104 protein-coding genes and 2 riboswitches (2 of these 106 cut by a window edge) are annotated in these 112,164 nt (G+C 67.2%); of the genes, 46 read left to right on the forward strand and 58 right to left on the reverse strand.

All coding sequences use genetic code 11. The features are described from left to right. Positions 1-594 carry the start of a bifunctional diguanylate cyclase/phosphodiesterase gene (locus ABD866_RS05470; RefSeq protein WP_345061950.1) on the reverse strand. Its footprint begins 2,556 nt before the window's first position, so the window shows 594 of its 3,150 coding nt (coding positions 1-594); the start codon lies at positions 592-594; its stop codon lies beyond the left edge, outside the window. Between the two features lie 315 nt (positions 595-909). Here ABD866_RS05470 and ABD866_RS05475 point away from each other — a divergent pair, with 315 nt between their 5' ends. Both ABD866_RS05475 and ABD866_RS05480 read left to right on the forward strand, forming a co-directional pair. After that, positions 910-2,265 (forward strand): sensor domain-containing protein, encoded by a 1,356-nt coding sequence (locus ABD866_RS05475; RefSeq protein WP_345061952.1) that lies wholly within the window; start codon positions 910-912, stop codon positions 2,263-2,265. 269 nt (positions 2,266-2,534) lie between these two features. Beyond that, entirely contained in the window at positions 2,535-3,239 is a 705-nt protein-coding gene (locus tag ABD866_RS05480) for a hypothetical protein (RefSeq protein WP_345061954.1), read from the forward strand. A gap of 219 nt (positions 3,240-3,458) precedes the next feature. Here ABD866_RS05480 and ABD866_RS05485 read toward each other — a convergent pair whose 3' ends face one another. Next, the gene (locus tag ABD866_RS05485) at positions 3,459-4,352 is read right to left on the reverse strand and encodes a LysR family transcriptional regulator (protein ID WP_345061956.1); all 894 of its coding nucleotides are present in this window, start codon (positions 4,350-4,352) and stop codon (positions 3,459-3,461) included. Positions 4,353-4,512: 160 nt separating this feature from the next. On the opposite strand from ABD866_RS05485, the gene ABD866_RS05490 reads away from it, so the two are divergent. From ABD866_RS05490 to mmsB, 5 genes are all read left to right on the forward strand, one after another. Further along, on the forward strand, positions 4,513-6,036 hold the full coding sequence (locus ABD866_RS05490; RefSeq protein WP_345061958.1) for a CoA-acylating methylmalonate-semialdehyde dehydrogenase: 1,524 nt from the start codon (positions 4,513-4,515) through the stop codon (positions 6,034-6,036). Positions 6,037-6,263: 227 nt separating this feature from the next. After that, entirely contained in the window at positions 6,264-6,686 is a 423-nt protein-coding gene (locus ABD866_RS05495; protein WP_345061960.1) for a lysozyme inhibitor LprI family protein, read from the forward strand. A 42-nt stretch (positions 6,687-6,728) separates the two neighbouring features. Continuing rightward, entirely contained in the window at positions 6,729-7,889 is a 1,161-nt protein-coding gene (locus tag ABD866_RS05500) for an acyl-CoA dehydrogenase family protein (RefSeq protein ID WP_345061962.1), read from the forward strand. Between the two features lie 95 nt (positions 7,890-7,984). Then, complete coding sequence (locus tag ABD866_RS05505) at positions 7,985-8,404, forward strand: TfoX/Sxy family protein (RefSeq protein WP_345061964.1); 420 nt, start codon at positions 7,985-7,987, stop codon at positions 8,402-8,404. Between the two features lie 148 nt (positions 8,405-8,552). Next, a complete protein-coding gene (gene mmsB / locus ABD866_RS05510) occupies positions 8,553-9,449 on the forward strand; it encodes a 3-hydroxyisobutyrate dehydrogenase (RefSeq protein WP_345061966.1) in 897 nt (298 codons plus the stop codon). A 72-nt stretch (positions 9,450-9,521) separates the two neighbouring features. Here mmsB and ABD866_RS05515 read toward each other — a convergent pair whose 3' ends face one another. From ABD866_RS05515 to icd, 12 genes are all read right to left on the reverse strand, one after another. Beyond that, on the reverse strand, positions 9,522-9,914 hold the full coding sequence (locus tag ABD866_RS05515) for a RidA family protein (protein ID WP_345061968.1): 393 nt from the start codon (positions 9,912-9,914) through the stop codon (positions 9,522-9,524). A gap of 65 nt (positions 9,915-9,979) precedes the next feature. Next, positions 9,980-10,711 carry an ABC transporter ATP-binding protein gene (locus ABD866_RS05520; RefSeq protein ID WP_345061969.1) on the reverse strand — a complete coding sequence of 244 codons (732 nt, stop codon included), beginning with the start codon at positions 10,709-10,711 and terminating at the stop codon, positions 9,980-9,982. Further along, the gene (locus tag ABD866_RS05525; RefSeq protein ID WP_345061971.1) at positions 10,708-11,487 is read right to left on the reverse strand and encodes an ABC transporter ATP-binding protein; all 780 of its coding nucleotides are present in this window, start codon (positions 11,485-11,487) and stop codon (positions 10,708-10,710) included. The genes ABD866_RS05520 and ABD866_RS05525 overlap by 4 nt, the downstream gene beginning before the upstream one ends. Positions 11,488-11,490: 3 nt before the next feature. After that, positions 11,491-12,420, reverse strand: coding sequence for a branched-chain amino acid ABC transporter permease (locus ABD866_RS05530; RefSeq protein ID WP_345062495.1), 930 nt, complete (start codon positions 12,418-12,420; stop codon positions 11,491-11,493). A 186-nt stretch (positions 12,421-12,606) separates the two neighbouring features. Then, positions 12,607-13,524: a branched-chain amino acid ABC transporter permease gene (locus tag ABD866_RS05535; protein WP_345061973.1), complete on the reverse strand. Its 918-nt coding sequence runs from the start codon at positions 13,522-13,524 to the stop codon at positions 12,607-12,609. A 27-nt stretch (positions 13,525-13,551) separates the two neighbouring features. Next, on the reverse strand, positions 13,552-14,754 hold the full coding sequence (locus ABD866_RS05540) for an ABC transporter substrate-binding protein (protein ID WP_425549543.1): 1,203 nt from the start codon (positions 14,752-14,754) through the stop codon (positions 13,552-13,554). Positions 14,755-14,827: 73 nt separating this feature from the next. Next, a complete protein-coding gene (locus ABD866_RS05545; protein WP_345061975.1) occupies positions 14,828-16,474 on the reverse strand; it encodes an AMP-binding protein in 1,647 nt (548 codons plus the stop codon). Between the two features lie 39 nt (positions 16,475-16,513). Beyond that, a complete protein-coding gene (locus ABD866_RS05550; protein ID WP_345061977.1) occupies positions 16,514-17,689 on the reverse strand; it encodes an acyl-CoA dehydrogenase family protein in 1,176 nt (391 codons plus the stop codon). 1 nt (position 17,690) lies between these two features. Next, positions 17,691-18,545 (reverse strand): enoyl-CoA hydratase family protein, encoded by an 855-nt coding sequence (locus ABD866_RS05555; RefSeq protein ID WP_345061979.1) that lies wholly within the window; start codon positions 18,543-18,545, stop codon positions 17,691-17,693. After that, positions 18,538-19,110, reverse strand: coding sequence for a MarR family winged helix-turn-helix transcriptional regulator (locus ABD866_RS05560; protein WP_345061981.1), 573 nt, complete (start codon positions 19,108-19,110; stop codon positions 18,538-18,540). The genes ABD866_RS05555 and ABD866_RS05560 overlap by 8 nt, the downstream gene beginning before the upstream one ends. A gap of 15 nt (positions 19,111-19,125) precedes the next feature. Continuing rightward, complete coding sequence (locus tag ABD866_RS05565; protein WP_345061983.1) at positions 19,126-21,456, reverse strand: bifunctional salicylyl-CoA 5-hydroxylase/oxidoreductase; 2,331 nt, start codon at positions 21,454-21,456, stop codon at positions 19,126-19,128. A 257-nt stretch (positions 21,457-21,713) separates the two neighbouring features. After that, the gene (gene icd, locus ABD866_RS05570; RefSeq protein ID WP_345061985.1) at positions 21,714-22,973 is read right to left on the reverse strand and encodes an NADP-dependent isocitrate dehydrogenase; all 1,260 of its coding nucleotides are present in this window, start codon (positions 22,971-22,973) and stop codon (positions 21,714-21,716) included. Positions 22,974-23,173: 200 nt separating this feature from the next. Here icd and ABD866_RS05575 point away from each other — a divergent pair, with 200 nt between their 5' ends. Both ABD866_RS05575 and ABD866_RS05580 read left to right on the forward strand, forming a co-directional pair. Continuing rightward, positions 23,174-23,395, forward strand: coding sequence for a hypothetical protein (locus ABD866_RS05575; RefSeq protein ID WP_345061987.1), 222 nt, complete (start codon positions 23,174-23,176; stop codon positions 23,393-23,395). A gap of 131 nt (positions 23,396-23,526) precedes the next feature. Further along, the gene (locus ABD866_RS05580; RefSeq protein ID WP_345061989.1) at positions 23,527-24,048 is read left to right on the forward strand and encodes a DUF192 domain-containing protein; all 522 of its coding nucleotides are present in this window, start codon (positions 23,527-23,529) and stop codon (positions 24,046-24,048) included. An 86-nt stretch (positions 24,049-24,134) separates the two neighbouring features. On the opposite strand, the gene ABD866_RS05585 is transcribed toward ABD866_RS05580, so the two are convergent. Together ABD866_RS05585 and xseA are read right to left on the reverse strand one after the other, a co-directional pair. Further along, the gene (locus ABD866_RS05585) at positions 24,135-24,716 is read right to left on the reverse strand and encodes a superoxide dismutase (RefSeq protein ID WP_345061991.1); all 582 of its coding nucleotides are present in this window, start codon (positions 24,714-24,716) and stop codon (positions 24,135-24,137) included. Positions 24,717-24,880: 164 nt separating this feature from the next. Beyond that, a complete protein-coding gene (gene xseA / locus ABD866_RS05590) occupies positions 24,881-26,212 on the reverse strand; it encodes an exodeoxyribonuclease VII large subunit (protein ID WP_345061993.1) in 1,332 nt (443 codons plus the stop codon). 373 nt (positions 26,213-26,585) lie between these two features. Here xseA and ABD866_RS05595 point away from each other — a divergent pair, with 373 nt between their 5' ends. The 6 genes from ABD866_RS05595 (at position 26,586) to adk (ending at position 30,544) form a co-directional block, all read left to right on the forward strand. Then, positions 26,586-27,224: a MotA/TolQ/ExbB proton channel family protein gene (locus ABD866_RS05595; protein WP_345061995.1), complete on the forward strand. Its 639-nt coding sequence runs from the start codon at positions 26,586-26,588 to the stop codon at positions 27,222-27,224. Positions 27,225-27,254: 30 nt separating this feature from the next. Next, entirely contained in the window at positions 27,255-27,689 is a 435-nt protein-coding gene (locus ABD866_RS05600) for an ExbD/TolR family protein (RefSeq protein ID WP_345061997.1), read from the forward strand. A 22-nt stretch (positions 27,690-27,711) separates the two neighbouring features. Continuing rightward, positions 27,712-28,746, forward strand: coding sequence for a tetraacyldisaccharide 4'-kinase (gene lpxK / locus ABD866_RS05605; protein WP_345061999.1), 1,035 nt, complete (start codon positions 27,712-27,714; stop codon positions 28,744-28,746). Between the two features lie 28 nt (positions 28,747-28,774). Further along, on the forward strand, positions 28,775-28,957 hold the full coding sequence (locus ABD866_RS05610) for a Trm112 family protein (protein WP_345062001.1): 183 nt from the start codon (positions 28,775-28,777) through the stop codon (positions 28,955-28,957). 29 nt (positions 28,958-28,986) lie between these two features. Beyond that, entirely contained in the window at positions 28,987-29,733 is a 747-nt protein-coding gene (gene kdsB / locus ABD866_RS05615; RefSeq protein ID WP_425549544.1) for a 3-deoxy-manno-octulosonate cytidylyltransferase, read from the forward strand. 154 nt (positions 29,734-29,887) lie between these two features. Beyond that, positions 29,888-30,544: an adenylate kinase gene (gene adk / locus ABD866_RS05620; RefSeq protein WP_345062005.1), complete on the forward strand. Its 657-nt coding sequence runs from the start codon at positions 29,888-29,890 to the stop codon at positions 30,542-30,544. Positions 30,545-30,649: 105 nt separating this feature from the next. Here adk and ABD866_RS05625 read toward each other — a convergent pair whose 3' ends face one another. The 3 genes from ABD866_RS05625 to ABD866_RS05635 are packed head-to-tail and all read right to left on the reverse strand — an operon-like array spanning position 30,650 to position 32,529. After that, complete coding sequence (locus tag ABD866_RS05625; RefSeq protein WP_345062007.1) at positions 30,650-31,117, reverse strand: DUF6152 family protein; 468 nt, start codon at positions 31,115-31,117, stop codon at positions 30,650-30,652. Positions 31,118-31,165: 48 nt separating this feature from the next. After that, entirely contained in the window at positions 31,166-31,585 is a 420-nt protein-coding gene (locus tag ABD866_RS05630; RefSeq protein ID WP_425549545.1) for a hypothetical protein, read from the reverse strand. Continuing rightward, a complete protein-coding gene (locus ABD866_RS05635; protein WP_345062501.1) occupies positions 31,582-32,529 on the reverse strand; it encodes an asparaginase in 948 nt (315 codons plus the stop codon). Before ABD866_RS05635 ends, ABD866_RS05630 begins: the two co-directional genes overlap by 4 nt. Before the next feature lie 64 nt (positions 32,530-32,593). On the opposite strand from ABD866_RS05635, the gene lexA reads away from it, so the two are divergent. Together lexA and ABD866_RS05645 are read left to right on the forward strand one after the other, a co-directional pair. Next, positions 32,594-33,268, forward strand: coding sequence for a transcriptional repressor LexA (lexA, locus tag ABD866_RS05640; protein WP_345062009.1), 675 nt, complete (start codon positions 32,594-32,596; stop codon positions 33,266-33,268). A 1,160-nt stretch (positions 33,269-34,428) separates the two neighbouring features. Further along, entirely contained in the window at positions 34,429-35,436 is a 1,008-nt protein-coding gene (locus tag ABD866_RS05645; protein ID WP_345062011.1) for a D-2-hydroxyacid dehydrogenase family protein, read from the forward strand. A 605-nt stretch (positions 35,437-36,041) separates the two neighbouring features. Here ABD866_RS05645 and ABD866_RS05650 read toward each other — a convergent pair. From ABD866_RS05650 to ABD866_RS05665, 4 genes are all read right to left on the reverse strand, one after another. Next, entirely contained in the window at positions 36,042-37,172 is a 1,131-nt protein-coding gene (locus ABD866_RS05650) for a branched-chain amino acid ABC transporter substrate-binding protein (protein WP_345062013.1), read from the reverse strand. Between the two features lie 130 nt (positions 37,173-37,302). Further along, the gene (locus ABD866_RS05655) at positions 37,303-37,509 is read right to left on the reverse strand and encodes a hypothetical protein (protein WP_345062014.1); all 207 of its coding nucleotides are present in this window, start codon (positions 37,507-37,509) and stop codon (positions 37,303-37,305) included. Between the two features lie 317 nt (positions 37,510-37,826). After that, entirely contained in the window at positions 37,827-38,288 is a 462-nt protein-coding gene (locus tag ABD866_RS05660; protein ID WP_345062016.1) for a DNA polymerase III subunit chi, read from the reverse strand. A 3-nt stretch (positions 38,289-38,291) separates the two neighbouring features. Next, positions 38,292-39,821 (reverse strand): leucyl aminopeptidase, encoded by a 1,530-nt coding sequence (locus ABD866_RS05665; protein ID WP_345062018.1) that lies wholly within the window; start codon positions 39,819-39,821, stop codon positions 38,292-38,294. A gap of 23 nt (positions 39,822-39,844) precedes the next feature. On the opposite strand from ABD866_RS05665, the gene lptF reads away from it, so the two are divergent. From lptF to ABD866_RS05690, 5 genes are read left to right on the forward strand one after another with little or no spacing between them, the layout of a single operon-like run. Further along, the gene (gene lptF / locus ABD866_RS05670) at positions 39,845-40,939 is read left to right on the forward strand and encodes an LPS export ABC transporter permease LptF (protein ID WP_345062020.1); all 1,095 of its coding nucleotides are present in this window, start codon (positions 39,845-39,847) and stop codon (positions 40,937-40,939) included. Continuing rightward, positions 40,936-42,045, forward strand: coding sequence for an LPS export ABC transporter permease LptG (gene lptG / locus ABD866_RS05675; protein WP_345062022.1), 1,110 nt, complete (start codon positions 40,936-40,938; stop codon positions 42,043-42,045). The genes lptF and lptG overlap by 4 nt, the downstream gene beginning before the upstream one ends. A gap of 6 nt (positions 42,046-42,051) precedes the next feature. After that, the gene (locus ABD866_RS05680) at positions 42,052-42,462 is read left to right on the forward strand and encodes a sirohydrochlorin chelatase (protein ID WP_345062024.1); all 411 of its coding nucleotides are present in this window, start codon (positions 42,052-42,054) and stop codon (positions 42,460-42,462) included. Positions 42,463-42,501: 39 nt separating this feature from the next. Next, a complete protein-coding gene (locus ABD866_RS05685) occupies positions 42,502-43,443 on the forward strand; it encodes a CysB family HTH-type transcriptional regulator (RefSeq protein WP_345062026.1) in 942 nt (313 codons plus the stop codon). A 9-nt stretch (positions 43,444-43,452) separates the two neighbouring features. Next, positions 43,453-44,634 carry a pyridoxal phosphate-dependent aminotransferase gene (locus tag ABD866_RS05690; RefSeq protein WP_345062028.1) on the forward strand — a complete coding sequence of 394 codons (1,182 nt, stop codon included), beginning with the start codon at positions 43,453-43,455 and terminating at the stop codon, positions 44,632-44,634. A 25-nt stretch (positions 44,635-44,659) separates the two neighbouring features. Here ABD866_RS05690 and rng read toward each other — a convergent pair whose 3' ends face one another. The 7 genes from rng to ABD866_RS05725 all read right to left on the reverse strand — a co-directional run bounded on the left by rng (position 44,660) and on the right by ABD866_RS05725 (position 51,334). Then, positions 44,660-46,147 (reverse strand): ribonuclease G, encoded by a 1,488-nt coding sequence (rng, locus tag ABD866_RS05695; RefSeq protein ID WP_345062503.1) that lies wholly within the window; start codon positions 46,145-46,147, stop codon positions 44,660-44,662. A 50-nt stretch (positions 46,148-46,197) separates the two neighbouring features. Beyond that, on the reverse strand, positions 46,198-46,824 hold the full coding sequence (locus tag ABD866_RS05700) for a Maf family protein (RefSeq protein ID WP_345062030.1): 627 nt from the start codon (positions 46,822-46,824) through the stop codon (positions 46,198-46,200). A gap of 84 nt (positions 46,825-46,908) precedes the next feature. Then, complete coding sequence (gene rlmH / locus ABD866_RS05705; protein ID WP_345062032.1) at positions 46,909-47,376, reverse strand: 23S rRNA (pseudouridine(1915)-N(3))-methyltransferase RlmH; 468 nt, start codon at positions 47,374-47,376, stop codon at positions 46,909-46,911. Positions 47,377-47,412: 36 nt separating this feature from the next. Then, positions 47,413-48,216 carry a ribosome silencing factor gene (rsfS, locus tag ABD866_RS05710; RefSeq protein ID WP_345062034.1) on the reverse strand — a complete coding sequence of 268 codons (804 nt, stop codon included), beginning with the start codon at positions 48,214-48,216 and terminating at the stop codon, positions 47,413-47,415. 162 nt (positions 48,217-48,378) lie between these two features. Further along, entirely contained in the window at positions 48,379-49,335 is a 957-nt protein-coding gene (gene hemF, locus ABD866_RS05715; protein ID WP_345062036.1) for an oxygen-dependent coproporphyrinogen oxidase, read from the reverse strand. After that, positions 49,332-50,618, reverse strand: a complete 1,287-nt coding sequence (purD, locus tag ABD866_RS05720) for a phosphoribosylamine--glycine ligase (RefSeq protein WP_345062038.1) — start codon at positions 50,616-50,618, stop codon at positions 49,332-49,334. The genes hemF and purD overlap by 4 nt, the downstream gene beginning before the upstream one ends. After that, positions 50,615-51,334, reverse strand: a complete 720-nt coding sequence (locus ABD866_RS05725; RefSeq protein ID WP_345062040.1) for a YebC/PmpR family DNA-binding transcriptional regulator — start codon at positions 51,332-51,334, stop codon at positions 50,615-50,617. Before ABD866_RS05725 ends, purD begins: the two co-directional genes overlap by 4 nt. Positions 51,335-51,405: 71 nt before the next feature. Here ABD866_RS05725 and ABD866_RS05730 point away from each other — a divergent pair, with 71 nt between their 5' ends. The 10 genes from ABD866_RS05730 (at position 51,406) to ABD866_RS05775 (ending at position 63,144) form a co-directional block, all read left to right on the forward strand. Next, positions 51,406-52,932: a helicase HerA-like C-terminal domain-containing protein gene (locus tag ABD866_RS05730; protein ID WP_345062042.1), complete on the forward strand. Its 1,527-nt coding sequence runs from the start codon at positions 51,406-51,408 to the stop codon at positions 52,930-52,932. Between the two features lie 176 nt (positions 52,933-53,108). Beyond that, entirely contained in the window at positions 53,109-53,909 is an 801-nt protein-coding gene (locus tag ABD866_RS05735) for a glycine-rich domain-containing protein (protein ID WP_345062044.1), read from the forward strand. 161 nt (positions 53,910-54,070) lie between these two features. Further along, the gene (locus tag ABD866_RS05740; RefSeq protein WP_345062046.1) at positions 54,071-54,916 is read left to right on the forward strand and encodes an enoyl-CoA hydratase-related protein; all 846 of its coding nucleotides are present in this window, start codon (positions 54,071-54,073) and stop codon (positions 54,914-54,916) included. Positions 54,917-55,141: 225 nt separating this feature from the next. Further along, positions 55,142-56,149: a threo-3-hydroxy-L-aspartate ammonia-lyase gene (locus tag ABD866_RS05745; RefSeq protein WP_345062048.1), complete on the forward strand. Its 1,008-nt coding sequence runs from the start codon at positions 55,142-55,144 to the stop codon at positions 56,147-56,149. Positions 56,150-56,216: 67 nt separating this feature from the next. Continuing rightward, on the forward strand, positions 56,217-56,852 hold the full coding sequence (gene upp / locus ABD866_RS05750) for a uracil phosphoribosyltransferase (protein WP_345062050.1): 636 nt from the start codon (positions 56,217-56,219) through the stop codon (positions 56,850-56,852). 106 nt (positions 56,853-56,958) lie between these two features. After that, positions 56,959-57,969 carry a BMP family protein gene (locus ABD866_RS05755; RefSeq protein WP_345062052.1) on the forward strand — a complete coding sequence of 337 codons (1,011 nt, stop codon included), beginning with the start codon at positions 56,959-56,961 and terminating at the stop codon, positions 57,967-57,969. 127 nt (positions 57,970-58,096) lie between these two features. Continuing rightward, positions 58,097-59,707: an ABC transporter ATP-binding protein gene (locus ABD866_RS05760; RefSeq protein ID WP_345062054.1), complete on the forward strand. Its 1,611-nt coding sequence runs from the start codon at positions 58,097-58,099 to the stop codon at positions 59,705-59,707. Positions 59,708-59,713: 6 nt separating this feature from the next. After that, positions 59,714-60,775, forward strand: a complete 1,062-nt coding sequence (locus ABD866_RS05765; RefSeq protein WP_345062056.1) for an ABC transporter permease — start codon at positions 59,714-59,716, stop codon at positions 60,773-60,775. 138 nt (positions 60,776-60,913) lie between these two features. Next, complete coding sequence (locus ABD866_RS05770) at positions 60,914-61,837, forward strand: ABC transporter permease (protein WP_345062059.1); 924 nt, start codon at positions 60,914-60,916, stop codon at positions 61,835-61,837. A gap of 23 nt (positions 61,838-61,860) precedes the next feature. Continuing rightward, complete coding sequence (locus ABD866_RS05775; RefSeq protein WP_345062061.1) at positions 61,861-63,144, forward strand: amidohydrolase family protein; 1,284 nt, start codon at positions 61,861-61,863, stop codon at positions 63,142-63,144. A gap of 187 nt (positions 63,145-63,331) precedes the next feature. On the opposite strand, the gene ABD866_RS05780 is transcribed toward ABD866_RS05775, so the two are convergent. After that, a complete protein-coding gene (locus ABD866_RS05780; protein ID WP_345062063.1) occupies positions 63,332-63,910 on the reverse strand; it encodes a hypothetical protein in 579 nt (192 codons plus the stop codon). 76 nt (positions 63,911-63,986) lie between these two features. After that, entirely contained in the window at positions 63,987-64,667 is a 681-nt protein-coding gene (locus ABD866_RS05785; RefSeq protein WP_345062064.1) for a hypothetical protein, read from the reverse strand. A gap of 201 nt (positions 64,668-64,868) precedes the next feature. Here ABD866_RS05785 and ABD866_RS05790 point away from each other — a divergent pair, with 201 nt between their 5' ends. Then, positions 64,869-66,098: a nucleoside recognition domain-containing protein gene (locus tag ABD866_RS05790; RefSeq protein WP_345062066.1), complete on the forward strand. Its 1,230-nt coding sequence runs from the start codon at positions 64,869-64,871 to the stop codon at positions 66,096-66,098. Positions 66,099-66,193: 95 nt separating this feature from the next. Here ABD866_RS05790 and ABD866_RS05795 read toward each other — a convergent pair whose 3' ends face one another. The 11 genes from ABD866_RS05795 to dnaE form a co-directional block, all read right to left on the reverse strand. Further along, positions 66,194-67,411 carry an MFS transporter gene (locus tag ABD866_RS05795; RefSeq protein WP_345062068.1) on the reverse strand — a complete coding sequence of 406 codons (1,218 nt, stop codon included), beginning with the start codon at positions 67,409-67,411 and terminating at the stop codon, positions 66,194-66,196. Positions 67,412-67,418: 7 nt separating this feature from the next. Next, on the reverse strand, positions 67,419-68,450 hold the full coding sequence (gene arsB, locus ABD866_RS05800) for an ACR3 family arsenite efflux transporter (RefSeq protein ID WP_345062070.1): 1,032 nt from the start codon (positions 68,448-68,450) through the stop codon (positions 67,419-67,421). Positions 68,451-68,497: 47 nt separating this feature from the next. Further along, positions 68,498-69,004, reverse strand: coding sequence for an arsenate reductase ArsC (locus tag ABD866_RS05805; protein WP_345062072.1), 507 nt, complete (start codon positions 69,002-69,004; stop codon positions 68,498-68,500). 32 nt (positions 69,005-69,036) lie between these two features. Beyond that, entirely contained in the window at positions 69,037-69,558 is a 522-nt protein-coding gene (locus ABD866_RS05810; RefSeq protein ID WP_345062074.1) for an ArsI/CadI family heavy metal resistance metalloenzyme, read from the reverse strand. A gap of 32 nt (positions 69,559-69,590) precedes the next feature. Then, complete coding sequence (locus ABD866_RS05815; RefSeq protein WP_345062076.1) at positions 69,591-69,914, reverse strand: ArsR/SmtB family transcription factor; 324 nt, start codon at positions 69,912-69,914, stop codon at positions 69,591-69,593. A gap of 102 nt (positions 69,915-70,016) precedes the next feature. Beyond that, positions 70,017-71,357: a protein kinase domain-containing protein gene (locus tag ABD866_RS05820; protein ID WP_345062078.1), complete on the reverse strand. Its 1,341-nt coding sequence runs from the start codon at positions 71,355-71,357 to the stop codon at positions 70,017-70,019. A 14-nt stretch (positions 71,358-71,371) separates the two neighbouring features. Beyond that, positions 71,372-72,613, reverse strand: a complete 1,242-nt coding sequence (locus tag ABD866_RS05825; RefSeq protein ID WP_345062080.1) for a cystathionine gamma-synthase family protein — start codon at positions 72,611-72,613, stop codon at positions 71,372-71,374. A gap of 31 nt (positions 72,614-72,644) precedes the next feature. Further along, positions 72,645-74,087 (reverse strand): exodeoxyribonuclease I, encoded by a 1,443-nt coding sequence (gene sbcB / locus ABD866_RS05830; RefSeq protein ID WP_345062082.1) that lies wholly within the window; start codon positions 74,085-74,087, stop codon positions 72,645-72,647. Positions 74,088-74,287: 200 nt separating this feature from the next. After that, positions 74,288-76,639, reverse strand: coding sequence for an ATP-dependent Clp protease ATP-binding subunit ClpA (gene clpA / locus ABD866_RS05835; protein WP_345062084.1), 2,352 nt, complete (start codon positions 76,637-76,639; stop codon positions 74,288-74,290). Between the two features lie 57 nt (positions 76,640-76,696). Next, positions 76,697-77,065, reverse strand: a complete 369-nt coding sequence (gene clpS / locus ABD866_RS05840) for an ATP-dependent Clp protease adapter ClpS (RefSeq protein WP_345062086.1) — start codon at positions 77,063-77,065, stop codon at positions 76,697-76,699. A 207-nt stretch (positions 77,066-77,272) separates the two neighbouring features. Further along, entirely contained in the window at positions 77,273-80,815 is a 3,543-nt protein-coding gene (dnaE, locus tag ABD866_RS05845; protein WP_345062088.1) for a DNA polymerase III subunit alpha, read from the reverse strand. A gap of 168 nt (positions 80,816-80,983) precedes the next feature. Here dnaE and ABD866_RS05850 point away from each other — a divergent pair, with 168 nt between their 5' ends. Beyond that, complete coding sequence (locus ABD866_RS05850; RefSeq protein WP_345062090.1) at positions 80,984-81,781, forward strand: outer membrane protein assembly factor BamD; 798 nt, start codon at positions 80,984-80,986, stop codon at positions 81,779-81,781. On the opposite strand, the gene yoaA is transcribed toward ABD866_RS05850, so the two are convergent. Next, positions 81,744-83,834 (reverse strand): DNA repair helicase YoaA, encoded by a 2,091-nt coding sequence (yoaA, locus tag ABD866_RS05855; protein ID WP_345062092.1) that lies wholly within the window; start codon positions 83,832-83,834, stop codon positions 81,744-81,746. The genes ABD866_RS05850 and yoaA overlap by 38 nt on opposite strands. A 221-nt stretch (positions 83,835-84,055) precedes the next feature. On the opposite strand from yoaA, the gene ABD866_RS05860 reads away from it, so the two are divergent. Beyond that, positions 84,056-84,877, forward strand: coding sequence for a PP2C family protein-serine/threonine phosphatase (locus tag ABD866_RS05860; RefSeq protein ID WP_345062094.1), 822 nt, complete (start codon positions 84,056-84,058; stop codon positions 84,875-84,877). A gap of 76 nt (positions 84,878-84,953) precedes the next feature. On the opposite strand, the gene ABD866_RS05865 is transcribed toward ABD866_RS05860, so the two are convergent. The 5 genes from ABD866_RS05865 to ABD866_RS05885 all read right to left on the reverse strand — a co-directional run bounded on the left by ABD866_RS05865 (position 84,954) and on the right by ABD866_RS05885 (position 92,572). Continuing rightward, the gene (locus ABD866_RS05865; protein ID WP_345062096.1) at positions 84,954-85,628 is read right to left on the reverse strand and encodes a hypothetical protein; all 675 of its coding nucleotides are present in this window, start codon (positions 85,626-85,628) and stop codon (positions 84,954-84,956) included. Between the two features lie 47 nt (positions 85,629-85,675). Further along, entirely contained in the window at positions 85,676-86,773 is a 1,098-nt protein-coding gene (gene zapE / locus ABD866_RS05870; protein WP_345062098.1) for a cell division protein ZapE, read from the reverse strand. An 83-nt stretch (positions 86,774-86,856) separates the two neighbouring features. After that, positions 86,857-88,284, reverse strand: coding sequence for a dihydrolipoyl dehydrogenase (gene lpdA / locus ABD866_RS05875; protein ID WP_345062100.1), 1,428 nt, complete (start codon positions 88,282-88,284; stop codon positions 86,857-86,859). A 90-nt stretch (positions 88,285-88,374) separates the two neighbouring features. Beyond that, positions 88,375-89,643: a 2-oxoglutarate dehydrogenase complex dihydrolipoyllysine-residue succinyltransferase gene (gene odhB, locus ABD866_RS05880; RefSeq protein WP_345062102.1), complete on the reverse strand. Its 1,269-nt coding sequence runs from the start codon at positions 89,641-89,643 to the stop codon at positions 88,375-88,377. A gap of 52 nt (positions 89,644-89,695) precedes the next feature. After that, positions 89,696-92,572, reverse strand: a complete 2,877-nt coding sequence (locus ABD866_RS05885) for a 2-oxoglutarate dehydrogenase E1 component (protein WP_345062104.1) — start codon at positions 92,570-92,572, stop codon at positions 89,696-89,698. Between the two features lie 243 nt (positions 92,573-92,815). On the opposite strand from ABD866_RS05885, the gene ABD866_RS05890 reads away from it, so the two are divergent. Then, positions 92,816-93,889, forward strand: a complete 1,074-nt coding sequence (locus tag ABD866_RS05890; RefSeq protein ID WP_345062106.1) for an AI-2E family transporter — start codon at positions 92,816-92,818, stop codon at positions 93,887-93,889. A gap of 28 nt (positions 93,890-93,917) precedes the next feature. Here ABD866_RS05890 and ABD866_RS05895 read toward each other — a convergent pair whose 3' ends face one another. Next, the gene (locus tag ABD866_RS05895; protein ID WP_345062108.1) at positions 93,918-94,187 is read right to left on the reverse strand and encodes a PsiF family protein; all 270 of its coding nucleotides are present in this window, start codon (positions 94,185-94,187) and stop codon (positions 93,918-93,920) included. A 99-nt stretch (positions 94,188-94,286) separates the two neighbouring features. Between ABD866_RS05895 and ABD866_RS05900 the strand changes: the two genes are divergently transcribed. Beyond that, positions 94,287-95,513 (forward strand): tetratricopeptide repeat protein, encoded by a 1,227-nt coding sequence (locus ABD866_RS05900; RefSeq protein WP_345062110.1) that lies wholly within the window; start codon positions 94,287-94,289, stop codon positions 95,511-95,513. Between the two features lie 107 nt (positions 95,514-95,620). On the opposite strand, the gene ABD866_RS05905 is transcribed toward ABD866_RS05900, so the two are convergent. Together ABD866_RS05905 and ABD866_RS05910 are read right to left on the reverse strand one after the other, a co-directional pair. After that, a complete protein-coding gene (locus tag ABD866_RS05905) occupies positions 95,621-96,265 on the reverse strand; it encodes a 3-oxoacid CoA-transferase subunit B (RefSeq protein ID WP_345062112.1) in 645 nt (214 codons plus the stop codon). A gap of 1 nt (position 96,266) precedes the next feature. Further along, positions 96,267-96,974, reverse strand: coding sequence for a CoA transferase subunit A (locus ABD866_RS05910; RefSeq protein ID WP_345062114.1), 708 nt, complete (start codon positions 96,972-96,974; stop codon positions 96,267-96,269). A gap of 79 nt (positions 96,975-97,053) precedes the next feature. Here ABD866_RS05910 and ABD866_RS05915 point away from each other — a divergent pair, with 79 nt between their 5' ends. Beyond that, entirely contained in the window at positions 97,054-97,599 is a 546-nt protein-coding gene (locus ABD866_RS05915) for a LuxR C-terminal-related transcriptional regulator (protein WP_345062116.1), read from the forward strand. Between the two features lie 21 nt (positions 97,600-97,620). On the opposite strand, the gene ABD866_RS05920 is transcribed toward ABD866_RS05915, so the two are convergent. Further along, on the reverse strand, positions 97,621-98,049 hold the full coding sequence (locus ABD866_RS05920; RefSeq protein WP_345062118.1) for a carboxymuconolactone decarboxylase family protein: 429 nt from the start codon (positions 98,047-98,049) through the stop codon (positions 97,621-97,623). 139 nt (positions 98,050-98,188) lie between these two features. Here ABD866_RS05920 and ABD866_RS05925 point away from each other — a divergent pair, with 139 nt between their 5' ends. Continuing rightward, positions 98,189-98,767 carry a peroxidase-related enzyme gene (locus tag ABD866_RS05925; protein ID WP_345062121.1) on the forward strand — a complete coding sequence of 193 codons (579 nt, stop codon included), beginning with the start codon at positions 98,189-98,191 and terminating at the stop codon, positions 98,765-98,767. A gap of 100 nt (positions 98,768-98,867) precedes the next feature. Here ABD866_RS05925 and ABD866_RS05930 read toward each other — a convergent pair whose 3' ends face one another. From ABD866_RS05930 to ABD866_RS05940, 3 genes are read right to left on the reverse strand one after another with little or no spacing between them, the layout of a single operon-like run. Next, on the reverse strand, positions 98,868-99,257 hold the full coding sequence (locus tag ABD866_RS05930) for an acyl-CoA thioesterase (protein ID WP_345062122.1): 390 nt from the start codon (positions 99,255-99,257) through the stop codon (positions 98,868-98,870). Positions 99,258-99,286: 29 nt separating this feature from the next. Beyond that, positions 99,287-100,243, reverse strand: a complete 957-nt coding sequence (locus tag ABD866_RS05935; RefSeq protein WP_345062124.1) for a DMT family transporter — start codon at positions 100,241-100,243, stop codon at positions 99,287-99,289. 51 nt (positions 100,244-100,294) lie between these two features. Beyond that, the gene (locus ABD866_RS05940; RefSeq protein ID WP_345062126.1) at positions 100,295-101,077 is read right to left on the reverse strand and encodes an SDR family oxidoreductase; all 783 of its coding nucleotides are present in this window, start codon (positions 101,075-101,077) and stop codon (positions 100,295-100,297) included. Positions 101,078-101,223: 146 nt separating this feature from the next. Between ABD866_RS05940 and ABD866_RS05945 the strand changes: the two genes are divergently transcribed. Next, positions 101,224-102,924: an electron transfer flavoprotein-ubiquinone oxidoreductase gene (locus ABD866_RS05945; RefSeq protein ID WP_345062128.1), complete on the forward strand. Its 1,701-nt coding sequence runs from the start codon at positions 101,224-101,226 to the stop codon at positions 102,922-102,924. A 74-nt stretch (positions 102,925-102,998) separates the two neighbouring features. Here ABD866_RS05945 and ABD866_RS05950 read toward each other — a convergent pair whose 3' ends face one another. Together ABD866_RS05950 and ABD866_RS05955 are read right to left on the reverse strand one after the other, a co-directional pair. After that, positions 102,999-103,256, reverse strand: coding sequence for a DUF2164 domain-containing protein (locus ABD866_RS05950; protein WP_345062131.1), 258 nt, complete (start codon positions 103,254-103,256; stop codon positions 102,999-103,001). A gap of 10 nt (positions 103,257-103,266) precedes the next feature. Continuing rightward, a complete protein-coding gene (locus tag ABD866_RS05955) occupies positions 103,267-103,725 on the reverse strand; it encodes an Lrp/AsnC family transcriptional regulator (protein WP_345062133.1) in 459 nt (152 codons plus the stop codon). Between the two features lie 271 nt (positions 103,726-103,996). After that, a riboswitch (glycine riboswitch) is annotated at positions 103,997-104,104 on the forward strand. Between the two features lie 13 nt (positions 104,105-104,117). After that, positions 104,118-104,234, forward strand: a riboswitch (glycine riboswitch). Between the two features lie 44 nt (positions 104,235-104,278). Between ABD866_RS05955 and gcvT the strand changes: the two genes are divergently transcribed. The 6 genes from gcvT to ABD866_RS05985 all read left to right on the forward strand — a co-directional run. Further along, positions 104,279-105,409: a glycine cleavage system aminomethyltransferase GcvT gene (gcvT, locus tag ABD866_RS05960; RefSeq protein WP_345062135.1), complete on the forward strand. Its 1,131-nt coding sequence runs from the start codon at positions 104,279-104,281 to the stop codon at positions 105,407-105,409. Between the two features lie 77 nt (positions 105,410-105,486). After that, entirely contained in the window at positions 105,487-105,861 is a 375-nt protein-coding gene (gcvH, locus tag ABD866_RS05965) for a glycine cleavage system protein GcvH (protein ID WP_345062137.1), read from the forward strand. A gap of 31 nt (positions 105,862-105,892) precedes the next feature. Beyond that, the gene (gene gcvP, locus ABD866_RS05970; RefSeq protein ID WP_345062139.1) at positions 105,893-108,811 is read left to right on the forward strand and encodes an aminomethyl-transferring glycine dehydrogenase; all 2,919 of its coding nucleotides are present in this window, start codon (positions 105,893-105,895) and stop codon (positions 108,809-108,811) included. Positions 108,812-108,971: 160 nt separating this feature from the next. Further along, on the forward strand, positions 108,972-109,364 hold the full coding sequence (locus ABD866_RS05975) for an FKBP-type peptidyl-prolyl cis-trans isomerase (protein WP_345062505.1): 393 nt from the start codon (positions 108,972-108,974) through the stop codon (positions 109,362-109,364). Between the two features lie 183 nt (positions 109,365-109,547). Continuing rightward, positions 109,548-111,725, forward strand: coding sequence for a hybrid sensor histidine kinase/response regulator (locus ABD866_RS05980; RefSeq protein WP_345062141.1), 2,178 nt, complete (start codon positions 109,548-109,550; stop codon positions 111,723-111,725). Positions 111,726-111,735: 10 nt separating this feature from the next. After that, positions 111,736-112,164, forward strand: partial view of an RluA family pseudouridine synthase gene (locus ABD866_RS05985; protein WP_345062507.1) — the 5' portion only. Its footprint extends 276 nt past the window's final position; only the first 429 of its 705 coding nucleotides appear in the window; it begins with the start codon at positions 111,736-111,738; the stop codon falls past the right edge of the window.

Consider the following 112,164-nt stretch of genomic DNA (forward strand, 5'->3'; position numbering starts at 1 on the left):
CTCCTGCAGCAGGTCGAACGGCCCCGACGCCACCACCAAACCGGTCTCGCGGCTGTAGCGCATCGCTTCCAGGTTGGTTGGCTGGGCACTGATGTCCCAGCCCATCACGCTTTCGTTGCCCTCCATGGGCCAAAGGTATTCGGCCACGAAATACTCGTGACGCTCGCCCGCGGGCTTGATCGCGAAGTCCGGATAGCCTTGCGGATGCAGTGAGGTGTCCGCACGCACACGCGCCTCGTAGGCCATGCGCTGGTCACCCGGCACATGGCGGGTAAACGACAGGTTGCGCACACCCGGGTAGCGCTGCTTGATGTCAAGCTCGCGTGCCACGCGGTCAAAGTCGGCGCGTCCCAGATCCGGGTTGGCGGTGAACAGGCTGCGCAAGCCCTGCACGACTTCGGTATTGGCTGCAATGCTCTGCCCCATGGCATCGGCAAAAGACTGCGCAGCTTGCTCGAAGCGAGCGCGGTCCACCATGGCCACGGCCTGGCTCTGCTGCCGCATCAGCCACACACTCAAGACCACCCCAAGCACGGCCACAGCGAGCCCCACCACCGAGGGGCGCGGACGACTGAGCGCATGCAGGAGAACCATGAGAGCAACAAAACGACGCGTTGGGCGACGCCGACCAGCGCCACCTACAGCGCCCGGGCCGGGCGCGGTGCCACAGCAAACAAGCTGTCGAGGATAGCGGGATTCGGGCGCGCGACCGCGCCGGTACAAGCCCGTGATGCGTCAACCCGACAGTCACGATTCAGTCGAAACGTTCGCAGGCCGGTGCGCACAGCCAATGGCAGCGCCTTCCCTGGCGCATGGCGTCCCCGCCGAGGCGCGCATGCCGCCTGCCCCACACGGGTGACACCGAAGCGGGCACAATGCCCCAACCGCCTGCGCCCGCCCGACCACGCCATGCCCGCCAACGCTCTCGCCACGCTGAACCTTGTGGATCTGCTGCTGGATGCTGTGTGCGTGGTCGATGCGCAGGGCCGGTATCTGTTTGTGAGCCCCGCCTATGAACGCATCTTCGGCTATGCGGCCGACGAGGTGCTGGGCAGGCCGATGATCGAGCTGGTGCACCCGGCCGACCGCGAGCGCACCCTGGACGCAGCGCGCGGGATCATGGCCGGGCAGGACCAGTTTCACTTTGAAAACCGGTACGTGCGCAAGGACGGCCGGATCGCCCATATCCGCTGGACAGCGCGCTGGCTGGCCGGGCCCGGTGTGCGCGTTGCCGTGGCACATGACATCAGCCAGCGCAAGCGGCATGAAGCCGTGCAGGCGGTTCTGTACGCCATATCGGAAGCGGCGCACACCGCTCCGGGGCTGCACGCACTGTGCGTGCAAATCCGCGATGTGATCGCCGGGCTGATTCCGGCGGAAGGCTTTACCGTGGCGCTGTACGACGCCAGCGCACAGACGCTGAGCTTTCCCCCGGGGCTAGAACCGGCGGGGCTGGCGGAAGGGCCGATATCGCTGGCACAGGCCCCGGCCTATGCACAGGTGCTGCGCAGCGTCGAACCGGTGCGCTGGACGCCGGAATCCGTCACCCCCCTGCCCTGGCCTGCCGCTCCGCCGGGTTGCCGTCCCCAAGCCCACACCTGCTGGATTGGCGTGCCCCTGCCGGGCCCGCGCGGTCCCACTGGCGTGCTGGGGCTGTGGCTGCAGCAGCCCTCCGACCTGGAGATCGAGTCCGACGCCAGCCTTTTGCAATACATCGCCACCCAGGTGGCCGCGGCCGTCGAACGCAAGCGCATGCACCAGCGCCTGGAACACATGGCACGGCACGACCTCCTGACCGGCCTGCCCAACCGCGCGCATCTGCACGAGCGGCTGCAGGCCGCCCTGCACCGCGCACAGCCGGTGGGCGACCGAGTCGATGTGCTGTTTCTGGACCTGGACGACTTCAAGCGCGTCAACGACACCTTGGGCCACAGCGCGGGCGACCAGCTGCTGCGCGAAGTAGCCCAGCGCCTGCGAGCCACCATCCCGGAGCGCCACCTGCTCGCCCGCCTGGGGGGCGACGAATTCGTGGTGGTCGTCGAGCACGGGGCCTGCCAGAGCGAGGCGGCCGACGTGCAGACTCGCATCGGCGCCGCCTTTGAGCATCCTTTTCACATCGGCGGCACGGGGCTGCTCATGCGCCCCAGCCTCGGCCATGCGGTGTTCCCCGACCATGCTGGAGACGCGGACAGCCTGCTGACGCGCGCCGACGCCGCCATGTACGCGCACAAGCGCCGCGCGCCGCCGCGAGACGCACAGGCCTGAGCAGCACGCCACAACCGGCTGGCGTCCGCCCAGGCCGACCAGGGCTGGCCGCTGCCGATGGGGCAGGCGCAGGCCACAGAGCGCTGGGGCCCTGCCTGCGCCGGGTAGCGGATTGGTCAAAAAGCCGTGTTCGTGCTTTTAAATCAAGCACAAGCAGCTATCAATTCGATAGCATTCAATCGTAAATCCCGCGCCGGATGGTCAGGACGGCCACGGTCACAACGGCCATGGCCTCATCGCAAACCGGTCGCGCTTTCATAATCGCGGCCATGGCAAATCGTCTTGACCCACGCGCCGCGGCGCAGCGATCGTCAAGGGTGCGCACCTGGTGGGAGCCTGTGTTCGGTGCGCTGCTGCTGGGCAGCCTGGTGGTCACCCCTCCGGTGGTGGCCGCCCCGCCTGGTACGCCCTCTCGGTCTGCAGAGCAGCCTCCGGCCCCCGGCGCAGAAGTGCGCGCACTGCACGCGGCGATCATGCGCACCCGCGACCACCAGGGGCTTGCGTTTGCCGTGATCGACAAGCGCGCCGCCGCACTGCACGTGTACAACGCCGAGGGGCACCTGCTCGCTTCGACGGCCGTGCTGCTGGGCCTGTCCCGAGGCGATGACTCTGTACCGGGCATTGGCGACCGGGCCTTGGGCGACATCCAGCCCCACGAGCGCACCACACCGGCCGGGCGCTTTGTCAGTGAACCGGGCGTGAACTTGCAGGGCGAAGATATCGTCTGGATCGATTACACGGCTGCCGTGTCCATCCACCGCCTGCGCCCCGTGCATGTGTCGCAGCGCCGCGCACAGCGGCTGGCCTCGCCCACACCGGACGACAACCGCATCACCCACGGGTGCGTGAATGTGCCCCAGGCGTTCTACGAGCGCCACCTGGCACCACTGTTTGGACGCCAGCATGCGCTGGTGTACGTGCTGCCAGAGCAGCGGCCTCTGGCCGAAGTGTTTGCGCAGCTGCTGCAGCCCTGACGGCGCCAGCGTCTGTCCCAGGAACAGGCCCTAGACCCTGGGCGGCCCCTCTGGCGGACCTCGGCGGGCCGCCCATCATCCAGCGATCGGGCTTCAGGTGCGGTCGGCGAGCACGGTGTCGTGCCTGGGGGCTCGGGCTGCCGCGCTGCCGACCGTGCCCCCCCCTGCGCCACCGGCCGGGCCCTGGAAAAGGGGGGTCTGCGCCCGAGGGTCTGCGGCTCAGTGCGGCAGCAGCAGATGCTGGCGCTCGGCCACCGCATCGCGCACGCAGTTCCACACCGCTTGCATGCGTGCCACGTGCTTGTTCTCGGCGGGCATCGACATCCAGAACGTGCGCATAAAGCGCGCTTGCTGGGGCAGCACGGGCACGAGGGCCGGGTCTTGCGCAGCCACAAAGGCGGGCAGCACCGCCAGGCCCGTACCGGCGCGTGCGGCCTCGTACTGGGCCAGCACGCTGGTGCTGCGCAGCGCAAAACGCTCGGGGCGGTGCAATTCGTCCAGGATCTGCAGCTCTTTGCTGAACAGCAGGTCGTCCACATAGCTGATGAAGCTGTGGCCCCGCAGGTCGTCGGCCGTGGCGATGGGCGCATGCGCGGCCAGGTAGCTGCGCGCGCCATAGAGCTGCAGCACGTAGTCGGTGAGCTTGACCACAACCACCGCGCCGCGGGCCGGGCGTTCGAGCGAGATCACGATATCCGCCTCGCGCCGCGACAGGTGCACCAGGCGCGGCAGGGCCAGCAGGTCGATGACCAGGCCCGGGTGTTCACGCGCAAAGCCTGCGAGGGCCGCCGCCAGCACCAGGTTGCCGAAGCCCTCGGTGGTGCCCACGCGCACCAGCCCGTGCAGGCCCTGGCGGGTGGCCGGGGCCGCATTGCGCTCCAGCGCCAGAAAGGCGGCCTCCATGGCCTCGACCTGCGGCAGCAGCTGCCGTCCGGCCTCGGTGAGCCGATGGCCGCCCGCCTCGCGTGCGAACAGGGCCTGGCCCACCTGCTTTTCGAGCGCCTGCAGGCGCCGGGCCACCGTGGTGTGGTCCACCCCCAGGCGGCGCGCAGCGCCCACCAGCGTGCCGGCGCGGGCCAGTTCCAGAAAGTAGCGCAGGTGGTCCCAGTCCATCGCATGGGCTCCCGGCTCAGGCCGCGCGTTCGGCCCTGCGGCAAGTGTGCATAAATGCAAATCTCATGCGCAATATTGTCTATTGTTCTCGCAATTCTGCACAGCTACCATGCAGGGGCTTAAAGCGCTTTGCGCCCCATTTTTCCTCGGAGACACGCCTATGAACGCCCCCCAATCCACCGCCGTGCTGGCCCCCACCGTCAAGCTGCTGATCGGCGGCAAGTTTGTCGAGTCCAAGACCACCGAATGGCGCAACGTGGTGAACCCCGCCACGCAGCAGGTGCTGGCCCGCGTGCCCTTTGCCACGCCCGAAGAAATCGAGGCCGCCGTCGCCTCGGCCAAGGAAGCGTTCAAGACCTGGAAGAAAACCCCCATCGGCACGCGCGCCCGCATCTTCCTGAAGCTGCAGCAGCTGATCCGTGAAAACATGGGCGAGCTGGCCGCGCTGCTCACGGCCGAGCAAGGCAAGACCCTGCCCGACGCCGAGGGCGACGTGTTCCGCGGCCTGGAAGTGGTGGAGCACGCGGCCAGCATCGGCAACCTGCAGCTCGGCGAGCTGGCCAACAACGTGGCCGGCGGCGTGGACACCTACACCGTGCTGCAGCCCCTGGGCGTGTGCGCGGGCATCACGCCCTTCAACTTCCCGGCCATGATTCCGCTGTGGATGTTCCCGATGGCCATTGCCACGGGCAACACCTTCGTGCTCAAGCCCTCCGAGCAAGACCCCATGGTGACCATGCGCCTGTGCGAGCTGGCGCTGGAAGCCGGCATTCCGCCCGGCGTGCTGAACGTGGTGCATGGCGGCGAAGCTGCCGTGAACGCGATTTGCGACCACCCGGACATCAAGGCCATCAGCTTCGTCGGTTCGACCAAGGTGGGCACCCATGTGTACAACCGCGCCAGCCTGAACGGCAAGCGCGTGCAGTGCATGATGGGTGCGAAGAACCACGCCATCGTGGTGCCCGACGCGAACAAGGAGCAAACCCTCAACGCCCTGGCCGGTGCGGCCTTTGGCGCGGCCGGCCAGCGCTGCATGGCGCTGTCGGTCGTGATCCTGGTGGGCGAGTCGCAGAAGTGGATCCCGGAACTGGTGGCCAAGGCCAAGACGCTCAAGGTGAGCGGCGGCACCGAAAAGGGCACCGACGTGGGCCCGCTGATCTCCTGCGCTGCCCGCGACCGCGTGGTCGGCCTGATCGAGCGTGGCATTGCCGACGGTGCCACGCTGGAGCTGGACGGACGCAACCCGCAGGTGCCCGGCTACGAGCAAGGCAACTTCGTGGGCCCGACGATCTTCAGCGGCGTCAAGCCCGGCATGTCCATCTACGACCAGGAAATCTTCGGCCCCGTGCTCTGCCTGGCGTCCGCCGACACGCTGGACGAAGCCATCGAGTTCATCAACGCCAACCCCAACGGCAACGGCACCGCCATCTTCACGCAAAGCGGCGCAGCGGCGCGCAAGTTCCAGGAAGAGATCGACGTGGGCCAGGTCGGCATCAACGTGCCGATTCCGGTGCCGGTGCCGATCTTCTCGTTCACCGGCTCGCGCGCTTCCAAGCTGGGCGACCTGGGTCCGTATGGCAAGCAGGTCGTGATGTTCTACACCCAGACCAAGACCGTGACCGCGCGCTGGTTCGACGACAGCACCGTGAGCCAGGGCGTGAACACCACGATCAGCCTGAAGTGACCGGCGCTGGGGCGCATGGCGTGCACGCGGCCGGGCGCAAATGCCGCCCACCCATTCACGCAGAGCCGGTCGAAGCACCGCACACGGCTTGGATGGGTTCAGCCTGAAGGCCTGGAGGGCTCTGGTGGCCAGCGCTGCGCTGCCCTGCCCGGCCATGCCTTCTGGCACCCCGACCGGGAACTTCGCGTCATCCCCAGCACCGGCTGGGCTGGTGTCCAATGCAGGCCATGCAACCCTCTCGCACCCACGTCACTGCGGCAGCCTGGGCGGCTGCGGCCTTGCTGCTCTGCGGCGGCACGGTGCCGCTTCAGCACGCACACGCCCAGGCCGGTGCGGCCTGCAACCCGGCCGGCACGGTGGCCGAGACCAACGCCTGCGCGGTGCAGGCCTTCCAGGCGGCCGACACCACCATTCAGATCCTCTACGAAGACGTGATGCGCGCCCTGTCGGCCCACGAGCGACCGCAACTGCGCCAGGAGCACAGCGCCTGGCGGCGCGAGCGCACGGCCCTGTGCAAACGCGAGACACAGGCGCGCGAAACGCAACCCGATGGCCCGCGCCTGTTCCACGAATGCCTCACGCGCGTGACCCAGCAACGCCGCGCCGGGCTGCTGCGCTGGCTCAGTGCCGACAGCCCGGCCAGGCCCTGAAATCCTTCACATCCGAAGCCAACCTGCCCACGAGACACCGCCATGGACTTTGAGCTGACCGAAGAACAACGCGCCTTTGCCCAGACCGCGCGCGATTTTGCCCAGGCAGAACTGGCACCCCATGCCGCGCACTGGGACGCCGAAGGCATCTTTCCGCGCGACGCGATTGCCAAGGCCGGCACGCTGGGCTTTTGCGGCCTGTACGCGCCCGAGGCCGCTGGCGGCCTCGCCCTGCCCCGGCTGGACGCCACGCTGGTGTTCGAAGAGATGGCCGCGGTGGACCCGTCCACCACGGCCTTTATCACCATCCACAACATGGCCACCTGGATGCTCGGCACCTGGGCGCAGCCCGCCGTGCGCGACCACTGGGGCCCACTGCTCACCAGCGGCGAAAAGCTGGCCAGCTATTGCCTGACGGAGCCTGGGGCAGGCTCGGACGCTGCCTCGCTCAAGACCCGCGCCGAATTGGTGGGCCACGAATACGTTATCAACGGCAGCAAGGCCTTCATCAGCGGCGCGGGCAGCACCGACGTGCTGGTGCTCATGGCCCGCACGGGCGACGCCGGGGCGGCCGGCATCAGCGCTTTTGTGGTGCCGGCCGACACGCCGGGCATCAGCTACGGCAAAAAAGAACACAAGATGGGCTGGAACAGCCAGCCCACGCGCACCATCAGCTTCGACAACGTGCGCATCCCGGCGCAGAACCTGCTGGGCCAAGAAGGCGAAGGCTTCAAGATCGCGATGAAGGGGCTGGACGGCGGACGCATCAACATCGCCACCTGCTCGGTGGGCGCGGCGCAGGGTGCGCTGGCACAAGCGCAGCAGTACATGCAAGACCGCAAGCAGTTCGGCAAAAGCATTGCGAGCTTCCAGGCGCTGCAGTTCAAGCTGGCCGACATGGCCACCGAACTGGTGGCCGCGCGGCAGATGGTGCGGCTGGCTGCCAGCAAGCTCGACGCCGGTGCGCGCGACGCCACCACCTACTGCGCCATGGCCAAGCGCTTTGCGACCGATGTGGGCTTCACCGTGGTGAACGAGGCGCTGCAGTTGCACGGTGGCTACGGCTACATCCGCGAATACCCGCTCGAGCGCCTGCTGCGCGACGCGCGCGTGCACCAGATCCTCGAAGGCACGAACGAGATCATGCGCGTGATCATTGCGCGCCGCATGCTCGACGGCGATGCGCCCGAGGCAATCCGCTGAGCCCGCCGTCGCAGGCACGATGACCACCGTACGCGCTATGACATTGATAGCGGCTTGTGCTTGTTGCTGAAGCACGAGCCGCCAAATCCGTTCCGATGCCCGCACGCCCCCTGTCCGACGAGACGCAGCAGCTGATCCAAGCGGTGCGTGCCGCGCTGGCAGACCGCAGCGATGTGGACGAGCGCCCGCTGTTCGGCTGCTGGGCCTTCTTTGTGGACGGCAAGCTGTGCGTGGGCGTCAAGCGCGACGAGCTGCTGGTGCGCCTGCCGCCCGAGCGGCACCGCGAGTTCCAGGAGATGCAAAACACCCGCGAGCTGTCGCCCGGCGGCGGCATGCAGGGCTACTTCTGGGTGGAGCCCAATGGCTATGCGAGCGCGGCGCAGTGGCGCCGGTGGCTGGACGAAGCACTGGCCTACAACCCGCGGGCCAAGGCCTCGCCACGGCGCAAGCGCGCAGCCGCGCCCGCGGCGCACACGGGTGCCGCGCGGCCCAGCCTCTTTGAGGACGATGGCTGACGGCCACCCGACCGACTTCAAGGCCAAATCGGCCCGATAACCAGAAAAATCAAGCACAAGCAGCTCATCTTTTGATAGCAAACCACCAGATCCTTTTCCACGGGACCTTTTTCTTTTCCACTCGACAACGACCACAAGGAGAACCCTCATGAAAATCGCATTCATCGGCCTGGGCAACATGGGCGGCCCGATGGCCCTGAACCTGCACAAGGCGGGCCACGAGGTGCTGGCCTTTGACCTGTCGAAGGCCGCGTGCGACAAGGTGGCCGAGGGCGGCGTGCGCATTGGTGGCGACGCCAACGCCACGGTGCAAGGCGCCGAGGTGGTCATCAGCATGCTGCCCGCCAGCCAGCATGTGGAGGCGCTGTTCCTGGGCACGGGCCAGGCCAAGGGCCTGCTGGCCTGCCTGCCTGCCGGTACGCTGGTGATCGACTGCTCGACGATTGCCGCCGCCAGCGCCCGCAAGGTGGCCGAGGCCGCCAAGGCCCAGCAGATCGACTTCATCGACGCCCCCGTCTCGGGCGGCACGGGCGGCGCGATTGCGGGCACGCTGACCTTCATGGTGGGTGGCGACGCCGCCGTGCTGGAGCGCGCGCGCCCGGTGCTCGAAAAGATGGGGGCCAACATCTTCCACGCCGGCAGCGTGGGCGCGGGGCAGACGGCCAAGATCTGCAACAACATGCTGCTGGGCATCCTCATGGCGGGCACCAGCGAGGCCATTGCCCTGGGCGTGGCCAACGGGCTCGACCCCAAGGTGCTCAGCGAGATCATGCGCCGCAGTTCGGGCGGCAACTGGGCGCTGGAGAAGTACAACCCCTTCCCCGGCGTGATGGAGACCGCCCCGGCCAGCAAGGGCTACGCGGGTGGCTTTGGCACCGACCTGATGCTCAAGGACCTGGGCCTGGCGCAGGAGAACGCCACCGCTGTGAAGGCCGCCACGCCGCTGGGCGGGCTGGCGCGCAGCCTGTATGCCGCGCACAGCCTGGGGGGCCACGGCGGGCTGGATTTCTCCAGCATCCTGCAGATGTTCCACAAGGCGCGCTGAGCGCCAGCCGGGCGGGCGGCCTGCGCAGGCCGCCCTCCTGCCACGGCCCCGCAGACGGCAGGGCCGGGCCGATCAGTCCGGCACCACGGCCGTGACTTCAATCTCCACCTTGGCCCGGTCTTCCACCAGGGCCGAGACCTCCACCGCCGTCATGGCCGCGTTGAAGCTGCCGATCAGCTCGCGGAAATGGCGACCAATCTCGGGGTAGGCGGCAACGTATTCGCGCTTGTCGGTCACGTACCAGGTCATGCGCACGATGTGCTCGGGCCGGGCCCCGCCTTCGCGGAGCACCTCCACAATGTTTTGCAGCGCCTGGCGCACCTGGCCGGCCAGGTCGTCGGTGTGGAACACGCCTTGCGCGTCCCAGCCGATCATGCCAGCCACAAACACCATGCGGCCGCGCGCGGTCACGCCATTGGCATAGCCGCGCGGGCGGGGCCAGCCGGGGGGAAGCAGGGTCTGCATGGAATTCTCCTCGTGCGGGGGGATGGGGTCCGGGGCTTGGGGCCTGGCGACACTGGTGATGGGCCCTAGACCCCGATATAGCGCTCCCACAGCGCCGGGTCGTGCGCGAGTGCGGACGAGTCGCCCTGCCACACCACGCGGCCACGCTCGATCAACGTGTGGTGGGTGGCCAGCGGCAGCAGGCGGCGCACATATTTGTCGATCACCAGAATCGTCTGGCCCTGGGCGCGCAGCGCCTCCAGGCAGCGCCAGATCTCTTCACGGATCAGCGGGGCCAGGCCCTCGGTGGCTTCGTCCAGGATCAGCAGGTAGGGGTTGGTCATCAGCGCGCGGCCAATGGCCAGCATCTGCTGCTCGCCGCCCGACAGCTGGTTGCCCATGTTGCGCTGGCGCTCGGCCAGGCGCGGAAACAGCGCAAACACGCGCTCCAGCGTCCACGGCTCGGGGTGGGCATTGCGCCGCGCGGCAAACGCGACCAGGTTTTCAGTGACCGAGAGGTTGGGGAAAATCTGCCGCCCCTCGGGCACCACGGCCAGGCCCATGCGCGCAATGCGGTCGGGCGCGAGCTGGTCGATGCGCTCGCCGCGAAAGCGCACCGCCCCGCCCTGCGCGCGCGTAAGGCCCAGCACCGATCGCACCGTGGTGGTCTTGCCCATGCCGTTGCGGCCCAGCAGCGTGGCCACCTCACCCGCCCCCACGCGCAGCGACAGGCCAAACAGCACCTGGCTGCGGCCGTAGGCGGTTTCGATGGCATCGACTTCGAGCAATGCTTCGCGCGGGTGGTGTGCAGTGCTCATGCCGCGGCCTCCTCGTGTTCGTCGCCCAGGTAGGCCTTGCGCACGGCAGCGTCCTGGCGGATGGCGTCGGGCGTGCCCGTGGCAATCACGCGGCCCGACACCAGGGCCGAGATGCGGTCGGCCAGGCGGAACACGGCGTCCATGTCGTGCTCCACCAGCAGCAGCGTGGTTTCGCCGCGCAGGCTGGCCAGCAACTCGACCATGCGGTGCGATTCGTCGGGGCCCATGCCGGCCATGGGCTCGTCCAGCAGCAGCAGGCGCGGGCGCAGGGCAAGGGCCAGGCCCACTTCCAGTTGGCGCTGCTCGCCATGCGACAAGGCTCCGGCCGTGCGCTGCAGCACCGCGCCCAGGCCCACGCGCTCGGCCACAGCGGCGGCCTCGGCGTAGCGCGCGCGCTCGGCCCGCGCGGGCTGCCAGAAGCGCAGGCTGCTGCCGCTTCGCGCCTGCACGGCCAGCGCCAGGTTGTCGAGCACCGGCAGGCGCAGGAACACGCTGGTGATCTGGTACGAGCGCACCAGCCCGTGGTGCACGCGCTGGTGCATGGGTTGGTGGGTGATGTCCTGCCCTGCAAAGGCGATGTGGCCCGATGTGGGGGCCACGGTGCCCGAGAGCTGGTGGATCAACGTCGTTTTGCCCGCGCCGTTGGGGCCGATCAGGGCATGGATCTCGCCGCTGCGCACGGACAGGTCGGCGTGGTCGGTGGCCAGCAGGCCGCCATAGCGCTTGACGAGCTGGCGCACCACCAGCAGGTCGTCAGGGGTTGGAGTGGTCTGCATGCTTCAGCCCTTGCGCAACGCCCAGCGCCGGCCCAGGCTCAGCAACCCGTTGGGCGCGACCAGCACCACCAACAGCAGCAAGGCCCCGAGGCCAAACTGCCAGTGGATGGTGTAGGCCACCAGCACTTCTTCGATCAGCAGGAACGCGGCTGCGCCCACCAGCCCGCCGTACAAGTGCCCCACCCCGCCCAGGATGCACATGACCATGAGCATGCCGGACTGGCTCCATTGCATGAGCGAGGGGCTCACAAACCCGCCCTGATTGGCCAGCAGTGCCCCGGCCAGGCCCGCCAACGCCCCCGCCAGCGTGAAGGCGGCGAGCTTGACCCGCATCACCGGAAAACCGAGCGCATGCATGCGCTGCTCGTTTTCGCGGACGCCTTGCAGCACATGGCCAAAGCGTGCATTCAGCAAGCGCTGCACCGCCACGAAGGCCAGCGCAAACACCGCCAGCACGACGTAATAGAACTGCGTGTCGTTGGAAAGGTCCAGCCCCAGACCCAGGTGCGAGCGCGAGGGCAGCGACAGCCCGTCCTCGCCGCCATAGGCCTTGAGCGACACCATCAAATAAAACAGCATCTGCGCAAAGGCCAGCGTGATCATGATGAAGTACACACCCTGCGTGCGCAGGCTGATCGCGCCGATCACCAGCGCAAACAGCCCCGCCACCAGCATGGCCGCCGGCCAGGCCACCCAGCCCGACACCACGCCCGACTGCATGAGGATGCCCACCGTGTAGGCCCCCAGGCCCACGAACGCCGCATGGCCAAAGCTGACCATGCCGCCAAAGCCCAGGATCAGGTTGAGGCTGGTGGCCGCCAGTGCAAACACCAGCACCCGGCTGGCCACGCCGATGTAAAAGCCCTCGCCCAAGGCCAGCGCAACGGGTGGCACCAGCAGCAAGGCCAGCAGCAGCGGCAGTGCGACGGCCATGCGCAGCGGATGGTCGAGCAGGCTGGTGGTGGCAGGGGTGCGGGTGGCGGTGCCGCTTGCAGGCGCCGCCGCAGGGGGCGATGCGTTCATGCCGGTAGGAGCACCAGCCGAGGTGCCAGAAGAGGTGCCAGGGTGCATGGAAGAGGCCCGGGTCGGTCGCTGTGCGGTGGTGGGGTGGCCAGTGGCTCAGTGCGCCGGGAAGAGCCCCTTGGGCTTCCAAAACAGCACCGCGGCCATGAGCACATAAATGAGGATGGAGGCCACGGCCGGCCCGGCGTTGGCCGCGGCCTCGGGGCCCAGCAGGCGGCCAAACCACAGCGGAATGAAGGTGCGCCCGGCCGTATCGACCACGCCCACCAGCAGCGCACCCAGCAACGCCCCGCGGATGGAGCCAATGCCGCCGATGACGATCACCACGAAAGCCAGGATCAAGATGCTTTCGCCCATGCCCACCTGCACCGCGAGCAGCGGGCCCAACATGCCACCAGCCACCGCACACAGCGCAGCGCCCACCGCAAACACCGCCGTGAACAGGCGGCGCACGTTGGTGCCCATGGCCAGCGCCATCTCGCGGTTGGAGGCCCCGGCCCGCACCTGCATGCCCACGCGGGTGCGCGTAACCAGCAGGTACAAGAGCAAGGCCACCGCAAGGCCCACGCCGATGATGAACAGGCGATAGGCCGGGTAGGTGAAGCCGGGCAGCAGTTCCACCGGGCCGGCGAGCGCGGGCGGCGGATTCAGTGCCAGCGGCTGTGCGCCCCAGACCATGCGCACGCCCTCGTTGGCCATGAGCAGGATGGCAAAAGTGCCCAGCACCTGCGAGAGGTGGTCGCGCTCATAGAGGCGCCGGAGCACGGTGAGCTCCAGCAGCACGCCCACCGCGGCCGTGGCCGCAATGCCCACGCCCAGCCCCACCCAGAACGATCCCGAGGCCGCAGCCACGCTCGCGATCAGGTAGGCCCCGACCATGTAGAGCGAGCCGTGGGCGAGGTTGATCATGTCCATGATGCCGAACACGAGCGTGAGCCCAGCGGCCAGCAGGAACAGCATCAGGCCGAACTGCAGGCCGTTGAGGGCCTGTTCGAGCAGGAGGATGGCGGTCATGCGCAGGCGCTTTCGGTGGTCGCTGCCTCAGGCCGGCATCTTGCACTCGGCGGCGTAGGCGTCGCCGTGGTTCTTGAACACCGTGCCCACCGTGCGGTTGGTAATGCGGCCCTGCGAGTCCTTGGAAATCACGCGCAGGTAGTAGTTCTGGATCGGGAACTGGTTGGTGTTGAACTTGAAGCCGCCGCGCACCGACTCGAAGCGCGCCGCCTTGAGGGCCTTGCGCACCGCATCCTTGTCGTCGAGCTTGCCCTTGGCGTCGCGCACTGCGGCGTCGATCAGGCGCGCAGCGTCGTAGCCCTGCGACGCATACAGCGTGGGCATGCGGCCGAACTCCTTCTGGAAGTCGGCCACGAAACGGCGGTTGGCGGCGTTGTCCAGGTCGTGCGACCACTGGGAGGTGTTGAACATGCCGAGCATCGAATCCCCCACGGCGCGGATCACGTCCTCGTCGCCCGAGAAGCCTGGGCCGTAGAGCGTCATGTCCTTGGACAGGCCCGCGCCCACAAACTGCTTGATGAAGTTCACGCCCAGGCCGCCAGGCAAGAAGATGTACACCGCATCGGCGCCCGAGGCGCGCATCTTCGACAGCTCGGCGCCGTAGTCGAGCTGGTTCAGCGGCGTGTACATCTCCAGTGCGATCTCGCCCTTGAAGTAGCGCTTGAAGCCGGCCAGCGCATCCTTGCCCGCCGGGTAGTTGGGCGCCAGCAGGGCCACCTTCTTCGCGCCCTTGTCCTGCACGGTCTGGCCTGCGGCCTCGTGCTGGTTGTCGTTCTGGTACGAGGCGCTGAAGAAGTAGGGGTTGCACTGTGCCCCAGCGTACTGCGAGGGGCCGGCATTGGCGCTGATGTAGAAGGTCTTGGACTGGAACACCGGCTGGCCCACGGCCAACATGATGTTGGAGAAGACCACGCCGGTCATGAAGTCCACGCGGTCCCGCTTGATCATGCGGTCGGCCGTCTGCTTGGCCGCATCGGGGCTTTGCTGGTCGTCGGCCACGATGACCTCGGCCGGCAGCCCGCCGAGCTTGCCGCCGCTGTGCTTCACGGCCAACTGGAAGCCGTCGCGGATGTCGATGCCCAGCGCAGCGCCGGGGCCCGACAGCGTGCTCAGCAGGCCCACCTTCACCTTGTCGGCGGCGTGGGCGGGCATGGCTGCCAGGCTGGCAGCCAGGGCGCAGGCCGTGAAGGCCAGGCCCAGGGGGCGGTGAACGGTGGCAAGGTGGCGCATAGGGGGTCTCCTCAAGGGGCTGGGCGGTGATGGGGCGGGCGCAGCGTCGCCCGGCACGCGAGTGTAGGGCGACTCATCCGGGTTTTGCGGCCATGTTGCCCTCGTGCAGCGCATGCAGCCGAAAACGCTGGAGTTTGCCGGTGGCCGTGCGCGGCAACTGGGCGATGAAGCTCACGGCCCGCGGGTACTTGTAAGGCGCGACGGTCTGCTTCACAAAGGTCTGCAGCGTCAGCACCATGGCTTCGTCGCCCGACTCGCCCGGCTTGAGCACCACGAAGGCCTTGACGATCTGGCCGCGCTCCTCGTCGGGCACGCCGATGACAGCGCATTCGGCCACCGCCGGGTGGGCCAGCAAGGCGTTCTCCACCTCGGGCGCGGCAATGTTGTAGCCGGCTGAGACGATCATGTCGTCGGTGCGCGCCTGGTAGAAAAAGTAGCCGTCAGCGTCCATCACATAGGCATCGCCGGTGAGGTTCCAGCCGTTTTGCACGTACTGGGTTTGTCGCGGATCGGCCAGGTAGCGGCAGCCCGTGGGTCCCTGCACGGCCAGCCTCCCGACCTGGCCCGGGGGCAGGTCGCGGCCTTCGGCATCCACCACTTTGGCGCGGTAGCCCGGCACGGCGCGCCCGGTGGCACCGGCGCGCACTGAAGCTTCGTCGTGCGAGATGAAGATGTGCAGCAGCTCGGTGGCGCCAATGCCGTCGATGATCTCGATGCCCGTAGCGTCCTTCCACAGCGCGCGCGTGGCCGCGGGCAGCGCCTCGCCGGCCGACACGCACTTGCGCAGCCGTGTGCCGCGCAGCAGCGCCCCCTGCGGCGCAAGCGCACGGTAGGTGGTGGGCGCGGTGAACATCACCGTGGCGCCAAAGGACTGCACGGCATCGAGCAGCAGCGGCGGGCTGGCTTTTTCGAGCAGCACACTGCTGGCCCCCACATGCATGGGAAACAGCACCAGCCCGCCCAGCCCGAACGTGAAGCCGATCGGCGGGCTGCCGATGAACACGTCGCCCGCCTGCGGGCGCAGCACATGCTCAGGCCAGCAGCGGCAAATGGCCATCACGTCGCGGTGGAAGTGCATGGTGGCCTTGGGTACGCCCGTGGTGCCCGAGGTAAAGCCCAGCAGGCAGGTGTCGGTGGCGGCCGTGTCCACGTTGTCAAAGTGCGATGGGTGCGCCTGCATGGCAGGTTCCAGCGCCTCGGCCGCGCCCGGTGCGCTGCCCCAGGTGCGCACCGCGCGCAGCCAGGGCGACTGCGCGCGCGCCAGGTCCAGCTCTTCGGCCAGCGCGGCATCGCACAGCACGTGGCTGATCTGGGCAATGTCGAGGATGGCCACCAGTTCCTTGGCGCGCAGCAGCGGCATGGTGGCCACGGCAATGCCGCCGGCCTTGACCACGGCAAACCAGCAAGCCACCAGCATGGGGTTGTTGGGCGCGCGCAGCAGCACGCGGTTGCCCGGCACCAGGCCCATGTCGTGCACCAGCACCCGCGCAATGCGGTTGGCCTGCGCCAGTAACTCGGCGTATGTCCATGTCAGGCCCGGCGCGTGCAGGCAGGGCCGGTCGCCCCAGCCGCGGGCGACGGCCTGGTCGAGCAGTTCGGTTGCACAGTTCAGCCGCTCGGGAAACTGCAGCCCAGGCAGGTCGAAGTGGTAGGCGGGCTGCTGCGACGCCGGCGGCAGGCGCTGCTCGGCAAAGCGGTCGACATGGGCGCTGTAGGGCATGGGACCTCCGGCGTGGGCGTAGGGTCGAACGGGCGGGCGTCAGGCCACCGGGTCGCGCAACAGCTCGCGCGCAATGATGAGCTGCTGCACCTCGGTAGCCCCTTCGTAGATGCGCAGCGCGCGGATTTCGCGGTACAGCGACTCGACCACCTGCCCGCGTGTCACGCCCAGGCCGCCCCAGAGCTGCACGGCACCGTCGATGACTTGCTGGGCGGTCTCGGTGGCCGTCATCTTGGCCATGGCGGCCTCGCGCGTCACGCCCCGACCCTGGTCGCGCTGCCAGGCCGCGCGGTAGGTGAGCAAGGCCGCCGCGTCGATGCCCGTGGCCATCTGCGCCAGGCGTGCCTGCGTGAGCTGCAGGTCGGCCAGGTGGCCATCGAACAGCCTGCGGCTGCGGGCGCGTGCCAGCGCCTCGTGCAGCGCGCGCCGCGCAAACCCGAGCGCTGCAGCCGCCACCGACGTGCGGAACACATCCAGCGTGCGCATCGCGATCTTGAAGCCCTCGCCCGGCGCGCCCAGCACCTGCGAGCGCGGCACCCGGCACCCGGCAAAGCGCAGGCGTGCCAGCGGGTGCGGGGCCACCACCTCGATGCGCTCGGCAATCTGAAGCCCCGGCGTGGTGGCGTCCACCACCACCGCGGTGATGCCCTTGGCCCCGCGTGTGGCGCCCTCGGGCGCACCGTCGCCCGAGCGCACAAACACCACGTAGAAGTCGGCAATGCCGCCGTTGGAGATCCAGGTCTTTTCGCCGTCGATCACCAGCGCATCGCCCTCCCAGCGCCCCTGGCAGGCCATGGCGGCGACGTCAGACCCGGCCTCGGGCTCCGACAGCGCAAACGCGGCAATCGCCTGCCCCGCGGCCACGCGCGGCAGGTAGTGCGCGCGCTGTGCGGCATTGCCCGCCAGGCTGATGGCACCAGACCCCAGGCCCTGCATGGCAAACGCAAAGTCGGCCAAGCCGTTGTGCCAGGCCAGCGTCTCGCGGATCAGGCACAGCGCGCGGGTGTCGAGCACGGCGCCCGCGCCATCGCCCGCCACCGCGTGCTGCAGCCAGCCCCCGGCGCCCAGCTGGGCCACGAGCTGGCGGCAGGCGGCGTCCACATCGGACGCCTCGCCATGCGGCAGGTGCGCATGGGCCCAGGCGTCCAGCGCTGTGGCCAACGCAGCGTGGCGTGGCTCAAAAAACGGCCACTGCAGGCAGTCGGGTGCGGGCATCTCAGTTCCCCTCAAAACGCGGGCGCTGCCGCGCCACAAAAGCGTCGTACGCGCGGCGGAAGTCTTCAGTGAGCATGCACAGGGCCTGGGCCTGGGCCTCGGCTTCGAGCGCCTGGTCCAGCGTCATGGCCCATTCCTGGTGCAGCATGGTCTTGGTCATGCCGTGGGCAAAGCTCGGTCCGGCGGCCAGTTCGGCCGCCAGTGCCTGGGCGTCGGCCAGCAGCGCCTCGGGCTCGCACAGGCGGTTGAAGAAGCCCCAGCGCTCAGCCTCTTCGCCGCCCAGCGCCCGTCCGGTGTACAGCCATTCGCTGGCCCGCCCCTGCCCCACGATGCGCGGCAGCATGGCGCAGGCCCCCATGTCGCAGCCCGCCAGGCCCACGCGGTTGAACAAAAAAGCCGTGCGGCTGCGCGCCGTGCCCAGGCGCAGGTCGCTGGCCATGGCCAAAATAGCCCCGGCACCGGCACACACGCCATCCACCGCGGCCACCACGGGCTGCGGGCACAGGCGCAGCGCCTTGACCACGGCACCGGTCATGCGGGTGAAGGCCAGCAGCTCCGGGGCCTTGAGGCGCAGCAGCGGGCCGATGATTTCGTGCACGTCGCCGCCCGAACAGAAGTTGCCGCCCGCCCCCGTGAGCACCAGCGCGCGCACATCAGGAGCCCATTGCAGCGCGTGCAGCAGGTCGCGCAGCTCGGCATAGCTGTCGAAGGTCAGCGGGTTCTTGCGCTCGGGCCGAGCGAGCGTGATGGTGGCCACACCGGCGTCGACCGCCCAGCCAAAGTGCCGGGCCTGGTAGCCTGCCATAGGGCGCGCGGTGCCAGCGGCCAGGGCGGGGTCGATGCGGGGTTCAGTCATGGGCAGATCCTTCAACGGGATGGGAGGCAGGCGTGTCGGCCAGTTGGGCAAGGTGGATACGCAGGCGGCCGAGCTGGTCGTACAGCGCCTGCTTGTCGGGCAGCGGCAGGCCGCCCAGCAGTTCGGCCAGCCAACGTTCGTGCTCGGCGGCCATCAGCGCAAACTCGGCCCGGCCGCGCTCGGTGAGCATCACGCGCAGCGAGCGGCGGTCCTGCGGGTCGGGCAGGCGCTCGACCCAGCCGTCTTTGACGAGCTGATCGGTCAGGCCCGTGACGTTGCCGCCCGTGACCATGAGATAGCGCGACAGCACGTTCATGCGCAACCCTTCGGGGTGCCGGTCGAGCTGGGCCAGGTAGTCAAATCGCGGCAGCGTGGTGCCAAAACGCGTACGCAGGCGCTGGCGGATCTGCTGCTCGATCTGGGTGCTGCAGGCCAACAGGCGCAGCCAGATGCGCGTGTCGAGGTGGTCGCCCGCCTGGGCGCGGGCCTCCAGGCCGATCTGGTGGTCGCCCAGCGCATCGGGGGTGGGTGGCAGGTTCAACGCAGCATGCATACGTTCAGGCATCCAGACCATCCCTGCTCACTGGCCAGCGCCCTGCGCCTTCTCGCGCGCAAACAGCGATTCGAGCTGCGGCTTGGCCGAGCGGTAGGTGCGCGGCCAGGCGACGGCCGTGTAGCCGATGCGCGCGGCCTCGGTCAGCGTCCAGGCCGGGTTGGCCAGGTGAGGGCGGCCTACGGCACACAGGTCAGCCCGGCCGGCGGCCAGGATGCTGTTGGCATGGTCGGCCTCGCTGATCGCGCCCACGGCCATGGTGGCAATGCCGGCCTCTTGCCGCACCCGGTCGGCAAACGGGGTCTGGTACATACGCCCATAGGTGGGCTTCTGGCCCGGATGCACCTGGCCCGACGACACGTCGATCAGGTCGGCCCCGGCATCTTTGAAGGCGCGTGCAATCTCTACCGCGTCGGCCGGTGTGGTGCCACCGTCCACCCAGTCGTGCGCCGAAATGCGCACCGACATGGGCCGCCCGGCAGGCCAGGCGGCGCGCATGGCGCGGCACACTTCAAGGGGGTAACGCAGCCGCCCAGCCAGCGAGCCGCCGTATTCGTCGCTGCGGTGGTTGGTGAGCGCCGAGATGAAGCTCGACAGCAGGTAGCCGTGGGCGCAGTGCAGTTCGAGCCAGTCAAAGCCCGCGGAGGCGGCGCGGTGCGTGGCCGCCACGAAGTCGTCGCGCACCCGGTCCATGTCGGCGCGGTCCATGGCGCGCGGCACGGCACCATGCGGCAGATAGGGCTGGGCGCTGGCCGCCAGCAACGGCCAACCGCCCTGCTCCAAGGGCTGGTCCATACCCGGGCCCGACCAGGGCGCGTGCGTCGCGCCCTTGGGGCCCGCATGGCCCAGTTGCACGCCGATGTGCGCATCGGTCTGCGTGTGCACCCAGTCCACGATGCGCCGCCAGGCCTGGGCCTGCGCTTCGTTCCACAGCCCCGGGCACTGCGGTGTGATGCGGGCGTCGGCGCTCGGGCAGGTCATCTCGGCCATCACCAGCGCGGCACCGCCCTGGGCCCGCGCGCCCAGGTGCACGAGGTGGTAGTCGCCCACCATGCCGTCTTCGGCCGCGTACTGCGCCATGGGCGATACGACGATGCGGTTCTTGAGCGTGAGCTGACGCAGGCGAAACGGGGTGAACATGGGCGGTGGCGGCGTGGCGCCCTCGGCCACCGGCACCCCGGCGCGGCGAGCGAACCAGCGCTCGTAGCCTTCGAGCCAGGCGCGGTCTCGCAGGCGCAGGTTTTCGTGGCTGATGCGCTGGCTGCGCGTGAGCATCGAGTACATGAACTGCTCGGGCTCGAAGGCGTCGCAGTAGCGCTGGCCGCAGACCTCGAACCATTCCATCGCGTTCCAGGCCGCATTCTGAATGCGCAGGGTCTCGACGCGGCGCTCTTCCTGGTAGGCAGCCAGCACCTCGGGCAGACGGTCGGGCGTGTCGCCCAGGCGCTGGAACTGCCGCGTGAGCGCCATCGCATCCTCGATCGCGAGCTTGGTGCCCGAACCGATCGCAAAGTGCGCGGTGTGCACCGCGTCGCCCATGAGCACCACATGCGCGCCATGGCGATTGCGCAGCCACCACTGCTCGCAGGTCACGCGCTGGAAGTTCAGCCAGGCCGAGCCGCGCAGGTGGCGCGCGTTGGTCATGAGCGCTGCGCCCTGCAGGTTGTCGGCAAACACGCGTTCACAGAATGCGATCGAGGCCTGCTGGTCGGCCTGATCGAGCCCGTGGGCCCGCCACACGGCCTCAGGACACTCGACAATGAAGGTGGTCGTGTTCTCGTCGAACTTGTAGATGTGCGCCTGGAACCAGCCGTGCTCGGTGCGCTGGAAGTCGAAGGTGAACGCGTCGTAGAGCTTGTGGGTGCCCAGCCAGATGTACCGGTTGGGCCGGGTCACGATGTCGGGGCGGAACACCTCGGCGTGCTGGCTGCGCACGCGTGAATGGATGCCGTCGCAGGCGATCACAAGATCGGCATCGGGATAATCGTCGTCGGAACCCGCCTCGGTCTCGAACACCAGGTGCACGCCCAGACGCTCGCAGCGCGCCTGCAGGATGTTGAGCAGCTTCTTGCGCCCGATGCCCACAAAGCCGTGCCCGCCCGAGCGCACCGTGCGGCCCTTGAAGCGCAGTTCGATGTCGTCCCAGTGGTTGAAGGCCTGCTGCACCTCGTTGGCCGTCTCCAAGTCCCAGGTGCGCATGTGGTCCATGGTCGCGTCGGAAAACACCACGCCCCAGCCGAAGGTGTCGTAGGGCTTGTTGCGCTCGACCACGGTGATGTCGTGCACCGGGTTGTGCTGCTTCATCAACAGCGCAAAGTACAGCCCCGCTGGCCCACCTCCGATGCACACAATCTTCATGGACTGCCCTCCTGGCGCCCGCTCAACGCAGCAGGCTTGGGCAGTCAATTTAAGTCTATATAGTTGAGGTGTCAATTAAATGGCTGCGCTTGCAAGCTCCAGACAAACCCGCATCGCGCCGCAGGCTCTTCGGTGCAAACGCTATTATTTCAATAGCAAACCACTGAGCACAGACAAGCACAAGCCATAAAAAAAACCCGCAAGCCTTTCGGCCTGCGGGTCGCATGTGGGCAGCGCGCGCAGGGCGCGCAGCGGCATCACATGTTGTCGATCATCACCTGGCCAAAGCCCGAGCAGCTGACCTGGGTCGCGCCTTCCATCAGGCGGGCGAAGTCGTAGGTCACCTTCTTGCTCTGGATGGACTTTTCCATCGAGCTGATGATCAGATCGGCGGCTTCGGTCCAGCCCATGTGGCGCAGCATCATCTCGGCCGACAGGATTTCGGAACCAGGGTTCACGTAGTCCTTGCCAGCGTACTTGGGGGCCGTGCCGTGCGTGGCTTCGAACATGGCGACCGAATCCGACAGGTTGGCGCCGGGGGCGATGCCAATGCCGCCCACCTGGGCTGCCAGTGCGTCAGACACGTAGTCGCCGTTGAGGTTCAGCGTGGCGATCACGCTGTACTCGGCCGGGCGCAGCAGGATCTGCTGCAGGAAGGCGTCGGCAATGCTGTCCTTGATGGTGATTTCCTTGCCGGTCTTCGGATTCTTGAACTTCATCCACGGACCGCCGTCGATCAGCTCGGCACCGAATTCCTTGGCGGCCAGGGCGTAGCCCCAGTCACGGAAGCCACCTTCGGTGAACTTCATGATGTTGCCCTTGTGCACCAGGGTCACGCTGGGCTTGTCGTTGTCGATCGCGTACTGGATGGCCTTGCGCACCAGGCGCTCGGTGCCTTCGCGCGACACGGGCTTGACGCCGATGCCCGAGGTCTCGGGGAAGCGGATCTTCTTGACGCCGAACTCTTCCTGCAGGATCTTGATGAGCTTCTTGGCCTTTTCCGATTCGGCTTCGAATTCGATACCGGCGTAGATGTCTTCCGAGTTCTCGCGGAAGATCACCATGTTGGTCTTTTCGGGTTCCTTGACCGGCGAGGGCACGCCCTTGAAGTACTGGATGGGACGCAGGCAAACGTACAGGTCAAGCTCCTGGCGCAGGGCCACGTTCAGCGAACGGATGCCACCGCCCACGGGCGTGGTCAGCGGGCCCTTGATCGAAACGACGTAGTCGCGCACGGCGTGCAGCGTTTCTTCGGGCAGCCAGACATCGGGGCCGTACACCTTGGTCGACTTCTCGCCGGCGTACACCTCCATCCAGTGGATCTTGCGCTTGCCGCCGTAGGCCTTGGCCACGGCTGCGTCCACCACCTTGAGCATCACTGGCGTGATGTCAAAGCCCGTGCCGTCCCCTTCGATGTAGGGAATGATGGGCTGGTCAGGCACGTTCAAGGACATGTCGGCATTGACGGTGATCTTCTGGCCTTCGGCGGGCACCTTGATGTGCTGGTAGGTGGTCATGTAACGGGGTCTCCGATGGAAAACCAGGGTTGGAAGCCCTGGCGGGTTAGGCAAAACACTCTAAACAAACCTTCCGATTCTACTGACAAAAGCGCGTGCGCCTTTTGCACCACAGGCACCGTTGGCAGACCGTCAGGAAGCGTTACCATGCCCCCGCAACCTTTGGGGTTGTTTGTTTCATCTTCGAGGAATCAGTACACATGAAAGCACTACTCGCTGCACTGATGGCCGGTCTGTTCGCCGTGGGCGCGAGCGCCCAGGTCACGACACCGCACCGTGCCCACGCGCCCAAGGTCGTCAAGGCCAAGTCTTCGCACAGCCTGGGCGCCAAGGCTGTGTCCTCCCACAAGGTCTCGGCCCAGACCGCCAAAAAGACCACCAAGGCCAAGAAGAGCAAAAAGCGCACGGCCCGCAAGGCCTGAGCTCCGCTGCCCCCCAACAAAGCCCGCCCAGTGCGGGCTTTTTTACGCGTACCCGCAGCCACCCGTACTGCCACAGCGCCGCGCGCAAGGCCTGCACAATGGCGGCTTCGACACCGCCTCGCCTTTGTCACATGCACAGCGCACCGCCCCTGACCGTACCCTCGCCCGCTCCGTACCGCCCCCTGCGCGACCGCCCCGCTGCCCTGTGGCGGCAGTTCGTTTGTGCCGCCGTGGCAACTTTGGCCGTGGGCGCGGCCTCGGCCCAGGAGGGGCCACAGCTGAACCTGCCGCGTGTCGAGCTCACCGCCGGCATGCACCGCATTGACGCGCAACTGGCCCAGACGCGCGAGCAGCGCCAGATCGGGCTCATGCACCGCAAGGAGATGCAGCAGCACGAAGGCATGCTGTTCGTGTTCGAGCAACCGGCGGTGCAATGCTTCTGGATGAAGAACACGCTGCTGCCGTTGACGGCGGCCTTCGTGCAGGACGACGGCACCATCGTGAACCTGGCCGACATGAAGCCGCAGACGCTGGACTCGCACTGCTCGGCCAAGCCCGTGCGCTATGTGCTCGAGATGAACCAGGGCTGGTTTGAGCGCAAGGGCATCCGCGCGGGCGCGCGGCTGGCGGGCGGGCCTTTCGGCCGCCGCTGAGGCGGGTGCGCCCATGAGAAAGGCCCCTCTCGGGGCCTTTTGTCTGGATGGCGGTGGTCGCCATCCTGCTTCGCACGGACGGTCTGTCAGGCGAAGTTAGCTTCCGCGAACTTCCAGTTCACCAGCTTGTCGAGGAAGGTCTCGACGAACTTGGGACGCAGGTTGCGGTAGTCGATGTAGTAAGCGTGTTCCCACACGTCCACCGTGAGCAGCGCCTTGTCGGCCGTGGTCAGGGGCGTGCCGGCTGCGCCGGTGTTGACGATGTCCACCGAGCCGTCGGCCTTCTTCACCAGCCAGGTCCAGCCGGAGCCAAAGTTGCCCACGGCGCTCTTCACAAACGCTTCGCGGAAGGCGGCGTAGCTGCCCCACTTGGCGTTGATGGCGGCCGCCAGCGCGCCCGTGGGCTCGCCACCGCCATTGGGGGCCATGCAGTTCCAGAAGAAGGTGTGGTTCCAGATCTGGGCTGCGTTGTTGTAGATGCCGCCGCTGCTCTTCTTGATGATCTCTTCGAGCGTCATCGACTCGAACTCGGTGCCCTTTTGCAGGTTGTTGAGGTTCACCACGTAGGCGTTGTGGTGCTTGCCGTGGTGGTACTCCAGCGTCTCCTGGCTGTAATGGGGGGCCAGCGCGTCAATCGCATAGGGCAGCGGGGGCAGGGTGTGTTCCATGGTTTTCCTCGTGGTGTGAAACAAAGGGGACTTGCGGCGGGTCTGCGCGTGGTCTGCAGGGCGGTCCGCAGCGGCCCGGCACGCCGGCATTGTAGGAACAACCCGCATACCCTGCAGACCGGTGCGGTCGGTCGCGGCGGCATGCCGCACTGCGCCGTCTCGCGCTACAGCAACCGCGGGTGCGTCACCGTGAGGTCGAGCGCGCCGTCGGCCAGTTGGGCCCGAAGTCCCTGCCCCACGCGCACCCCGGCGGCCTGCGTCACCGGCCGCCCTTCGGCATCCGACAGCAGGGCGTAGCCGCGCTCCAACACGCGCTGCGGACTCAGCATCTCCAACCGCACCGCCTGCTCGGCCAGCCGCTGTTCGTCGCGCTGCAGGCGCTCGCGCAGCGCCTGCGCCAGCTCGCGCGAAGTGCCTTGCAGCCGCTGTTGCTGCCGCTCGATCTGCAGGCGCGCCTGGTGCTGCAGCCGGTCGCCCCAGCGCTGCAGCGTGCGCGCTTCCTCGCCCATGCGGGCCGACGGACGACCCAGGCGGGCAGCCAACCAGTCCACCTGCTGCGCTCCGGCGTCCAGTCGGCGCAGCGCTGCCTGCTGCAGCCGCTCTTCAAGCAACTGCAGCGCGCCAAGCCACACCTCGCGCGGGGCCGACACCAATTCGGCCGCCGCGGTGGGCGTGGGGGCCCGCACGTCGGCGCAGAAGTCGGCAATCGTGAAATCGGTCTCGTGCCCCACGCCGCTGACCATGGGCACCGGGCTTTGCACCACGGCACGCGCCACCGCTTCGTCGTTGAAGGCCCAAAGGTCCTCGATGGAACCGCCGCCGCGCACCAGCAGGATCACATCCACCGCCGGGTTCTTAGCCAAATCGGCTGCTTGTGCTTGCCCCGCCTCGATACGTTGATACAACTTTGATAGCGCCGCCACGATGGACGCCGGTGCCGCTGCCCCCTGCACCAGGGCGGGCACCAGCGTCACAGGAATGTGCGGCACCCGTCGGCGAAGCGCGGTCACCACATCGTGCAAGGCCGCCGCGCCGGGCGAGGTGACCAGACCGATGCCCCGCGGCCTGAGCGACAGCGGTCGCTTGCGGGCAGCGTCGAACAGGCCCTCGGCCTCCAGTTGCGCCTTCAGGCGCAAAAACTGCTCAAACAAGGCGCCCTGCCCGGCCCGACGCATGCCTTCGACGATGAACTGCAGGTCGCCGCGCGCCTCGTACACGCCCAGGCGGCCGCGCAGCTCCACCAGCTCACCGTCGCGCGGATTGAAGTCGAGCAACGAGGCCGCACGGCGAAACATGGCACACCGCAACTGGCCCTGGCTGTCCTTGATGGAAAAGTAGCAGTGCCCGCTCGCCGCACGCGAGAAGCCGGAAATCTCGCCCTGCACTGCCACGGGGTTGAAGCGCGATTCCAACGCATCGGCAATGGCTCGGCACAGCGCGCCCACAGCCCATACACGGGGCGCAGGCGCGCCCAACTCCAGCCCAGGGGCGGTCATCGCGCGCTCCAGGCGCCGGGCATACCGCCTGGGGCGCGGTGCGCGCGTCCGCCAGTACTCCACAGCGGTGCGGCAGCGGAGGCGTCCACCCCACGTGGCATGCCACACCCCGCAAAAGCGCAATCCATCGTGCAAGTCATTGATTTATATGGTTTTTTTGGTGCGCAATTTTTGATCATTTTGTTGCCGCCGTGAATTGGCGCGGGCTGCAGCGCGACAGCCCCGGGTTTCCCACAAAGTTATCCACAGGATCTGTGGGCCGGGCGCCAGGCATGGAACGGGGTGTTGCAAGCCCCACGCAGACGCGTGGGCGGCCCGTGCTGGCTGGGCCATAATCCCGCCTGCCCAAGACACTTCTGAGCGGAGAGAACCCTTGCTGTCCATCATACAAGCCGCCGGCTGGCCCATCTGGCCCCTGATCGCGTGCTCCATCGTTGCACTGGCGCTGATCGTGGAACGCTTCATCTCCCTCAAGACCGCCCGCGTGGCACCGCCCCGTCTGCTGGATGAAGCCATGACCGTTTCGGCCAAGACCCTGCCGCCTCCCGATGTGGTGAACCAGCTGGCCCAAAATTCGGCGCTAGGCGAGGTGCTGGCCAGCGGCCTGCGCACGCTGCTGGTGAACCCGCAGGCCAGCGAAGCCGATCTGCGCGCGGCCATGGAGGGCACGGGCCGTGCGGTGGCGCACCGGCTCGAGCGTTACCTGAGCGCGCTGGCCACCATCGCCTCGGCCGCCCCGCTCTTAGGCCTGCTGGGCACCGTGATCGGCATGATCGAGATTTTTGGCGCCCAGGTGAGCACCGGCGGGCTCAACCAGGCCATCAGCGGCAACCCCGGCCAACTCGCCCACGGCATTTCGATTGCGCTCTACAACACCGCCTTCGGGCTGATCGTGGCGATCCCGGCGCTAATCTTCTGGCGCTACTTCCGCAGCCGCGTGGACGCCTACCTGCTCACGCTCGAACTGGCCTCCGAGCGCTTTGTGCGCCACATCCTGCGCCTGCGCCGCTGAGGCGCACCCGCACCGCACGAGCGAGCTGCCATGAACTTTCGCCCCCGCACCCAGGAAGAACCCGAGATCAATCTGATCCCGTTCATCGACGTGCTGCTGGTCATCCTGATTTTTCTGGTGCTGACCACCACGTACAGCAAGTTCACCGAGATGCAGCTCACGCTGCCCGTGGCCGACGCAGCCGCCCAGCGCGACTATCCCAAGGAAATCGTGGTCACGGTGGCCGCTGACGGGCGTTACGCCGTCAACAAACAGCCGCTCGAAGGCCGGTCGGTGGACCTCGTGGCCGCAGCCCTGGCGCGCTCGGCCGCCGGACAAAAAGACAGCGTGCTGATCATCAGCGCAGACGCCATGGCCTCGCACCAGTCGGTGATCACGGTGATGGAAGCCGCCCGCCGCAGTGGCCTGGCCCAGATCACCTTTGCCACACAGTCTTCTGCCACAGGCCGCGCCGAGGTGCGCTGACCTTCGGGCAGCCGGTGCCCCTATGCACGACAGCGACCTCGCGGCGCAACGCCAGGCCTGGTGGCGCCGCCAGTGGCGCACGCGCACGGCGTGGGCGTGGCTGTTGCGGCCGGTGGCGGACCTGTATGGCGCGCTCGTGCGCCTGCGGCGTCTGGCCCATGCGCGGCAATGGCAACGCACCGAGTCCGCGGGCTGCCCGGTGATCGTGGTGGGCAACGTCACGGTGGGCGGGGCGGGCAAGACCCCGGTGACCATGGCACTCGTGCAGCAGCTGCGCACCCGCGGCTGGCATCCGGGCATCATCGGGCGCGGGTATGGCCGCACCACGCGTGGCGCAAGGTCGGTGGGGCCCGACAGCACCCCCGACGAGGTGGGCGACGAGCCGCTGCTGCTGCACCAGCGCACCGGCGCGCCCTGCGCGGTGGCCGAGCGGCGTATCGATGCCGCACGGATGCTGCTGGCACAGCCGAGCCCACCCAATCTGCTGGTGTGCGACGACGGCCTTCAACACCTGGCGCTGGCGCGCAACCTGGAAATCTGCGTCTTCAACGACGAGGGCGTGGGCAATGGCTGGCTGCTGCCGGCCGGCCCCTTGCGAGAACCCTGGCCCCGCCGGGTGGATGCCGTGCTGTACGCGGGCATGCTGCCGCCAATGCCCGCGGGCGTTCCAGCCTTTGCCTTGCACCGGCAGTTGTCGGCTGAAGGGATCAACGCCGCGGGTGAGCGCATTCCCATCGAGCGCCTTCGGGAACAGACCGTCCATGCCGTGGCCGCCATCGCACGCCCCGAAGATTTTTTCGGCATGCTGCGCGCAGAGGGGCTGACCTTGGCCTCGGCAGAGGCACGCCCAGACCATGCGCCCTACGCCGACTGGCAGCCACCCACGCAAGGCACCTGGATCGTCTGCACAGAAAAAGACGCCGCCAAAATCTGGAAGCACCGCCCGGACGCGGTAGCCATCCCGCTGGAAATGACCATCGAACCCGCTTTCTGGACCTGGCTGGATGCCCGCTGCAATGCATGGCCACATGCCAGTCGCCCACACCGCCCGATATGATGCGGAGCCTTTGCCTCCCACCGCCGCCATGGACCCGAAACTGCTTGAACTGCTCGTCTGCCCGGTTACCAAGGGCCCGCTGGTCTTGGACCGTGAACACCAGGAATTGATCTCCCGCAGTGCCCGTCTGGCCTATCCGGTGCGCGACGGCATTCCGGTGCTGCTCGAAAACGAGGCCCGCCCGCTGACAGACGAGGAACTTGAACAGTGAGTGGCTTTCGCGTCCTGATCCCTGCTCGCATGGCCTCCAGCAGGCTGCCCGGCAAGCCGCTGGCCGACATCGCGGGACTGCCCATGGTGGTGCGCGTGGCCCGTCAGGCAGAGCGCAGCGGCGCAACTGCGGTCACGGTGGCCGCCGACGACGAGCGCATTCTGCAGGCCTGTGCAGCGCATGGTGTGCATGCCATCGCCACCGCAGCCGACCACCCGAACGGCAGCGATCGGCTGGCCGAAGCCTGCACGCTGCTGGGCCTTGCAGACGACGCCATCGTGGTCAACGTGCAGGGCGACGAGCCCTTGATCGACCCTGCACTGATCCGGGCCGTGGCCTCGCTGCTGGAGCAGGACCCGGTAGCGGTCATGGGCACGGCGGCCCATCCGATCCACCGGCTGGCCGACTACCAGAGCCCCCATGTCGTCAAGGTCGTGCTGAATGCGCGCGGGCACGCCCAATACTTCAGCCGCGCGGCGATTCCGCATGTGCGCGACGCCCTGCCCCAGGCCGACACACAAGACGGCAGCCCCCACACCCCGTGCCCGCCCGATGCCCCTGCCCTGCGGCACATTGGCCTGTACAGCTACCGTGTCGGCTTTCTGCGCCGCTATCCGACACTCTCCCAGGCGCCCACCGAGCGGCTCGAATCGCTGGAGCAATTGCGTGTGCTCTGGCATGGCCATGCGATTGCAGTGCACACGACCTTACAGGCTCCTGGTGCAGGCGTGGACACGCCGGAAGACCTGGAACGCGTGCGCGCCCTGCTGGCCTGAGCACCGCTGCAGGTGTCGCCCGCGCGTAAGCGACCGCACGGGGATCGCGTGCTATCCTCGCCGCCGACCGCACAAGACACAAGAGCAAGCTACCCGGGTACACGCCTGTGCCGGTGCCGCTTTGCCAGCCGATTTCTAACCTTCGAGGACATCCATGAGACTCATCCTGCTTGGCGCCCCGGGCGCAGGAAAGGGCACGCAAGCCACGTTCATCTGCCAGAAATACGGCATCCCCCAGATCTCGACCGGCGATATGTTGCGCGCGGCGGTGAAGGCTGGCACTCCGCTGGGCCTGCAGGCCAAGGCGGTCATGGACTCGGGAGCTCTGGTCAGCGACGACATCATCATCGGACTGGTCAAAGAGCGCATCGCCCAGCCAGATTGCGCGCATGGCTTTCTGTTTGACGGCTTTCCCCGCACCATCCCACAGGCCGACGCGATGAAGGCGGCTGGCGTCAAGCTCGACTATGTGCTGGAAATCGACGTTCCGTTTGACGCCATCATCGAACGCATGAGCGGCCGCCGCTCGCACCCTGCCAGCGGCCGCACCTACCACGTAAAGTTCAATCCGCCCAAGGTGGAAGGCAAGGACGATGTGACCGGTGAAGACCTGATCCAGCGCGAAGACGACAAGGAAGAGACCGTGAAGAAGCGGCTCCAGGTCTACAGCGACCAAACACGCCCGCTGGTGGACTACTACCGCTCTTGGGCCGCGAGCGAACCGGCGTCTGCACCGCGCTATCGCGCCATCAGCGGCACCGGGAGCGTGGAGGAGATCACGCAACGCGCCCTGGCCGCACTCGCTTCTTGAACCCGGGCATCGCCTGAGTCACAACGGCGCCTTTGGGCGCCGTTTTTCATTCGAGCTTCACTACCAACAGTGCAGCAGCCGTTCGCACCGCGTTTGAGGATGCACTCAGGCCGGGCTGGACCGCAGCCCGATGGCCCGGCCGCCCACGAACAGGAACTCGGCCCGCAGCATCCGCTCTGCCGCACCGCGTTGGGTGAATCCGATCAGTTCCACCCGGGCACCGGCCGCCAGCGGCTCTAGTCCCCACGCCTGCAGACGCGTCAGAGGCGCGAGTTCCACCGTCCAGTCGCCGGCAGCCCCCTCTGGAACCCGCGCACGCTGCAGCAGCGCAGAGCCGTCCACCGGCGCTGTCTGGCGCGGCAACGACCTGCTGACCAAATCGGCGGGCTTTTGCAGGCCCGTGTCTACCCGCAACTGCAGTTCGGCATGCGGATTGGCCCAGCGCACCTGCTGCAACACCCCCGCCAAATACCATGGCCGCTCCAGGTCAAAGCTGCTCCAACCGTGGTGGGCCCAGGCACTGGCCGGTAACACCAGGCTGACCGTGCAAAAGTGACGTCGCTGAAGATCCATGGCGTGACTCCCCAAGGGCGTTGGAATCTCAAAGGGTTTCGCAGTCGGTCAGTAGGCGATCCATCGACCCAGCACCAATACGCTGAGCCACAACAGGGCCGACAGCACGAGCTGGATTCTGGCCCAGACATCCAGGCGCTGCAACGAAGCCCGCGCGTGGAATGCGGCCGCATTCATGCCCGCAAGCAACAGCAGGCCCATCTTCCAGACAAAGCGGTCGTTGCTCAGAAGCTCCTGGGCCTGCAAGGCAAACATCACCAGCCCCGACGCGGCTGCCAGGACAAAACCTGTGAGAGCGAGCGCGATGCACAGCCGTGCCAACGCTGGCACGGCCAGACTGGATGCGCCTCCCCACAGACGCACTTCCAGGGTCAGCAGATTGCCCAGTAGCAAGGCGATGCCCAGGATGTGCACAACCTCCAGCGTGGGGTACAGCCACGCATGGGTGAGCCACGATTGCAGCATCATGCCTTCAAGAGGCTCAGTGCAAGGCTGATACGCGCCTTCACGGGCGACAGCCCCGCAAACCGAACGAAGCGCGGGTCACCCGCGCCCACCAAGCGCCCCGCACGGCAGCGGCTTGCCACAGCGACCGGCACCCCCCGCGCCGCGGCCTGCAGCAGTCGCTCCTCCAGCCGGACGTGCAAGGTGCCATTGCCAGTACACGCAACCACCAGCCCTTGTACACCGGCATCCACCAGCAGATCCACCACCCGGCCATCGCTAGCAGCAGCGCTCGTCAGCAGTTCCACCCAGGGCCAGGCGCCGGCAGACTCACGCGGCCCCGCGCCGGGCTGCAGCGGAGCACCGGCCTCTGCGCGAGCCCAGCGCACAGACCCTTCTTCCACCCAGCCACAGGGGCCGCCTTCTTCGGATGCAAAAGCCTGGACACGGTACGGATGCACCTTGCTCACTGCCTGCGCGGTGTGGATCTCTCCACTGGCCACAAGCAGGACACCCCGACTGCCTGCATCGGCAGCCACCGCGATTGCATCGAGCAGGTTCTGCGGCCCGTCAGGTGTCAGGGCCGTCGCGGGGCGCATTGCACAGGTCAATACCACGGGCTTGCCCACAGGCAGCACGCTGTGCAGGAACCACGCGGTCTCCTCGGCCGTATCGGTGCCGTGGGTGATCACGACCCCCCGCACCGCCGGATCGGTCAAGGCCCGACGGCACCGCGCGGCAAGGGTGCGCCAGATGTCAGCATCCATGTCCTTGCTATCGACCTGCGCGACCTGCTCGCTCTCGGTTGTTATGTCAGTCAGCCCCGCATGTGCCAGCAACGGCCGCAGAAGATCGTGCACAGACACCTGCGCGGCTGTATAGCCCACGTTATCCGCTGCCTCTGCCGCGCGACCGGCAATGGTCCCCCCTGTCCCCAGCACCAGGATCTTGTCCCCCACCACTTGCAGACTCCTCAAAACTGAACAAAAATACAGGTACTGTGATTATTGACAGTATGTCACCCAGTACACCATGACGGACCACCCCAAACTGACCGCACGGCAGCAACAGATCCTGGATCTGATCCGCACCGCCATCGCGACCACAGGCGCCCCACCCACCCGGGCCGAAATCGCCGCCGAACTAGGCTTCAAGTCGGCCAACGCCGCAGAAGAGCACCTGCAGGCGCTGGCCCGCAAGGGAGTCATCGAACTCGTGAGCGGCACGTCCCGGGGTATCCGCCTGCGCAGCGGCGCACCCACACGACGAGTCGCAGACCAAGCCGAGCGCAACTCGGGCACGCTCCCGGGGTTTCAACAGCTGCTGTTGCCGCTCATCGGCCGCGTGGCTGCCGGGTCGCCCATTCTCGCGCAAGAGCACGTTGATCAAACCTACGCGCTGCAACAGGGTTTGTTCTCGCAGACGCCGGACTACCTGCTCAAGGTGCGCGGCATGTCCATGCGCGACGCCGGCATCATGGACGGCGATCTGCTAGCCGTGCAAGCGACCAAAGAGGTGCGCAACGGTCAGATCGTGGTGGCACGTCTGGGGGACGAAGTCACGGTCAAGCGCCTCAAACGCACAGGCGGCTCGGTCGAACTGCTGCCCGAGAACCCCGACTATCCAGTCATCGTCGTACAGCCTGGCGAGCCCTTTGAAATCGAAGGGCTCGCGGTCGGGCTGATCCGCAACCACATGCTTTCCTGATTTATCCGACACACCGGAGGTGGCGGGCGTCAGCGTCCACAGAGATGCGGCCCTCCGGATGCGGTCGTTCCTTGGAATCCTGCCGGCGCCTTGTCTGGAGCATTCACATGGCATTCGCCCGCATCGTGCAGTCTTGGTTTCAAGCGTGGATCCGCAACCGTTCTTCGCCAGTTGGGCAAGAGCCCTTCCGCCAGCCGGACGCAGACACAACGGGGTCGCAGCCCAATCTGCGTTGCTCCTTGGCGGATTTGCCCCCGCCGCGGCGCTGGGCGCCCTCACTTATGGCCGACCTCGGCAGAACCCCTGAATATCCGGCGTCGGCACACCGCATGCGCCTGGACGAGCCAGCGCGGACAATCGGCGTTCCCCTCACGGTGGTGCCACACACCCCCGACAGTCGCCCAGCGACGCGCGCCCCGGCCATCGCCAGCGACCGTCAGGCTGCCAACGATCCCTGCGTCCGGGGAACTCATCCCATCAAGATTCGCTACGCCCGGGGCCACCGAGGGGGCGCCCGGCTGGCGATTTCGGGGCGGCTGGCCGACGTATGTGCGGAATTGGACCGGCTGGCCCAACTGGAGCAACGAGGCGAGATCGTCGAAAGCGCAGCCTGAACGTGATCCACTCACTCGGCGCCGTTGGTAGATGCAGTGTCAGGCGATCGCCTTCCAACGATACGCACCTCACACACCGTTCGCGACACACCGGGCAGGTCCACGCAGGACACTGCAGCCTGCGCTGGTGACGGCGGCGAGCCCCGTAATTACCTCCCGCTTGCCGTCATGCCCGGCCGCATGCTAGCTGGCCCAAGGCCCGCTGCTGCGGGCGTTTTCTCTCAAGGAGGCAGAAGTGCACTCCCCGTCGGGGCAAAGATCGGCAACCAAGACAGCTTGCTATTGATTGAATAGCTGCTCGTGCTTGACTCCGCTCACTCCAGGCCACTTTTCGACCTCATGCTGTGCACTGCATCTTGCGCCATTGGCGGCTCGGCTGATCTTGAACGGACGCGCGACGCGGACGCTTAGTAGGCCAGAAGGTCTCATGGATCGCTATCGCGCGTCGCGACAGAGGTTCCGAACTTCGTGCGATCCGTTTCAGCGTGCGAACGACTACCCCCTACCGGCCTCAGGCCCAGCAGCGAGCAAGGCACAATGACGCCCATGAATATCGTGATCCTGGACGACTACCAAGATGCCGTCCGCAAGCTCCAGTGCGCCTCGCGCCTGGATGCCTACAGCGCCAAGGTGTATACGAATACCGTCAAGGGCCTGGGCCAGTTGTCCGTACGGCTCCGGGACGCCGACATCATCGTGCTGATACGCGAGCGCACGCAGATCACCCGGCAACTGGTCGAAAAACTCCCCCGACTCAAGCTCATCGCCCAGACAGGGCGCATCGGCCCGCATGTGGACGTGGCGGCCTGCACCGAGCGCGGCATTGCCGTCGCCGAAGGGGTGGGCTCCCCGGTGGCTCCCGCCGAACTGACCTGGGCCTTGGTCATGGCAGCCATGCGCAGGCTGCCACAGTACATCTCCAACCTCAAGCATGGCGCATGGCAGCAATCGGGCCTGAAGGCCGCGTCCATGCCCCCCAACTTCGGTATTGGCAGCGTGCTGCGCGGCAAGACGCTCGGCATCTGGGGGTACGGGCGGATCGGCCAGCTGGTGGCGGGTTACGGCCGCGCCTTCGGGATGAATGTGCGCGTCTGGGGCCGAGAAGCCTCCCGCGTCCAGGCCCTGACCGACGGCTATCAGGTTGCCACGAGCCGCGAGGACTTCTTTGCCCAGTGCGACGTCATTTCCCTGCACCTGCGGCTCAACGAAGAGACCCGCGGCATGATCACGCTCGAAGATCTATCGTGCATGAAGCCGACCGCTTTGCTGGTGAACACCTCGCGCGCAGAGCTCATCGAATCGGATGCGCTGATCGCCGCGCTCAACCGGGGGCGGCCCGGCATGGCCGCCGTGGACGTGTTTGAAAGCGAGCCCATTTTGCAAGGCCACGCCCTGCTGCGGCTCGAGAACTGCATTTGCACGCCGCACATCGGATATGTCGAGCAGGACAGCTACGAGCTGTACTTTGGCGCAGCGTTTGACAACGTGGTGAACTTCATCCGCGGCACGCCTACCAACATTGTCAACCCCGGCGCGCTCCAGGTCCGCCGCTGAACTGCGCTGGCGCACCATAGCTTTTCGTGCGCCGCCAAGGCCCGCGGAACCCCCCGCAGTGCAGATACGGGCAGCATGGCATTAGCGACCGGCAGCAGACAGGGGGCCTGCGCACGGAGGAAGGGATGGAGCTGCCCTGCCAGCACAGACCCAACCTGCTGTACGGCTGCAGCGCTTACCACGCGCAAGCACCCTGGCGGCCTGGTGGTTTTGTTAGGCCATCGACCATCCACCAACACGGGCTAGCGCCGCACTCGGCGAGCTGAGTGGGATACGGACCAGCACCTCTCAAGGCACCATAGCGCGCGGCGGGATGACCACCAGGCCGCCCACGAAATCTGCGGCCCCATTTCGCCTGCGGGCCCCCTGGCGGCTCCAGCATCAAACCTCAAATCGCGGGCCTCGGCCCAGATACGGGTAGCCGACGCACGCATTCGCATGGCTCCATCAGGGCACGGGGGCACGCGGCCGGTATGTGCACCGCTGTTCTATGCCTTCGCCATGGCTCCAGGCACGCGCGATCTCCATAACAAAAAAGCCCCGCACAAGGCGGGGCTCCTGATCCACTCACCGGCCCCAGACAGTGGGGCCGTGGGTGACAAAGATCAGTTCAGGGGCGACTTCTTGCCGTCCTTATAGACGTACAGCGTGATCGCGGGGTTCTTCAGTTCGCCGTTGGGCTCGAACTGGATCGTGGAGGTCACGCCCTTGAAGTTGCTCTTGGCCAGCTCGGGGATGTACACCTTGGGATCCACCGAGTTGGCGCGCTTCATGGCGTCCACCAGCAGGAAGGTGGCGTCGTAGGTGTAGGGGCTGTACACCTGGAACTGGCCGGGGTACTTGGCGTCGTACTTGGCCTTCCAGGCCTTGCCGCCAGGCATCTTGTCGAGCGAGGCACCGCCTTCGGCGCAGACCACGTTGTTCAGGGTCTTGGCACCAGCGGCGAGCTTGGCGATTTCAGACGTGCAGATGCCGTCGCCGCCGAAGAACTTCACGTTACCCATGCCCAGTTGTTCCATCTGGCGCAGCATCGGGCCGGCTTGGGGGTCCATGCCGCCGTAGAAGATGGCATCGGGATTCTTGGCCTTGATGGCGGTCAGGATCGCCATGAAGTCGGTGGCCTTGTCGGTCGTGAACTGCTCGTCCACCACCTTGATGCCCTTGGCGGCAGCGGTCTTCTTGAACACGTCTGCCACGCCCTGGCCGTATGCGGTGCGGTCGTCCACGATGGCCACGGTCTTCAGCTTGAGCGTGTCGGCTGCGTACACGGCCAGACCCGAACCCAGCGCATTGTCGTTGGCGATGATGCGGAAGGTGGTCTTGTAGCCCGGGCGGGTCAGGTTGGGGTTGGTTGCAGCACCGGTGACGTGCGGAATGCCGCAGTCGTTGTAAACCTTCGAAGCGGGAATCGTCGTACCGGAGTTCAGGTGGCCCACCACGCCAGCCACCTTGGCATCGCACAGCTTCTGTGCTGCGGCGGTGCCCTGCTTGGGATCGGCTGCGTCGTCTTCAGCCACCAGCTCGAACTTGATCTTCTTGCCGCCGATGGTCACGCCCTGGGCGTTGAGCTCTTCGATGGCCATGCGAGCGCCATTTTCGTTGTCCTTGCCGTAGTGGGCTTGGGCGCCAGAAACCGGTGCCACGTGGCCGATCTTGACCACCTGCTCTTGTGCAGAGGCCACACCAGCAGCAGCTGCGATAGCAGCAACCACGGTCAGTTTCAACTTCAATTGCATATCAATCTCCAGTAAAGATAAACGCTGAGATTCGTCTGGTGTCTCAACGCAGGCGAACATATCGCAATTTATGGGCCAGATCATTAGGGAACACGATGACATGGGCCGGAAACCACAGGGGATAACCCTGTCATCGCCCCGACCCTTTTGGGGGCATCGGCAGCGGCCGTGCCAGCTCCTCGGCGACCGCCTCATTCACCACCCGCTGCACGACCGTTGCCAACTCCTCGCGAAGCCGTGGCAACAGCTGCCGCGTCTGCTCCCGCACCACGTCAGCGACCACCCGCTCCAGCCTGGGCCCCAGCCGCACATCGATGCGCTGAAGCACTTGGTGCACGAGATGCTCCTCCAGCAAAGCGGCGCTCGGTAGAGCGGGTGTGGCGGCCGGCGTTACCGTCGGCCGCCCACTCGGCGGCAGCGCCGAGGCCTGCATCACGGGAGCAGCGGGGGCCTGCCCCTGCAGAGCGGCGGGTACCGCAGCCACATGGGCAGGGCCAGCACCCGCTGGCGGCGCGGCAGAGGAGGAATCGGCACGATGGCCGGGGCGCGCGCTTGCGGTGCCAGCCTGCACCGCCAACGGGACCGCATGCGGCACATGCACCACTTCGGTGAGCGTGGGCACAAAGCGTGGGGGCTGCCGCGGCGGAGGGGTGTTCATGACTGCGGATCCTCCTGCACGTCATGGCGATTGATGGTCCATCCGCGGTCGCGATAGGCACGCCAGCGCATCCGGGCATGCTCGCGGTCGGCCGCGTCAGAAGCACTTACCAGTTCGATCAACCGGCCCCAAGCGTCACAGCCCTCCGGAACCCGATCACCCAGATGCAGCACGGCATCGAACGCTGCATCGGCAGGCGCACGCTCCGCCAGCAGCACAGGGGCAAAACGCGCCGTGGCTGCGTTGTCTGCACACCAAGCATGCGCCACAAAATCCACCGCTGAAAACGACCAGAGCAGGCCATCCAGGCGCTGCAGCTCTGCGGCAGGCCCCACGATCAGCAGCCGCGCGTCCGAGCGCACCGCCTTGCGAGAGAGCCGGCAGGCGTAAAGCGCCTTGTCCGGCACATTGAAATGGAACTTGACCTCTGGCACGGCAAGCGTTGCGGTAGCAGGCAAGGGTTAGGCGCCGGGCGTGTGCGCCGCAGACGTCCTGGACGCCCGGGTCTTGCGCGCCGCGCGCGGCTTTTCAGCCGCGCCTTGTGCAGGCGGTGGGCTCGCATGGCGCAGCAGATACTCCAGCAGCAAGGGAACCGGCCGTCCGCTCGCCCCTTTTTGCGCCCCGCCCCGCCATGCGGTGCCCGCAATGTCGAGATGCGCCCAAGGCCAGTCCTTGACGAAGCGCTGCAAGAACTTGGCTGCCGTCACCGACCCCGCAGCACGGCCCGCCACATTGCCCATGTCTGCAAACGGGCTCTTCAAGCCTTCGGCATAGTCGTCGTCGAGCGGCATCCGCCAGCACGGATCCAGCGCCGCGTCGCCCGCAGCCTGCAGCGAGGCGGCCAACCCGTCGTTGTTGCTGAACAAGCCGCTGCGCACGCCTCCCAGCGCGATGACGCAGGCACCGGTCAGGGTTGCAATGTCCACCACCGCAGCCGGTTTGAAACGGTCCGCGTAGGCCAGCGCGTCGCACAGGATCAAGCGCCCCTCTGCATCGGTGTTCAGCACTTCGATGGTCAGTCCGCTCATGCTGGTCACCACATCACCCGGCTTCAGTGCTCGACCATCCGGCATGTTCTCGCAGGCCGGGATGAGTCCGACCACGTTGATGGCAGGCTGCAGCACCGCCAGTGCCTGAAACACCCCCAGCACGCTGGCCGCACCGCACATGTCGAACTTCATCTCGTCCATCTCGGGCGCAGGCTTGATAGAGATGCCCCCCGTGTCGAACGTGATGCCCTTGCCCACCAGCACCACCGGCGCCTGCTGCTTGGCCGCACCCTCGTAGCGCAGCTCGATGAAGCGCGGGGCCTCTTCCGAGCCGCGCGCCACGGCCAGAAAAGCCCCCATGCCAAGCTTGCGAATCGCAGGCTCCTCCAAGACGCGGCACTGCACATTGCGGTGCTTGGCCAGTGCGCGGGCCGCGGTGGCCAGCATGGACGGTGTGGCATGGTTGGCGGGACGGTTGCCCCATTCACGCGCCAGTTCCACGCCGGCCACCAGCGCCTGTGCACGCAGCACGGCAGCGCGCATGTCTGCCGTATCGGCGACAGCGACGCGCACTTTCTGCAACTGCCGCGCTTCTGCTTTGGACTTGGTCAGGGTGTAGGCGTACGTGGCCTCTGCGACGCCCTGCAAGGCCGTGGCCACAGCCTCCGGAGTCGGAGCCTGGGCCCATGCCAGCACCACACGGGCCGTTTTCGGGGCGCGCAGGGCCGCAGATGCTGCGTTCAGGGCCTGCCGAACCGACCGTGCCGAGGCATCGCCAGCACCCAGCAAAAGCACGCGACGCGCGCTCAGGCCCGGCACCTGGTACAGCGCCAGCGACTTGCCGGCCTGCGTGGCAAAGTCCCCGGCCTTGAGGGCTTGCGCTGTCAGAGCCGAAAGCGCATCAGACCCCGGGGCGAAACCATCGCCCACCAGATACAGCAACAGATCGCTCTTGTCGGCAGCCAGTCCCGCGGCGCCCAACGGCTTGAGTTCGAAGTTCATAATCACCCTTTTGCTTCCGACCGATGTTATTCGATTCATCCCTGCGCAAGGAGCTGGCACGCAGCTTCGGAGCCACCCTGGTCGTGCTCGTCACAGTGGTCATGACCATGATGCTGATCCGCACGCTGGGCCAGGCATCCCGGGGCAACGTGAACCCATCGGATGTCATGCTGGTGATGGGCTACACCGTGCTCGGGCAACTGCCGGTGATCCTCAGCCTGAGTCTGTTTGTGGCCTGTGTCGGCTGCCTGTCCCGGATGTACCGTGAAAGCGAAATGGTGATCTGGTTCGCTTCGGGTCGCGGGCTGGCCAGCATGCTGCGCCCGCTCCTGCGCTTTGCCTGGCCGGTCATGCTGATCGTGGCGGTGCTTTCATTGCTGGTCTGGCCTTGGGCCAATGAACAGATCCAAGAGCTCAGAACCCGCTACGAGCAACGTGGCGACATCGACCGGATCGCGCCAGGCGAATTTCAAGAGTCTGCGAACGGGTCCCGCGTGTTTTTCATTGAGCGGGACGGCTCGGTGGAAACCGGTGCCACCAACGTGTTCATCGCCTCTTCGCAGGGCAGCCAGGAAACCGTGACGTCGGCCCGCTCTGCCCGGGTGGAAGTGCGCGACGGACAGCGCTGGGCGGTTCTTAGCCAGGGGCAACGGCTGGAGAGTGATCGCACCAAACCTGGGGCGTCCGTGAGCGAGTTTGAAGAGTACACCACCCGCATCGGGGCAGCGCCCGCTGCATCTACCGATGCGCAGTCGGTCAAGACTGTGCCGACCCTCGATTTGCTGAAATCGCCGGTGCCAGCCTTTCAGGCGGAGCTGGGTTGGCGCGTGGGCCTTGCGCTCGCGTCGCTCAACTTCGTGCTGCTCGGGCTGGCGCTGACCAGTGCGAACCCCCGGGTGGCACGCAGCACCAGCATGGTGTTCGCGCTGCTGGCCTTCGTCGTGTACTACAACCTGATGACGCTTGGACAAAGCTGGATTGGAGCAGGACGGCTCTCGATGCCGTTGTTCACGCTCGGACTGCATGGCGGCGTGTTCGTGCTGGCCCTGACGCTGCTGACCCTGCGGCATCTGCAGTGGACCCCTGCTGCGCTCCTGCCCCGGAGAAAAGCGGCATGAAAACCCTGCGAAAGCTGATCCACCGCCAGGCCCTGGCCGCCGTGGCGTATGTCACGCTCGGTTTCCTTGCACTGTTTTTCTTTTTCGATCTGGTCGATGAGTTGCGATGGATCGGCCGGGCCGGCGCCGATGGCTACCAGATGGGACACGCGCTCGCGTTCGTGGCGCTGAGCATGCCCAGCCATCTCTACGAGCTGCTGCCCATCACCGTGTTGATTGGCACGATCTTTGTCACGGCCCGGCTCGCGCAGAGCTCCGAGTTCACCATCATGCGCACGAGCGGACTGGGGCCCTGGAAGGCCCTGCGCACGCTGCTGACGCTGGGAGGCATGTTCGTGCTGATCACGTTTGCCGTAGGCGACTACATCGCGCCGTACGCAGACCGGGCCGCCCAGCTCATCAAGGCACAGCACCTGGGACGGCTGACCTCGGGCGCCACCGGGGCCTGGCTGAAAGAACGGCAGAACGGACACTCGTTCGCCGTGAACGTGCGCGCACTGTCGCCAGACGGAGCTTTGCAGGATGTGCGCATTTTCGAGTTTGACAGTGAGGGGCGTCTCACGGCCAAAACCCAGGCGCTGCGCGGAACGGTGTCGAGCGGCGATGCGGGCTGGCTGCTCGAAAACGTGCAACGCAGCCGCTTCGAGCGCAATGAGGCCGATGCCACCAAGGTGCTGCATGAGAGCTTGCCCCAATGGACCTGGCCGACCGGCTTGAGCCTGGACATGGTGGCGGCATCACTGCTCAAGCCTGATCGGATGGCTACCATCGACCTGTTCCAGTACATCCGGCATCTGGAGGCCAACGGCCAATCGGCCCAGCGCTACGAGATCGAGTTCTGGCGCAAGGTGTTTTACCCCTTGAGTTGCCTGGTGATGGTGGTCCTGGCCCTGCCGTTTGCCTACCTGCATTTCCGCTCGGGCGGCATTGCGGGCTACGTGTTCGGCGGGGTCATGGCCGGCATCAGCTTCTTCCTGCTGAACAACGTGTTCGGCTATGCCGGCAATCTCCAGAACTGGTCGCCCATGTGGACGGCCGCCGCTCCGGGCCTCATCTACACCCTACTGTCGCTGGCTGCCTTTGGCTGGCTGGTCTTGCGGCGCTGAACCACCATGACACCCTCCGCAGTCCCTTCACATGCCATCGTGCTGTTCTCGCACGGCTCACGCGACCCTTTGTGGAGCGCTCCGCTGCGCGCCGTGGAAGAGCAGATCCGCCGCGACCGGCCGGAACAGGCGGTGTGCAGTGCGTACCTGGAACTGTGTCTTCCCGATCTTCCCACTGCCGTGCGCCAGATGTTGGACCATGGCCACCAGCACATCGTGATCGTGCCCATGTTCCTGGGCATCGGAAAGCATGCGCGCGAAGATCTCCCGCTGCTGGTCGAGCAATTGCGCGCGGAGCATCCACAGGCGGTGTTCCACCTGCAACCCGCTATTGGAGAGGACCTGCGCATGACCCGCTTGATGGCCGATATCGCATGCTCGCCCCCAACCGGTCGACCTGAAACACCCGCGCTTTAGACGATTGAGGCATAATGAGATCGATCTTTATATCGATACATGAACCTCCATCAGTTTCGCTTCGTTCAAGAAGCCGCCCGCCGCAATCTCAACCTCACGGAAGCCGCCAAGGCGTTGCACACCTCACAACCCGGGGTGTCCAAAGCCATCATCGAGCTTGAAGAGGAACTGGGCGTGGACATCTTCGCGCGGCACGGCAAGCGCCTCAAGCGCATCACCGAGCCTGGGCAGCATGTGCTGCGCAGCATCGAAGTGATCATGCGGGAGGTGGGCAATCTCAAGCGCATCGGAGAACAGTTCAGCGCCCAGGACACCGGCACGCTCAGCATTGCCACCACGCACACCCAGGCGCGGTACGTGCTGCCGGTGCCGGTGGCACGTCTGCGCGAGGCCTATCCCAAGGTCAACATCAGCCTGCACCAGGCCACGCCAGACCAGGTGGCACGCATGGTGATCGACGAGACCGCAGAGATCGGCATGGCCACCGAATCGCTGGCCGATTACCCGGAACTCGTCACACTCCCGTGCTACGAGTGGCAGCACGTCCTGGTGCTGCCGCCGGGCCATCCCCTGGCAAGCAAGGAACGCATCGGTCTGGAGGACATTGCCCACGAGCCCCTGATCACCTACCACCCATCGTTCACCGGACGCGGCAAGATCGACCACGCCTTTGCCAACCGCAAGCTGCAGCCGCGGATCGCATTGGAGGCCATTGACTCCGACGTGATCAAGACCTACGTGCGCTTGGGCCTGGGCATCGGCATCGTGGCAGAGATGGCGGTGCGGGACGACCCGGTGGGCGATCTGATTGTGCGGCCGGTGGGCCACCTGTTTGGCCAGAGCGTTGCGCGTGTGGCCTTCAAGCGGGGGGCCTATCTGCGCAACTTCGTCTATCGCTTTGCAGAACTGCTGAGCGACCGCCTGAGCCGTGACCTGATCACCCGCGCGATGAGTGGCCACGTCAACGACTACGAATTCTGACCCCACGCCATGACCCAGACTCCCCCCGCTGCACCGAAGGCCCTCACCCCCGCGCTGCACAGCAAGCTGCCGCAGGTGGGCACCACCATTTTTTCCGTGATGTCTGCGCTCGCCCAGGAACATGGGGCGGTGAACCTCGGGCAAGGCTTTCCCGACTTCGCTTGCGACCCCGCCCTGGTGAACGCCGTGACCCAGGCCATGCAGGCCGGACACAACCAATACCCGCCGATGCCCGGGATCCCGGCATTGCGTGAGGCGGTGGCGCGCAAGATCGAGGTGCTGCACGGACATGCGTACGACCCGGCCCAGGAAATCACCATCACGGCAGGGGCCACGCAGGCGATTCTGACCGCCGTGCTGGCGGTGGTGCGCCCCGGCGACGAAGTGATCGTGCTCGACCCGTGCTACGACAGCTACGCGCCCAATATCGTGCTCGCAGGCGGCACCGTGGTGCGCGTACCGCTGGTGCCCGGCAGCTTCCGTCCGGACTTCGACGCGATCGCCCGGGCCATCGGACCGCGTACCCGCCTGCTGATGGTGAACACGCCCCACAACCCGAGCGGAACGGTCTGGTCTGCAGAGGACATGCAGACCCTGGAGGAACTGCTGGCCCCCACCGAGGTGCTGCTGCTCAGCGATGAGGTCTACGAGCACATGGTGTTCGATGGTGCCGACCACCAGAGCGTGGCCCGCTTTCCCGGGTTGGCTGCGCGGTCCTTCGTCGTATCGAGCTTTGGCAAGACCTTCCATGTCACCGGCTGGAAAGTGGGCACGGTCGCCGCGCCAGCGCCGCTGATGGCGGAGTTTCGCAAGGTGCATCAGTTCAACGTGTTCACCGTCAACACGCCGATGCAGCACGGCCTGGCCGCGTATTTGCAAAACCCGCAGCCCTACCTGCAACTGCCCGCCTTTTACCAGGCCAAGCGAGACCTGTTCCGCCAGGGGCTGTCCACCACGCGTTTGCGGCTGCTGCCAAGCACCGGGACGTACTTCCAGTGTGTGGACATCTCCGCGGTGACCGATCGCACGGAAGCGGACTTCTGCATGTGGCTCACCCGCGAAGTCGGCGTGGCGGCCATTCCGCTGTCAGCCTTCTACGGCGATGGATTTGACCAGGGCATCGTGCGCTTCTGTTTTGCCAAGCAGGACGCAACGCTGCACGAAGCCATCCGCCGGCTGCAGCGGCTCTGATGCGACCCAAGAGGCCGCAGCGGGGCTAGAGCAGCACGATGTCGTACTGCTCCTGCCCCATGACGCTCTCGGCCTGCAGCGAGATCGGTTTGCCGATGAAGTCGGACAAACCGGCCAGATGCTGGCTCTCCTCGTCGAGGAACAGTTCCACCACGCGGGGTGAGGCAATCACGCGGAACTCGCGCGGATTGAACTGGCGCGCTTCGCGCAGGATTTCGCGCAGGATGTCGTAGCACACGCTGCGTGCCGTCTTGACCTGACCGGACCCCTGGCACTGGCTGCAGGGCTCGCACAGCATGTGGGCCAGCGACTCGCGCGTGCGCTTGCGGGTCATCTCCACCAGCCCAAGCTGGGAGAATCCCCCGGCCATGGTCTTCACCCGGTCGCGGGCCAACTGCTTGCGAAACTCCGACAGCACAGCGTGCTGGTGGTCCTCGCGGGCCATGTCGATGAAGTCCACGATGATGATGCCGCCCAGGTTGCGCAGCCGCAGTTGCCGCGCAATGGCCTGCGCGGCCTCCAGGTTGGTCTTGAAGATCGTGTCGTCAAAGTTGCGCGCACCGACATAGCCGCCGGTGTTGACGTCGATCGTGGTCAGGGCCTCGGTCTGGTCCACGATGAGATAGCCGCCCGATTTGAGGTCCACCCGGCGACCCAAGGCGCGCGCAATCTCCTCGTCGATGCCGTACAGGTCAAATATCGGCCGCTCGCCTTTGTAATGCTGCAGGCGGCCCACGGCGGCGGGCATGTACTCCTGCCCAAACGTTCGCAGGCGCTGAAACTGTTCCATCGAATCGAGCCGGATGGTCTGCGTTTGCTCGCTCACCAAGTCACGCAGCACGCGCTGCAGCAAATCCAGGTCCTGGTGCAGCAGCGAGCCCGGCGGCTGCCGCGTGGCCGCCTCGCGGATCCGCGCCCAGGTCTTGCGCAGGTAGGCGATGTCCTCAGCCAGTTCGGCGTCGCTCGCGTCCTCGCCATTGGTGCGCAGGATGAAGCCCCCTCCACCGCCAGTGGACTTGTCGCCCACCAGGGCTTGCAGGCGCGCCCGCAAGGCATCGCGCTCGGCCACTGGAATCTTCTGCGACACGCCCACATGGTCGTCCTGGGGCAGAAACACCAGCAGGCGGCCCGCGATGCTGATCTGGGTGGACAGCCGTGCGCCCTTGGTGCCGATCGGGTCCTTGATGACCTGCACCATCAGCGCCTGCCCCTCGAACACCTGCTTTTCGATCGGCACGAGCGCTTCGGTCTTGCGCACCACGGCGGGATGCTCGCCGCCCTCGTGCCGCTGCCACACGTCGGCCACATGCAAAAACGCGGCGCGTTCAAGGCCGATGTCGATGAAGGCCGACTGCATGCCGGGCAGCACGCGCGAGACCTTGCCCAGATAGATGTTCCCCACCAGCCCCCGCTCCAGCGTGCGCTCGATGTGCATCTCCTGCACGGCCCCGTTTTCCACCACGGCGACCCGTGTTTCCTGGGGAGACCAATTGATCAGGATGTCTTGCTGCAAGGTGGGCATGGGTGGTGGCGAATCAGAGCATTGGGGCACATCGACGCCCGTCAGGCGGCAGGCTGCGGCCGCACACCGGCGTCGCGCAGCAGGCCCAGGGTTTCGTACAGCGGCAAGCCCATGATGCCAGAGTAGCTGCCCTCAATGTGGGGGATGAACGCAGCCGCCCGCCCCTGAATGCCATACGCACCGGCCTTGCCCATGGGCTCGCCCGAGCGCACGTAGTCCTCGATGTCGGCCGCCGACAGCGGGGCAAAACGCACGCGCGATACGGACAGCGCCGTCAGCGCTTGGTCGCCCGTCCAGACCGCCACCGCGGTGAGCACCTGGTGGCTGCGTCCCGACAGGGCTGCGAGCATATCCCGGGCCTCGGCGGCATCGGCCGGCTTGCCCAGAATCCGGCGGCCCAGGGCCACGGTGGTGTCCGAGCACAGGATGGGCGCGGGCGGCAGCGCGCGGCGCTGCCAGCGCTGCACGGCGGCTTGCAACTTCAGGGCGGTCACGCGCTGCACGTAGCGGCGCGGCAGTTCCTGTGGCAGTGGCGCTTCCAGCGCTTCGGCATCCTCCGCCTCCGGGCCCTCGGCCTGGGGCAGCAGCAACTCATGGCGCACACCCAGCTGCTCCAGCAATTGCCGCCGCCGCGGGCTTTGCGATGCGAGATAAACGAATTCAGCCATGGAACACCAGCAATGAAATTCAGGGTTCGTGCTTATCAATCAAGCACGATCAGCTATCAAAAAAATAGCAAAGAGGCTCTGCCGCTACTCACGGTGGTAGGGATGACCAGCGTTCACCGACCACGCACGGTACAGCTGCTCAATCAGCAGCACGCGCACCATGGCGTGCGGCAGGGTCAGGTCCGACAGGCGAATGCGCTCGTGTGCCGCCTGGCGCAGGCCCGGGTCGAGCCCGTCCGGCCCCCCGATGAGCAGCACCACGTCATCGCCCTCGAGTTGCCAGCCGCGCAGCCGGTCGGCCAGGGCGCGCGTGGTCAGGCCCGTGCCGCGCTCATCCAGCGCCACCACCCGTGCGCCCCGGGGAATGGCTGCCTCAATGCGCTCGCGCTCCGCGGCCATCACGGCCTCGGTGGTCTTGGAAGCCCGAGGCTCGGTCTTGACGGCCTTGAGCTCTACCTTCAATTCGGGTGGGAAGCGTTTGGCGTAGTCGTCGTACGCCACCTGGGCCCAGTCGGGCACGCGCTGCCCAACGGCAATGATGATCAGCCGCATGGCCGCACCTCAGGCGTGCGCGGGGCACAAGCCGGGTCAGTCCTTGGAAGCCGTCTTGCGTGCGGGCGCCTTGCGGGCCGGAGCCTTGCGCGCCGCGGTGCCTGCAGCCGCCTTGCCGGCGGTTTTGGCCGTGGTCTTGCGGGTCTCGGGTTTCACCACCACGGTCTTGACGGCGGTCTTTTTGGCAGTTGCCTTGGCAGACGTTTTGGCGGGTGCCTTGCGCGCAGCGGTGCCGCTGGCCTTGCCGGCCGCAGGGGCCTTGGCAGCCGCGCGCTTGGCCGCTGGCTTGGCGGTGGACGAGGCTGCAGGGGCTTCTGCCGAGCGCGCCGACTTGGCTGCGCGCTTGGCAGGGGCCTTGGCCGGTGCCGCGTCAGCGCTGGCGGCGCTGCTGCGCTTGCGGGCGGGTTTGACGGCGGGCTCTGCAGACTCGGCGGCGGCCTTGCTGCGTGCGGCCTTGGCCGCTGCCGTCTTCAAGCGCACAGGCGTTTCACCCCAGAGCTCTTCGAGCCGGTAGTACTGGCGGATGGCGGGCTGCATGATGTGCGCCACCGCTGCGCCGCAGTCCACGATGATCCACTCGCCGTTGTCCTCGCCCTCGATGCGGGGCTTGGGAAAGCCCGCCTCGCGCACGGCGTCGCGCACGCTGGCGGCCAGGGCCTTGGTTTGGCGGTTCGAAGTGCCCGAGGCGACGATCACGCGCTCGAACAGGGGGGACAGTGCCTCCGTGTTGAACACCTGAATGTCCTGCGCCTTGACGTCTTCGAGACCGTCCACGATGGCACGTTGGAGCTTGGTGACGTCTTTTTTGGCAGCGGCAGGCGATTGGATAGGGGTGTTCATCAGAGCAGTGAGGGGAAAGGAATGGGGCCAATATAGCGCCCGGGGCGCCGGGCGGCCAGTAGGGCCGCACCGTGGGTGTTGCTGGCCTGCGCCACGGCTCGGCAGCAAGGCGTGCTGCGCGCGAGCCGCGGGATTATACGGAGGCCGGCCTGCAGGCGTGGGTCAGGCCGGATCGGCGAGCCAGTCCTTGCGCACCAGAAACTCGCGCAGCAGCGCGGCCTCGGGCGAATCGGGCGGGTCCTGGCGCTGGTACGACCACGACACCATCGGCGGCATCGACAGCAGGATCGATTCCGTGCGCCCGCCCGACTGCAGGCCGAAGTGCGTGCCACGGTCCCAGACCAGATTGAACTCGACGTAGCGCCCGCGGCGGTAGAGCTGGAACGCACGCTCGCGCTCGCCCCAGGCCATGCCCTGGCGGCGCTCGACGATGGGCAGATACGCTGCGAGGAAGGCATCGCCCACGGCGCGCGTCATCGCAAAGCTCTGCTCAACGCCCAACTCCGAGAAGTCGTCGTAGAACACGCCGCCCACGCCGCGCTGCTCCTGCCGGTGCTTGAGAAAGAAATACTCGTCGCACCAAGCCTTGAAGCGCGGGTACTTGTCGTCGCCAAACGGCGCCAGCGCATCGCGGCAGGTCTGGTGGAAGTGGCGGGCATCGTCGGCAAAGCCGTAATACGGCGTGAGATCCATGCCGCCGCCGAACCAGCAGGTGGGCATCTGCCCCGCATGGCCGGCCGCGATCATGCGCACGTTCATGTGTACCGTGGGCACGTAGGGATTGCGCGGGTGGAACACCAGCGACACGCCCATGGCCTCGAACGGCGCTCCGGCCAACTCGGGCCGGTGCTGCGTGGCCGAGGGCGGCAGTTGCGGCCCGCGCACATGGCTGAAACCACAGCCTGCACGCTCGAAGATGCGGCCGTTTTCCAGGATCTTGGTCAGGCCGTCGCCCTGCAGCGGCTCGCCCGGCGCCTTGTGCCAGGCGTCGGCCACAAAGCGTGCGCCGCCCTCGCCTTCCAGATCTTCGAGCGCGCCGGTGATCCGCGCCTGCAGCCCCGTGAGGTAGGCGCGCACGGCGGCCACGGGGCCGGTGCTGTCGAGCAGCTGCGCGCTCACGAACGGTCCTTGATCGCCCGGTGGCCGATGTCGCGGCGGTACTGGGCTCCGTCGAACTGGATACCCCGCGCCACATCGTAGGCCCGCTGTTGCGCCTGGCGCACGCTGTCGGCCAGCACCGTCACGCACAGCACGCGCCCACCGCTGGTGCGCAGCGTCTCACCGTCGAGCACCGTGCCCGCGTGGAACACCATGGCGTCTTCCGCCTCCGCGGGCAGGCCGGTGATGGCGTCGCCCTTGCGCGGCGACTCGGGGTAGCCGTGCGCGGCCATCACCACGCCCAAGGCGGTGCGGCGGTCCCACTGCAGCTCGACCTGGTCCAGACGGCCCTCGACCGCAGCAAGCATGACGTCCAGCAGGTCGCTCTTGAGGCGCATGAAGATCGGCTGCGTCTCGGGGTCGCCCATGCGGCAGTTGAACTCCAGTGTGCGCGGCTGGCCCTTGGCGTCGATCATCAGGCCCGCATACAGAAAGCCGGTGTACGGGATGCCGTCTTTTTCCATGCCACGCACCGTGGGCAGGATGATTTCGCGCATGGCGCGCGCATGCACGTCGGCCGTCACCACGGGCGCAGGCGAATACGCCCCCATGCCGCCCGTGTTGGGGCCAGTGTCACCGTCCTGCAGGCGCTTGTGGTCCTGGCTGGTGGCCAGGGCCAGCACGTTCTTGCCATCACACAGCACGATGAAGCTGGCTTCCTCGCCTTCGAGGAACTGCTCGATCACCACGCGCGCGCCGCCGTCGTTGTGTGCCACACCGTATTTGTTGTCCACCAGCATGAAGTCCACAGCGTCGTGGGCTTCCTGGGCCGTGGTGGCCACCACCACGCCCTTGCCTGCAGCCAGGCCGTCGGCCTTGACCACGATGGGCGCGCCCATGCGGTCGATGTAGGCGTGCGCGGCGGCCGGGTCCGAGAACGTTTCGTACTCAGCCGTCGGAATCTGGTGGCGCTGCATGAAGGCCTTGGAGAAGGCCTTGGAGCTTTCAAGCTGCGCGGCGGCTTGGGTGGGGCCAAAAATCTTGAGCCCGTGCGCGCGGAATTCGTCCACCACGCCCGCGGCCAGCGGGGCCTCGGGGCCTACCACCGTCAGCGCGATCTTCTCGGCCTGCGCCCATTCGCGCAGCGCCCGCACGTCGGTGATGGCGATGTTCTCCAGCCGCCCCGACAGCGCCGTGCCACCATTGCCCGGTGCCACATACACGCGCGAGACGCGCGGCGACTGGCTGAGCTTCCATGCCATTGCGTGTTCACGGCCGCCGCCTCCAATCACAAGGACTTTCATAGCGCGGCGTTGTGGTAAACCTCTTGCACATCGTCCAGGTCTTCGAGCACGTCCAGCAGCTTCTGCATGCGGACAGCGTCGTCACCGACGATTTCAATGGTGTTCTCGGCGCGCATGGTCACTTCGGCAATTTCGGGCACAAGGCCCGCCGCCACCAGCGCGTTCTTCACGGCTTCGAATTCGCCCGGGGCGGTAATGACTTCGATGGCACCGTCGTCGTCGGTCACCACGTCTTCTGCCCCGGCTTCCAGGGCCACTTCCATGACCTTGTCTTCGCTCGTGCCAGGGGCAAACACCAGCTGGCCACAGTGCTTGAACTGGAAGGCCACCGAGCCTTCGGTGCCCATGTTGCCGCCGTACTTGTTGAAGGCATGGCGCACCTCGGCCACGGTGCGCACGCGGTTGTCCGTCATGGTGTCCACGATGATGGCGGCGCCGCCGATGCCGTAGCCCTCGTAGCGGATTTCCTCGTAGTTCACGCCTTCGAGGTTGCCTGTGGCCTTGTCGATGTTGCGCTTGATGTTGTCGGCCGGCATGTTGGCCGCCTTGGCCTTGTCGATGGCCAGGCGCAGGCGCGGATTGGCAGCCGGATCGCCGCCGCCGCTGCGGGCCGCGACCATGATTTCTCGAATGATGCGCGTCCAGACCTTGCCGCGCTTTTCATCCTGGCGCCCCTTGCGGTGCTGGATGTTCGCCCATTTGCTGTGTCCTGCCACAGGGAATCCTTCGCTATTGATTTAATCTACTGGCCGCGAATTTTACTTTTGACTGACCACCCTCCCCGACCATGGCCGAACCGCTCCTGATTGCCAAGCACGCCCAGACCGAATGCCACCTGCTGCCCGGCCTGGCGAACCGACACGGGCTGATCACCGGTGCCACGGGCACCGGCAAGACCGTGACCCTGCAAACCCTGGCCGAGCAGTTCTCGCGCATCGGTGTGCCGGTGTTCATGGCCGACGTAAAGGGCGACCTCACGGGCGTGAGCCAGGCGGGCCGCATCGGCGACAAGCTGGCCGCCGTGCTCAAAGACCGCGGGCTGGAGCTGCCCGAGCCGCTGGCCTGCCCCACCACGCTGTGGGACGTGTTTGGCGAGCAGGGCCACCCGGTGCGCGCCACGGTGTCCGACATGGGCCCGCTGCTGCTTGGGCGCATGCTCAACCTGAACGACACACAGCTTGGCGTGCTGAACCTGGTGTTCAAGATCGCAGACGACCAGGGCCTGCTGCTGCTCGACCTCAAAGACCTGCGCGCCATGCTGCAGCATGTGGGCGACAACGCCAAGACGTTCACCACCGAGTACGGCAACATCAGCGCCGCCAGCGTGGGCGCGATCCAGCGCGGGCTGCTGCAGATCGAGCAGCAGGGCGGCGACCGCTTTTTCGGCGAGCCCATGCTGGACATCCACGACTTCATGCAGACCGATGCGGCGGGCCACGGCGTGGTCAACATCCTGGCGGCCGACAAGCTCATGAATTCGCCGCGGCTGTACGCCACCTTTTTGCTGTGGATGCTGTCCGAGCTGTTCGAGACGCTGCCCGAAATCGGCGACCCCGACAAACCCAAGCTCGTGTTCTTCTTTGACGAGGCGCACCTGCTGTTCAACGAAGCGCCCAAGGTGCTGATTGAGCGCATCGAGCTCGTGGTGCGGCTGGTGCGTTCCAAGGGCGTGGGCGTGTACTTCGTCACACAGAACCCGCTCGACATTCCAGACAGCGTGCTCGCCCAGCTGGGCAACCGTGTGCAGCACGCGCTGCGCGCCTTCACGCCGCGCGACCAAAAGGCGGTGAAGGCCACGGCCACCACCATGCGGCAAAAGCCGGGGCTTGACATCGAGACGGCCATCACCGAACTGGCCGTGGGCGAGGCGCTGGTGAGCTTTCTCGATGCCAAGGGCCGCCCGAGTGTGACGGAGCGCGTGTTCGTGCTGCCCCCGGGCAGCCAGATCGGCCCGATCACCCCGCCACAGCGCCAGGCGCTGCTGCAGGGATCGCTGGTGGCCGGGGTGTACGAAAAGGCGGTGGACCGCGAGTCGGCCTACGAAATCCTCAAGGGCCGCACCGCCGAGGTGCAGGCCCAGACGGCCGCCGGCAAGCCCGGTGCAGCCGGTGCGGCAGCCGATGACAACGGCCTGCTGGGCGGCCTGAGCGACGTGCTGTTCGGCTCCACCGGCCCGCGCGGCGGCCGCCGCGAGGGCCTGGCGCAGACCATGGCCAAGTCGGCTGTGCGCACCATGGGCACCACGTTGGGCAAAGAAATTCTGCGCGGCGTGATGGGCAGCATCTTTGGCGGCAGCGGCAGCCGTCGGCGCTGACCAGGGGGCCGCCTGGCCCCAGGCATGACGGGGGCTGCGCGCTGTCACAGCCGCACCACAGGGCGCATCCCGCACGCAGCGACTGTCACGCAACGGTCATCGATCTGCCATGCAATGGAGGCACAGGTCCACAGCACCTGTGGACTCCACCCCACAACAACAAAAAGGGAGGCTGCATGACACGAACGGATCGGCTCGCATTGCGCTGGGGACACACCATCCCGCTGCTGTGCATCGGTCTCTGGGTGCTGACGGTTGCCGGGGCGTTTGCCCACTGGTGGCGGCCCCAGTGGTACTGGATTCCCTCGCTGTTCGTCTCGGTGGTGGCGGCGGCCCTGGCCCATGCGTGGGTGCAATCGGTGCGCAGGCGCTTCATCCGCGAAGCCCCCCTGCCCCGCCACCTGCAGCGCAAGCTGCTGGCGGCCTATCCGCACCTGCAGCCGCGCGACGCCGAGCTGATCGAGCGCGGCTTGCGCCAGTTCTTCCTGGCCTGTGCACAGAGCCGGCGGCAGCTGGTGGCCATGCCCTCACAGGCGGTCGATACGCTCTGGCACGAGTTCATCCTGCACACCCAGGCCTACCGCCGTTGGTGCCAGCTGGCGCTGGGGCACTTTCTGCACCACACACCGGCCGAGGCGCTGGGCACGCGCGCCCGGCACAACGACGCGCTGCGGCGCGCCTGGTTCTGGGCCTGCAAGGAAGAATCCATCGACCCCAAGGCCCCTAGCCGCCTGCCGCTACTGTTTGCGCTGGATGCCAAGTTCGCGATTCCCGGCGGCTTTCACTACCTGCCCGACTGCCGGCTGACAGGCCCTGCAGCTGCAAAGGCCGACGGCTCGGGCGGCTCGCCCTATTGCGGCACGCACTTCTCGGACAGCAGCTACAGCGGCAGTGCCGACGACTTTGGCGGGGCCGACAGCAGCGATGGCGGAGGCGACGGGGGCGATGGCGGAGGCTGCGGCGGCGGGGGCGACTGAGCTGCGCAGGCAGTGCCCGCCTGGCGCGCCGACGATTGCTCCTGATTTGATAGCTGCTCGTGCTTGATTGATAAGCACGAGCAACCTATTTGATGGACAAGCCTGCACGCGTCACGCGGGCGACGCCATGGCACTTGCGCTGCGCAGTACAGTGTGCAGCCATGAACACGCTCACCTGCTTCTCCCTCACCGTCACCGACCATGTGGCCCACCTGGTGCTCAACCGGCCCGAGGCCCTGAACACCATGCACCCGACCTTCTGGCGCGAGCTGGACGAGGCGCTGGCGCACCTGCACCAGGGCGGCAGCGGCGCGCGGGCGCTGGTGATCAGCAGCACAGGCAAGCACTTCAGCGCGGGCATGGCGCTCGAAACCTTTGGCGGCGCCATCACCATGGACGACCAGAGCCCCGAGGGCCGTGCGGCCATCTTTGACCTGCTCACCGACATGCAGGCCACCTTCACGCGCATCGAGCAGCTGCGCATCCCCGTGATCTTCGCCATCCACGGCGGCTGCATTGGCGGCGCGGTGGACATGGTCACCACCGGCTGCGTGCGCTATGCGTCGCAAGACGCGTTCTTCTGCATCCAGGAAATCAACATCGGCATGGTGGCCGACGTGGGCACGCTGCAGCGCCTGCCCAAGCTCATTCCCATCGGCCTGGTCAAGGAACTGGCCTACACCGGCCGCCGCATGGACGCGCGCCGCGCCCGCGAATGCGGCCTGGTGAACGAGGTGTTCGACACCCACGAGGCCACGGTGGAAGCCGCCCTGGCCTGCGCGCGCGAGATCGCCGCCAAGCCGCCCGTGGCCATCTGGGGCACCAAGCAGGCCGTGCACTATGCGCGCGACCACAGCGTGGAAGACAGCCTGCGCCAGATGGGCTGGCTGCAGGGCGCGATCTGGAGCAATGCCCATGTGCGCGAATCGGTGGTGGCGATGAAGCAAAAACGTGCGGCGGCCTTCCCGGACCTCGCACCGCTGCACCGCTTCAGCGACGCGGGCTGAGCGCAACCCCCTGCGGCACCGCGCCTGCCACCGGGCGCGGCTGCGCATCCGTGCGGCACCAGGTTCGGCCCAGCGGATCTGCGCTCCTGATGTGATAGCACCCCACGCAGCAAAGGCAAGCACAAGAGGCCGGTTTTTGCCGCGCCCGGCTTGCCCAGCGCAGCGCAGCATGGCTATGATGGGCCGCATCGCGGGCATCCCGTCTGCGCGCACCTTCACACCGCCATGCCGCATCCCATGCCGCCCTCGGCGTCTGCCGCCACCGCCCCTGCGGGCACACCCCCCACCTTTGCCGATGTGCAGGACGCCGCCCAGCGCCTGGCCGGCAACGCGCACCGCACGCCGGTGCTGCGCTCGGTATCGGCCGACGACATGCTGGGCGGGCGCGTGTACTTCAAGTGCGAGAACCTGCAGCGCACGGGCTCATTCAAGTTCCGCGGCGCCTACAACGCGCTCAGCCGCCTGAGCGACGCGCAGCGCAAAGCCGGTGTGCTGGCCTTCTCGGCGGGCAACCACGCGCAGGCGGTGGCGCTGTCGGCACGGCTGCTCGACATGCCCGCCGTGATCGTCATGCCCGAGGACGCGCCCGTCTCCAAGATGGCTGCCACGCGGGCCTACGGCGCGCAGGTGGTCACCTACAACCGCTACACCGAAGACCGCGAGGCCATCAGCCGCCGCATTGCGCAGGAGCGCGGCCTCACGCTGATCCCGCCGTTCGACCACCCGCACGTGATCGCCGGCCAAGGCACGGCCGCGCTCGAACTGCTGCAGGAAGTGCCCGACCTGGACCTGCTGTTCGTGTGCGTGGGCGGCGGCGGCCTGCTGGCCGGCAGCCTGCTGGCTGCGCAGGCGCTGGCCCCGCACTGCCGCGTGGTGGGCGTGGAGCCCGCCGCGGGCAACGACGGCCAGCAATCGGTGCGCGCGGGCCACATCGTGCGCATTCCTACCCCGCACACCATTGCCGACGGCGCGCAGACCCAGGCGCTGGGCGAGCTCACCTTCCCCATCATCCGGGCCCATGTGCACGACATGGTCACGGCCACCGACGAGCAGTTGATGCAAGGCCTGCGCTTTTTTGCAGAGCGCAAGAAAATCGTGGTCGAGCCCACGGGTGCGCTCGCTCTGGCCGGGGCGCTGCACGGCGGTGTCTCCACCCGCGGCCAGCGCGTGGGGCTGATCATCAGCGGCGGCAACGTCGATCTGGCCCGCTACGCCCGCTTTCTGGCAGACTGACCGGTTTTTTCCATCTTTCAACGCCCGCCGGGTGCGCCGCCGCGCGGCCCGGCCTCTGTAAACCGCCATGCACAACCACAACGTCCATGTCATCACCCACCCGCTGGTGCAGCACAAGCTCACGCTCATGCGCAAAAAGGATGCGAGCACCAACAGCTTCCGCCGTCTGCTGGGCGAACTGAGCACCCTCATGGCCTACGAGGTGACGCGCGACATGCCGCTGCAGGACATCGAGATCGAAACCCCTCTTGAGAAGATGACCGCGAAGGTCATCGACGGCAAGAAGCTGGTGCTCGTGTCCATCCTGCGCGCGGGCAACGGCTTTCTGGACGGCATGCTCAACGTGGTGCCCGGCGCGCGCGTGGGCCACATCGGCCTGTACCGCGACCCGAACACGCTGCAGCCCGTGGAGTACTACTTCAAGATGCCGTCCGAGATGGAAGAGCGCGACATCGTCGTGGTCGACCCGATGCTGGCCACCGGCAACTCGGCCGCAGCGGCGGTGGAGCGGCTCAAGCAGCTCAAGCCCCGCTCGATCAAGTTCGTGTGCCTGCTGGCCGCACCCGAGGGCATCGCCACGCTGCAAAAGGCCCACCCCGACGTGCCCATCTTCACCGCCGCCATCGACCGCGAACTCAACGACCACGGCTACATCCTGCCGGGCCTGGGCGACGCGGGCGACCGGATCTTTGGCACCAAGTAAGCCCAGGCGACGCGCCTGAAGCCCGGCTGGCGCGCATCTTGCAGCCTGCGGCGGCACCGTTACCGTCATGCACCGTTCTGGTTCACCCTTGTCTGGAGATTGCCCGATGACCACCCGCCGCCTTTTCACCGGCCACCTGCTGGCCACTTCCATCGCCCTGTCGGCCGCACTGGGCCTGGCCCCGTCGCTGGCGGCGGCGCAGGCCAAGCTCAAGGTGGCGGCCATCTACACGGTGCCGTTCGAGCAGCAGTGGGTCAGCCGCATCCACAAGGCGCTCAAGGCCGCCGAAGCGCGGGGCGAGATCGAATACAAGGCCAGCGAAAACGTGGCCAACGCCGACTACGAGCGCGTGATGCGCGAGTACATCGCCGCCGGCAACCAGCTCATCGTGGGCGAGGTGTTCGGCGTGGAGGCCGCCGCCCGCAAGGTGGCCAAAGACTTTCCCAAGGTGCAGTTCCTCATGGGTTCGTCGGGCAAGCCACAGGCGCCCAACTTCAGCGTGTTCGACAACTACATCCAGGAGCCCGCCTATCTCACCGGCATGATCGCGGGCGGCATGACCAAGACGAACAAGATCGGCATGGTCGGCGGTTTTCCGATCCCTGAGGTCAACCGCCTGATGCATGCCTTCATGGCCGGTGCCAAGGAGGTGAACCCCAAGGTCGAGTTCACGGTGACCTTCATCAACAGCTGGTTCGACCCGCCCAAGGCCAAGGAAGCCACGCTCGCCATGATCGACAAGGGCGCCGACGTGCTGTACGCCGAGCGTTTTGGCGTGAGCGATGCGGCCAAGGAAAAGGGCAAGCTCGCCATTGGCAACGTCATCAACACCCAGCCGCAGTACCCCGACACGGTGGTGGCCTCGGCCCTGTGGCACATGGAGCCGAGCATCGACCGCGCGATCAAGCTGGTCAAAGAGGGCAAGTTCACCGCCGAGGACTACGGCCCGTATTCGATGATGAAGCACAAGGGGTCTGAGCTCTCGCCGCTGGGTACGTTCGAGAAGAAAGTCCCGGCCGATCTGGTGGCCAAGGTGCGCGCCCGCGAGGCTGAGATTCTCTCGGGCAAGTTCACCGTCAAGGTGGACGACTCGCAGCCCAAGTCCACCGCCAAGTGAAGGGGCACGGCGCCCGCAGACGGCGCGGCGTGGGCCACGGCCCCGCCACGCCCGCCTTGGTGCGCCGGCTTGTGCCCGCTTCCCTCGCCACGTCCTCCTCAGCCCGCACACTGTGCAAGACGCTGGCATGACTGCGCCTTCCGACGCATCGCCCCCGTCCGCGGGCATCCCGCCAGCGGCCGTGGTGCTGCGCCTGTCCGGCATCACCAAGCGCTTCGGCAGGCTGGTGGCCAACGACGGTATCAGCCTGACCCTGGCCCGCGGCGAGGTGCTGGCCTTGCTGGGCGAAAACGGCGCGGGCAAGTCCACGCTGATGTCGATTCTGTTCGGCCACTACACGGCCGACGCGGGCAGCATCGAGGTGCTGGGCCAGCCGCTGCCGCCCGGGCAGCCGCGTGCGGCGCTGGCCGCGGGCATCGGCATGGTGCACCAGCACTTCACGCTGGCCGACAACCTGAGCGTGCTCGACAACATCGTGCTGGGCACCGAGCCGCTGTGGCTGCCGTTCTCACGCCGACGCGCCGCCCGTGAGCGGCTGGCCGAGGTGTCGCGCCGCTTTGGCTTGGCGGTGGAGCCCGACGCGCGCGTGGGCAGCCTCTCGGTGGGCGAGCGCCAGCGGGTCGAAATCCTCAAGGCCCTGTACCGGGGCGCACGCATCCTGATCCTGGACGAGCCCACGGCCGTGCTCACGCCGCAAGAAAGCGAGGCCCTGTTCGCCACGCTCTCGCAACTGGTGGCCGAGGGCCTGTCGGTGATCTTCATCAGCCACAAGCTGGGCGAGGTGCTGCGCGTGTCGCACCGCGTGGCCGTGCTGCGCCAGGGCCGCCTGGTGGCCGAGGCCCGCGCCGCCGACACGCACGCCGCCCAACTGGCGCAGTGGATGGTGGGCCATGCCGTGGCCCCGCTGGAGCGCCGCCCCGCTGGCCCTGCCGGGGCCGTGGTGTGTGCACTGGCCGCCGTGCACACCGCGGGCCGCCATGCGCGCGACGCACTGCACGGCGTGCACCTGGCGCTGCGCGCGGGCGAGATCGTGGCGATTGCCGGCGTGTCGGGCAACGGCCAGGTGGCGCTGGCCGAGTTGCTGTGCGGCCAGCGCAGCGCCACCGCAGGCCAGGTGCTGCTGGACGGTGCCCCCCTGCCTGCACGCCCGGCCTGGTTGGTGGAACGCGGCGTGGCCCGCATCCCCGAAGACCGCCACGCCGTGGGCGTGGTGGGCGACCTGCCCGTGTGGGAAAACGCGGTGTCCGAGCGCCTGCGCGCGCCCCGCTTTGCGCACGGCTGGGCGCTGGGCCGCTGGGTGCGCCGCGCGGCCGCCCAGGCCCATGCCGCGCGGGTGCTGCAGCGCTTTGACGTGCGCGGCGGCGGCCCGGGCAGCCCGGCGCGGGCCCTGTCGGGCGGCAACATGCAAAAGCTCATCCTGGGCCGTGCGCTGCTGCCGGTGGCCGATGGCGCGCCGGGCCCGCGCCTCATCGTGGCGCACCAGCCCACCTGGGGGCTCGACATCGGCGCGGTGCAATTCGTGCAGCAACAACTGCTGGCCGCGCGCGACGCGGGTGCCGCGGTGCTGCTGATCTCGGACGACCTCGACGAAGTGCTGGCCCTGGGCGACCGCGTGGCCGTGATGCACGCAGGCCACCTGAGCGAGGCCCGCCCGGCCGAGGCCTGGAGCCGCGAATCCATCGGGCTGGCGATGGCCGGCGCGCTCTCCAGCCACCCTGCGCAACCTGCCGCCGCCTGATCGCCCATGCGCCTCGAACCCCGCCCCCACACCTCTGCCTGGGCCTACCTGGCCGCCCCGGTGGGCGCCGTGCTGTTCACGCTGCTGGTGTGTGGGCTGCTGGTGCGCTGGGCGGGCGCGCCCGTGGGGCCCACCTACGGGCTGCTGCTGCAGGGCGCGTTCGGCTCGGTGTTTGCGCTGACTGAAACGCTCACGCGGGCCGTGCCGCTGATCCTGACCGGGCTGGCCGCGGCGGTGGCGTTTCGGGCGCGGCTGTTCAACATCGGGGCCGAGGGGCAGCTCTATGCCGGTGCGCTGGCCGCCGTGGCCGTGGGCGGGCTGCACGGCGGCACGGGCCTGGCCTGGCCGCCCGCGCTGCTGTTTCCGCTGATGATGCTGGCCGCCGCGCTGGCCGGGGCGGTGCTGCTGCTCGGGCCCGCGCTGCTCAAGGCGCGGCTGGGGGTGGACGAGGTGGTGACCACGCTGCTGCTCAACTTCGTGGTGCTGCTGCTGGTGTCGGCCCTGCTTGACGGTGCAATGAAAGACCCGCTGGCCCTGGGCTGGCCACAAAGCGTGGCCCTGCAGCCCGAGTTGGAACTGGACCGCCTGGTGCCCCAAACCCGCCTGCATACCGGGCTGCTGTGGGCGCTGGCGCTGGCGGTGCTGCTGTGGGCGCTGCTGGCGCGCACCGTGCCGGGATTCGACATCCGCGCCACCGGGGCCAACCCGCGCGCGGCGGCGTTTGCGGGCGTGCCGGTCACGCGCACCGTGGTGCTGGTGGCGCTGCTGTCGGGCGGGCTGGCGGGGCTGGCCGGGGCCATCGAGGTAGCGGGCCGCACCAGCTACCTCACGCTCGACATGTCGCCGGGCTACGGCTACAGCGGCATCGTGATCGCCATGCTGGCCGGGCTGCACCCGCTGGGCGTGGTGGCCTCGGGCGTGTTCGTGGCGGCGGTGCTGGTGGGCTCCGACAGCATGAGCCGCGCGGCCGGCGTGCCCACCTACCTGGCCGATGTGATCGTGGCCACCTCACTGATCGCGGTGCTGGTGGCCACGCTGTTCACGCAGTACCGGCTGCGCTGGCGTTGAGGCAGCCTGCATGACCGCCACCACCCACAAGGCACCCACCCGGGCATTGCAAGCCAAAATGGCCGCTCGTGCTGATAAATCAAGCACGAGAAGCTCCTTTTTTGATAGCACACTGGCCCCAGGGCCAGCCACGGCCGCATGACCGAGCTGCTCGACATCCTGCTCAACCCCGCGTTCTGGAGCGCCACGCTGCGTGTGGCCACACCGCTGATTCTGGGCACGCTGGGCGTGCTGCTGTGCGAACGCGCCGGGGTGCTGAACCTGGGCATCGAAGGCATCATGGTGGCCGGGGCCTTCACGGGCTGGCTCACGGTGTATGCGGGCCATGGGCTGTGGACGGGCGTGCTCGTGGCTGCGCTCACGGGCGCGGCGCTGGGGCTGCTGCACGCGCTGCTCACGGTGGGGCTGGCGCTGTCGCAGCATGTGGCGGGGCTGGGCATCACGCTGCTGGCCACGTCGCTCAGCTACTTTGCCTACCGGGTGAGTTTTCCGAAAGTGAGCACCCCGCCCACCATCGAGCCCTTTGCGCCCATGGACTGGCTGCCCGTGCCCCTGCTGCAAGACCAGACGCCATTGACGCTGCTGGCCCTGCTGCTGGTGCCCCTGCTGGCCTGGGCACTGATGCGCACCCCGCTGGGCCTGGCCGTGCGCATGGTGGGCGAAAACCCGCAGGCCGCCGAAGGCCAGGGCCTGTCGGTGGGCGCGCTGCGCACCGGGGCCATCGTGGCCGGGTCGGCGCTGATGGGCGTAGCGGGCAGCTTTCTCACGCTGTCGGCCTTCAACGCGTTTTTCTTCAACATGGTCAACGGCCGGGGCTGGATCTGCGTGGCCCTGGTGGTGTTTGCCTCGTGGCGGCCCGGCAAGGCATTGCTGGGCGCACTGCTGTTTGCCCTGTTCGATGCGCTGCAGCTGCGGCTGCAGCAGGCGGGTACGGGCGGCATTCCGTACCAGGTGTATTTGATGCTGCCCTACCTGCTGTCCATCCTGGCGCTGGTGCTGGTGGCCCGGCGCGCCGCCTACCCGCAGGCGCTGATGAAGCCCTACCGCAAGGGCGAACGCTGAGCCTTGATCGCTGAAAGACCCCCATGCTGGACCTGCTGATCCGCAACGCCACCCTGCCCGACGGCCGCCGCCATATGTCGATTGCCGTGCAGGGCGGCCGTATCGCCGAGGTGACCGAAGGCCTCGACGCCCCGGCGCACGAGGTGCTCGACGCGCAGGGCCTGCTCGTGAGCCCACCTTTTGTGGACGCGCACTTCCACCTGGATTCGGCCCTGACCTACGGCATGCCGCGCGTGAACGAGAGCGGCACGCTGCTCGAAGGCATTGCGCTGTGGGGCGAGCTCAAGCCCACCCTCACGCACGAGGCCATCGTCGAGCGCGCGCTGCGCTACTGCGACCAGGCCGTGGCCCGCGGGCTGCTGGCCATCCGCTCGCACGTGGACACCAGCGACCCGAGCCTGCGCACCGTGCGCGCGCTGCTGGAGGTGCGCGAGCGCGTGCGGCCGTACCTGGATCTGCAGTTGGTGGCCTTTCCGCAAGACGGCGTGCTGCGCGCGCCCGGCGGGCTCGACAACCTGAAGCGCGCACTCGACCTGGGCGTGGACGTGGTGGGCGGCATTCCGCACTTTGAGCGCACCATGGCCCAGGGGGCCGAGAGCGTACGCCTGCTGTGCGAACTGGCCGCCGCGCGCGGCCTGCGCGTGGACATGCACTGCGACGAATCCGACGACCCGATGTCGCGCCACGTGGAAACGCTGGCCTTCGAGACGCAGCGCCTGGGCCTGCAAGGCCGGGTCACGGGCTCGCACCTCACGTCCATGCACAGCATGGACAACTACTACGTGAGCAAGCTCATCCCGCTGATGGCCGAGGCCGACCTGGGTGTGGTGGCCAACCCCTTGATCAACATCACGCTGCAGGGCCGCCACGACAGCTACCCCAAGCGCCGCGGCATGACGCGGGTGCCCGAACTCATGGCCGCGGGCCTGACAGTGGCCTTTGGGCAGGACTGCGTGATGGACCCCTGGTACAGCCTGGGCAGCGGCGACCTGCTGGAAGTGGCGCACATGGGCCTGCACGTGGGCCAGCTCACCGCGCAGGCGCAGATGCGCGCCTGCTTCGACGCCGTGACCACTGCCCCCGCGCGGCTGCTGGGGCTGGAGGGCTACGGCATTGCCCCGGGCTGCCACGCCGACCTGGTGTGGCTGCACGCGCACGACCCGGTGGAGGCCATCCGCCTGCGCGCCACGCGCCTGGCCGTGTACCGGCGCGGGCGCTGCGTGGCCCAGAGCCCGGCGCCCGTGGCGCGGTTGCACTTGGAGGGACGGCCTTCGGCTGTGAGCGGTCTGCACCACAGCGCAGGCTGAACGCGGGTCATCAGGAAGTTCCCCATCGGGTAACCCAGCGGGCCACGGGTCAGACTGCTGGTCGGGCCACTCCTTGGGCTGCTGGCCGGAGTCCCCAGCGGACGATGAAGGGTCGATCAGGCGGATTCCCGAGCGGGTACGCGGCACTGGCCGCGCGTACGGGCACCCCGTGCGGCCCCGGGCCGCCTCAGGCGCGGATGCTGACCAGCGCGCCCGGTACGGGCGACGGGCTGGCTTCGGCCAGGCTGGGCAGGGTCAGCCCAAACGCTACGGCCGACGGAATGCGCGGCACACCCGGGCTGGTGCCCAGGCCCGGCGCGGTGGGTGCAGGCTCTGCAGACGCAGGCCGCGCCGCTGCAGCCGCATTGCCCGCCGCAGCGCTCACGCCCTCATCAACGCCCCCATTGCCTCTTCCGTTGGCACCCGCATTCGCGGCCACATCGTCGGGCCGCCGCGCGGCCTGGGCCCACTGCACGGTCGAGAGGGCCGACACCGGGTCGGCCGATGCCGGGCGGCCCACCGCCGACGTGGCGGGCGTGGCCGACACCACCTGACGCGCCTGCTGCGCGCGGGTTTGTGCCTGCTCGGCCGCACGATCCAGGGCGGTGGCACGCTGTTCAGTGGCGGCGGCCTCGGCCCGCAGACGCTCGCTTTCGCGCTGCAGGGCGTCGGCGCGCTGCTCGGCAGCACTGGCGCTTTGCAGGGCCTGCAAGCGGCGCGCGGGCACGTAGCTGCCCACACCAGGGCTCATGCTCAGCGCCGCCATGGGGCCTCCTGCCGGGCGCGCGGGGACGCCCACGGCTCACATAGGGCGGCGAAGCGGATCACGCCAGCCCCCGCCATCAGCGCAGCAGCGCCCGCACGTACTCGCCTGCAAACGCCGCATTGGCCGCGGGCGGCTGCGCTGGCGGCTCAGGGGCGCGGATGGCCTGGGCCTCCTGGCTGCGCGCTTCGGCGGCCTGGGCTTCGCGGCTGCCCGGGGCGGGTTCGGCGGGGTTGCGCGCGGTTGCGGTCTCGGTCGGCGCAGCCGCTTCACTCGAAGCGGCGCTGCCGCTGCGGGCGGCCACGGCGGCATCGGCCGCGGCGGCTTCCGATGCGGCGTTCGTGTCGTCGCTCGGTGTCTGCGGGGCGGGCGCTGCCTGCAGCGCCTGGCGCGCACGGTCGGCTGCAGCGGCCTCGCCGGTGCGCGTGGGAGGCTCGGCCGGCGTTGCCGGGGCACCCGACACCGCGGGCACGGCCTGTTCGCGCGGGGTGGCCGGGGCCACGGCCTGCGGGCCTTCGGCCTGGCGGGCCGCAGCGCGCACGGCGTCCAGCGCCTCGCTGGCGCGGCTCAGGGCCTGGGCACGGTCCGAGATGCGCACCACCACACCGGGCGCTGGCGCAGCGGCGGTGGTAGGCGCGGCGGCGGGCTCTCGCGGCTCTTCGGTGCGGTTGGTGCGCGCCACGGGGGTCAGCCGGCTGGTGGCGTTGTAGGCGCCCACGCCTGCAAAGGCGGTTGCGCTGCCGGACGTTACGGTGGGCATGGGTCACCTCGGCGGAAGCAATCGGGCACAGGCAAGAGACAATCGGCACGCGCCCTGCAGCCCGGGTGGCGCCCGCCGACGATGACCAAACAGTACAACAGACCCCAAAGTACCCCGTTTTTCCGGGGATTGCAACGCCCGGGCCGTGATAGGGCCCTGCCGGTACGCGGGTACTGCGCCGCAGGCGAGGCGGGCTGAGCGATGCTGAACGCGCTGTGGATCGGGTTTTTTGTGGTGGCCGGGCTGTCGGCCAGCCTGCGCTGGGCGCTGGGCGGCAGCCCGCAGGTGTTTGCCGACATGGTGCAGGCGCTGTTCGCCATGGCCAAGCTGTCGGTCGAGATCATGGTGGTGCTGTTCGGCACGCTCACGCTGTGGCTGGGCCTGCTGCGCATTGCCGAGCGGGCGGGCCTGGTGGATGCGCTGGCGCGCTGGCTGGGGCCGCTGTTTGCGCGGCTCATGCCCGAGGTGCCGCGCGGCCACCCGGCCGTGGGGCTGATCACGCTGAACTTTGCGGCCAATGCGCTGGGGCTGGACAACGCCGCCACGCCCATGGGCCTGAAGGCCATGCACGCGCTGCAGTCGCTGAACCCGCGGCCCGACACGGCCACCAACGCGCAGATTCTGTTCCTGGTGCTCAACGCCTCGTCGCTCACGCTGCTGCCGGTCAGCATCTTCATGTACCGGCTGCAGCAGGGCGCGCCCGACCCGACGCTCGTCTTTCTGCCCATCCTGCTGGCCACCTCGGCCAGCACGCTGGCGGGCCTCCTGGCCGTGGCGCTGGTGCAGCGCCTGCCACTCTTCAACCCGGTGGTGCTCGCCTACCTGCTGCCGCTGGCGCTGGTCCTGGCGGGCCTGATGGCCGGGCTGGCCACGCTGTCGGGCGCGGCGCTTTCGCAGGTGTCATCGGTGCTGGGCAACCTCACGCTGTTCGGGCTGATTCTGGGCTTTGTGCTGGTGGGCGCGTGGCGCAAGGTGCCGGTGTACGAAGCGTTCATCGACGGTGCGCGCGAGGGCTTCGACGTGGCCAAGGGCCTGCTGCCCTACCTGGTGGCCATGCTGTGCGCGATTGGCGTGTTCCGCGCCTCCGGCGCGCTCGACCAGGTACTGGCCGCCATCCGCTGGGCGGTGGAGGCGCTGGGCTGGGACACGCGCTTTGTGGATGCGCTGCCGACCGCTCTGGTCAAGCCCTTTTCGGGCAGCGCGGCGCGTGCGATGTTGATCGACACCATGCAGGCGCATGGGGTGGACAGCTTTCCGGCCCTCGTGGCCGCCACGGTGCAGGGCAGCACTGAAACCACCTTCTATGTGCTGGCCGTGTACTTTGGTGCGGTGGGCATCCAGCGCGCGCGCCATGCCGTGGGCTGCGCGCTGGTGGCCGAACTGGCGGGCGTGCTCGCCTCGATTGGCGTGTGCTACTGGTTCTTTGGCTGACCAGGGCAGCACCTCTTCGAGGCCCAATCGGGCGCTCGTGCTCAGGATTCAAGCACGAGCAGCTATCAAATCAATAGCAAACCAATCGAAAGAACTCAGCGGGCTGCCGATGCTGCCGTACCGCCCGGCGCGGCCAGCGGCATCCACAGCAGCGCGCCCAGGGCCAGCAGCGCCAGGCTGGCCGACAGCACCAGCGCCCCGCTGCCCCAGCGCGCCACCGCCAACCCGAACAGGAACGGCGCCCCCGCCTGCACCAAGCGCGCGGGCACCATCAGCAAGCCCTGGCGCTGGCCGTAGCCCTGCGCCCCAAACACCCACAGCGGCAGCGTGCCGATCGCGATGGTGAGGATGCCGTTGCCCAGCCCGTGCAACACCACAAAGGCCGGTGCAGCCCACAGGCCGCCGGCGAGCAGCAGCAGCGCCCCCAGCGGGTGCGCCAGCGACGCCAGCCGTGCCGACAGCAGCGGGTGCGCGCGTCGCAGCAGCGAAAACTCCAGCAGCCGCCCCGCCACCTGCGCGGGCCCCACCAGCGCCGCCATGCCCACGGCCGCCGCCAGGGCCACGCCGCTGGCCTGCAGCACCATGGGCAGGTGGGCGGCCATGGCCGTGCTGTTGAACCAGGCCACGGCAAACACGGCCGCCATCAACACCGCCGCGCGGCGCCGCGCAGCGGCCGACAGCCCGCCGCCCGACCCGTGCGCACCCCCTTGTGCCGAAGTGGGCACTGCCGCAGCCCCCTGCCCGGCCGCGGGCGTGGCCAGCAGCGCATTGAGCGGCAGCGCCACCAGCAGATGCAGACCGGCCCAGGTCATGCAGGTGGCGCGCCAGCCCCCGTGCAGTTCGATCGCGGTGCTCAGCGGCCAGCCCACGGTGCTGGCAAAACCGGCGAACAGCGTGATGCCGGTGATCGAGCGCCGCGCCTCGGTGCCATGCAGGCGCACGGCCGTGGCAAACGCCGCCTCGTACAGGCCGCTGCCCATGGCCACGCCCATCAGTGCCCAGGCAGCCAGCAGGCCCACAGGGCCTTGCGCGGCCGCCAGTGCCAGCAACGCCAGTGCAAACACCGCATTGCTGGCCATGAGCACGGGCCGCCCGCCCAGCCGGTCGATGCGCCGCCCGGCCCAGGGACCCACCAGCGCCGACACCAGCAAGGCCACCGAAAACGCCGCAAACACGGTGGAGGCGGCCACGCCCAGGTCACGCGCCATGGGCGCAGCAAGCACGGCGGGCAGGTAGTACGACGAGGCCCAGGCCAGTGTCTGGGCCAGGCCCAGCAGCAGCGTGGTGCGGGCGATGGGCGATGGTGCAGGCATGGCGCGGTCAGTGTCGCATGGCACCGGCCTCGTACCAGCCGCGCGAGGCGTTGACCACCTTGACCACCAGCAGCATCACCGGCACCTCGATCAGCACCCCCACCACGGTGGCCAGCGCAGCACCTGACTCAAAGCCAAACAGCGCAATGGCCGTGGCCACGGCCAGCTCGAAAAAGTTGGACGCGCCGATCAGCGCCGACGGGCAGGCCACCGAATGCTTTTCGCCCAGCGCGCGGTTGAGCCCGTAGGCCAGCGCCGAATTGAAGAACACCTGCACCAGGATGGGCGCGGCCAGCAGCGCGATCACCAGCGGCTGGCGCAGGATGGCCTCGCCCTGAAACGCGAACAGCAGCACCAGCGTGAGCAGCAGCGCGCCCATGGACCACGGCCCGATGCGCTGCAGCGCGGCATCGAGCGCCTGCGGCCCGCGCGCGAGCAGCGCGCGCCGCCACACCTGTGCAATGACCACCGGCACCACGATGTAGAGCAGCACCGAGATCAGCAGCGTGTTCCACGGCACGATGATGGCCGACAGGCCAAGCAAAAACGCCACCAGCGGCGCAAAGGCCACGACCATGATGCTGTCGTTGAGCGCCACCTGCGACAGCGTGAACAAGGGGTCGCCCCCGGTGAGCCGGCTCCAGACGAACACCATGGCCGTGCACGGGGCCGCGGCCAGCAGAATCAGGCCGGCGATGTAGCTGTCGATCTGCTCGGCCGGGAGGTAAGGCGCGAACCAGTGGCGCAGGAACAGCCAGCCCAGGAACGCCATCGAAAACGGCTTGACCAGCCAGTTGACGAACAGCGTCACGCCGATGCCGCGCACGTGCTGGCGCACCTCGCCCAACGCGCTGAAATCCACCTTCAGCAGCATGGGAATCACCATCACCCAGATCAGCACGCCCACCGGCAGGTTGACCTGCGCCACCTCCCACGCGGCCACCGCTTGCGCCACCTGCGGAAACGCCTGGCCCAGGCCGATGCCCACCACAATGCACAGCCCCACCCAGACGGTGAGGTAGCGCTCGAAAACGTTCATGCCCTGCACTGCCATGCAAGCCCCCATTAGTGCGGCTCAGGCGCGGCTCAGGCGCTGGCCAGGCCGCGGGCCGTGCCTTGCAGCGCAGCATGGGCCAGTTTGTCGTCGGGCAGGCTCACCAGCAGCGCCAGGCGCCGCTGGATCGCGTGCAGCGTCTTGCGGAAGGCTTCGAGCTTTTCGGCATCGCCCGCGTCGCCCTCGCTCGGGTCGGCATAGCCCCAGTGGGCGGTGGCCGGGTGGCCGGGCCAGATCGGGCAGACCTCGCCCGCAGCGTTGTCGCACACGGTGATGATCAGGTCCATCTGCGGCGCGCCGGGCGCGGCGAACTCGTCCCAGCTTTTACTGCGCAGGCCCTCGGTCGAGATACCGGCTTTTTCGAGCGCCTGCAGCGCGAGCGGGTGGGGACGCTGCCCCTCGCGTGGGCTGCTGCCCGCCGAGAAGGCGCGAAAACGCCCGGTGCCCATGGCGTTGAGCAGGGCTTCGGCCAGGATGCTGCGAGCCGAGTTGTGGGTGCAGAGAAACAGGATGTTCAGTGGGGGGCGGGTATCGGACATGGGGCGAAAGCTCCGAAGAAAAAGAAGGGGGTTCAGCAGCAGCGGCTGCCGGTGCCGGTGGCCGAGGGCGCGCAGCAGGCGGCGCGGCGGGGCGCGGCCTCGGCAGCCACAGGCGCCTGGGCGGGGGCCGGTGCGGCAGGGGCACAGCAGGCTCCTGCCGCGGCCGGCGTCGTGGGGGCCTCGTTGAACACGGGAATGTCTTGCAGCGTATGGAAGTGCTCCCAGGCCACGCCCTGCGGGTCGGTCACCCAGTGCTTCTCGCTGCGCGCGTAGCAGCAGGTGGTGGCCCCTTCGTCGAGCACGGCCGCATCGGCCGCCTCGGCGCGGGCCTTGAGCGCGCCCAGTTCGGCCGCATCGTCCACCTGAAAACCCAGGTGGTCCAGGCCCGGGCGGCTGCCGCGGGTGGAGATGGCGAAGTTCACGCGCGGGTCGTCGAGCATCCACTTGGCGTAATCGGCCTCCACGCGCGTGGGGGCCGCGGCAAACAGGCGCGAGTAAAAGGCAATGCTCTGGGCCAGGTCCTGCACATGCAGGTGGACGTGAAAGCGCTTCATGGCGGTGCTCCTTGCAAGGGATGGGTGAAGGTTCAGCAGTCGCAGCCCGGGCTGGGTGCGGCGGTACAGGCTGCGCCTTGGCAGCAGTTCTCGGTCAGGTACGCCAGCAGGCCGTTCATGGCGTCAAACGCCGCGCGGTACACCAGGTTGCGGCCCTGGCGTTCGGCCTCGACCAGGCCCGCATGGCTCAGCTCCTTGAGGTGGAACGACAGCGTATTGGGCGCAATGCCCAGGTGCTCGGCCAGCGCCGTGGGCGTCAGCCCCTCCTGCCCGGCCACGACCAGGGCGCGGAAGGTGCGCAGGCGCAGCGGCTGGGCCAGGGCGGCAAGGGATCGGACAACGTCGGCTTCTTCCATGCTTCAATCATACAACGATTGTTGAAATATTGAAATGAAGGCTGGCCGTCCGCCTTTGCGACCCACGCCAGGTCGATACAGGAGGGGCTGGCGCCTAAAAACTCAGGTACGACCGGCCGGTGCGGGCGCTACGTCCCACTCGGCCAGTTGCTCGTTGGTGGCGATCAGCCGCGCCACCAGCAACTGGATGAAGGCTTTGTCGAAGTGCGATTGCAGCGCTTCCGAGGCCTCGCGCAATGCCGCGTTGGGCACCTTGAGCACGAGCACCTCGGTCTCGGCCACCGCCGTGGCGGTGCGCACCGGGTGGTCGGGCCGCAGGTAGACCATCTCGCCAATCGACACCCCCGGCCCCAGCGTGCTGAGCTGCCAGCCCTGGCGCGTGACCTGCACCTGCCCCGCCAGCAGCACACTGAACGAAGCCCCCGGTGTGCCTTCGCGCATCAGCACCGTGCCGCGCGGCAGGCGCCGCCACTTGGCCAGGCGCAGAAGCTCCCACAGCGCCACGTCGGTAAAGCCCGCAAAGAACGGCAGCGCACGCAGGCGCGCGAAGCGTTCGGCTTCCGTATCAAGCGAACGCTGGCGCGGCAGCCCCTGCTGCGCGGCCAGCAGCGCCTGGGCGAAGGCGTCCCAGCTCGCATGGCGGTCTTCGGGGCGCTTGGCCAGGGCCCGCAGCACGGCGGCTTCCACCTCGGGCGGCAGTGCGCTGCGCAACAGGCCCGGGCGCACGGGCTCGTCGTGGCCGATGCGGTAGAGCGTGGCGAAGTCGGTCTCGCCCTCGAACGGGCGGCGGCCGGTGAGCAGTTCGTACAGCGCCACGCCCAGCGAAAACATGTCGCTGTGCGGCGTGAGGGGTTCCTCGCGCACCTGCTCGGGCGACATGTAGGCGGGCGAGCCCACCAGGCCCGCGAGCTGCGTGGCCTCGCCGCGCAACGACAGGGCCGTGCCAAAGTCGGTGAGCTTGACGGTGCCGTCGCGTGCCAGCAGCAAATTGGCGGGCTTGATGTCGCGGTGCACCAGCCCCTCGCGCTGTGCGTGTTCGAGCGCGTTGCAGCACTTGAAGGCGATGTCCAACACCTGGTCGATGGGCAGCAGCCGGTCGGGCGCGGTGTGGGCCGACAGCGGCACACCGTCCACGTATTCGAGCACCAGGTACGGCGGCTCGGCCGCTGCGTCGGCGTCGAGCAGGCGCACGATGTGCGGGTGGCGCAGCCGGCCCGTGTGCGCGACCTCGTTGCGCATCTGGCGGCGGCAGCGCTCGGCCGTGGCCGGGTCGGCCAGCAGGTGCGGGTGCAGTTGCTTCAAGGCCACCTGCCGGCCACGAAAACCGTCCACCGCGCGGTACACCACGCCGGTGGCGCCCCGGCCCAGCTCGGCTTCGAGCCGGTAGCGGCCCACCTGCCGCGGCAGCGCACTCGGTGGCACGGGTGCTGCGGCAGACGCCATGGCCACAGCGCCTTTCAGGCCAGCGCCTGGGCCAGGTCGGCGATCAGGTCGGCCGGATCTTCCAGGCCCACCGACAGGCGGATCATGCCGTCGGCAATCCCCATGCTGGCACGCACGGCGGGGCCGGCCTCCCAGAAGATGGTGTGCGCCACCGGGATGATCAGCGTGCGGGTGTCGGCCAGGCCCGTGGCCTTGATGGGCAGGCGCAGGCGGTTGCAGAACTCCATGCAGCGGCTGGGGTCGGCCAGCTCGAACGACAGCAGCCACGAGCCTGCGCGCAGCCACTGTTGCGCGCGCGCGTGCTGGGGGTGCGAGGGCAGCATGGGGTAGAGCACGCGCGCCACGCCGGGCTGCTGCTCCAGCCACTGGGCCAGGGCCAGCGCGGTGGCGCTGGTGCGGTCCATGCGCAGGGCCAGCGTCTCGGCCCCCAATGCAATCTGGTGCGCGGCCTGGGAGGACAGCGTCGCGCCCATGTCGCGCAGGCCCTTCTTGCGCAACTGCTGCAGGCCCCAGCCGCGGGCATCGCCCTTGCGGTAGGCGGCAAAGATGTTGGGGTACGCGCTCCAGTCGAACAGGCCGGTGTCGGTCACCGCGCCGCCCAGGGCCCCGCCCTGCCCCGCGATGCTTTTGGTCAGCGAATTGACGACCAGCCCCGCGCCTACGGCTGCCGGGCGGAACAGGTAAGGCGAGGCCACGGTGTTGTCCACCACGTACAGCAGGCCACGGTCGCGGCAGAGCTGGCCGATGGCCGCGAGGTCGGGGATCTGCGTTCCCGGGTTGGCAATGGTCTCGACGAACACCATGCGCGTGTTCGGGCGCAGGGCGGCGGCCACTTCAGCGCTGTCGGTCACGTCCACGGTGCTGACCTCGATGCCCAGGTCGGCCAGCGTGCCCAGCACGCTGTTGGTATTGCCAAACACGAAGCGGCTGGCCACCAGGTGGTCACCCGCCTTGAGCAGCGTGAGAAAGATCGCGCAGATGCCCGCCATGCCAGTGGCAAAACACACGGTGCCGGTGCCGCCCTCCATCTGCGTGATCTTGGCTTCGAGCGCGGCCGTGGTGGGCGTGCCCTGGCGCGCATAGTTGAAGCCGCCCTTGGCTGTGCCCTGGAACACGGCGATCAGGTCTTCCACGCGCTCGTAGCCGTACTGCACCGAGGTGTGGATGGGTTTGTGGATCGCGCCATGCTCGGCGCCGCCCCAACGGTCGGCATGCACGATCTGGGTGGTGAAGTTCAGGGGTTCGGGTGTGGTCATGGCAAGCGGGTTTGCGCACTGGCGCGGGGCTTCAGCGCTCGGGCGCGATCTGTTCGGCGTAATCGTACAGGGCGCCCAGGATGTCCTGGCCGCGCTCGTCGGCGGTCTCAGACAGCTCGTCGATCTGCGCAAACAGCTGCTCGACGGTGCGTGCGCCGCCCGCGCCGTCGAACAGCAGCGCGGCGCGGTGGGCTTCCCAGCGCTCGGCCTCGTCAGCGCTCAGCGTGTCCGGGTGGTTGCGGGCGCGGTAGCGCCACAGCAGCTCGGCCAGGCGCGGGTCGTCAAAGCTGCTGCGCGTGCGGGCCAGTTGGGCGGCCGGCAGGCTGCGCAACTCCTGCAGCTTGCGGCGATCGCCGTTGCCCACAAAGCCGCCGTAGAGGTCGGTGTCCACATCGGGCGTGCCTTCAGGCGCGGGGCGCGCGAACACGGCGGGCCAGATGGCGCTCATGTCGGGCAATGCGCGGGCCACTTCGGCGTGGCGCGCCGCGGCCTCCAAATCGATGCCCCAGCGCTGTGCCATGGCCGCGGGCAGCGTCTGCACGTTGCCCACCACCATGGGCGACTTGTTGAGGTGGATGGTCTTGACCGGCAGGCGCTGCACACCTTCGGGCAGCGCATCGGCGCGGGTGAACAGGCGTTCGCGCAGGCTGGCGGCGTCCAGGTCGGCCAGCACGGCAGGATCGTGCGCCAGGTCCCAGGCGATCAGTTCGTTCTTGTTGGTGGGATGGCTGGCCAGCGGCCACATCACGGCCAGGCAACCGCGCTCCGCCGGGAACATGCCCGACACATGCAAAAACGGCCGCGCCGTGGCCGCCGTGGTGGGCAGGCGCAGCTCTTGCGCCACGCGGTCTTTGCGGTGCAGGCTGAAGGCAAAGTCGAACAGGCGCGGCTGGCGCTCGCGGATCAGGCGCGCCAGGCCAATGGTGGCGCGCACGTCCGACAGCGCATCGTGCGCGTGTGCATGCTCCAGGCCGTTGGCCTGGCTCAGGTGCTCGAGCTTGAAGCTGGGGCTGCCGTCGTCCTTGCGCGGCCAGGTGATGCCCTCGGGCCGCAGGGCGTAGGTCATGCGCACCACGTCCAGCAGGTCCCAGCGGCCGCAGTCGTTCTGCCACTCGCGCGCGTACGGGTCGATCAGGTTGCGCCAGAACATGAAGCGCGTGATTTCGTCGTCAAACCGGATGGTGTTGTAGCCCACGCCGATGGTGCCCGGGCGGGCCAGTTCGGCCTCGATGCGGGCGGCAAACGCATGCTCGGGCATGCCGTGCTCCAGGCACTGCTGCGGCGTGATGCCGGTGATCAGGCAGGACACCGGGTCGGGCAGGTAGTCGCTGGCCGGCTGGCAGTACCACATCATGGGCTCGCCGATCTCGCGCAACTGGTCGTCGGTGCGGATGGCGGCAAACTGCGCGGGCCGGTCGCGGCGCGTGTCGGCGCCGAAGGTTTCGTAGTCGTGCCAGAGGAAGGTGTGGGCCATGGGCGCAGACTGTAACCGGATTTGATGCCAAATCGGCAGTTCGTGCTTGGTTGGCAAGCACGAGCAGCTATCAAAAAGAGAGCAAAAACAAACCCCCGGGCTTGCCGGGGGTTGGGGGTTGCGCGGCCGGTGCCGCGCTGGGGGGATGGCCATCGCGGGCCGCACTGCAGGTGGGGAGCCCCGCGCGGGCCCCGCAGCCTTCAGTCGGCCGTGGCCTCTTCGGGTTCGGCCGGTTCCGACTTGGCCGAGCGGTCCTTCTTGGGCAGCGGCTGGATGTCAAGCTGCACATCGGCCGTCTCGACGCCCTTCTCGTCGGTCTTGGTCTCGATGTCCACCGTCAAACGACCACCGTCGGTCAGGCGGCCGAACAGCAGTTCGTCGGCCAACGCACGGCGGATGGTGTCCTGGATCAGGCGCTGCATCGGGCGCGCGCCCATCAGCGGATCGAAGCCCTTCTTGGCCAGGTGCTTGCGCAATTGGTCGGTGAAGGTGACTTCCACCTTCTTCTCGGCCAGCTGGGTTTCGAGCTGCAGCAGGAACTTGTCCACCACGCGCAGGATGATCTGCTCGTCGAGCGGCTTGAAGTTGACGATGGCGTCCAGGCGGTTGCGGAACTCGGGCGTGAACAGGCGCTTGATGTCGCCCATCTCGTCCCCGGCCTGGCGGGCCGTGGTGAAGCCGATGGTCGCCTTGTTCATGGTCTCGGCCCCCGCGTTCGTCGTCATGATGATGATGACGTTGCGGAAGTCGGCCTTGCGCCCGTTGTTGTCCGTCAGCGTGCCGTGGTCCATGACCTGCAGCAGCACATTGAAGATGTCCGGGTGCGCCTTCTCGATCTCGTCGAGCAGCAGCACCGCGTGCGGCTTCTTGGAGATCGCCTCGGTCAGCAGACCGCCCTGGTCAAAGCCCACGTAGCCCGGGGGCGCACCGATCAGGCGGCTGACCGCGTGGCGTTCCATGTACTCGGACATGTCGAAGCGGATCAGCTCGATGCCCAGGATGTAGGCGAGCTGCTTGGCCGCTTCGGTCTTGCCCACGCCCGTGGGGCCGCTGAACAGGAAGGAGCCGATCGGCTTGTCGCCCTTGCCCAGGCCCGAGCGCGCCATCTTGACGGCCGAGGCCAGCACTTCGAGCGCCTTGTCCTGCCCGAACACCACGCTCTTGAGGTCGCGCTCCAGCGTCTGCAGCTTGCTGCGGTCATCGTTGGAGACATTGGCGGGCGGAATGCGCGCGATCTTGGCCACGATCTCTTCGATCTCGGCCTTGCCGATGGTCTTCTTGCGCTTGGACGGCGTGAGGATGCGCTGCGCCGCACCGGCCTCGTCGATCACGTCGATGGCCTTGTCGGGCAGGTGGCGGTCGTTGATGTACTTGGCGCTCAGCTCGGCCGCAGCCTGCAGCGCAGCGGCCGCGTACTTGACGCTGTGGTGCTCCTCGAAGCGGCTCTTGAGGCCCTTCAGGATGTCGATGGTTTCGGCCACGCTGGGTTCGACCACGTCCACCTTCTGGAAGCGCCGCGACAGCGCCGCGTCTTTTTCGAAGATGCCGCGGTATTCGGTGAAGGTGGTCGCGCCGATGCACTTGAGCTGGCCGCTGGAGAGCGCCGGCTTGAGCAGGTTGGACGCATCGAGCGTGCCGCCCGAAGCTGCGCCCGCACCGATCAGGGTGTGGATCTCGTCGATGAACAGCACGGCGTGCGGCTTGTCCTTGAGGCTCTTGAGCACGCCCTTGAGGCGCTGCTCGAAATCGCCCCGGTACTTGGTGCCGGCCAGCAGTGCACCCATGTCGAGTGAGTACACCGTGGCCTCGGCCAGGATCTCGGGTACATCGCCCTGGGTGATGCGCCAGGCCAGGCCCTCGGCAATCGCCGTCTTGCCCACGCCCGCCTCGCCCACCAGCAGCGGGTTGTTCTTGCGGCGGCGGCACAGGATCTGGATCGTGCGCTCCACCTCGTAGTGGCGCCCGATCAGCGGATCGATACGCCCTTCCTTGGCGGCCTGGTTGAGGTTTTGCGTGTATTGCTCCAGCGGCGAAGCCTTTTCATTGCGCTCGCCACCGGCTGCGCCCTCCTCGCCCTCGGCCTGGCCTTCGGACTTGGCGGGCTCGGGCGGCTCGCCCTTGCGGATGCCGTGGGCGATGAAGTTGACCACGTCCAGTCGCGTCACGCCCTGCTGGTGCAGGTAGTACACGGCGTGCGAGTCCTTCTCGCCGAAGATGGCCACAAGCACGTTGGCGCCCGTGACTTCCTTCTTGCCGTTGCCGGTGGACTGCACGTGCATGATGGCGCGCTGGATCACGCGCTGGAAACCCAGGGTGGGCTGGGTGTCCACCTCGTCGGTGCCCGCCACCTGGGGCGTGTTGTCCTTGATGAAGTTGGTCAGAGACGATCGCAGGTCGTCGATGTTGGCCGAGCATGCGCGCAGCACTTCGGCTGCGCTGGGGTTATCAAGCAGTGCAAGCAACAGATGCTCCACGGTGATGAACTCGTGGCGCTGCTGACGGGCCTCGACAAAGGCCATGTGCAAGCTGACTTCCAGTTCCTGGGCAATCATGTGAACTCCTTTGTGCTTGCGTGGGAAAGGTAACTGTAGTTCGGGTCCGATAACCGTTTATTCAACCGGTTCACTCAGACATTGCAGCGGATGCCCCGCCTTGTGCGCAGCGCCGAGCACCTGCTCGACCTTGGTAGCGGCGATGTCGCGCGGATACACCCCGCACACGCCTTTGCCGTCCAGGTGGATCTTGAGCATGATCTGGGTGGCGGTTTCCCGGTCCTTGCTGAAGAACTCCTGCAGCACCACGATGACAAATTCCATCGGGGTGTAGTCATCGTTGAGCATGACCACCTGGTACATCTTCGGGGGTTCGACGCGCTGGGTGCGCCGTTCGAGCACGACCGATCCGCCATCGTCCGACGCGGGCCGGCCCGGGGTCGGCACGGGGGGCTGGGAAGGTGGTGTTGTTGCCATGAATTTCATTCTAGCGACCCGCATGACGCCCTGCCGCCCAAGAAATCTGACGTTGGCGCGGTATTTTTCAAGACCAGCGTGCAGCGTTTCAGCGGCTGTGCTGGCAGCCCCTGCGCCAGCAGCCTCTGGCGGCTCCACCACCGCAGATTCGCGGGGACCAGCGCACCGGAGCCGATGCCTGATCCTGCCCGAAGCCCCCATGCGCAGCAAAGCCCCTCACTCGTAGACCACCGCCACGCCTTCGGAACCCGCCGCGGCACGCCAGGCCGCCAGGGCGGCATCGGTCGGATAGAAGCGGCTGGCCTCACCCAGCTGCACTTCGGCCTGCGCAGCCGTACCGTCCGTGTCCGTACAGCGCAGCCCCATGCGCACACGCAGGCCGTGCAGCAGGTCGCCCTCATCCGTGGGTTCGCGCAGCGGCGGAAACTCGGTCAGCAGCCGCCCCAGCTCCGGCTTGCGCTCGGTCACCGGCACGTACAGGTATTTGCCAAAGCGGGCGCGCGCACCGGCCAGATCCCAGGCCTGCTGGGCTTTGAGGCGCAGGCCGCCGCTGAAGTGGTCGAGCTGCAGGCGGCCCGACAGCACCACGAACTCGTCGTCCTTGAGAAAGGCCTTGCACTGGCCGAGCAGCGCTTCGTCGGCCGAGGCCTCGATGGTGGCCGACTTGTCGTCGAGCTTGAAAAGCGCCAGCTTGCCGCGCTGGCCGTTGATGACACGCAGGTCGCTCACGATGCCCGCCACCACCTGGGTGTCGCGGCTGTCCACCAGTTCGTCGATGGGCGTGCGCACAAAACGCCGCACCTCGTGTGCCACCTCGTCAAACAGGTGCCCCGAGAGGTAGAAGCCAATGGCCGTCTTCTCTTGCGTGAGCCGTTCCTTGATGCCCCAGGGCGTCACGTCCACCAGGTCGGGCTCCTGCGTGCTCGATCCGTGGGCATCGTCGCCAAACATGTCGAACAGCCCGCCCTGGTTCTGGTTGGCGTGGGTGGCGGCAGCGAAGTCGAAGGCGCGGTCGATCGACGCGACCAGGGCCGCGCGGTTGAGGTGCAGGCTGTCGAACGCGCCAGCCTTGATCAGCGCCTCCACCGTGCGCTTGTTGATGCGCTGGCGGTCTACGCGCACACAGAAGTCGAACAAGCTCTTGAAAGGCCCGGCGGTGCTGCCAAGCGGGCCCTCGCCGCGGCCTTCACGCGCCGCGATGATAGCCTCGATCGCCTGCTGGCCGGTGCCCTTGACAGCCCCGAGCCCGTAGCGGATGACTTTGTCGGTTACGGGCTCGAACCGGTACATGCCGCGGTTCACGTCCGGCGCCTCGAACGTCAGGCCGAAGTGCTTGGTTGCATCCTCGAACAACACCTTGAGCTTGTCGGTGTCGTCCATTTCCACGGTCATGTTCGCGCAGAAGAACTCGGCCGTGTAATGCACCTTGAGCCAGCCCGTGTGGTAAGCCAGCAGCGAATACGCGGCTGCGTGCGACTTGTTGAAGCCGTAGCCCGCGAACTTCTCCATCAGGTCAAAGACCTCGTCGGCCTTGGCCTCACTGATGCCCTTCTCTGCCGCACCCTTGCGGAAGATCTCGCGGTGCTGGGCCATTTCTTCAGGCTTTTTCTTGCCCATGGCCCGGCGCAGCATGTCGGCACCGCCCAGGCTGTAGCCGCCCAGCACCTGGGCGGTCTGCATCACCTGTTCCTGGTAGACCATGATCCCGTAGGTCTCCGCCAGCACGGGCTCCACCAAGGGATGGGGATAGATCACCTCTTCCTTGCCGTGCTTGCGGTTCACAAAGCTCGGAATCAGGTCCATGGGGCCGGGGCGGTACAGCGCGTTCAGCGCAATCAGGTCCTCCAGCCGGCTTGGACGCGCCTCTTTGAGCATGCCCTGCATGCCACGGCTTTCAAACTGGAACACCGCTTCCGTCTTGCCCTCGGAGAACAGCCGGTAGGTGGGGGCATCGTCCAGCGGAATCCTCTCGAAAGCGAAGTCCTCCTGGCCCTTGTGGCGCTTCATGATGAATTCGCGCGCAATCTCCAGGATGGTCAGCGTGGCCAGCCCCAGAAAGTCGAACTTCACCAGGCCGATGGCTTCCACATCGTCCTTGTCATACTGGCTCACAGCGGATTCACTGCCCGGCTGCTGGTACAACGGGCAAAAGTCAGTGAGCTTGCCCGGCGCAATCAGCACGCCCCCGGCGTGCATACCGATGTTGCGTGTCAGGCCTTCGAGCTTTTGCGCCATCTCGATGACGGTGCGTACGTCTTCTTCCTTTTCAACGCGCTCGGCCAGCAGCGGCTCCAGTTCGAGTGCATAGTTGTTCTTGTCGCCCTCCTTCTTGGGGTTGGGCGGGTACTGCAACGTGTACGACATGCCGGGCTTTGCAGGCACCAGCTTGGAAATGCCGTCGCAGAACGTGTAGCTCATGTCCATCACGCGGCCGACGTCGCGGATGGCCGCCTTGGCGGCCATGGTGCCGAAGGTCGCGATCTGGCTCACGGCGTCCTTGCCGTACTTCTCTTTGACATAGTCGATCACCCGATCCCGGTTGGCCTGGCAGAAGTCGATGTCAAAGTCGGGCATCGACACGCGTTCCGGGTTCAGGAAGCGCTCGAACAGCAGGTTGTATTCGAGCGGGTCGAGGTCAGTGATCTTGAGGGCATAGGCCACGAGCGATCCAGCCCCGGAGCCGCGGCCTGGCCCCACGGGGCAGCCATTGTTCTTGGCCCAGTTGATGAAGTCGCCCACGATCAGGAAGTAACCCGGGAAACCCATCTTGAGGATGGTGCCGATCTCGAACTCCAGCCGCTCCACATAGCGCGGCCGCTGGCGGTCTCGCTCGGCCTCGTTCGGGTAGAGCAAGGCCAGACGCTCTTCCAGGCCCTCGAACGAGGCCTGCCGGAAGTACGCGTCCATGGGCATGCCGCCCGGCGTCGGGTAGTTGGGCAATTGCGGTTTGCCCAGCACCAGCGTGAGGCTGCAACGACGCGCGATTTCTGCCGTGTTTTCGAGGGCAGAGGGCACATCGGCAAACAGCGCCTGCATCTGTTCGACCGACTTGAAGTACTGCTCGCGCGTGAAGCGCCGCACACGGCGCGGGTTGGCCAAGATCTCGCCTTCCGCGATGCACACCCGGGCCTCGTGGGCCTCGTAGTCGTCGGCCCCCAGAAACTGCACCGGGTGCGTGGCCACCACCGGCAGGCCCAGGCGCGACGCCAGACGCACGGCGGCCACCACATGGGCCTCGTCGTCGGGGCGGCCCGCCCGCTGCAGTTCGATGTAGAAGCGGTGCGGAAAAAGACCCGCCAGGCGCAGCGCCGTGGCGGAGGCCGCAGCCCCGTCTTCGCGCAACAGCGCAGCGCCCAGCGGCCCAGCCTGAGCGCCCGACAGCGCAATGAGGCCATCGTGCAGTTCGGCCAACCAGTCCCAGGTGCAGACGGCCTGGTTGCGCAGCACATTGCTGGTCCAGGCCCGCGCCAGCAGCTCCGACAGGTTCAAATATCCCTGCCGGCTTTGCACCAGCAGCAGCAGGCGCGTCGCGGGGCCGCCGGTGGCCTCGGCCTCCAGCAGCACCTCGGCGCCCAGCAAAGGTTTGACACCTTTGCCGCGGCATTCCTTGTAGAACTTGATGGCGCCAAAGAGGTTGTTAAGGTCGGTGATGGCCAGGGCGGGCTGGCGGTTTTTGGCCGCCGCCTTGACCACCTCGTCGATCCGCGTCGTTCCGTCAACCACGGAAAACTCGGTGTGCAGGCGCAGGTGAACAAACATGGCCCGCATTGTAGAAAGAGGCCCACCATGGTCTCGCCTTCTGACGGGCCTTGGCGGGGGATCGCCTCGCTACAATGAGCCGGATTCGCCCGGCCCCGGCCCGTGCACGCACCCGCGGCACGGCGCGGCCCTCCGAGCCCCTTGTCCGACGTACCGAAAGCCTTCGCCATGTCCCGCAGCCTCTCTCCCGTTGTGTGCACTGCCCTTGCCGCCGCCCTGCTGGCCGGCTGCTCGAGCACGCCAGACGACAAGACCGCCGGCTGGAGCCCCAACCGCATCTACTCCGAAGCCAAGGACGAGATCAACAGCGGCGGCTACGACAAGGCCGTACCGCTGCTCGAAAAGCTCGAGGGCCGAGCCGCAGGCACGCCACTGGCCCAGCAGGCCCAGCTGGACAAGGCTTATGCCCAGTACAAGGCGGGCGAGAAGGCCCAGGCCATCGCCACACTCGATCGCTTCATGAAGTTGCATCCGGCCAGCCCAGCCATCGACTACGCGCTCTACCTCAAGGGCCTGGTCAACTTCAACGACAACCTGGGGCTGTTCTCCTTCCTTTCGCGCCAAGACCTGTCGGAGCGTGATCAAAAGGCCGCCAAGGAATCGTTTGAGGCGTTCTCGGAGCTGGTGACGCGTTTCCCGGATTCGCGCTACAGCCAGGACGCGCGCCAGCGCATGACCTACATCGTGAACTCGCTCGCGCAGTACGAGGTGCATGTAGCCCGCTATTACTACCAGCGCGGCGCTTATGTGGCCGCCATCGGCCGTGCGCAGGTGGCGCTTGCCGACTATCAGGCAGTGCCGGCGCTCGAAGAGGCGCTGTTCATCCTGGTGCAGTCGTACGACAAGCTGGGCATGACGCAGCTGCGGGACGATGCGCGCCGCGTGCTCGAAAGCTCGTACCCGAACAGCGACTACCTGCGCGGGGTGGTCAAGGGCCGGACCGATCCGTGGTGGAAGTTCTGGTAATCGCTGCCAGCGCTTCCTGAAATGCCGCCTCGGACTGCAGCGCCCGCATGGGCGGCAGCGCCGCCAACAGGCGTGGGCCGTACGACTGCGTGAGCAGACGGCGGTCGCCAATCACCAGCAGTCCGCGGTCGTCTTCATGCCGGATTAGTCGGCCTGCGCCCTGTTTGAGGGCTACTGCCGCCTCGGGCAGCGCATGGTCGCTGAACGCCCTGCCCCCGCGCGCTTCAATCTGTCGCACCCTCGCCTCTACCAGCGGGTCGCCCGGCGGGGGAAACGGCAGCTTGTCGATCACCACGCACTGCAGTGCATCCCCGGGGACATCCACCCCCTCCCAGAAGCTGGCGGTGGCAACCAGCACCAGCCCGCCCCCGCTGCGCCGAAAACGCGCCAGCAGTTCCCGCTTGCTGGCCTCGCCCTGCACCAGCACCTGCAGCGGGCTTGATCCGCGCCAGCGCTGGCGCAGCGCAGCGGCTACTGCGTGTAACGCGCGCGTGGTGGTGGTGAGCACCAGCGTGCGGCCACCCAGGGCTTCGGCCACTGGCGCAACCCAGTGCGCCAACGCCGCGCTGTGGCCCGGATCCGCCGGCAACGGCAGCGCATCGGGCACGTACCAGGCCCCCTGCTGCGCGTAATTGAAAGGGCTGGGCACCTGCAGAATGTGTGCGCCCTCCAACCCGCAACGCTCGGTGAACCATCGCAGCCCTGGCTCGTCGCCCAGCGTGGCCGAGGTGAACACCCAGGCCTGTCGATGGCGAGCAGAGCGCTCCAGAACATTGGCAGCCGGCTCCCCCATGCCCGCCGGCGCAGAGTCACCGGCACCCGGCAACGCTGGGGCAACACCCCACACCTGTGCCGACAAGGCCTGCGCCACGTCCAGCGGAGACTCTACCAACCGCACCCCAGACTCCACGCCCACCCAGCGCACCTGACCCGGTGCCGGTGGCAGGCGCATCTGTTCGACGCGTTGGTGCAGCTGAGAGGCGCGTTCGGCCACGCGAGCCAACTCCGGGTGCATCCCGACAACCGCTTGCAATGCACCGTGCACCTGGCCACAGGCAGCCGCCCCCGCCGTCAGGCATTCGGCCCACGCATGCGGCGCCACCTCGTCCGGAGCGTCGCCCTGCCAGGCCCAGCGCAACTGCGCCGTGGGCCCGGCCCCACACAGCTGGCGCAGCGCCTGCGCGGCGTGCTCCAGTTCGCGCGCAGCGATTTCGACCTGCGCCAGGCCGCGCGCGTGGGCATGCACCGCCAGACGGGCGTCGCGCGCGAGGCTCAGCCATTGCCCGGTGCTCACTTGTTGCCCAAGAAACTGCACCCCGGTGTCGTTGAGACGGTGGGCTTCATCGAACACCAGGACCTGCACCGTGGGCAGCAGCTCGGCCATGCCCGAATGGCGCACCGCGAGGTCGGCAAAGAACAGGTGGTGGTTGGTGACGACGACATCCGCCTCCAGCGCCTCCCGCCGGGCCACATTGACGTGACAGCGCTGCCAGTGGCCGCAGGCCATGCCCAGGCAGTTGTCGCGGTCGGACGTGATCCAGGGGATCAGCGGTGAGCGTTCGTCGAGCGCAGGAAGCTCAGCCAAATCGCCGCTGCGCGTGTGCAACGACCAGCGGTGCACTTGCGCCAAAGGGGCCCGGTATGCAGGCGGCAACGCATCGCCAGACTCCAGCGCTTGCTGAAGGCGATGGAGGCACAGATAGCTGTTGCGCCCCTTGAGCATGGCCAGTCGCAGGGGCAGTCCGAGCACCTGGGCCAGATGGGGAATGTCACGCCCACGCAACTGGTCCTGCAGCGCCTTGGTGGCCGTAGAGATCAGCACGCGCTGCCCGCTCAGCAACGCCGGCACAAGGTATGCATAGGTTTTGCCGATGCCGGTGCCCGCCTCGACCACCAGACAGCCAGCATCGGCAATGGTCGCGGCCACCGCCTGCGCCATCGTCTGCTGCCCTGCGCGCGGGCGATAGGCGGGTTCGGCCGCAGCCAGCCGCCCGTGAGGGGCGAACGCCGCAGAAACGGCATCGGCCAAGCTGGGGGTGGCCTCGGGTGCCATGGAGTGGGTTGCCGTCACAAACTCTTGCACACGAAACCGCTGCGGAACATGGAGGACGTGGCGACAGCGCAGCAGCGCCCCGCGAGGGCTGGAAGACAGACCAGGGGCCGTCGGCGGGGGCCAGACGGGTCAAGCGGCCGACACAAGCCGCCAGCCGCCGCCCATAATACGCTGCCAGGCGACCGGGCACGACCGGCGCCGTTGGTTCCCATACGAGCACCATGACCAAAGCGTTTCGCCTTATCGCATCGACCGGTATCCACAAGGGTGACCGCGAATACCAGCAGGACCAGGTGGCCCTGATCGCGCACCCGCGCTACAACGGCTGCGTGCTGGGGGTGGTGGCCGATGGCATGGGCGGACGCAGTGGCGGGCGCAAGGCGTCGGATCAGGTGATGCTGACCGCACGCCAGCTGTTCGAGCGCTACTCGCCCGAAACCGACGATCCGGCGGCATTGCTGCGCACAATCGTGCAGGAGTCGCACATCGTGATCCGGCTGACGGCCATCTCGGCAGAACAGGAGCCGCACAGCACCCTGGCCGCTTTTCTCATTAACCCGCGAGGCGATTGCCACTGGGTGCACGCCGGCGATTCGCGCATCTACCACTTCCAGGGCTCGCGGCTGGTGCACCGTACGAACGACCACTCGTATGTGCAGGCCCTGGTCGACCGTGGTGAACTGACCGAAGCCGAAGCCACCAACCACCCGCACTCCAACATCCTGATCGGCTGCCTGGGCACGGAAAGTGATCCTCCGGCCACGGCGCACCTGATCCCGCAACTGCAACCCGGCGACGTGCTCATGGCTTGCAGCGATGGCGTGTGGCATTACTTTTCTCCGGCTGAGCTGGGGTCGGTGCTGGAATCGCTCTCACCGCGCGAAGCCACGGAGTTCCTGATCGAAAAGGCACGGCAGCGCGCACGAGGCGGCGGCGACAACCTGTCGCTGGTGATCGTGAAGATGGAAACGCTGGTCGAGGAAAAGAAGATTCCACCGCTGGCGTCCCTGACGCCGCAACCCACGGGCGCGACGCGCCCGTGAGCGGCCTGCGGTCCGTCGTGGGTGACGCAGCGACTGGCAGGCTGCTCCGCACTCGGCCCAGGGGGCCCACCGCGCCTTAGCGCGTCGCCGTTGGCAGGGGTGCTGCAGGCGTGCGGCCACTCGCAGCATCTTCTGAGGCCTGCCGCTGCTGGCGCGCCTGCCGCTCCTGCAAGGCTTTCTCGCGCTCGGCTTGCCTCTCTCGGGCCTGCTGGGCCCGCTGCCATTGATCTTTCTCGCGCTGCGCCTGCTCCTGAGCCTGCACTGCCGCGCGCTGCTGCTGTTCGCGTGCGCGCTCCCGCGCCTGCTGCTCGCGCTGGTTCAACTGCTCGGCCGTGGTGCTCTGCCGCAGGATGGTCTGCGGTGCGGAGGCCGCTGCCGGAGGACTCTCGCGACGACGCTGTTCAATCAGTGCCTCGCGTGCCGCCGCCTTGTCCTTGCGCTCGGCATCGTTGAGCTCCAGCTCTCGGGCACGCAGGGCGCTGTCACCTTCGCGGAACTCTGTGCGGGCGCGGCGCAGGCAGTCCTCGACCGCAAATCGCTGGTAACACTCGGCCTGCGCAGCGGTCTGGCGCTGTTGCAAGCGTGTGCGCTCCTCGGCAATCGCCTGGCGCTCCAGGCCGCGCGCCGCCGCCTGGGCCTTGCGCGCAGCCTCCGCGGCCGACGCTTCAGAATGGGCCACTGCCGCGGCAGGCTCGGCATGCACAACCGCAGCAGCGGCCACACCGTTGGCCAGTGCCCACAGGCCTGCCATACCACAGAGCCACCAGACAGCCGCGGCGCGCCAGATCCGCATGTGCATCACGTCAGCCCCGTATCGACCATGCGCCGCTCCAGCGCCAGGAATTCCTTGGACTGCATCTCGTTGAGCCGCGAGACGGTGCGCGGAAACTCGTGCGACAGCGGCCCTTCGGTGTAGAGCTGCTCGGGCGGCACGGCCGCCGACAAAATCAGCTTGACGCGGCGGTCGTACAGCACGTCGATGAGCCAGGTGAATCGCCGCGCGGGCGAGGCCATGCTCACCGGCATGTAGGGCACGTCGGACAGCAGCACCGTGTGGAACTGTGTGGCGATCTCCAGGTAGTCGTTCTGCGAGCGCGGGCCGCCGCACAGCGTCTTGAAGTCGAACCACACCACGCCCCCAGCCTTGCGGCGGGCCTGGATCTCGCGCGCCTCGATGTGCAGCACCGGGTCTTCGTCGCGCACCTCGGCCAGTTGGTCGAAGGCCGCGCCCATAGCGGCGTCGGCCTCGGGGCCGAGCGGCGTGTGGTAGAGCTTGACCTGCTCCAGCGTGCGGCGGCGGTAGTCGGTGCCGTTGTCCACGTTGACGACTTCCATGCGCTCGTTGAGCAGCGCAATCGCGGGCAGGATGCGGTCGCGGTGCAGGCCGTCGGGGTAGAGCCCGTCGGGCTGGAAGTTGGAGGTGGTGACGAACCCCACGCCGTTGTCGAACAGCGCCACCAGCAGGCGGTGCAGGATCATCGCATCGGTGATGTCGGCCACATGGAACTCATCGAAGCAGATGAGCTTGTAGCGCTTGGCGATGCGCGCGCCCAGCACGTCGAGCGGGTTTTGCGTGCCCTGCAGCGCGGCCAGCTCGCGGTGCACTTCGCGCATGAATTCGTGGAAGTGCAGCCGCACCTTGCGCTTGAGGGGCACGGCGTTGAAGAAGCAGTCCATCAGGAAGCTCTTGCCCCGCCCCACCCCGCCGTACATGTACACGCCGCGCGGAATTTCGGGCCGGTTGAGCAGCTTCTTGAGCGCGTTCGAGCGGCGCTGTTTGTAGGCGGCCCATTCACTGGCGCAGCGCTCCAGCGCCTCCACGGCGCGCAGCTGGGCCGGATCGCTCTTGAAACCCTTGGCCTGGAGCTCGGCCTCGTAAGCCTGTCGGACGTTCACGGCGCAGATTCCTGAATGCTATAAAAACAATAGCTGCTCGTGCTTGACTTTCAAGCACGAGCAGCCATTTTCACCTCAAGCGCTTAGAAGTTCAGCGTGCGCTTGTCCACGGCCAGAGCCGCTTCCTTGGTGGCTTCCGAGAGGGACGGGTGGGCGTGGCAGATGCGCGCGATGTCTTCGGCGCTGGCCTTGAACTCCATGGCCACCACGGCTTCGGCGATCAGTTCGGAGGCCATCGGACCCACGATGTGCACGCCCAGGATCTCGTCCGTGGCCGCATCGGCCAGGAACTTGACCATGCCGGTCGTATCGCCCAGCGCGCGTGCACGGCCGTTGGCCAGGAACGGGAAGGTGCCCGCCTTGTACTTCACGCCGTCGGCCTTGAGCTGCTGCTCGGTGCGGCCCACCCAGGCAATCTCGGGGCTGGTGTAGATCACCCAGGGAATGGTGTTGAAGTTGACATGCCCGTGCTGGCCGGCAATGCGTTCGGCCACGGCCACGCCCTCTTCCTCGGCCTTGTGCGCGAGCATGGGGCCGCGCACCACGTCGCCCACCGCCCACACGCCGGGCAGGTTGGTCTTGCAGTCGCCGTCCACCACGATCTCGCCACGCTCGCCCAGCTGCAGGCCCACGGCTTCGGCGTTCAGGCCGATGGTGTTGGGCACGCGGCCGATGGAGACGATCAGCTTGTCGGCATCGAGCTGCTGCGCCTCGCCCTTGGCGTTGGTGTAGGCAATGCTCACGCCCTTCTTGCCGGTCTTGACTTCGCCGACCTTCACGCCCAGCTCGATCTTGAGGCCCTGCTTGTCAAACGCCTTCTTGGCTTCCTTCGCGATCTGCTCGTCCACCGCACCCAGGAAGGTGGGCAGGCCTTCGAGGATGGTCACCTCGGCCCCCAGGCGGCGCCAGACCGAGCCCATCTCCAGGCCGATCACGCCCGAGCCGATCAGCGCCAGTTTCTTGGGCACGGCACCGATGCGCAGCGCGCCGTCGTTCGACAGCACGTTCACTTCGTCAAACGGCACCCCGGGCAGCGCGCGGGCGTTGGAGCCCGTGGCCACGATGATCTGGTTGCCGACCAGCGTTTCCTCGGTGGCGCCGGCCACCTTGATCTCGTAGCCGCCATCGACCGCTTTCACGAACGAACCACGGCCGTGGAAGAAGCTGACCTTGTTCTTTTTGAAGAGGTACAGGATGCCGTCGTTGTTCTGCTTCACCACCGCGTCCTTGCGGCCGATCATCTTGGCCACATCGATCTTGATGTCTTTGGCCGAGATGCCGTGGTCGGCGAAGTGGTGGTTGGCATGCTCGAAATGCTCGGACGACTGCAGCAGCGCCTTGGAGGGAATACAACCCACGTTGGTGCAGGTGCCGCCGGGCGCAGGGCCGCCCTTGTCGTTCTTCCACTCGTCGATGCAGGCCACGTTCTTGCCCAGTTGGGCGGCCCGGATGGCGGCGACATAGCCACCGGGGCCACCACCAATCACGATCACATCAAATTGCTTGCTCATGGGAAATCTCGTTCAGTCTTTTGGAGAAAAACCCACCGGCGGGCAGGACCAGAGGCCGGGCCACGCGGGTGGGTCAACGCAATCCGGAAATCAGATGTCGAACAGCAGGCGCGACGGGTCTTCCAGCGCTTCCTTCATCGCCACCAGGCCCAGCACGGCTTCGCGGCCGTCGATGATGCGGTGGTCGTACGACATGGCCAGGTAGTTGATCGGACGGATCACGATCTGACCGTTTTCGACCACGGCGCGGTCCTTGGTCGCGTGCACGCCCAGAATGGCCGACTGCGGCGGGTTGATGATGGGGGTGGACAGCATGGAGCCGAACACGCCGCCGTTCGAGATCGAGAACGTGCCACCGGTCATCTCTTCGATGCCCAGCTTGCCGTCCTTGGCCTTCTGGCCGAACTCGGCGATCTTCTTCTCGATGTCGGCAAAGCTCATCTGGTCGGCATTGCGCAGGATGGGCACCACCAGGCCGCGCGGCGAGCCCACGGCGATACCGATGTCGAAGTAGCCGTGGTAGACGATATCGTTGCCATCGACCGACGCATTAAGCACCGGGTACTTCTTGAGCGCAGCGACTGCGGCCTTCACGAAGAAGCTCATGAAGCCCAGCTTCACGCCGTGTTCCTTCTCGAACTTCTCCTGGAACTTCTTGCGCATCTCCATCACCGGGGCCATGTTCACTTCGTTGAACGTGGTCAGGATGGCGTTGGTCGCCTGGGACTGCAGCAGACGCTCGGCCACGCGGGCGCGCAGACGGCTCATGGGCACGCGCTGCTCGGGGCGCTCGCCCAAGTCGGGCGATGCCACGGGGGCCGCCACCTGGGGCAATGCCTTGGTGGGCACACCGGTGGGGATCACGCTGGGTGCGGCCACAGCGGCCTTGGCGCCACCGGCCACAGCGGCCAGCACGTCGCCCTTGGTCACGCGGCCGTCCTTGCCGGTGCCGGCCACGTCACCCACGGCGAGCTGATTGTCAGCCAGCAGCTTGGCGGCGGCGGGCATGGCCACGCCGGCCTTGCTGCCGCCGGCCGCTGCAGGTGCTGCCGCAGGAGCTGCCGCAGGAGCTGCCGCCGGAGCAGCAGCAGCGGCGGGCGCTGCTGCGGCACCCTTGCCGTCGGTGTCGATCTTGGCGATGACCTGGTCGGACACCACGGTGCCGCCATCCGTCACCACGTGCTCGGCCAGCACGCCTGCCGCGGGGGCGGGCACTTCCAGCACGACCTTGTCGGTCTCGATTTCGATCAGGATTTCGTCAATGGCGACGGCCTCGCCGGGCTTCTTTTTCCACTGCAGCAGCGTGGCCTCGGCCACGGATTCGGACAACTGGGGGACTTTGACTTCTACGATAGCCATGGTGAATTCTCTTGAAAGGTTCTGTTCTGTTCCGGGATGTGGGTTGTGAGCCTTACTTGGTCAGGACAAAACCCTTGAGCTTGGCGAACGCGGCATCCACCAGGGCTTTTTGCTGCTCCTGGTGCAGGTGGGCATAACCCACGGCCGGCGATGCCGAGGCGGCGCGCCCGGCGTAGCCGAGCTTCTGGCCTTCGAGCATGTTCTCGTGGATGTTGTGCTGGATGAAGAACCAGGCGCCCTGGTTCTGCGGTTCATCCTGGCACCACACGATCTCGGTCGCGTTGCCGTACTTCTTGATCTCGGCTCCGAACACCTTATGCGGGAACGGATAGAGCTGCTCGACGCGGATGATGGCCACGTCGTCGGCGCCCTTTTCGGTGCGCTTTTTCACCAGGTCGTAGTACACCTTGCCGGAGCAGGCGATCACACGCTTGACCTTGTCGGCCTTCTTCACGATGGCCTCGTCCTGCTCGGGGATCACCGTCTGGAAGCCGCCCTTGGTGAACTCGGACAGCGGCGAGGTCGCGTCCTTGTTGCGCAGCAGCGACTTGGGCGTGAAGATGACCAGCGGCTTGCGCAGGTTGCGGATCATCTGGCGGCGAAGCAGGTGGAAGATCTGGCTGGCCGTGGTGGGCTGGCAGATCTGCATGTTGGTATCGGCCGACAGCTGCATGAAGCGCTCCAGGCGCGCCGAGCTGTGCTCGGGGCCCTGGCCTTCGTAGCCGTGCGGCAGCATCAGCGTGATGCCGTTCACGCGGCCCCACTTCACTTCACCCGAGGCGATGAACTGGTCGATCACCACCTGCGCGCCGTTGGCAAAGTCGCCGAACTGCGCTTCCCACACCACCAGCGTGTTGGGGTCGTTCGAGGCGTAGCCGTACTCGTAGGCCAGCACAGCTTCTTCCGACAGGATGGAATCGATGACCACGAACGGTGCCTGGTTCTCGGCCACGTTCTGCAGCGGGATGTAGGTGCCGGTGTCCCACTTTTCACGGTTCTGGTCATGGATCACGGCATGGCGGTGCGTGAAGGTGCCGCGGCCGCTGTCTTCGCCCGACAGGCGCACCGGGTAACCGCTGGCCACCAGCGAGGCGAAGGCCATGTGCTCGCCCATGCCCCAATCCACGTTCACTTCACCGCGGCCCATGGCGGCGCGGTCGTCGAACACCTTCTTCACGAGTTGGTGCGGTGTGACCGTGGGTGGAATCGTCGTGATCTTCTCGGCCAGGCGCTTCCACTCGGTCAGCGGAATGGCGGTTTCGGCGCTGTCCGTCCACTTCTTGCCGAGGAACGGCGACCAGTCCACCGCGTACTTGCTCTTGAAGTTGGTCAGCACCGGGTCGACCGTGTGCTTGCCGGCGTCCATGGCAGCGCGGTAGGCCTTGGCCATCTCGTCGCCCAGCGTCTCGCCCAGCCCTTGTGCGGCCAGCTTGTCGGCGTACAGCTTGCGCGTGCCGGGGTGCTGCGCAATCTTCTTGTACATCAGCGGCTGCGTCAGGCTCGGGGTGTCCTGCTCGTTGTGGCCCAGCTTGCGGTAGCAGGTGATGTCCACCACCACATCGGCGCGGAACTCCATGCGGTATTCCAGAGCCAGCTGCGAGGCCAGCACCACGGCTTCCGGATCGTCACCGTTGACGTGCAGCACCGGCGCCTCGACCATCTTGAAGATGTCGGTACAGAACGTGGTCGAGCGCAGGTCGCGCGGGTCCGACGTGGTGAAACCGATCTGGTTGTTGATGATGATGTGGACCGTGCCGCCCGTGGTGTAGCCGCGGGTCTGTGCCAGGCACAAGGTTTCCTGGTTCACGCCCTGGCCGCCCACGGCCGCGTCGCCGTGCACCAGCACGGGCAGCACCTGCGCGCCCTTGGGGTCGCCACGGCGGTCCATGCGCGCGCGCACCGAGCCCTCGACCACGGGGTTCACGATCTCCAGGTGCGAGGGGTTGAAAGCCAGCGACAGGTGCACCGGGCCGCCAGGGGTGGACACGTCGGAGCTGAAGCCCTGGTGGTACTTCACATCACCCGCGGGCAGGTCTTCGGGAGCCGTGTGTTCGAACTCGGCGAACAGGTCCTTGGGCATCTTGCCCAGGGTGTTGACCAGCACGTTCAGGCGGCCGCGGTGGGCCATGCCGATCACGATTTCCTGCACACCCTTGGCGCCGGCCTGCTGGATCAGTTCGTCCATCGCGGCGATGAAGCTCTCGCCCCCTTCGAGCGAGAAGCGTTTCTGGCCGACGTATTTGGTGTGCAGGTAGCGCTCGAGGCCCTCAGCGGCCGTCAGGCGGTCCAGGATGTGCTTTTTCTTGTCAGCGCTGAATTGCGGCTTGCTGCGGATGCTTTCCAGCTTTTGCTGCCACCAGCGCTTTTGCGCCATGTCGGTGGTGTACATGTACTCCACGCCCAGGGTGCCGCAGTAGGTCTCGCGCAGGGCATTGATAAGCTCGCGCAGGCTCATCCGATCCTTGCCGAAGAAGGTGTTGCTCGTGTCGAACACCGTCTCCTGGTCGGCATCGGTGAAACCATAGAACGCCGGGTCCAATTCAGGGATGTGCGGGCGCTCTGCGCGCTTGAGCGGGTCCAGGTCGGCCCAGCGCTGGCCCACATTGCGGTAGGCGGCGATCAGCTGCTGCACGGCGGTGCGCTTGCGGCCCATCTCCACGTCGGCGCTGGCCATCACCACCTTGGTGCCGCCCTGCTTGGCGCGGTCGGCAAAGGCGTTGATCACCGGCAGGTGCGGAACGTCCTTGGCGTTGGAGCCGTCCACAGCTGGGACGTGCTGCAGCGCGTCAAAGTAATCGCGCCAGGTATCGGGAACGCTGCCAGGGTTTGCGAGGTAGTTCTCGTACATCTCTTCGACGTAGGGCGCGTTGCCCCCGAAGAGATAGGTGTTGCCCTGGTAGGCGGCGTAGACGGATTTTGTCTCGCTCATGTTTCGCTGACCTCCGTTCCCCTGCAGGGAACATTAGCTGGTTGAGATACCTTCCGCGACACGGCTGAACCGGTTGGCGGATGCGACTGTGGCTGGGAAGGGCCGGGTTGCGGACGCGATTGTGCCACCGTTCCCCTGGCCCACCAACGCCCAGGGACAAGGAATCGATACTGCACTGCAACACCGGTGGAGGCGCCGAGCCGCCTCGCGTACAGTGCGCACATCGTTCGTACGCGCATGCCCATGAGCCCATCCACCCTGCAAAACCGCACCTTCCTGCTGCTGCTGATTCTGGTCACGCTGGCCTTTGGGGCCATTCTCTGGCCGTTCCATGGCGCCGTGTTCTGGGGAGTGGTCCTCGCCATTTTGTTCACGCCTTTGTACCGGCGGCTGCTGCGCCGCATGCCGGGCAAGCCCAATCTGGCCGCGCTGTGCACCCTGGCCGTGTGCCTGGTCATCGTGATCATTCCGGTCATCGTGATCACCCTGACCCTGCTGCAGGAAGCGACCACGATCTACGAACGCATGCGCTCCGGCCAGCTCAACTTCGGGCTGTACCTGCAGCAGATCATTGCGGCACTGCCCACCTGGGCGGCCAATCTGCTCGACCGCTTTGACCTGACCACCGTGGCGCAGCTGCAGCAGAAGCTCTCGACGGTGTCGGTGCAGATCAGCCAGTTCATCGCAACCCGCGCGCTGAGCATTGGCCAGAACACACTGGAGTTCCTGGTGGGCTTCGGTGTGATGCTCTACCTGCTGTTCTTTCTGCTGCGCGACGGTGCAGGCCTGATCCAGCGCATCGGCGAGGCCACGCCACTGGATACGCTCCACAAGCGGCAATTGGTCAGCAAATTCGCGACCGTGATACGGGCCACGGTCAAGGGCAACATCGTGGTGGCAGCATCCCAGGGCGCCCTCGGCGGCATGATTTTCTGGGTTTTGGGCATTCAGGGACCAGTGCTGTGGGGCGTGCTGATGGCCTTCCTGTCGCTGCTGCCCGCGGTGGGCGCGGGGCTCATTTGGGTGCCGGTGGCCATTTACTTTCTGGCCACGGGTGCCGTGTGGCAGGGCCTGGTGCTCACGGCCTTCGGCGTGGGCGTGATCGGCTTGGTCGACAACATCCTGCGCCCGATCCTGGTCGGCAAGGACACCAAGATGCCCGACTACGTGGTGCTGATTTCCACGCTCGGGGGCATGTCGCTCTTTGGTATCACCGGATTTGTGATCGGGCCGGCGGTGGCGGCCCTGTTCATCGCCTGTTGGGATCTGTTTGCGCCGCGTGGCGGCGCATCCGCAGAACGCCCTCCGACTCCATGATCGCAGGAGCCGACCGGGCGCGAGGACATCACGACGCCTTGAGGCACTCGCTCATGAACTGCTTGCGCTCGTCGCCCTTTTTGCCCGCGGCTTCGGCGTTGCAGGTCTTCATGCGGGCTTGCTGGCGCTTTTTCTTGTCGCTCAGGCACTCGCTCATGAACTGCTTACGCTCGTCGCCCTTTTTGCCAGCGGCTTCGGCGTTGCAGGTCGCCATCAGGCTTTGCTGGGCTGTTTCGGCCCAGGCGGCTCCGCTTGCAAGGCACAGGCTCAGCGCCGCGACCGACAGAATTGCTTTCATGGTTTCCTCCTTGTGGGGCCCTGCGGGCCGTGCAGACAACCTGCTCAGATGGGCGCAGGCCCCCGCATTTCACCACAGCTACAAGGGATATTGAGCCCCATGGACACGCCCCCCAGCGCTGAAGCCCTTACGCAGGCCCGTGAAGCGTTCACAGAGGGTGCCGCCCACTTCGAAGCGCGGCGCTTGGCGCAGGCAGAGCAGTGCTTTGCCCGGGCGCTGGCACTTGCGCCGGGCAGGCCCTCGGTACTGCTCAATCTAGGCGTTGTGCGGCTGCACCTGGGCCGCGCCGAGGATGCCCTGCCCTGCTTGCAGGCGGCCACCCAGGCCTTGCCCGACGACGTGATGGCATGGCGAGCGCTTGCGGGCGCTTGCCGAACGCTGCAGCGCTGGGACGAGGCCTGCACCGCGCTGCAGGCCGCCTTGCGGTGCGGCCCGCAAGACCCGGTGGCGATGGCGGAGCTGGCGGCCACCCTGGCCCGCCTGCAGCGGCAGCCCGAAGCCCTGGCCTGGGCGCAACGCGCACTGCAGGCCGCGGGGGCAGACGCAGCGGCAGACTGGTGGGTGCTGCAGGGCGATCTGCAGCGCGAACTGGGCCAGGGGGATGCAGCGCGTGACAGCTACCGCAGGGCACGCGATGCAGGCGCCGACCCCGTGCTCATGGACTTCTATCTGTCTGCGCTTGAGAATGCCGCCGCCACCACAACCCCGCCCGCCGACTACGTGCGCGCGCTGTTTGACGACTACGCCGCCGATTTCGAGCAGCACCTGGTGGGCACGCTGCAGTACCAGGGTCACGAGACGCTGATGCGGCTGCTCGCCGAGGCGACCCCGGCGCAGCGTTTTGCACGCGCACTGGACGCAGGCTGCGGCACCGGCCTGTGCGGCCGGCTGCTGCGCGCGCGCTGTGACCACCTGACCGGCATCGACCTGGCGCCCGCCATGGTGGAGCAGGCGCAGCGCACGCAGGTGTACGACCGGCTGGCCGCCGACGACCTGTGCACCCACCTGCTGACCCCTGGCCTGCTCCCTTACGACCTGGTGGTCGCGGCAGACGTGTTCATCTACGTGGGGCCCCTGGAGGCAGTGTTCCAGGCGCTGCACCGCGCCACCCAACCGGGCAGCTGGCTGGCCTTCACCGTGGAGGCTGGCGCCCGCGGAACCGGCGTGCGGCTGCTCCCCAGTCTGCGCTACAGCCACAGCGCTGACCTGTTGCATGGGCTCGCAGAGCGCCACGGATGGACTGTGGTGCGCCAGGTGTCGGCACCGATCCGGGTGCACGAGGGCACGCCCTTGCCGGGCGAGTACTGGATCCTGCAGCGCCTCTAGCGCACCCGACTGCGCCGCCGGCAAAAGAAAAGCCCGCCAGAACCTGGCGGGCTTTGGGGCCGTGGCCTGCATGCGGCCAGGCCGATCAAGCCGTGATCTGGGACTGATCAGGGAGCGATCAACGGTACGCCGGTCTTCGACTGGATGAACTCAAAGCTCACGCCCGGTGCCAGTTCCACCACCTTGAGGCCTTCGGGTGTGACGTCCATGACACCCAGATCGGTGATGATGCGGTCCACCACACCCACGCCCGTCAGGGGCAGCGTGCAGGCGGGCAGGATCTTGAGGTCCTCGGTGCCGTCCTTCTTGCGCGCCACGTGCTCCATGAGCACGATCACACGCTTGACACCTGCCACCAGGTCCATGGCACCGCCCATGCCCTTGACCATCTTGCCTGGGATCATCCAGTTGGCCAGATCGCCCTTGGCGCTGACCTGCATCGCCCCGAGGATGGACAGGTTGATCTTGCCGCCGCGGATCATGGCAAACGACTGGTCGCTGCCAAAGATGGACGACCCCTTGATGGTGGTCACCGTCTGCTTGCCTGCGTTGATGAGGTCGGCGTCCACCTCGTCCTCGTTCGGAAACGGGCCAATGCCCAGCATGCCGTTTTCGGACTGCAGCCAGACTTCCTTGTCGGCCGGCACGAAGTTGGCCACCAGCGTCGGAATGCCGATGCCCAGGTTCACGTAGAAACCGTCTTCCAGCTCATGGGCCGCGCGCGCGGCCATTTGGTCCTGACTCCAAGGCATTTCAGACTCCTGCTTTTTCCGTGATGGTGCGCTTTTCGATGCGCTTTTCGGGATGGGGGTTGTGCACGATGCGGTGCACATAGATGCCGGGCAGGTGCACCTGGTCGGGCGGAATGCTGCCGGTCTCGACGATTTCTTCGACTTCCACAATGCACAGGCGGCCTGCCGTGGCCGCAGCCGGGTTGAAGTTGCGCGCCGTGAGGCGGAACTGCAGGTTGCCGGCGCGATCGGCCCGGTGGGCTTTGACCAGCGACACGTCGGGCACCAGCGAGCGCTCCATCACGTAGGTTTCGCCGTCGAATTCGCGCAGTTCCTTGCCCTCGGCCACCACCGTGCCCACGCCGGTCTTGGTGAAGAAGGCCGGAATGCCCGCACCGCCCGCGCGCAGCTTCTCGGCCAGCGTGCCCTGGGGTGTGAACTCCAGCTCCAACTCGCCCGCCAGGTACTGGCGCTCGAATTCCTTGTTCTCGCCCACGTAGGACGAAATCATCTTCTTGATCTGGCGTGTTTCCAGCAGCTTGCCCAGGCCAAAGCCGTCAACGCCCGCGTTGTTGGAGATGACCGTCAGGTTCTTCACGCCCGCATCACGCAGCGCATCGATCAGGGCCTCGGGAATGCCGCACAGGCCAAAACCGCCGACGGCCAGCAACTGGCCGTCTGCCACCACGCCCTTGAGGGCCTCGGTGGCCGAGGGATACAACTTGTTCACCACGCTCTCCTTGCGAATGTTGGATGGACTGCACGATACTACGTAGCCGCCTAAGTAGTATTCCGTAAAGACTAGCACTATGGACGTTGATTACCGACTGGCCTTCGAGATGGCGCCGGTGGGGCTTGTGATCTCGCGCAACCGCATCATGGTGGACTGCAACCAGCATGTGTGCGAGATGTTCCGGGCCTCGCGCGAACTGCTGATTGGCCAGTCGTTCCGCATTCTGTACCCCAGCGTGGACGAGTACGAGCGCCTGGGTGCGCGCATGGCCCCCATCCTGAACACGCGGGGCCACTATGCCGACAACCGCATCATGAAGCGGGCCAACGGCGAGGTGTTCTGGTGCCATGTGTCCGGGCGCGCCCTCAACCGCGAAGCGCCGCACGAATCGGGCATCTGGAGCTTTGAAGACCTGAGCTCGCTGCGCCAGGTGAAGGCCGAACTCACCGGCCGCGAGCGTGAGGTGGCCGCACGGCTGCTGGAGGGCATGACCTCCAAGGAAATCGGCAAGGCCCTGGAGATCAGCCACCGCACGGTCGAGATCTACCGCGCACGGCTCATGCGCAAGTACAACGCCTCGACCACGGCCGACCTCATCCAGAAGCTGCTGGCGGGCAACTAGGGCAAGGCCCCTCGCCTGTGCTCAACCGCCCTGGCGCGGGCCATCCACCACCTCGGCTGCGGTGCGAAACGCCTCCACCGCCGAGGGCAGACCGCAGTAGATGCTGGCATGCAGCAGCACCTCCTGGATCTCGGCCGCCGTAGCACCGTTGTTAAGCGCCCCGCGCACATGGCCACGCAGTTCGTGCTGCTTGCCCAGGGCCGTGAGCATCCCCACGGTGATGAGACTGCGCGTCTTGAGGTCCAGCCCCTGCCGCTGCCACACATCGCCCCATGCGTTGCGCGTGATGTACTCCTGGATGGGCTGGGTGAATGCCGTGGCGCCCCCCAGGGCGGCCGCCACGAAGTCGTCGCCCATCACCTGGCGGCGCATTTGCAAGCCGCGCTCGTAGTCCTTGCCAGGGACATCGGGGTTGGTTTCGGCAGCAGAAGGAATCGATGCAGAAGACATGAAGCACTCCAAAGGATGGGGACGAACGGCGGCACTGTAGCGCGGGCCGTGGCAGCAGGCCAGCACGCGGGTGCGGACCTATGATGGAGCGCCGCCCCACCGCAGGGCTGCGCATCCCCACGTGTTTTCCGGAGACTCCATGACCGCCCCCCGCTACCCCCTGCCCGACCTGAACACCCTGCCCGACGACCTGCGCGTGCGCATCCTGGAGGTGCAGGAAAAAGCTGGTTTCATCCCCAACGTATTCCTGGCGTTTGCACGCCGCCCGGCCGAATGGCGGGCGTTTTTTGCGTACCACGACGCGCTGATGCTCAAGGAAGAAGGCTCGCTCACCAAGGGCGACCGCGAGATGATCGTCACCGCCACCAGCGCGGCCAACCAGTGCCTGTACTGCGTGGTGGCCCACGGGGCGCTGCTGCGCATCTACGAGAAGAAGCCGCTCGTGGCCGACCAGGTGGCCGTGAACTACCGCAAGGCCGACATCACGCCGCGCCAGCGCGCCATGCTCGACTTTGCGATGAAGGTCTGCCAGCGCTCGCACGAGATCGAAGACGCCGACTTTGCAGCCCTGCACGCGCATGGCTTCGACGACGAAGACATCTGGGACATTGCCGCGATCACGGCGTTCTTCGGGCTTTCGAACCGCATGGCCAGCTTTGCGGGGATGCAGCCCAATGCGGAGTTCTTCCTCATGGGACGCGTGCCACGCACGCGCTGAGCAACCGGCCACCCATTTGCTATGGTTTTGATAGCTGCTCGTGCTTGGATTTCAAGCACGAGCAGCCAATTTGGCATGCAATCCGCGGCAGAACGCAGATTCAGCCGCTGACCAGTGCGCGCATCCAGTCCGGCAGGTCGATGGCTTTTTGCTGCGGAAAATCCACCCAGATCGTCGTCGCGCCGCCCGCGGCGCACACCACGCCGGGCCGGTCCGCCCGCTCCATGGTGCCCCAGGTCTCGAAGGTCGTGCGGCCCGGGTCGCTGACGTACAGCTTGAGCAGCACTTCGTCGGGATAAGCGAACTGCTGGTAGAAGTTGCAGAAGGCGTTGACGATCACCGGGCCCTGGCCGCCCGGCGCCGGGTCGCATCCCACCGAGCGCATCCAGTCGATGCGGGCGGTTTCCAGGTAACGGAAATACACCGTGTTGTTCACATGGCCCATGGCGTCCATGTCGCCCCAGCGCACCGGAAAGCGGGTTTCGTACACGAGCTACTTGCGCTCAGGAATCTCGATCTTCATCGGTGCGCCTTGATGGATGCGAGGATGCCCAGCGTGAACAGCAGCGCGGCGGCCGCCTGGGCCAGCGTGGGCCACTGGCCATCCCATAGGAAGGAATACACGAGCGCGAACAGGGTCTCGCTCACGATCAGCTGGCCGCACAGGCTGGCAGACAGCCGTTGGCTGGCGATGTTCCACAGAATAGTGGCCAGCCAGCTCGACCCGATGCCCAGCGCCAGGGCCAGCACCACAAAGCCGACGCCCAGGGGCCCCTGAAGCAAGGCCGATAACTGCGCGGGCGCAGAACCGGCCACCGACCACAGCAGCAGCCCGCCCACCCCGGTGGCCACGCCCAGCCAGTTGGCCCAATCGGTCGCGCTGACCTGCGGGTTGCGCCGCAGCCACGCGGCATTGAGCACGGCAAACGCCGTCCAGCACGCAAGCGCTGCCACCGACAGCGCGATACCACGGCCCCAGTGCGCACCGTCAACGGACGGTGCCCCGGACCTACCGCCCGCCATGAGGGCCAGCCCGGCCACCGTGAGCACCAGACCCGGCAGCAGCGCCGCCCAGCGCAGCCCCTGCGGCTTGCCCATCAGCATCACCCACACCGGAATGGTGCCGATGATGAGCGCAGGCATTTCAGTGCCTGCATCGCGCACCGCCAGCACCAGCAGCAGGTAATAGCCGGTAAAGCCCAGCACGCTCAGGCCCAGCGCGGCCAGTGCCTCGCGCCCATTGGGCAGGCGGCGCGTGCGCAGGCCCAGCAGCATCACCAGCGCCGCCATGGCCCCGTAGCTCACAAAGCGGCCCGCGGTCAGGTCCACCGAGGGCACGCCGGGCAGCATGCGGGGGGCCACAAACACTAGCCCCCACAGCGCGCCGGCCAGCAGGCCGCAGGCAATGCCCACGGCCCAGCGGCGCGCGGCGGCGGCATCCAGCGCGGGCACGTAGATGTCGGTGCGGCCGCTCATGCCGCGTGCTCCCGGCCGGTCGATCGCACGCAGGGGCGCGACGCCCTCCGTTCAGATCGCAAAGCCGTCGTCGGCAGCCACCACGGCGCCGTTGATGAAGTGGCTCTGGTCGCTGGCCAGCATCACCAGCAGGGCGTCCAGGTCTTCCGGGCTGCCCACGCGCTTGCGCGGCAGCATCTGCACCAGCTTCTGGCCCTGCTCGGTCTGCCAGTGGTGGTGGTTGATCTCGGTGTCGATGTAGCCGGGGCAGATGGCGTTGACGTTGATGCCGAACTTGCCCCATTCCATGGCCATGGCGCGCGTCATGTGCACGACGGCGGCCTTGCTCATGCAGTACACGCCGATCTGCGGCAGCACGCGCAGGCCCGCCATCGAGGCGATGTTGATGATGCGCCCCCCGGTGAAGCTGCCCGGTGCCGCGCCCTTGGCACGCGCCAGCATGCGCTTGCCCACCTCTTGCGCGACAAAGAAAGCGCCCTTCACGTTGGTGTTGAAGATGAAGTCATAGTCCTCGGGGGCTACGTCCTGGATGCGCTGAGTGGTCGAGACCCCAGAGTTGTTGACCAGGATGTCGATCGAACCCATTTCGGTCTCGGCGTGGGCCACGGCGGCCTTGATGGAATCGTGGCTGGTCACATCCAGCTCAACCACGTGGGCGTCACCGCCCTCGCCTTCGATGCGGGCGCGCAGGTCCTTGAGCTTGTCCACCCGGCGGCTGGCCAGCACCACACCCGCGCCCGCGCGGGCCAGCGTGCGCGCAAACTGCGCGCCCAGACCGCTGGATGCGCCGGTCACAAAGGCCACGCGGCCCGACAAATCGATGCTGTACGCCATTTTTAGAGAACCCCCACAGAAAAAAAGAACGGTCGTTCGATTGTCCAGATTCCCTGAATACAATCAGTCGCCAGGCAGACAGGCGCCACTGGCGCGGTCTGGAGACAATCCACGCATTATCAAACCCTAGCCCCGACGAGACGACCATGACGCACGAAGAAATCCTCGCCCAATACGGCCCCCGCGAAAGCATGGAGTACGACGTGGTCGTGGTGGGTGGCGGACCGGCCGGGCTGTCCACGGCCATCCGCCTCAAGCAACTGGCAGCCGAGCGCGGCCAGGACGTGTCGGTGGTGGTGCTCGAAAAGGGCTCGGAGCCCGGCGCGCACATTCTGTCGGGCGCGATCATGGACCCGAAGGCGCTGACGGAGCTGATCCCCGACTGGAAGGCCAAGGGCGCACCGTTGAACCAGCCGGTGACCGACGACGCCTACATCTTTCTGAGCGAAGAGTCGGGCTTTCGCGTGCCCAACATGTTCCTGCCGCCGTTTGCGCACAACCACGGCAACTACATCATCAGCCTGGGTGCGGTCACGAAGTGGCTGGCCGAACAGGCCGAGGGCCTGGGTGTGGAAATCTTCCCCGGCTTCACGGCCGCTGAAGTGCTGTACGACGACAAAGGTGCGGTGCGCGGTGTGGCCACCGGCAACTTGGGCGTGGGCAAGGACGGCGAGCCGACCGAGAACTTCCAGCTTGGCATGGAGCTGCTGGGCAAGTACACCGTGTTCGCTGAAGGCGCGCGCGGCCACCTGGGCAAGCAGCTGATCGCCCGCTACAAGCTCGACGAAGGCCGCGATCCGCAGAGCTTCGGCATCGGCATCAAGGAACTGTGGGAAATCGACCCCAAGAAGCACCAGCCGGGCTTTGTGATGCACACCGCAGGCTGGCCCATGGAGTCCGACACCTATGGCGGCGCCTTCCTCTACCACCTCGAAGGCAACAAGGTGGCCTTGGGCTTTGTCACGGGCCTGAACTATTCGAACCCCTACCTGAGCCCGTTTGAAGAGTTCCAGCGCTGGAAGACGCACCCGAACATCCGCTACTACTTTGAGAACGAGAAGGGCGAAATCACGGCCAAGCGCTTGTCGTATGGTGCGCGCGCCATCAATGCCAGCGGCCTCAACGCGCTGCCCAAGACGGTGTTCCCGGGCGGCGCACTGGTGGGCTGCGACGCAGGCTTCCTGAACGTGAGCCGCATCAAGGGCAGCCATGCCGCCATCAAGACCGGCATGCTGGCCGCCGAGGCCGCCTACGACGCTGTGGTCGCCGGCCGCCAGCAGGACGAACTGAGCGCCTACCCGGCTGCGTTCGAGCAGAGCTGGCTCTACACCGAGCTGAACAAGGACCGCAACTTCAAGAACTGGTTCCGTTACGGCCTGACGGTCGGCACGCTGATGAACGGCTTCGAGCAGTTCGTGCTGCGCGGCCACATTCCGTGGACACTGCACCGCGAGAAGCCCGATCACGCCTATCTGAAGCCCGCGGCAGAGTGCAAGCCCATCGTCTATCCCAAGCCAGACGGCAAGCTCACCTTCGACCGGCTCTCCAGCGTGTTCATCAGCAACACGAACCACGAAGAACAGCAGCCTTCGCACCTCACGCTCAAGGACGCCAGCGTGCCGGTGAACATCAACCTGGCCAAGTATGCGGGCCCCGAATCGCGCTACTGCCCGGCCGGTGTGTACGAATTCGTGCCTGACGAGGCCAAGGGCGGCAATGCGCAGCGTCTGCAGATCAACGCGCAGAACTGCGTGCATTGCAAGACCTGCGACATCAAAGACCCGACGCAGAACATCGTGTGGGTGACGCCCGAAGGCGGCGGTGGCCCGAACTACGCGGGCATGTAAGCCCGGCGGCGCACGCGTGCCGTCCTCAAAAGCCCGCCTTGGCGGGCTTTTTTTGTGCCCGCGGTGGCCACATCTCAGCGCCTGCGGTCGCGCCAGTATCCGAATGCTTCTTCGTGCACTTCGAGATCCAGTTCCTGGACGCGCTGCAGCCAGCGCTCTTGCACATCGGCCACCGCCTGGTTGTAGACCAGCGGCGCGATCTCCTGCAAAAAGAAGCCCAGCAAGGCCCCAGCCCCGATGTTGCCAAGACGCTGCTCGAGTTCCTGCTCAAAGTAGCGCTCGATCGACGCCACCGCCTGAGCGCGTTCGACTTTCGAAAGTTCAATCGGCACGGTGACCCCCTTAGCTCACATACAACGGCAGGTCGGCTTTCTTGAGTGTGCGCAGCACAAAGCTGGAACGGCTGTGGCGAATCCCTTTGATCTTGTAGAGCTTCTCGCGCAGCAGCCGCTCGTAGTCGCGCGTGTCCTTCACCACCACGCGCAGCAGGTAGTCGTAGTCGCCCGACACCAAGTGCGCCTCGATCACTTCAGGAATGCTGGCCAACGTCTCACCGAATTTTTCGAGCGTGTTGTCCGAATGGCTGTCGAGCGTGACCTGCACCAGCACTGTGTCCGGCAAATCCAGTGCCTGAGGGTTCAAGCGCACGGTGTAGCCCTGGATCACGCCGGCCTCCTCCATCTTGCGGATGCGGCCCCAGCAGGGCGACGGCGACAGGCCTACCGCCTGTCCGATCTCCTGGAGGCTGGCCCGTGCGTTGCCCTGCAGCACCGCGAGAATCTTCCGGTCTATCCGATCCATAGAGTTCCAACTTTCTGAGTTCAGTGGTTTGACAGATGATTTTCCTGATTTCTCTCGATAATTAAAGAAAAAGAGAAAATTATTCCAGCCCAATCGACGCACAATTTGCTGCATCAGGGCGCTCTTACCGGAGCGCCGGAAATGTCAGGGCCCCGGCTGGTTACCGCCAGCGCGGGGCGCTTGTCATTCGAACGTTGCGGTTCCGGCTGCTTCGCATACAGCAGCCGCCTGTCGAGCAGTTGGGCAGGTCTGCGGCCGAAACCCGTTAGAATGCGCTACGTCAGGAGAGAGTGCAAAGCGGGCAATGAATACGCCTCGCAGCACCGCCGAAGGCGCAGGAACCATCCGAACGCTCAGGCAAAAGGACTGGCAGCCGCCCGCAGGGATGCGGGCGTTCCCTTGCTGGAGAGAGGTGGCGGTCTTCCCGCCATCCACCGAAGGAGCAAGCCACGCAGGCCAGCCAGGGCGTTGTGGTGAATCTCTCAGGTAAAGCGGACAGCAGGGCAAATTCTGCGGCAGGCATGTCGCAGCCCCCATTTGCCCGGAGTTCGCCTTGACCGCCCCAGCCGCCCCCCTGCTCACCACCCCGCTTAATGCACTGCACCTGGAACTCGGTGCGCGCATGGTGCCGTTTGCCGGCTATTCCATGCCGGTGCAGTACCCAGCCGGCCTGATGGCCGAGCACCTGCACACCCGCCAAGCGGCTGGGCTGTTTGACGTCTCGCATATGGGCCAGTTGCGCCTGGTCGGCCCGGATGCCGCCGCGGCGTTTGAAAGCCTGATGCCGGTGGACGTGATGGGTCTGCCGGTGGGCAAACAGCGCTACGGCTTGCTGCTCAACGATGAGGGCGGGATCCTCGACGACCTGATGTTCGTCAACCGTGGCGAGGACCTGTTTGTCATCGTCAACGGCGCCTGCAAAGTGGACGACATTGCGCACATCCAGGCGCGTATCGGCCAGCGCTGCGAAGTCATTCCCATGCCCGAGCAGGCGCTGCTCGCCTTGCAGGGCCCGCAGGCCGTGACCGCCCTGGCCCGCCTGGCTGCGGGGGTCGAAAAGCTGGTATTCATGACCGGCGCGTCGTTCACGATCGCGGGCGCCCAGTGCTTCATCACGCGCAGCGGCTACACCGGCGAGGACGGCTTCGAGATCTCTGTGCCTGCTGCTCAGGCGGAGGCCTTGGCGCGTGCTTTGCTCGCACAGCCCGAGGTCAAGCCGATCGGCCTGGGCGCCCGCAACTCACTGCGTCTGGAGGCGGGCCTGTGCTTATACGGCAACGACATCGACACTGGCACCACCCCGGTAGAAGCCAACCTGACCTGGGCCATCCAGAAAGTACGCCGCACAGGCGGCGCGCGCGCGGGTGGCTTCCCGGGCGCAGCCAAGGTACTGGCCCAGCTCGACAACCCGGCCTTGGTAGCGCGCAAGCGTGTGGGCCTGGTGGCGCTGGAGCGCATTCCCGTGCGCGAGCACACGCCGCTGCAGAGTCTGGCGGGCGAACCCATTGGTGAAGTGACCAGCGGCCTGCTGGGCCCCACTGTGAACGAGCCCGTGGCCATGGGCTACGTCAGCGCAGAACATGCCACTTTGGGCACACGCGTGCAGGCCCTCGTGCGCGGCAAGCCCGTGCCCATGGAAGTGCGCGCCCTGCCCTTCGTGCCCGCCAACTATTACCGCGGCTGAAGCACGCGCGGCCCGGGCGTGCGACCCGGCTGCCCGCTACAGCGAACGCCCCCCCTTTCTTTTTTCAGGAGTCAACCATGACCGTCAAGTTTTCCAAGGACCACGAATGGATCAACGCCGCCGACGCTGCGGCTGCCGTGGTGGGCATCACCGTGCATGCGCAGGACGCGCTCGGGGATGTGGTGTTCGTGGATCTGCCCGAAGTGGGCAAGCAGTTCGCCCAGGGCGACGTAGCGGGTGTGGTGGAGTCCGTCAAGGCCGCGGCCGACGTGTACATGCCCGTATCGGGCGAGATCGTGGAAGTGAACGAGGCGCTGCGCGCCGATCCGTCCTTGGCCAATTCCGACCCGCTGAACGCCGGCTGGTTCTTCAAAGTCAAGCTGTCTGACGCCGCCCAGCTCGACGGCCTGATGGACGAAACCACCTACGCCGACTTCGCCAAGAACGCCTGACCTCCCTGTTCCTACCGCCCGTAGTCCGACCATGCTGATGCAATCTGCCCCGCCGCTCGGCGACCTTGAGAACGCCGCCGAATTCCAGCCCCGCCACATCGGCATCGATGCGGCCGACGAAGCGCACATGCTGTCGGTGATCGGCGAGGCTTCGCGCCGCGCCCTCATCGACTCCATCGTGCCGCGCGCCATCGCACGCAGCCGGGGCATGGACCTGCCCGCGCCCGTGACCGAAGCCGCCGCGCTGGCCGAGCTCAAGGCGATTGCATCGCAGAACCGCCTGCTCAAGAGTTTCATCGGCCAGGGCTACTACGGCACCCACACGCCGGGCGTGATCCTGCGCAACATCCTCGAAAACCCCGCCTGGTACACGGCCTACACGCCCTACCAGGCCGAGATCTCGCAGGGGCGCATGGAAGCCCTGGTGAACTTCCAGACCATGGTGACCGACCTCACAGCCATGGACATTGCCAACGCCTCGATGCTGGACGAAGCCACGGCGGCCGCCGAAGCCATGACGCTGGCCAAGCGCTCAGTCAAGGCCAAGGGTTCGCGCTTCATCGTCGCAGGCGACGCGCACCCGCAAACCATCGAAGTGATCCGCACCCGCGCAGAACCGCTGGGCATTGAGGTGGTGCTGGCCGACAGCGCCGAGCAGTGGGACAGCCTGCTGGCCGGCGACGACTACTTTGCCGTGCTCGACCAGTACCCCTCGACCAGCGGCCGCATCAGCACCGACAACGGAGACACCCGCAAGGTGCATGACAAGGGCGCGGCCTACATCGTGGCGGCCGACCTGCTGGCGCTGTGCGTGCTCAAGGCCCCGGGCGAATGGGACGGCGGCCCGGCCGCTGGGGGCGGTGCAGACATCGTGGTGGGCACCACGCAGCGCTTTGGCATGCCCATGGGCGCGGGCGGCCCGCACGCCGCTTACATGGCCTGCCGTGACGCGTTCAAGCGCAGCCTGCCGGGCCGCTTGGTGGGTGTGAGCGTGGATGCCCATGGCAACCCCGCCTACCGCTTGGCGCTGCAGACGCGCGAGCAACACATCCGCCGCGAAAAGGCCACCAGCAACATCTGTACGGCGCAGGTGCTGCCCGCGGTGGTGGCCAGCATGTACGCCGTCTACCACGGCCCGGCAGGCCTCAAGCGCATTGCCCTGCGCGTGGCCACCTTCACGGCCGTGCTGGCCGCAGGCCTGCGCGAGCTGGGCTACACGCCCACCAGCGACCATGCGTTCGACACGCTGAGCTTCCACGTCGGCGCCGACAAGGCGAAGGCGCTGGCGCAGCGTGCCGTGGCCCACGGCGCCAACCTGCGTATCTGCTGGGACGAGTACGTCTGCGTGTCGCTCGACGAAACCACCACCCGCGACGACGTACGCCTGCTCTGGTCCATCTTTGCCGCAGACGGCCAGCCCCTGCCCGGCTTCGACCGCTTTGAGAAAGGCCTGGAGCCGCTGATCCCGGCCGAGCTGCGCCGCACGAGTGCCTACCTCACGCACCCGGTGTTCAACGCCCACCACAGCGAGACCGGCATGCTGCGCTACATCCGCCAACTCTCCGACAAGGATCTGGCTTTGGACCGCAGCATGATCCCGCTGGGCTCGTGCACCATGAAGCTCAACGCGACCAGCGAGATGATCCCCATCACCTGGCCCGAATTCGCCCAGGTGCACCCGTTTGCCCCGGCCGACCAGCTTGCTGGTTACCGCCAGCTCGACGAGCAACTGCGCGCGTGGCTGTGCCAGGCCACCGGCTACGCAGGCATCAGCCTGCAGCCCAACGCGGGCAGCCAGGGCGAGTACGCAGGCCTGCTGGCCATCCGCGCCTACCACGCCGCACGGGGCGAAGGCCACCGCAACATCTGCCTGATCCCGAGCAGCGCCCACGGCACCAACCCGGCCAGCGCCCAGATGGTGGGCATGCAGGTGGTGGTGACGGCTTGCGACGCCCAGGGCAACGTGGACCTGGACGACCTGCGCGCCAAGTGCGAGCAGCACAGCAGCCACCTGGCCGCGGTGATGATCACCTACCCCAGTACGCACGGCGTATTCGAAACCAGCGTCAAGGAACTGTGCGCGCTCGTGCACCAGCACGGCGGCCGCGTGTACGTGGACGGTGCCAACATGAACGCCCTGGTGGGCGTTGCCGCGCCAGGCGAGTTTGGCGGCGACGTGAGTCACCTGAACCTGCACAAGACCTTCTGCATTCCGCACGGCGGCGGCGGCCCGGGCGTGGGCCCGGTCTGTGTGGTGGAAGACCTCGTGCCCTTCCTGCCGGGCCATGCCACGGCAGGGGTGGCCGGTGGTGTGGGTGCGGTGAGTGCCGCTCCGCTGGGCAATGCGGCCGTGCTGCCGATCAGCTGGATGTACATCCGCATGATGGGTGCAGAAGGCCTGCAGGCCGCCACCGAAACGGCCATCCTGAGCGCCAACTACATCAGCGCCCGCCTGCGCGGCCACTACGACACGCTGTACGCAAGCGAGAACGGCCATGTGGCGCACGAGTGCATCCTGGACCTGCGCCCGCTCAAGGACACGAGCGGCGTGACGGCCGAAGACGTGGCCAAACGCCTGATCGACTACGGCTTCCATGCGCCCACGCTGTCGTTCCCGGTGGCGGGCACGCTGATGGTCGAACCGACCGAAAGCGAAACCCGCGAGGAGCTGGACCGCTTCATCGACGCGATGATCGCGATCCGCGCCGAAATCCGCCGCATCGAACAGGGTGAATGGCCGCAAGACCAGAACCCGCTGAAGAACGCGCCGCACACGGCCGAAAGCCTGCTGGCCGACGCCTGGGACAAGCCCTACACGCGCAGCACAGCCGCCTACCCGGTGGACAGCCTGCGCCGCACCAAATACTGGTCGCCCGTAGGCCGCGTGGACAACGTATACGGTGACCGCAACCTGTTCTGCAGCTGCCTGCCCGTGAGCGAGTACCGCTGACGCCTTGCGCTGAACAAGCCCGCTGCAGCATCCGTGCGCGGCGGGCTTTTTTCATGCTGGCGCAGCCTGGCAAGCGCGCGTCTGGGCTTTCTGCAGACCAGCCGCCTGCGCCGCTACCATGCGAGCTTTTGCTCTGGAGACCGACGTGAACCGTTCCCTCATGGCGCTGCTGGCCGGCGCAGCCCTGCTGTCCACCGCCTGCGCCCAAACCCCAGCCGCCGTCACCACCGCCAGCGGCCTGGTGTATGAATCCCTCAAGGACGGCGCAGGCGAGTCGCCCAAGGCCACCGACACCGTGAAGGTGCACTACCGTGGCACCTTTCCCGATGGCAAGGAGTTCGACAGCTCTTACAAGCGCGGTGAACCCACGGAGTTTCCGCTCAATCGCGTGATTCCGTGCTGGACCGAAGGCGTGCAGCGCATGAAGCCCGGCGGCAAGGCCAAGCTGACCTGCCCGCCCGGCATTGCCTACGGCGCACGCGGCGCGGGCGGCGTCATTCCTCCCAACGCCACACTGCACTTCGAGATCGAGCTGCTGTCGGTGCGCCGCTGATGCATCCGTACACGCCGCGCGGCCCAGGGGCTCTCCACCGCGCCCCCAACCGGCGGGTGTGCTCAAGCCCTCGCCGCGGTCAGCGACCGCCTTGTGCGCCTGCGCCCGGGCGTACACTCGGCACGCAGTCCCCGCCGTGGCCTTGAGGCGAGCGCGGCGGCCCGCACACCACGGCACGCGTGCATGACCCTTCCTGACCTGTCCTTCCTGCTTCCGGACTCCGAACGCCCCGCGTCCACTGCGACAGATGGCGCGGCACAGGACGAGGCCTTGCAGTCCGCCACGGCAGAGACGCTGCTGGTGGCCGAGCTGCGCGCCTACCAGGCCGAACTGGAGAGCCAGAACAAGGTCCTGCGTTACAGCCAGGCCATGGCCGAAAGCGCCTCCGAGCGCTTTGAGACCCTGTTTGCGCGCGTGCCGCTGGCCCTGATGGTGGTGGATGAGCACGACATGGTGGTGCAGGCCAACTCCATGGCCCACCACAGCTTCCAACCCACCGAACGCGACCGACCGCTCACCTCGCTGCAGCCTTTTGTGTCGGCGGCACACGCACAGCGCGTGCAAGCGGCCTTTACCGAAGCGCGCCTGTACGGGCACAGCGAAGTCACCGAGGTGGTGTTCGACATCGAAGGCCATGCGCCCATCACGGGCGACCTGCACATCGCGCGCATCGAGGCGCCTCAGGGTGTGGGTGCACCGCCCCAGGTGCAGTTCTTGTGCGCCGTGATCGACCAAGGACCGCTGCTGGCCGAGCGCCAGGCCCTGCAGCGCAGCGCCCAGGACGTGCAGGAGCGCAACGAACGCCTGCTGGCCAGCGAAAAGCGGCTGGAGGCGGTGATCAACTCCGCCATGGACGCCATCGTCTGCGTGGACCAGCACCAGCGCATCACCGTCTTCAACCCAACGGCGGCGGCGCTGTTCCAGTGCAGCGCAGCCGACGCACTGGGCAGCCCGCTGGAGCGCTTTTTGCCCGACGCGGCGCAGGCCATGGCCTTTGCACAGCTCACCACCCAGGCCATGCTGGGCGAAATGATGGCGCGCACCGCCAGCGGCCGCGAACTGGCGGTGGAGGTGAGCGTCTCGTTCGAGCGGCATGCGGCCGGTGAAACCACCACCGTGTTTGCGCGCGACCTCACAGGCCGCAAGCGGGCCGAAGCCGCCCGCGCCGAGCTGGAGGCGCAGTTGCGCGAGTCGCACAAGATGCAGGCCGTGGGCACCATGGCCGGGGGCATTGCGCACGACTTCAACAACATCCTCAGCGCCATCCTGGGCAATGTGGTGCTGGCGCGGGCCGACTGCCCGGCCGACTCCCCCGCGCAGGAGAGCCTGCGCGAGATCGAAAAAGCCGGCCGCCGCGCGCGCGACCTGGTGCGCCAGATCCTGGCCTTCAGCCGCAACGAACCGCCCGAGCGCAGCGCGGTGGCGCTGGCCGAGGTGGTGCACGACACCGAGCGCCTGCTGCGCGTGACCCTGCCGCCGGGCATCGACCTGCAGCTGCAGGTACCCCCCACCCTGCCCCGCGTGCTGGCCGACCCGACGCAGGTCGAACAGGCGCTGCTGAACCTCTGCACCAACGCCATCCATGCCATCGGCAGCGCCCACGGCTACATTCAAGTGGTGGCCAGTGCGGTGCAAGCCGACCAGCGCCTGGCCGAGCGGCTGGGCCTGTCGCCCGGCGCCTATGTGGCGCTGGCCGTGCAGGACGACGGACCGGGCATGGACGCGGCCACCCTGCAGCGCATCTTCGAGCCCTTTTTCACCACCAAGCCCGTGGGCCAGGGCACCGGCCTGGGCCTGGCAGTGGTGCACGGTGTGATGCGTACGCACGGCGGGGCCGTGGACGTGCAAAGCGCCCCCGGCGCGGGCAGCCGCTTCACGCTGTACTTTCCGGTTGCTGCCAATGCGCCCAGCGTAGCGGAGGAGGCACCGGCCACTGCACAGCCGCCGCTTGCACCGCCTGCGCCCGAGGCAGCGGCCCCTGCACAGCGGCCGCACGTGGTCTATGTGGACGACGACGAGGCGCTGACCTTCCTCGTGCAGCGCGTGCTGCGCCGCCGTGGCTACGAGGTCACGGCCTTCAACGACCCGCACGCGGCCGTGGCTGCGCTGCGGCAAGACCCGCAGCGCGCCGACCTGCTCGTGACCGACTACAACATGCCAGGCTACTCGGGCGTTGAGTTGCTACGCGATGTCGTCGCGCTGCGCGCCGACCTGCCGGTGGCGCTGGCGTCAGGCTACGTCACACCCGACATCGAGCAGGCCGCGCTGGCAGCCGGTGCGCGCGCGCTGATCCACAAGCCCAACGACGTGGAAGAGCTGTGTGCCACCGTGGCGGCGCTGCTGCAGGCTGCCCGTGGCTGAGCCGCTGCCGATGCCAGACGTGGAGTGCCTGCACGCCGATGCGCACCTGCTGGTGCTGCACAAGCCCGCGGGCCTGCTGTGCGTGCCCGGGCGCGGGCCCGACAAGCAGGACTGCCTGAGCGCGCGCGCCCAGCAGCGCTGGCCCGACGCGCTGGTGGTGCACCGGCTCGACCAGGGCACCTCGGGCCTGGTACTGATGGCCCGCAGCCCGACCGTGCAGCGCGCGCTGGGCGATGCCTTCGCCACCCGGCAGATCGACAAGCGCTACCACGCGGTGGTGCGCGGCCAGCCGGTCGCCCCTGAAGGCGACGGCGGCTGGGGCCTGATCGATCTGCCGCTGATCGCCGACTGGCCGCGCCGGCCGCTGCAAAAGGTGTGCTGGGAGCATGGCAAGCCCAGCCAGACGCGCTGGCGCGTGCTGCGGCCCGACGCCGCCACC

This window comes from Acidovorax lacteus, assembly GCF_039540375.1.
Lineage (GTDB): Bacteria > Pseudomonadota > Gammaproteobacteria > Burkholderiales > Burkholderiaceae_C > Acidovorax_G > Acidovorax_G lacteus.

What these genes read in the sequence shown, in the direction of transcription:
- ABD866_RS05475 (WP_345061952.1), top strand. Translation starts at nt 910, where the DNA reads ATGCCCGCCAACGCTCTCGCCACGCTGAACCTTGTGGATCTGCTGCTG.
- ABD866_RS05480 (WP_345061954.1), top strand. Translation starts at nt 2,535, where the DNA reads ATGGCAAATCGTCTTGACCCACGCGCCGCGGCGCAGCGATCGTCAAGG.
- ABD866_RS05485 (WP_345061956.1), bottom strand. Translation starts at nt 4,352, where the DNA reads ATGGACTGGGACCACCTGCGCTACTTTCTGGAACTGGCCCGCGCCGGC.
- ABD866_RS05490 (WP_345061958.1), top strand. Translation starts at nt 4,513, where the DNA reads ATGAACGCCCCCCAATCCACCGCCGTGCTGGCCCCCACCGTCAAGCTG.
- ABD866_RS05495 (WP_345061960.1), top strand. Translation starts at nt 6,264, where the DNA reads ATGCAACCCTCTCGCACCCACGTCACTGCGGCAGCCTGGGCGGCTGCG.
- ABD866_RS05500 (WP_345061962.1), top strand. Translation starts at nt 6,729, where the DNA reads ATGGACTTTGAGCTGACCGAAGAACAACGCGCCTTTGCCCAGACCGCG.
- ABD866_RS05505 (WP_345061964.1), top strand. Translation starts at nt 7,985, where the DNA reads ATGCCCGCACGCCCCCTGTCCGACGAGACGCAGCAGCTGATCCAAGCG.
- mmsB (WP_345061966.1), top strand. Translation starts at nt 8,553, where the DNA reads ATGAAAATCGCATTCATCGGCCTGGGCAACATGGGCGGCCCGATGGCC.
- ABD866_RS05515 (WP_345061968.1), bottom strand. Translation starts at nt 9,914, where the DNA reads ATGCAGACCCTGCTTCCCCCCGGCTGGCCCCGCCCGCGCGGCTATGCC.
- ABD866_RS05520 (WP_345061969.1), bottom strand. Translation starts at nt 10,711, where the DNA reads ATGAGCACTGCACACCACCCGCGCGAAGCATTGCTCGAAGTCGATGCC.
- ABD866_RS05525 (WP_345061971.1), bottom strand. Translation starts at nt 11,487, where the DNA reads ATGCAGACCACTCCAACCCCTGACGACCTGCTGGTGGTGCGCCAGCTC.
- ABD866_RS05530 (WP_345062495.1), bottom strand. Translation starts at nt 12,420, where the DNA reads ATGGCCGTCGCACTGCCGCTGCTGCTGGCCTTGCTGCTGGTGCCACCC.
- ABD866_RS05535 (WP_345061973.1), bottom strand. Translation starts at nt 13,524, where the DNA reads ATGACCGCCATCCTCCTGCTCGAACAGGCCCTCAACGGCCTGCAGTTC.
- ABD866_RS05540 (WP_425549543.1), bottom strand. Translation starts at nt 14,754, where the DNA reads ATGCGCCACCTTGCCACCGTTCACCGCCCCCTGGGCCTGGCCTTCACG.
- ABD866_RS05545 (WP_345061975.1), bottom strand. Translation starts at nt 16,474, where the DNA reads ATGCCCTACAGCGCCCATGTCGACCGCTTTGCCGAGCAGCGCCTGCCG.
- ABD866_RS05550 (WP_345061977.1), bottom strand. Translation starts at nt 17,689, where the DNA reads ATGCCCGCACCCGACTGCCTGCAGTGGCCGTTTTTTGAGCCACGCCAC.
- ABD866_RS05555 (WP_345061979.1), bottom strand. Translation starts at nt 18,545, where the DNA reads ATGACTGAACCCCGCATCGACCCCGCCCTGGCCGCTGGCACCGCGCGC.
- ABD866_RS05560 (WP_345061981.1), bottom strand. Translation starts at nt 19,110, where the DNA reads ATGCCTGAACGTATGCATGCTGCGTTGAACCTGCCACCCACCCCCGAT.
- ABD866_RS05565 (WP_345061983.1), bottom strand. Translation starts at nt 21,456, where the DNA reads ATGAAGATTGTGTGCATCGGAGGTGGGCCAGCGGGGCTGTACTTTGCG.
- icd (WP_345061985.1), bottom strand. Translation starts at nt 22,973, where the DNA reads ATGACCACCTACCAGCACATCAAGGTGCCCGCCGAAGGCCAGAAGATC.
- ABD866_RS05575 (WP_345061987.1), top strand. Translation starts at nt 23,174, where the DNA reads ATGAAAGCACTACTCGCTGCACTGATGGCCGGTCTGTTCGCCGTGGGC.
- ABD866_RS05580 (WP_345061989.1), top strand. Translation starts at nt 23,527, where the DNA reads ATGCACAGCGCACCGCCCCTGACCGTACCCTCGCCCGCTCCGTACCGC.
- ABD866_RS05585 (WP_345061991.1), bottom strand. Translation starts at nt 24,716, where the DNA reads ATGGAACACACCCTGCCCCCGCTGCCCTATGCGATTGACGCGCTGGCC.
- xseA (WP_345061993.1), bottom strand. Translation starts at nt 26,212, where the DNA reads ATGACCGCCCCTGGGCTGGAGTTGGGCGCGCCTGCGCCCCGTGTATGG.
- ABD866_RS05600 (WP_345061997.1), top strand. Translation starts at nt 27,255, where the DNA reads ATGAACTTTCGCCCCCGCACCCAGGAAGAACCCGAGATCAATCTGATC.
- lpxK (WP_345061999.1), top strand. Translation starts at nt 27,712, where the DNA reads ATGCACGACAGCGACCTCGCGGCGCAACGCCAGGCCTGGTGGCGCCGC.
- ABD866_RS05610 (WP_345062001.1), top strand. Translation starts at nt 28,775, where the DNA reads ATGGACCCGAAACTGCTTGAACTGCTCGTCTGCCCGGTTACCAAGGGC.
- kdsB (WP_425549544.1), top strand. Translation starts at nt 28,987, where the DNA reads ATGGCCTCCAGCAGGCTGCCCGGCAAGCCGCTGGCCGACATCGCGGGA.
- adk (WP_345062005.1), top strand. Translation starts at nt 29,888, where the DNA reads ATGAGACTCATCCTGCTTGGCGCCCCGGGCGCAGGAAAGGGCACGCAA.
- ABD866_RS05625 (WP_345062007.1), bottom strand. Translation starts at nt 31,117, where the DNA reads ATGGATCTTCAGCGACGTCACTTTTGCACGGTCAGCCTGGTGTTACCG.
- ABD866_RS05630 (WP_425549545.1), bottom strand. Translation starts at nt 31,585, where the DNA reads ATGATGCTGCAATCGTGGCTCACCCATGCGTGGCTGTACCCCACGCTG.
- lexA (WP_345062009.1), top strand. Translation starts at nt 32,594, where the DNA reads ATGACGGACCACCCCAAACTGACCGCACGGCAGCAACAGATCCTGGAT.
- ABD866_RS05645 (WP_345062011.1), top strand. Translation starts at nt 34,429, where the DNA reads ATGAATATCGTGATCCTGGACGACTACCAAGATGCCGTCCGCAAGCTC.
- ABD866_RS05650 (WP_345062013.1), bottom strand. Translation starts at nt 37,172, where the DNA reads ATGCAATTGAAGTTGAAACTGACCGTGGTTGCTGCTATCGCAGCTGCT.
- ABD866_RS05665 (WP_345062018.1), bottom strand. Translation starts at nt 39,821, where the DNA reads ATGAACTTCGAACTCAAGCCGTTGGGCGCCGCGGGACTGGCTGCCGAC.
- lptF (WP_345062020.1), top strand. Translation starts at nt 39,845, where the DNA reads ATGTTATTCGATTCATCCCTGCGCAAGGAGCTGGCACGCAGCTTCGGA.
- lptG (WP_345062022.1), top strand. Translation starts at nt 40,936, where the DNA reads ATGAAAACCCTGCGAAAGCTGATCCACCGCCAGGCCCTGGCCGCCGTG.
- ABD866_RS05680 (WP_345062024.1), top strand. Translation starts at nt 42,052, where the DNA reads ATGACACCCTCCGCAGTCCCTTCACATGCCATCGTGCTGTTCTCGCAC.
- ABD866_RS05685 (WP_345062026.1), top strand. Translation starts at nt 42,502, where the DNA reads ATGAACCTCCATCAGTTTCGCTTCGTTCAAGAAGCCGCCCGCCGCAAT.
- ABD866_RS05690 (WP_345062028.1), top strand. Translation starts at nt 43,453, where the DNA reads ATGACCCAGACTCCCCCCGCTGCACCGAAGGCCCTCACCCCCGCGCTG.
- ABD866_RS05700 (WP_345062030.1), bottom strand. Translation starts at nt 46,824, where the DNA reads ATGGCTGAATTCGTTTATCTCGCATCGCAAAGCCCGCGGCGGCGGCAA.
- rlmH (WP_345062032.1), bottom strand. Translation starts at nt 47,376, where the DNA reads ATGCGGCTGATCATCATTGCCGTTGGGCAGCGCGTGCCCGACTGGGCC.
- rsfS (WP_345062034.1), bottom strand. Translation starts at nt 48,216, where the DNA reads ATGAACACCCCTATCCAATCGCCTGCCGCTGCCAAAAAAGACGTCACC.
- purD (WP_345062038.1), bottom strand. Translation starts at nt 50,618, where the DNA reads ATGAAAGTCCTTGTGATTGGAGGCGGCGGCCGTGAACACGCAATGGCA.
- ABD866_RS05730 (WP_345062042.1), top strand. Translation starts at nt 51,406, where the DNA reads ATGGCCGAACCGCTCCTGATTGCCAAGCACGCCCAGACCGAATGCCAC.
- ABD866_RS05735 (WP_345062044.1), top strand. Translation starts at nt 53,109, where the DNA reads ATGACACGAACGGATCGGCTCGCATTGCGCTGGGGACACACCATCCCG.
- ABD866_RS05740 (WP_345062046.1), top strand. Translation starts at nt 54,071, where the DNA reads ATGAACACGCTCACCTGCTTCTCCCTCACCGTCACCGACCATGTGGCC.
- ABD866_RS05745 (WP_345062048.1), top strand. Translation starts at nt 55,142, where the DNA reads ATGCCGCATCCCATGCCGCCCTCGGCGTCTGCCGCCACCGCCCCTGCG.
- upp (WP_345062050.1), top strand. Translation starts at nt 56,217, where the DNA reads ATGCACAACCACAACGTCCATGTCATCACCCACCCGCTGGTGCAGCAC.
- ABD866_RS05755 (WP_345062052.1), top strand. Translation starts at nt 56,959, where the DNA reads ATGACCACCCGCCGCCTTTTCACCGGCCACCTGCTGGCCACTTCCATC.
- ABD866_RS05760 (WP_345062054.1), top strand. Translation starts at nt 58,097, where the DNA reads ATGACTGCGCCTTCCGACGCATCGCCCCCGTCCGCGGGCATCCCGCCA.
- ABD866_RS05765 (WP_345062056.1), top strand. Translation starts at nt 59,714, where the DNA reads ATGCGCCTCGAACCCCGCCCCCACACCTCTGCCTGGGCCTACCTGGCC.
- ABD866_RS05770 (WP_345062059.1), top strand. Translation starts at nt 60,914, where the DNA reads ATGACCGAGCTGCTCGACATCCTGCTCAACCCCGCGTTCTGGAGCGCC.
- ABD866_RS05775 (WP_345062061.1), top strand. Translation starts at nt 61,861, where the DNA reads ATGCTGGACCTGCTGATCCGCAACGCCACCCTGCCCGACGGCCGCCGC.
- ABD866_RS05780 (WP_345062063.1), bottom strand. Translation starts at nt 63,910, where the DNA reads ATGGCGGCGCTGAGCATGAGCCCTGGTGTGGGCAGCTACGTGCCCGCG.
- ABD866_RS05785 (WP_345062064.1), bottom strand. Translation starts at nt 64,667, where the DNA reads ATGCCCACCGTAACGTCCGGCAGCGCAACCGCCTTTGCAGGCGTGGGC.
- ABD866_RS05790 (WP_345062066.1), top strand. Translation starts at nt 64,869, where the DNA reads ATGCTGAACGCGCTGTGGATCGGGTTTTTTGTGGTGGCCGGGCTGTCG.
- ABD866_RS05795 (WP_345062068.1), bottom strand. Translation starts at nt 67,411, where the DNA reads ATGCCTGCACCATCGCCCATCGCCCGCACCACGCTGCTGCTGGGCCTG.
- arsB (WP_345062070.1), bottom strand. Translation starts at nt 68,450, where the DNA reads ATGAACGTTTTCGAGCGCTACCTCACCGTCTGGGTGGGGCTGTGCATT.
- ABD866_RS05805 (WP_345062072.1), bottom strand. Translation starts at nt 69,004, where the DNA reads ATGTCCGATACCCGCCCCCCACTGAACATCCTGTTTCTCTGCACCCAC.
- ABD866_RS05810 (WP_345062074.1), bottom strand. Translation starts at nt 69,558, where the DNA reads ATGAAGCGCTTTCACGTCCACCTGCATGTGCAGGACCTGGCCCAGAGC.
- ABD866_RS05815 (WP_345062076.1), bottom strand. Translation starts at nt 69,914, where the DNA reads ATGGAAGAAGCCGACGTTGTCCGATCCCTTGCCGCCCTGGCCCAGCCG.
- ABD866_RS05820 (WP_345062078.1), bottom strand. Translation starts at nt 71,357, where the DNA reads ATGGCGTCTGCCGCAGCACCCGTGCCACCGAGTGCGCTGCCGCGGCAG.
- ABD866_RS05825 (WP_345062080.1), bottom strand. Translation starts at nt 72,613, where the DNA reads ATGACCACACCCGAACCCCTGAACTTCACCACCCAGATCGTGCATGCC.
- sbcB (WP_345062082.1), bottom strand. Translation starts at nt 74,087, where the DNA reads ATGGCCCACACCTTCCTCTGGCACGACTACGAAACCTTCGGCGCCGAC.
- clpA (WP_345062084.1), bottom strand. Translation starts at nt 76,639, where the DNA reads ATGATTGCCCAGGAACTGGAAGTCAGCTTGCACATGGCCTTTGTCGAG.
- clpS (WP_345062086.1), bottom strand. Translation starts at nt 77,065, where the DNA reads ATGAAATTCATGGCAACAACACCACCTTCCCAGCCCCCCGTGCCGACC.
- dnaE (WP_345062088.1), bottom strand. Translation starts at nt 80,815, where the DNA reads ATGTTTGTTCACCTGCGCCTGCACACCGAGTTTTCCGTGGTTGACGGA.
- ABD866_RS05850 (WP_345062090.1), top strand. Translation starts at nt 80,984, where the DNA reads ATGTCCCGCAGCCTCTCTCCCGTTGTGTGCACTGCCCTTGCCGCCGCC.
- yoaA (WP_345062092.1), bottom strand. Translation starts at nt 83,834, where the DNA reads ATGGCACCCGAGGCCACCCCCAGCTTGGCCGATGCCGTTTCTGCGGCG.
- ABD866_RS05860 (WP_345062094.1), top strand. Translation starts at nt 84,056, where the DNA reads ATGACCAAAGCGTTTCGCCTTATCGCATCGACCGGTATCCACAAGGGT.
- ABD866_RS05865 (WP_345062096.1), bottom strand. Translation starts at nt 85,628, where the DNA reads ATGGCAGGCCTGTGGGCACTGGCCAACGGTGTGGCCGCTGCTGCGGTT.
- lpdA (WP_345062100.1), bottom strand. Translation starts at nt 88,284, where the DNA reads ATGAGCAAGCAATTTGATGTGATCGTGATTGGTGGTGGCCCCGGTGGC.
- odhB (WP_345062102.1), bottom strand. Translation starts at nt 89,643, where the DNA reads ATGGCTATCGTAGAAGTCAAAGTCCCCCAGTTGTCCGAATCCGTGGCC.
- ABD866_RS05885 (WP_345062104.1), bottom strand. Translation starts at nt 92,572, where the DNA reads ATGAGCGAGACAAAATCCGTCTACGCCGCCTACCAGGGCAACACCTAT.
- ABD866_RS05890 (WP_345062106.1), top strand. Translation starts at nt 92,816, where the DNA reads ATGAGCCCATCCACCCTGCAAAACCGCACCTTCCTGCTGCTGCTGATT.
- ABD866_RS05895 (WP_345062108.1), bottom strand. Translation starts at nt 94,187, where the DNA reads ATGAAAGCAATTCTGTCGGTCGCGGCGCTGAGCCTGTGCCTTGCAAGC.
- ABD866_RS05900 (WP_345062110.1), top strand. Translation starts at nt 94,287, where the DNA reads ATGGACACGCCCCCCAGCGCTGAAGCCCTTACGCAGGCCCGTGAAGCG.
- ABD866_RS05905 (WP_345062112.1), bottom strand. Translation starts at nt 96,265, where the DNA reads ATGCCTTGGAGTCAGGACCAAATGGCCGCGCGCGCGGCCCATGAGCTG.
- ABD866_RS05915 (WP_345062116.1), top strand. Translation starts at nt 97,054, where the DNA reads ATGGACGTTGATTACCGACTGGCCTTCGAGATGGCGCCGGTGGGGCTT.
- ABD866_RS05920 (WP_345062118.1), bottom strand. Translation starts at nt 98,049, where the DNA reads ATGTCTTCTGCATCGATTCCTTCTGCTGCCGAAACCAACCCCGATGTC.
- ABD866_RS05925 (WP_345062121.1), top strand. Translation starts at nt 98,189, where the DNA reads ATGACCGCCCCCCGCTACCCCCTGCCCGACCTGAACACCCTGCCCGAC.
- ABD866_RS05935 (WP_345062124.1), bottom strand. Translation starts at nt 100,243, where the DNA reads ATGAGCGGCCGCACCGACATCTACGTGCCCGCGCTGGATGCCGCCGCC.
- ABD866_RS05940 (WP_345062126.1), bottom strand. Translation starts at nt 101,077, where the DNA reads ATGGCGTACAGCATCGATTTGTCGGGCCGCGTGGCCTTTGTGACCGGC.
- ABD866_RS05945 (WP_345062128.1), top strand. Translation starts at nt 101,224, where the DNA reads ATGACGCACGAAGAAATCCTCGCCCAATACGGCCCCCGCGAAAGCATG.
- ABD866_RS05955 (WP_345062133.1), bottom strand. Translation starts at nt 103,725, where the DNA reads ATGGATCGGATAGACCGGAAGATTCTCGCGGTGCTGCAGGGCAACGCA.
- gcvH (WP_345062137.1), top strand. Translation starts at nt 105,487, where the DNA reads ATGACCGTCAAGTTTTCCAAGGACCACGAATGGATCAACGCCGCCGAC.
- gcvP (WP_345062139.1), top strand. Translation starts at nt 105,893, where the DNA reads ATGCTGATGCAATCTGCCCCGCCGCTCGGCGACCTTGAGAACGCCGCC.
- ABD866_RS05975 (WP_345062505.1), top strand. Translation starts at nt 108,972, where the DNA reads ATGGCGCTGCTGGCCGGCGCAGCCCTGCTGTCCACCGCCTGCGCCCAA.
- ABD866_RS05980 (WP_345062141.1), top strand. Translation starts at nt 109,548, where the DNA reads ATGACCCTTCCTGACCTGTCCTTCCTGCTTCCGGACTCCGAACGCCCC.